Source organism: Haloferula luteola, from assembly GCF_014201715.1.
GTDB lineage: Bacteria > Verrucomicrobiota > Verrucomicrobiia > Verrucomicrobiales > Akkermansiaceae > Haloferula > Haloferula luteola.
In genome coordinates, this window is record NZ_JACHFD010000003.1 from 172744 (window position 1) to 288086 (window position 115343).

General features: G+C 57.8%; 93 protein-coding genes, 3 tRNA genes and 4 pseudogenes (2 of these 100 only partly in view). 62 read left to right on the forward strand and 38 right to left on the reverse strand.

The window, feature by feature from the left end; translation table 11 throughout:
• Together HNR46_RS04175 and HNR46_RS04180 are read right to left on the reverse strand one after the other, a co-directional pair.
• Positions 1-282, reverse strand: partial view of a glycosyltransferase family 2 protein gene (locus HNR46_RS04175; protein ID WP_184016098.1) — the beginning only. The gene continues 747 nt to the left of window position 1, outside the view; 282 of the gene's 1029 nt are visible here — the first part of the coding sequence; it begins with the start codon at positions 280-282; its stop codon lies off the left edge, out of view.
• 74 nt (positions 283-356) lie between these two features.
• The gene (locus tag HNR46_RS04180) at positions 357-1889 is read right to left on the reverse strand and encodes a phytoene desaturase family protein (protein WP_184016099.1); all 1533 of its coding nucleotides are present in this window, start codon (positions 1887-1889) and stop codon (positions 357-359) included.
• Positions 1890-1918: 29 nt separating this feature from the next.
• Between HNR46_RS04180 and HNR46_RS04185 the strand changes: the two genes are divergently transcribed.
• Positions 1919-3301: an aldehyde dehydrogenase family protein gene (locus tag HNR46_RS04185; RefSeq protein ID WP_184016100.1), complete on the forward strand. Its 1383-nt coding sequence runs from the start codon at positions 1919-1921 to the stop codon at positions 3299-3301.
• A gap of 23 nt (positions 3302-3324) precedes the next feature.
• On the opposite strand, the gene HNR46_RS04190 is transcribed toward HNR46_RS04185, so the two are convergent.
• A tRNA-Arg gene (locus HNR46_RS04190) sits at positions 3325-3396 on the reverse strand.
• A gap of 87 nt (positions 3397-3483) precedes the next feature.
• Here HNR46_RS04190 and HNR46_RS04195 point away from each other — a divergent pair.
• Genes HNR46_RS04195 through HNR46_RS04205 form a run of 3 tightly spaced genes read left to right on the forward strand, consistent with a single transcriptional unit; the run spans position 3484 to position 6847 of the window.
• Positions 3484-4839: an LpxL/LpxP family acyltransferase gene (locus HNR46_RS04195; protein ID WP_184016101.1), complete on the forward strand. Its 1356-nt coding sequence runs from the start codon at positions 3484-3486 to the stop codon at positions 4837-4839.
• Positions 4836-5747 (forward strand): mitochondrial fission ELM1 family protein, encoded by a 912-nt coding sequence (locus tag HNR46_RS04200; RefSeq protein ID WP_184016102.1) that lies wholly within the window; start codon positions 4836-4838, stop codon positions 5745-5747. The genes HNR46_RS04195 and HNR46_RS04200 overlap by 4 nt, the downstream gene beginning before the upstream one ends.
• Positions 5744-6847, forward strand: a complete 1104-nt coding sequence (locus HNR46_RS04205; RefSeq protein ID WP_184016104.1) for a glycosyltransferase family 4 protein — start codon at positions 5744-5746, stop codon at positions 6845-6847. Before HNR46_RS04200 ends, HNR46_RS04205 begins: the two co-directional genes overlap by 4 nt.
• Here HNR46_RS04205 and HNR46_RS04210 read toward each other — a convergent pair.
• The 6 genes from HNR46_RS04210 to HNR46_RS04235 form a co-directional block, all read right to left on the reverse strand.
• Entirely contained in the window at positions 6844-8823 is a 1980-nt protein-coding gene (locus tag HNR46_RS04210; protein WP_184016106.1) for a sensor histidine kinase, read from the reverse strand. The genes HNR46_RS04205 and HNR46_RS04210 overlap by 4 nt on opposite strands.
• A complete protein-coding gene (locus tag HNR46_RS04215) occupies positions 8820-10451 on the reverse strand; it encodes a 4-alpha-glucanotransferase (RefSeq protein WP_184016108.1) in 1632 nt (543 codons plus the stop codon). Before HNR46_RS04215 ends, HNR46_RS04210 begins: the two co-directional genes overlap by 4 nt.
• 144 nt (positions 10452-10595) lie before the next feature.
• Positions 10596-12119: a glutamine-hydrolyzing GMP synthase gene (gene guaA, locus HNR46_RS04220; RefSeq protein ID WP_221285003.1), complete on the reverse strand. Its 1524-nt coding sequence runs from the start codon at positions 12117-12119 to the stop codon at positions 10596-10598.
• Between the two features lie 28 nt (positions 12120-12147).
• The gene (guaB, locus tag HNR46_RS04225; RefSeq protein ID WP_184016110.1) at positions 12148-13602 is read right to left on the reverse strand and encodes an IMP dehydrogenase; all 1455 of its coding nucleotides are present in this window, start codon (positions 13600-13602) and stop codon (positions 12148-12150) included.
• Positions 13603-13667: 65 nt separating this feature from the next.
• Entirely contained in the window at positions 13668-14285 is a 618-nt protein-coding gene (locus HNR46_RS04230) for an HAD family hydrolase (protein WP_184016112.1), read from the reverse strand.
• A gap of 69 nt (positions 14286-14354) precedes the next feature.
• Positions 14355-15695 (reverse strand): UTP--glucose-1-phosphate uridylyltransferase, encoded by a 1341-nt coding sequence (locus HNR46_RS04235; protein ID WP_184016114.1) that lies wholly within the window; start codon positions 15693-15695, stop codon positions 14355-14357.
• Positions 15696-15896: 201 nt separating this feature from the next.
• Here HNR46_RS04235 and rpoN point away from each other — a divergent pair, with 201 nt between their 5' ends.
• The 3 genes from rpoN to pyk all read left to right on the forward strand — a co-directional run bounded on the left by rpoN (position 15897) and on the right by pyk (position 19915).
• The gene (gene rpoN, locus HNR46_RS04240; RefSeq protein ID WP_184016116.1) at positions 15897-17294 is read left to right on the forward strand and encodes an RNA polymerase factor sigma-54; all 1398 of its coding nucleotides are present in this window, start codon (positions 15897-15899) and stop codon (positions 17292-17294) included.
• 77 nt (positions 17295-17371) lie between these two features.
• Positions 17372-18415 (forward strand): Mrp/NBP35 family ATP-binding protein, encoded by a 1044-nt coding sequence (locus HNR46_RS04245; protein ID WP_184016118.1) that lies wholly within the window; start codon positions 17372-17374, stop codon positions 18413-18415.
• 96 nt (positions 18416-18511) lie between these two features.
• Complete coding sequence (gene pyk, locus HNR46_RS04250) at positions 18512-19915, forward strand: pyruvate kinase (protein ID WP_184016120.1); 1404 nt, start codon at positions 18512-18514, stop codon at positions 19913-19915.
• Positions 19916-19943: 28 nt separating this feature from the next.
• On the opposite strand, the gene ispE is transcribed toward pyk, so the two are convergent.
• The 4 genes from ispE to HNR46_RS04270 form a co-directional block, all read right to left on the reverse strand.
• A complete protein-coding gene (gene ispE / locus HNR46_RS04255; protein ID WP_184016122.1) occupies positions 19944-20789 on the reverse strand; it encodes a 4-(cytidine 5'-diphospho)-2-C-methyl-D-erythritol kinase in 846 nt (281 codons plus the stop codon).
• Entirely contained in the window at positions 20786-21415 is a 630-nt protein-coding gene (locus HNR46_RS04260) for a purine nucleoside phosphorylase YfiH/LACC1 family protein (RefSeq protein ID WP_221285005.1), read from the reverse strand. The genes ispE and HNR46_RS04260 overlap by 4 nt, the downstream gene beginning before the upstream one ends.
• 117 nt (positions 21416-21532) lie before the next feature.
• Positions 21533-21991, reverse strand: a complete 459-nt coding sequence (locus HNR46_RS04265) for a MarR family winged helix-turn-helix transcriptional regulator (RefSeq protein WP_184016126.1) — start codon at positions 21989-21991, stop codon at positions 21533-21535.
• Positions 21992-22242: 251 nt separating this feature from the next.
• Complete coding sequence (locus HNR46_RS04270; protein WP_184016128.1) at positions 22243-22665, reverse strand: hypothetical protein; 423 nt, start codon at positions 22663-22665, stop codon at positions 22243-22245.
• Between the two features lie 123 nt (positions 22666-22788).
• Here HNR46_RS04270 and HNR46_RS04275 point away from each other — a divergent pair.
• Together HNR46_RS04275 and HNR46_RS04280 are read left to right on the forward strand one after the other, a co-directional pair.
• Positions 22789-22879, forward strand: a tRNA-Ser gene (locus tag HNR46_RS04275).
• 65 nt (positions 22880-22944) lie between these two features.
• On the forward strand, positions 22945-23274 hold the full coding sequence (locus HNR46_RS04280) for a hypothetical protein (RefSeq protein WP_184016130.1): 330 nt from the start codon (positions 22945-22947) through the stop codon (positions 23272-23274).
• Between the two features lie 246 nt (positions 23275-23520).
• Here HNR46_RS04280 and HNR46_RS21485 read toward each other — a convergent pair.
• Both HNR46_RS21485 and HNR46_RS04295 read right to left on the reverse strand, forming a co-directional pair.
• A pseudogene (locus HNR46_RS21485) lies at positions 23521-24567 on the reverse strand (recombinase family protein); the annotation flags it as partial.
• Positions 24568-24647: 80 nt separating this feature from the next.
• Positions 24648-24980 (reverse strand): helix-turn-helix domain-containing protein, encoded by a 333-nt coding sequence (locus HNR46_RS04295; protein WP_184016132.1) that lies wholly within the window; start codon positions 24978-24980, stop codon positions 24648-24650.
• A gap of 160 nt (positions 24981-25140) precedes the next feature.
• Between HNR46_RS04295 and HNR46_RS04300 the strand changes: the two genes are divergently transcribed.
• Positions 25141-25587, forward strand: coding sequence for a DUF6082 family protein (locus HNR46_RS04300; RefSeq protein ID WP_184016134.1), 447 nt, complete (start codon positions 25141-25143; stop codon positions 25585-25587).
• Here HNR46_RS04300 and HNR46_RS04305 read toward each other — a convergent pair.
• A complete protein-coding gene (locus HNR46_RS04305; RefSeq protein WP_184016136.1) occupies positions 25569-25757 on the reverse strand; it encodes a hypothetical protein in 189 nt (62 codons plus the stop codon). The two genes, HNR46_RS04300 and HNR46_RS04305, sit on opposite strands and share 19 nt — an antisense overlap.
• A 110-nt stretch (positions 25758-25867) precedes the next feature.
• Between HNR46_RS04305 and HNR46_RS04310 the strand changes: the two genes are divergently transcribed.
• The 11 genes from HNR46_RS04310 (at position 25868) to HNR46_RS04360 (ending at position 39860) form a co-directional block, all read left to right on the forward strand.
• Positions 25868-26452, forward strand: a complete 585-nt coding sequence (locus HNR46_RS04310) for a tyrosine-type recombinase/integrase (protein ID WP_184016139.1) — start codon at positions 25868-25870, stop codon at positions 26450-26452.
• Between the two features lie 1386 nt (positions 26453-27838).
• Positions 27839-28192: a hypothetical protein gene (locus tag HNR46_RS04315; protein ID WP_184016141.1), complete on the forward strand. Its 354-nt coding sequence runs from the start codon at positions 27839-27841 to the stop codon at positions 28190-28192.
• 128 nt (positions 28193-28320) lie between these two features.
• Positions 28321-28737 carry a hypothetical protein gene (locus tag HNR46_RS04320; RefSeq protein ID WP_184016143.1) on the forward strand — a complete coding sequence of 139 codons (417 nt, stop codon included), beginning with the start codon at positions 28321-28323 and terminating at the stop codon, positions 28735-28737.
• Positions 28738-29245: 508 nt separating this feature from the next.
• The gene (locus HNR46_RS04325; RefSeq protein WP_184016145.1) at positions 29246-30133 is read left to right on the forward strand and encodes an ArdC family protein; all 888 of its coding nucleotides are present in this window, start codon (positions 29246-29248) and stop codon (positions 30131-30133) included.
• Positions 30134-30318: 185 nt separating this feature from the next.
• Positions 30319-31449 carry a tyrosine-type recombinase/integrase gene (locus HNR46_RS04330; RefSeq protein ID WP_184016147.1) on the forward strand — a complete coding sequence of 377 codons (1131 nt, stop codon included), beginning with the start codon at positions 30319-30321 and terminating at the stop codon, positions 31447-31449.
• Between the two features lie 417 nt (positions 31450-31866).
• Positions 31867-32208 carry a plasmid mobilization protein gene (locus HNR46_RS04335; protein ID WP_184016149.1) on the forward strand — a complete coding sequence of 114 codons (342 nt, stop codon included), beginning with the start codon at positions 31867-31869 and terminating at the stop codon, positions 32206-32208.
• 113 nt (positions 32209-32321) lie between these two features.
• The gene (locus HNR46_RS04340; protein ID WP_425491673.1) at positions 32322-33548 is read left to right on the forward strand and encodes a relaxase/mobilization nuclease domain-containing protein; all 1227 of its coding nucleotides are present in this window, start codon (positions 32322-32324) and stop codon (positions 33546-33548) included.
• A gap of 436 nt (positions 33549-33984) precedes the next feature.
• Positions 33985-35238 (forward strand): IS110 family RNA-guided transposase, encoded by a 1254-nt coding sequence (locus tag HNR46_RS04345; RefSeq protein ID WP_184016153.1) that lies wholly within the window; start codon positions 33985-33987, stop codon positions 35236-35238.
• Between the two features lie 743 nt (positions 35239-35981).
• Complete coding sequence (locus HNR46_RS04350) at positions 35982-36941, forward strand: HamA C-terminal domain-containing protein (RefSeq protein ID WP_184016155.1); 960 nt, start codon at positions 35982-35984, stop codon at positions 36939-36941.
• A complete protein-coding gene (locus tag HNR46_RS04355) occupies positions 36938-39541 on the forward strand; it encodes a DEAD/DEAH box helicase (protein ID WP_184016157.1) in 2604 nt (867 codons plus the stop codon). Before HNR46_RS04350 ends, HNR46_RS04355 begins: the two co-directional genes overlap by 4 nt.
• A gap of 25 nt (positions 39542-39566) precedes the next feature.
• The gene (locus HNR46_RS04360) at positions 39567-39860 is read left to right on the forward strand and encodes a DCL family protein (protein ID WP_184016159.1); all 294 of its coding nucleotides are present in this window, start codon (positions 39567-39569) and stop codon (positions 39858-39860) included.
• Positions 39861-40229: 369 nt separating this feature from the next.
• Here HNR46_RS04360 and HNR46_RS04365 read toward each other — a convergent pair whose 3' ends face one another.
• The 12 genes and pseudogenes from HNR46_RS04365 to HNR46_RS21335 form a co-directional block, all read right to left on the reverse strand.
• The gene (locus tag HNR46_RS04365; protein ID WP_184016160.1) at positions 40230-41267 is read right to left on the reverse strand and encodes a hypothetical protein; all 1038 of its coding nucleotides are present in this window, start codon (positions 41265-41267) and stop codon (positions 40230-40232) included.
• An 80-nt stretch (positions 41268-41347) separates the two neighbouring features.
• Entirely contained in the window at positions 41348-42208 is an 861-nt protein-coding gene (locus tag HNR46_RS04370) for a hypothetical protein (RefSeq protein ID WP_184016161.1), read from the reverse strand.
• A gap of 117 nt (positions 42209-42325) precedes the next feature.
• Positions 42326-42754: a hypothetical protein gene (locus HNR46_RS04375; protein ID WP_184016162.1), complete on the reverse strand. Its 429-nt coding sequence runs from the start codon at positions 42752-42754 to the stop codon at positions 42326-42328.
• Positions 42755-43187: 433 nt separating this feature from the next.
• Entirely contained in the window at positions 43188-43316 is a 129-nt protein-coding gene (locus HNR46_RS21155) for a hypothetical protein (protein WP_281375543.1), read from the reverse strand.
• A 63-nt stretch (positions 43317-43379) separates the two neighbouring features.
• The gene (locus tag HNR46_RS04380; protein WP_184016163.1) at positions 43380-43559 is read right to left on the reverse strand and encodes a hypothetical protein; all 180 of its coding nucleotides are present in this window, start codon (positions 43557-43559) and stop codon (positions 43380-43382) included.
• Positions 43560-43699: 140 nt separating this feature from the next.
• Complete coding sequence (locus HNR46_RS04385) at positions 43700-44158, reverse strand: hypothetical protein (RefSeq protein WP_184016164.1); 459 nt, start codon at positions 44156-44158, stop codon at positions 43700-43702.
• Between the two features lie 47 nt (positions 44159-44205).
• Positions 44206-44658: a hypothetical protein gene (locus HNR46_RS04390; RefSeq protein ID WP_221285007.1), complete on the reverse strand. Its 453-nt coding sequence runs from the start codon at positions 44656-44658 to the stop codon at positions 44206-44208.
• Positions 44630-44980 (reverse strand): RHS repeat domain-containing protein, encoded by a 351-nt coding sequence (locus tag HNR46_RS04395; protein WP_184016167.1) that lies wholly within the window; start codon positions 44978-44980, stop codon positions 44630-44632. The genes HNR46_RS04390 and HNR46_RS04395 overlap by 29 nt, the downstream gene beginning before the upstream one ends.
• Positions 44981-45205: 225 nt before the next feature.
• Positions 45206-47536, reverse strand: coding sequence for a DEAD/DEAH box helicase (locus tag HNR46_RS04400; RefSeq protein ID WP_184016169.1), 2331 nt, complete (start codon positions 47534-47536; stop codon positions 45206-45208).
• Positions 47537-47551: 15 nt separating this feature from the next.
• Positions 47552-48886: an ATP-binding protein gene (locus HNR46_RS04405; RefSeq protein WP_184016171.1), complete on the reverse strand. Its 1335-nt coding sequence runs from the start codon at positions 48884-48886 to the stop codon at positions 47552-47554.
• Between the two features lie 6 nt (positions 48887-48892).
• Complete coding sequence (locus HNR46_RS04410) at positions 48893-52078, reverse strand: tellurite resistance TerB family protein (protein WP_246417913.1); 3186 nt, start codon at positions 52076-52078, stop codon at positions 48893-48895.
• Positions 52079-52213: 135 nt separating this feature from the next.
• Positions 52214-52360 (reverse strand): annotated as a pseudogene (locus HNR46_RS21335) (DUF4236 domain-containing protein); the annotation flags it as partial.
• A gap of 64 nt (positions 52361-52424) precedes the next feature.
• On the opposite strand from HNR46_RS21335, the pseudogene HNR46_RS21490 reads away from it, so the two are divergent.
• Positions 52425-52697: pseudogene (locus HNR46_RS21490) on the forward strand (IS30 family transposase); the annotation flags it as partial.
• Positions 52698-53018: 321 nt separating this feature from the next.
• Here the strand turns inward: HNR46_RS21490 and HNR46_RS04420 are convergent.
• Complete coding sequence (locus tag HNR46_RS04420) at positions 53019-54335, reverse strand: outer membrane protein transport protein (RefSeq protein ID WP_184016177.1); 1317 nt, start codon at positions 54333-54335, stop codon at positions 53019-53021.
• A 347-nt stretch (positions 54336-54682) separates the two neighbouring features.
• Here HNR46_RS04420 and HNR46_RS04425 point away from each other — a divergent pair, with 347 nt between their 5' ends.
• The 8 genes from HNR46_RS04425 to HNR46_RS04460 all read left to right on the forward strand — a co-directional run bounded on the left by HNR46_RS04425 (position 54683) and on the right by HNR46_RS04460 (position 61333).
• The gene (locus tag HNR46_RS04425) at positions 54683-55249 is read left to right on the forward strand and encodes an RNA polymerase sigma factor (protein WP_184016179.1); all 567 of its coding nucleotides are present in this window, start codon (positions 54683-54685) and stop codon (positions 55247-55249) included.
• Positions 55246-55902, forward strand: coding sequence for a cupin domain-containing protein (locus HNR46_RS04430; protein ID WP_184016181.1), 657 nt, complete (start codon positions 55246-55248; stop codon positions 55900-55902). Before HNR46_RS04425 ends, HNR46_RS04430 begins: the two co-directional genes overlap by 4 nt.
• A gap of 75 nt (positions 55903-55977) precedes the next feature.
• Positions 55978-56748 carry a hypothetical protein gene (locus tag HNR46_RS04435; protein WP_184016183.1) on the forward strand — a complete coding sequence of 257 codons (771 nt, stop codon included), beginning with the start codon at positions 55978-55980 and terminating at the stop codon, positions 56746-56748.
• Positions 56749-56838: 90 nt separating this feature from the next.
• On the forward strand, positions 56839-58293 hold the full coding sequence (gatB, locus tag HNR46_RS04440) for an Asp-tRNA(Asn)/Glu-tRNA(Gln) amidotransferase subunit GatB (RefSeq protein ID WP_184016185.1): 1455 nt from the start codon (positions 56839-56841) through the stop codon (positions 58291-58293).
• A 174-nt stretch (positions 58294-58467) separates the two neighbouring features.
• Positions 58468-58914 carry a hypothetical protein gene (locus tag HNR46_RS04445; protein ID WP_184016187.1) on the forward strand — a complete coding sequence of 149 codons (447 nt, stop codon included), beginning with the start codon at positions 58468-58470 and terminating at the stop codon, positions 58912-58914.
• 80 nt (positions 58915-58994) lie between these two features.
• A complete protein-coding gene (locus tag HNR46_RS04450) occupies positions 58995-59474 on the forward strand; it encodes a hypothetical protein (protein WP_184016190.1) in 480 nt (159 codons plus the stop codon).
• A gap of 232 nt (positions 59475-59706) precedes the next feature.
• Complete coding sequence (locus HNR46_RS04455) at positions 59707-60507, forward strand: DNA-methyltransferase (protein WP_184016192.1); 801 nt, start codon at positions 59707-59709, stop codon at positions 60505-60507.
• Positions 60508-60562: 55 nt separating this feature from the next.
• On the forward strand, positions 60563-61333 hold the full coding sequence (locus tag HNR46_RS04460) for an Hsp33 family molecular chaperone HslO (RefSeq protein WP_343076013.1): 771 nt from the start codon (positions 60563-60565) through the stop codon (positions 61331-61333).
• A gap of 25 nt (positions 61334-61358) precedes the next feature.
• Here HNR46_RS04460 and mnmA read toward each other — a convergent pair whose 3' ends face one another.
• On the reverse strand, positions 61359-62438 hold the full coding sequence (gene mnmA, locus HNR46_RS04465) for a tRNA 2-thiouridine(34) synthase MnmA (protein WP_184016194.1): 1080 nt from the start codon (positions 62436-62438) through the stop codon (positions 61359-61361).
• A gap of 116 nt (positions 62439-62554) precedes the next feature.
• Between mnmA and HNR46_RS04470 the strand changes: the two genes are divergently transcribed.
• The 9 genes and pseudogenes from HNR46_RS04470 to HNR46_RS04510 all read left to right on the forward strand — a co-directional run bounded on the left by HNR46_RS04470 (position 62555) and on the right by HNR46_RS04510 (position 73657).
• Complete coding sequence (locus HNR46_RS04470) at positions 62555-63415, forward strand: hypothetical protein (RefSeq protein ID WP_184016196.1); 861 nt, start codon at positions 62555-62557, stop codon at positions 63413-63415.
• 59 nt (positions 63416-63474) lie between these two features.
• Positions 63475-64746 (forward strand): ATP-dependent Clp protease proteolytic subunit, encoded by a 1272-nt coding sequence (locus tag HNR46_RS04475; protein WP_184016198.1) that lies wholly within the window; start codon positions 63475-63477, stop codon positions 64744-64746.
• 214 nt (positions 64747-64960) lie between these two features.
• Positions 64961-65989 (forward strand): rod shape-determining protein, encoded by a 1029-nt coding sequence (locus HNR46_RS04480; RefSeq protein WP_184016200.1) that lies wholly within the window; start codon positions 64961-64963, stop codon positions 65987-65989.
• Positions 65990-66023: 34 nt separating this feature from the next.
• Positions 66024-66893, forward strand: a complete 870-nt coding sequence (gene mreC / locus HNR46_RS04485) for a rod shape-determining protein MreC (RefSeq protein WP_184016202.1) — start codon at positions 66024-66026, stop codon at positions 66891-66893.
• On the forward strand, positions 66890-67471 hold the full coding sequence (locus HNR46_RS04490; protein WP_184016204.1) for a hypothetical protein: 582 nt from the start codon (positions 66890-66892) through the stop codon (positions 67469-67471). Before mreC ends, HNR46_RS04490 begins: the two co-directional genes overlap by 4 nt.
• 10 nt (positions 67472-67481) lie before the next feature.
• Positions 67482-69635, forward strand: coding sequence for a peptidoglycan D,D-transpeptidase FtsI family protein (locus HNR46_RS04495; protein ID WP_184016206.1), 2154 nt, complete (start codon positions 67482-67484; stop codon positions 69633-69635).
• Positions 69636-69660: 25 nt separating this feature from the next.
• Positions 69661-71247 carry an Rne/Rng family ribonuclease gene (locus HNR46_RS04500; RefSeq protein ID WP_184016208.1) on the forward strand — a complete coding sequence of 529 codons (1587 nt, stop codon included), beginning with the start codon at positions 69661-69663 and terminating at the stop codon, positions 71245-71247.
• Positions 71248-72315: 1068 nt separating this feature from the next.
• Positions 72316-72991: pseudogene (locus HNR46_RS21620) on the forward strand (alpha-L-arabinofuranosidase C-terminal domain-containing protein); the annotation flags it as partial.
• A 6-nt stretch (positions 72992-72997) separates the two neighbouring features.
• Complete coding sequence (locus HNR46_RS04510; protein WP_246417941.1) at positions 72998-73657, forward strand: alpha-L-arabinofuranosidase C-terminal domain-containing protein; 660 nt, start codon at positions 72998-73000, stop codon at positions 73655-73657.
• A gap of 84 nt (positions 73658-73741) precedes the next feature.
• Here HNR46_RS04510 and HNR46_RS04515 read toward each other — a convergent pair whose 3' ends face one another.
• Together HNR46_RS04515 and HNR46_RS04520 are read right to left on the reverse strand one after the other, a co-directional pair.
• Positions 73742-75289, reverse strand: a complete 1548-nt coding sequence (locus HNR46_RS04515; RefSeq protein WP_184016214.1) for a LamG-like jellyroll fold domain-containing protein — start codon at positions 75287-75289, stop codon at positions 73742-73744.
• Positions 75286-75816 (reverse strand): sigma-70 family RNA polymerase sigma factor, encoded by a 531-nt coding sequence (locus HNR46_RS04520; RefSeq protein ID WP_184016216.1) that lies wholly within the window; start codon positions 75814-75816, stop codon positions 75286-75288. The genes HNR46_RS04515 and HNR46_RS04520 overlap by 4 nt, the downstream gene beginning before the upstream one ends.
• A 244-nt stretch (positions 75817-76060) precedes the next feature.
• Here HNR46_RS04520 and HNR46_RS04525 point away from each other — a divergent pair, with 244 nt between their 5' ends.
• The 4 genes from HNR46_RS04525 (at position 76061) to HNR46_RS04540 (ending at position 82862) form a co-directional block, all read left to right on the forward strand.
• A complete protein-coding gene (locus HNR46_RS04525) occupies positions 76061-76867 on the forward strand; it encodes a PEP-CTERM sorting domain-containing protein (protein WP_184016218.1) in 807 nt (268 codons plus the stop codon).
• Positions 76868-76962: 95 nt separating this feature from the next.
• Entirely contained in the window at positions 76963-81759 is a 4797-nt protein-coding gene (locus HNR46_RS04530; RefSeq protein WP_184016219.1) for an arylsulfatase, read from the forward strand.
• Between the two features lie 204 nt (positions 81760-81963).
• On the forward strand, positions 81964-82251 hold the full coding sequence (locus tag HNR46_RS04535) for a hypothetical protein (protein WP_184016220.1): 288 nt from the start codon (positions 81964-81966) through the stop codon (positions 82249-82251).
• A gap of 11 nt (positions 82252-82262) precedes the next feature.
• Positions 82263-82862 (forward strand): SGNH/GDSL hydrolase family protein, encoded by a 600-nt coding sequence (locus HNR46_RS04540; RefSeq protein WP_221285008.1) that lies wholly within the window; start codon positions 82263-82265, stop codon positions 82860-82862.
• A gap of 23 nt (positions 82863-82885) precedes the next feature.
• On the opposite strand, the gene HNR46_RS04545 is transcribed toward HNR46_RS04540, so the two are convergent.
• The 5 genes from HNR46_RS04545 to HNR46_RS04560 all read right to left on the reverse strand — a co-directional run bounded on the left by HNR46_RS04545 (position 82886) and on the right by HNR46_RS04560 (position 87438).
• Positions 82886-84763, reverse strand: a complete 1878-nt coding sequence (locus tag HNR46_RS04545; RefSeq protein ID WP_184016222.1) for a tagaturonate epimerase family protein — start codon at positions 84761-84763, stop codon at positions 82886-82888.
• An 86-nt stretch (positions 84764-84849) separates the two neighbouring features.
• Positions 84850-84925, reverse strand: a tRNA-Ile gene (locus HNR46_RS04550).
• Positions 84926-84938: 13 nt separating this feature from the next.
• Positions 84939-85070, reverse strand: a complete 132-nt coding sequence (locus tag HNR46_RS21160; protein ID WP_281375544.1) for a hypothetical protein — start codon at positions 85068-85070, stop codon at positions 84939-84941.
• Between the two features lie 494 nt (positions 85071-85564).
• Positions 85565-85789 carry a hypothetical protein gene (locus HNR46_RS04555; RefSeq protein ID WP_184016223.1) on the reverse strand — a complete coding sequence of 75 codons (225 nt, stop codon included), beginning with the start codon at positions 85787-85789 and terminating at the stop codon, positions 85565-85567.
• Positions 85790-85968: 179 nt separating this feature from the next.
• A complete protein-coding gene (locus HNR46_RS04560) occupies positions 85969-87438 on the reverse strand; it encodes a PLP-dependent transferase (protein ID WP_184016224.1) in 1470 nt (489 codons plus the stop codon).
• A gap of 345 nt (positions 87439-87783) precedes the next feature.
• Here HNR46_RS04560 and HNR46_RS04565 point away from each other — a divergent pair, with 345 nt between their 5' ends.
• The 9 genes from HNR46_RS04565 (at position 87784) to moaA (ending at position 100267) form a co-directional block, all read left to right on the forward strand.
• Positions 87784-91284 (forward strand): hypothetical protein, encoded by a 3501-nt coding sequence (locus HNR46_RS04565; protein WP_184016225.1) that lies wholly within the window; start codon positions 87784-87786, stop codon positions 91282-91284.
• Between the two features lie 9 nt (positions 91285-91293).
• Positions 91294-92019, forward strand: coding sequence for a hypothetical protein (locus tag HNR46_RS04570; protein WP_184016227.1), 726 nt, complete (start codon positions 91294-91296; stop codon positions 92017-92019).
• 59 nt (positions 92020-92078) lie between these two features.
• Positions 92079-93668: a S8 family peptidase gene (locus HNR46_RS04575; protein WP_184016229.1), complete on the forward strand. Its 1590-nt coding sequence runs from the start codon at positions 92079-92081 to the stop codon at positions 93666-93668.
• Complete coding sequence (locus tag HNR46_RS04580) at positions 93634-94422, forward strand: hypothetical protein (RefSeq protein WP_184016231.1); 789 nt, start codon at positions 93634-93636, stop codon at positions 94420-94422. Before HNR46_RS04575 ends, HNR46_RS04580 begins: the two co-directional genes overlap by 35 nt.
• Positions 94423-94495: 73 nt before the next feature.
• Complete coding sequence (hemW, locus tag HNR46_RS04585) at positions 94496-95578, forward strand: radical SAM family heme chaperone HemW (protein ID WP_184016233.1); 1083 nt, start codon at positions 94496-94498, stop codon at positions 95576-95578.
• Between the two features lie 48 nt (positions 95579-95626).
• Positions 95627-96109 (forward strand): rhodanese-like domain-containing protein, encoded by a 483-nt coding sequence (locus HNR46_RS04590; protein WP_184016236.1) that lies wholly within the window; start codon positions 95627-95629, stop codon positions 96107-96109.
• Between the two features lie 153 nt (positions 96110-96262).
• Entirely contained in the window at positions 96263-97774 is a 1512-nt protein-coding gene (locus tag HNR46_RS04595; RefSeq protein WP_184016238.1) for a S10 family peptidase, read from the forward strand.
• A gap of 117 nt (positions 97775-97891) precedes the next feature.
• A complete protein-coding gene (locus HNR46_RS04600) occupies positions 97892-99163 on the forward strand; it encodes an alginate export family protein (protein WP_221285009.1) in 1272 nt (423 codons plus the stop codon).
• Positions 99164-99268: 105 nt separating this feature from the next.
• Positions 99269-100267, forward strand: a complete 999-nt coding sequence (gene moaA, locus HNR46_RS04605) for a GTP 3',8-cyclase MoaA (protein ID WP_246417915.1) — start codon at positions 99269-99271, stop codon at positions 100265-100267.
• 24 nt (positions 100268-100291) lie between these two features.
• On the opposite strand, the gene HNR46_RS04610 is transcribed toward moaA, so the two are convergent.
• Positions 100292-101206: a LysR family transcriptional regulator gene (locus tag HNR46_RS04610; RefSeq protein ID WP_184016244.1), complete on the reverse strand. Its 915-nt coding sequence runs from the start codon at positions 101204-101206 to the stop codon at positions 100292-100294.
• A gap of 91 nt (positions 101207-101297) precedes the next feature.
• Here HNR46_RS04610 and HNR46_RS04615 point away from each other — a divergent pair, with 91 nt between their 5' ends.
• The 10 genes from HNR46_RS04615 to HNR46_RS04660 form a co-directional block, all read left to right on the forward strand.
• Positions 101298-102332: a CmpA/NrtA family ABC transporter substrate-binding protein gene (locus HNR46_RS04615; RefSeq protein ID WP_184016246.1), complete on the forward strand. Its 1035-nt coding sequence runs from the start codon at positions 101298-101300 to the stop codon at positions 102330-102332.
• 105 nt (positions 102333-102437) lie between these two features.
• Positions 102438-103919: a NarK family nitrate/nitrite MFS transporter gene (locus HNR46_RS04620; protein WP_184016248.1), complete on the forward strand. Its 1482-nt coding sequence runs from the start codon at positions 102438-102440 to the stop codon at positions 103917-103919.
• Between the two features lie 18 nt (positions 103920-103937).
• Positions 103938-105713: a bifunctional protein-serine/threonine kinase/phosphatase gene (locus tag HNR46_RS04625; protein WP_184016250.1), complete on the forward strand. Its 1776-nt coding sequence runs from the start codon at positions 103938-103940 to the stop codon at positions 105711-105713.
• Positions 105714-105890: 177 nt separating this feature from the next.
• Positions 105891-107246 (forward strand): CmpA/NrtA family ABC transporter substrate-binding protein, encoded by a 1356-nt coding sequence (locus HNR46_RS04630; protein WP_221285010.1) that lies wholly within the window; start codon positions 105891-105893, stop codon positions 107244-107246.
• An 81-nt stretch (positions 107247-107327) separates the two neighbouring features.
• Positions 107328-108929: an ABC transporter permease gene (locus HNR46_RS04635; RefSeq protein WP_184016254.1), complete on the forward strand. Its 1602-nt coding sequence runs from the start codon at positions 107328-107330 to the stop codon at positions 108927-108929.
• Between the two features lie 54 nt (positions 108930-108983).
• Positions 108984-109871, forward strand: a complete 888-nt coding sequence (locus tag HNR46_RS04640; RefSeq protein WP_184016256.1) for an ABC transporter ATP-binding protein — start codon at positions 108984-108986, stop codon at positions 109869-109871.
• Positions 109872-109907: 36 nt separating this feature from the next.
• Positions 109908-110780: an ABC transporter ATP-binding protein gene (locus tag HNR46_RS04645; protein WP_184016258.1), complete on the forward strand. Its 873-nt coding sequence runs from the start codon at positions 109908-109910 to the stop codon at positions 110778-110780.
• A 154-nt stretch (positions 110781-110934) separates the two neighbouring features.
• Positions 110935-112701, forward strand: a complete 1767-nt coding sequence (locus HNR46_RS04650; RefSeq protein ID WP_184016260.1) for a NirA family protein — start codon at positions 110935-110937, stop codon at positions 112699-112701.
• 55 nt (positions 112702-112756) lie between these two features.
• Positions 112757-114340: a DmsC/YnfH family molybdoenzyme membrane anchor subunit gene (locus HNR46_RS04655; RefSeq protein WP_221285011.1), complete on the forward strand. Its 1584-nt coding sequence runs from the start codon at positions 112757-112759 to the stop codon at positions 114338-114340.
• A gap of 161 nt (positions 114341-114501) precedes the next feature.
• Positions 114502-115343, forward strand: partial view of a S8 family peptidase gene (locus HNR46_RS04660; protein ID WP_184016262.1) — the 5' portion only. Its footprint extends 754 nt past the window's final position; only the first 842 of its 1596 coding nucleotides appear in the window; its start codon is at positions 114502-114504; its stop codon lies beyond the right edge, outside the window.

A 115343-nucleotide genomic window follows, 5' to 3' on the forward strand; every position in this document is an offset into this window, starting at 1 on the left:
CCCGCTCGCCAGATCCGCCCCCTGCTGGCACGCCCAAGGCTTCCCCAACCACCCGGCGGGCAAGGGTTTGCTCGAAATCACCCGCGCTCCCATCCTCCGAGCCACCTCATAGGTTTCATCCTCGGATTGATCGTCGATCACCAGAATCTCCAGAGGGCGCAACCACTGCCGATGCAGCGAATCCAACAAAATCGGAAGATTCCGCGCTTCATTGCGGGCCGGAATGATCACCGAAACCGTCGGAGGCCGCCCCAGAGCACCAGCCGGCGGCAGAGGCTTCATCCTTCCAAGCAGCCACCACGAGGCCCCTCCCGCCAAGGAAGCCCCTGCCCACGCAATCCCTACTGGCAACCAACTCACGGGCCCAAACGGAGCTGAGCGCAGAGCCGGTCGCAAGCCTTCATCCCGCTTAAGATCACCATCGGCATGCCGCCACCCGGGTTCACACTACCCCCTACAAACCAGAGATTCTCGAAATACCGGGACTTCTTCGGTGCCTTAAAACCCCGGTTCAGCTTCCAATCGCAGACCACGCCATAAATCGAGCCTCCATTCGATCGATACATCGCCTCCAACTCCACCGGAGTCAGCACATCTTCCACCACAATGCTTTCCCTCAACCCCTTGAGCCCCATTCGCTCCAGCTTCTCCAAAACCCGGTCACGCAACTTCAGATAATCCTCAGCCAAAACCGGTCGATCAGGATCCAGCGCCGGAATGTGTGGCAGAATCTTGATATTGTCGCCCCCCTCCGGGGCTTTCGACCGATCCGTCCGCGTAGGGGCCACCACATACACCGTCGGATCGTCCGGCAGGCGACCTTCCCGAAACACCTGATCAAAGTGCTTCGACGCATCCCGGGAGTGGAAAAAACTATGATGCGCCAACTGCGGAAACTCCCGGTCTGTCCCCAAGTGAACCACCAATCCCGAACATGCAGGCTGGAATCGCCGGAACTTCTTCCTCAACTCCGCTTCCTCCATCCCCATCAAATCCCGATGCGCCGGGATCACCTCCATATTCGACACCACCTGATCCGCCACCACCATCGTGTCATCCTCCAGCCGAACCCCCGTCACTCGACGCCCCTCCTTGACGATCTCGCGAACCCCTGTTCCCGCATGCAAACCCACGCCCAGCTCGCTAGCCAACCGCACCAGCGCCCGTGACAGCTCAAACATCCCGCCGCGCACATACCACAATCCGTAGTCAAATTGGATCACCGGCATCAGATTCATGAACCCCGGAGCGTCTCGCGCGGAGGAACCCACATACTTGATGAAAAACCCAAAAATGCTGCGCAGCGAGGGATCCGAAAAATACCGTTCCACCGACTCCGCCATCCGGTGATTCCAATCCAACTTCCTCGCCATCCCAAGAGGCCCGTAGTGCCGAACCATTTCCCACAGCGAATCCAGTCCCTTGCGGAAATACCCATCATCCACCACCGCGTACTGCTCCCGCGCATACTCCAAAAAAGCCGCCAACTCCTTCGCATGCAGCAACCCATCTCCCGGTAACTTCGCCAACTCCCCCTCCATCCGCACCCGATCCTCGTGGAGGTCCAATACCAAGCCGCTTTCGAAAAAATTGCGCCATTGCGGAACCACACGCTGCAGACTCACATAGTCGCCCATCTTTCTCCCCGCCCGCTCAAACAACTCCTCAAAAAGGTGCGGCAGCGTGAAAATCGACGGCCCGAGGTCGAAAGTATAACCCGCCATCTCCCGCTGGTTGAGCTTGCCTCCGAAATGCTCGTTCTTTTCGTAAACATCAACGGACAGACCTCGCGCTCGCAGCGAAATCGCAGCCGAAAGACCTCCAAGCCCGCCGCCGATCACGACGACATGCGGAGATTTTGTGGATCGAGAAACAGACGGAGAATTCACTTTGCCAAGAGTCGTGTTAGGATCGGCGGATGTTGGATGATTTCAACCGGCGAAATTTCGACGACCCCGCCAAACGTGCACGAACGGCTTTCCAGGCCGCTCAACAAGCCTTTCTCGCCTCTCAAAGTCGCCCCCTAAAGACCCGCCACGAGGCACTCCTGAAACTCCTCTCCTCCTTGGAAAATCATGAAGATGACCTCCTTCAAGCCCTTCAGGACGACCTCGGAAAACCAACTCTCGAAGCCTGGCTCGCTGAATTCCATTTCCTCCGTCAGGACCTCCGCCTTGCTCACCGGAAACTCTCCCGTTGGGCTCGCCCACGCCTCGCCCCAAGCCCCATCTTCGTCCAACCCGCCATCAGCCGGATCCACCGCGAACCCCACGGCACCGCCTTGATCCTGGCTCCTTGGAACTATCCCCTGCAGCTCTCTCTCAGTCCCCTCATCGCTGCCATCGCCGCTGGCAATACCGTCGTCCTCAAACCCTCCGAACTTGCACCCGCCTCCGCGCGGCTCATCGCCCGCCTCGTCACCGAATCCTTCCATCCACAACACGTTCAAGTGCTTCTCGGGGACGCTCCCCTTGCTGCCGCCTTGCTCGACCAGCCATTCGACTTCTTCTTTTTCACCGGTGGTGAAGCCATCGGCCGCAAAGTCGCCGCCGCCGCCGCCCGCCACCTCAAACCCTGCGTCCTCGAACTCGGGGGCAAATGCCCCGTCATCATCGATCGTGGCATGCCCCGCGACCTTGTCGTCCAGCGAGTCGTCGATTTCAAAGGCTTCAATGCCGGGCAAACCTGCCTCGCCCCGGACTTCGTCGTCGTCCCCGAACCCGAACGCGACCAGTGGGTTGCGGCCTTCACCGCTGAGTTTCGCCGGCGCTACACCGATCCCTCCGACCTCGCCCGCATCGTCAATTCTCAGCACTTCGATCGCCTCCTCCGCCTGACCCAGGGACATCCCGGAATCGGCCCGGACCACCGGGATTCGCTGCGCTTTTCGCCCCGAGTATTGGCCGCCGACTCATCCCATCCCGCCATGCAGGAAGAAATCTTTGGTCCCATCCTCCCCATTCTCGGCTATTCCGGGACCTTTCCGGAATCTCTTCGCCCACTCCCCAGCCCCCTCGCCTCCTCCATCTTTTCCCGGAATCCCGCTTTCATCGACCGCGCCCTTCGCGACCTCCCTTCTGGAGGAGTGACCCTCAACGACGTCGCCAAACACGCCATGAACCACCACCTCCCCTTTGGCGGCAAAGGCCCTTCGGGCTATGGGCGATACCGCGGAAAATTCGGCTTCGACACCTTCTCATACGCCCGCCCCATCACCCGACGCTGGCTGCTCCCCGACCTTTTCACCCTCTCTCCCCCCTACCGTGACCGCCTCAAACTTCTCCGTCGAATCCTCCGCTAAGCCCCTTCCCATCAACAAAAAAGTGCCCCCGGCAGGAATCGAACCTGCATCTAGCCTTTAGGAGAGGCTCGTTCTATCCATTGAACTACGGGGGCCTCGTGGCGGGAGACTAGGACCACCCCTGCGCCCGAGGCAAGCCCGGGACTTGCCGGAGTGGGTCGTCACGGGCCAGCATCCGCCGCGTGACCGTCCCACGGCCTCCTTGGCACCACCGATTCGAATATTTCCTCTACCGCTGCGTTGAGGGCGCCCTCGCGCGCCTCGACATGACGACCTGCTGCTCCCTAGGCCGGGGGCTAGGAGCCCTGACCTACCGCCTCAGTGGGCGCTATCGGCGCCTCGTCACACGCAACCTGCGCATCGCCACCGCCCTCCAACCACTCCCAGAAAGCGAACTCAAGGCTCTCGTCCAGGAAACCTTTCGCCGCGGTGGCGCCAACCTTCTGGCGTCCCTCAAAACCCAAATCTTGCCCGTCGACGAACTCGCCCAGTGCATCTCCCCTGAAGCTCTCCAACAACTCGCCGCCCATCGCGCCGCCGGCGTCGGCACCATGGTCGCCATGGCTCACATGGGAAATTGGGAAGCCCTCACCCGACTGGGTTCCAAAGTCCTTGAACCCGGAACCTACGGTGGCGTCTACCGCCCCCTCGACAATGCCCTCATGGATCAACTGACCGAGCAACGTCGCACCTCGACAGGTGCTCGATTGTTCAGCCGCAAAGACGGCTACTACGCCCCCGCCACCTTTCTCCGCGAAGGAGGGGCGCTCGCCGTCTTGGGAGATCAACGCGCCGGTGCCCACGGCGTCGCCATGCCCTTCCTCGGGAAACTCACCACCTGCCCCCCGCTCCTCGAACTCATGGCACGCCGCGGTCGGGCACGCATTGCCATCCTCGAAATGCGCACCACCGCTCTCGGCCACTGGCAGCTCGACCTCCGCCCCCTCCCCCCCCAATCCACCACGCCCGCCATCATGGCCGCTCTGGAAACCACCATGCGCTCCAGCATTGCCGATGTGTTTTGGTTCCACGACCGGTGGCGCGCCAACTCAGAATATCCCCTCAGCCTCTTTACCAAACTCGATCCCGCGACCGCCGCCACCGCCACCGTCCCCCTCCGCCTGCTTCTCACCACTCCGCCCGAAGCCAACGAAACCAGCGTCCAACATTTCCTCCGTCGGCTCCTCGAAATGCGCCCGGACCTCCGCATCGAACGCCTCCAAACGGCCAGCGCACGCAGCGAAGATCCCCGAGTCCTCCTCCATCCATGGGACCCCGAAACTCCGGAAACCTTCGCCGATTCCTTTCTCGCCACCATCGATCGCACCCACCCCGCCCCTCTCGATGCCTTCCTCCTCTTCGGAAGTGAACTCGCCCTCGCCCGCGCGGCACGCCGGAACGATCACAAGGCCATTCTCGGTTTCCAAGTTCAGGGGAAACCCTGGAGCCGCTCCCTGACGCCACCCAGCGACCTTGCAGGCTGGACCTCCCTTGCCGAATCCCTCCATTATATCCCCCGACGTCACCAAAAACCATGAGCCGCCCGTTATCACTCTGCGTGCTCACCGATGGCAAACCGGGGCACCAAAACCAATCGCTCGGCCTCGCCGAAGCCATCGCGCGGCGGCTCCCTGCAGAAATCTCGCAGCTCCCCGTTCCCACCGGAAAATTGGGCTCCTGGCGTCTCCTCCCCACGCCCCAACCGCCTCCCGACCTTTTCATCGGTGCTGGCCACCGGACTCATGCCCCCCTCCTCCAGCTCTCCCGCCGCACCGGTGCCCCGTGCGTGGTTCTCATGAAACCCAGTCTTCCTCTCGGTTTCTTTGACCTCTGCCTCGTCCCCGAGCACGACCTCCAACGCCGAATCGCCGCCAACGTCCTCCCGACCAAAGGCGCTCTCAACCGCGTCCCTCCGACCGATCCAGCCCGACCCCGCCATGGAGGCCTTCTCCTCATCGGAGGACCCTCCGGAAGCCATTCATGGGATGGTCCTGCCACCCTCCGACGCATCCGCCATCTCGTTGCCCATTCACCTCACCTGCCTTGGATGGCCACCGACTCTCGGCGCACCCCTGCTTCCTTTCTTGATGAACTTGCTGCCGCCGTGCCCGAACTTTCCATTCATCCCCACACCCAGACCGGTCCCGATTGGCTCCCGCAACATCTCGCCAGTGCTCAAGAAGTCTGGGTCACCGAGGACTCGGTCTCGATGATTTACGAAGCCCTTAGTAGCGGAGCTTCCGTCGGACTTCTGCCAGTCCCTCGCTGGAAAAAATCCCCATCCCGCGTCGCTCGCGGAATCGACCAGCTCGTCGCCACCGGCTGGTTGACTCGCTACGACGATGCCTCTCCCACCAACACCATCACGCCCCCCCCTGAAACGCTCAGAGAGGCCGATCGCATCGCCGACCTCGTGATCCAACGCCTGCTCACCACCCACTCATGAAAGTGCTCCAAGTCCTGCCGGAAATGAACTCGGGCGGCGTCGAACGCGGCACCTTGGAACTCGCTGCCCACTTGGCGGCTCACGGCCATCAGTCGCTCGTCCTTTCCGGAGGAGGTCGACTGGTTCCCCGACTCGAAGCCGCGGGCTCCCGCCACATCACCCTTCCTGTCGGTCGGAAATCCCTCTCGACCCTGCTACTCATCTCCAAGCTTCGTCGACTTCTCGAAACCGAGCGCCCGGATATTCTCCACCTTCGGTCCCGAGTTCCCGCTTGGGTTCTTTGGTTCGCCTGGCACCGCCTGCACCCCAAAGATCGCCCTCACCTCGTCACCACCGTTCACGGCTTCTACTCCGTCAGCCGCTGGTCGGAGATCATGACCCGTGGAGAGCGTGTCATCTGCGTCTCGGAGAGCATTCGCGACTACGTGCTTCAAAACTACCCCTCGACACCTAACGAAATTCTTCGGGTGGTTCCACGCGGCGTCGATCCCGCCGAATATCCCTTTGGATTCCGCCCCGAGCCCGCTTGGCGCCGAGACTTCGAAACCCAGTTCCCCGAAACTCGCGAAAAACGCCTCATCACCCTTCCCGGAAGAATCACTCGACTCAAAGGCCACGAAGACCTCCTGACCCTCCTCCGGGGATTGTCCGACCTCCCCGACATCCACGCTCTCGTCGTCGGCGGCGCCCATCCTCGCAAGCAAGCCTACCTCGAAGAAGTCCGCAAAAAAGTCCGTGATGCCGGACTGGAAAATCGCATCACCTTCACCGGAAATCGCGATGACCTGAGGAACATCCTCGCCCTATCCACCCTCGTCCTTTCCCTCACCCAGCAACCTGAATCCTTCGGGCGCACCACCCTTGAAGCTCTCGCCATGGGCATCCCCGTCGCTGGATACGATCACGGTGGAGTCGGCGAGCAACTCAACGTCATCTATCCGCAAGGGAAACTCCTACCCAACGCCCCCGAAGCGGCCATCCCCATCATTCGCCAACTGCTGGCGGATGCCCCCAGCGTTCGACGGCCCAACCCATTCACCCTGCAAGCCATGCTCATGGGAACCTTGGAAGTGTATCGTGAACTCCATGGCGAAGGCTAGATTTCCGCAGGAAATGACACCCGCAGTGTGAGCCCGCGCGTCTCACCGCAGACAAAAATAAATTCCCCCCTCAGCGACTCTGCCCGCTGCCTCAAGGCTCGCAAAGTCGATGGTCGCTCCCGCTTTTCCACCGGGATCCCCACCCCATCGTCACGAATCTCCAGACTCACCCGACCCTCCTCGGCCTTGACCGAAATCCACACCGCGCTCGCTGCGGCATGCCTCAGAATATTGTGCAGAGCCTCCCTGAAAAAGAGGAACAGGTGCCGGTTCTGCTCATCATTCAATTCCAGCTCCCACGAAGGATCATCCGCCGAAAAATGCCAATCCAAGCGCTCCAGCATGATCGAAGCCGTCTCGCGCAAATGCTCCACCGTCCCAATTCGGTGGCCTCCTCCCGGGCGTAACAACCACACGATGTCCCGCACCGCACTCACGGTTTCCGCTGCGATTCGCTGAATCCGCTTCAACTCATCGGAAGCCCCTAACCGTCCTTCCGCCAGATCGGCAAACATCTGGATACTCCCCAAATTGCTGCCCACCTCATCGTGCAAATCCCCGGCAATCCTCTCGCGCACCTCCAGCAACTTCCGCTTTTCTCTCATCCGGAAACGAATCGGCAAGGCGATCAATAACGCTGTCCCCACCAAACTCGCCAACACCACTGCCCACACCGCAATTCGATTCCACCGCTGGACAATCGCCCGCCCCTCGGCTCGCAGCTCGTACTGCCGAGTCTCCAGCTCACGGCGGCGGTCCAGCCTTTTCAGCCAATCCACCATTGGCACCAGACGCCCTTCCGGACCAAACCCGTCCGTCAAACTCTGAGAACTCCAGTAGCGCCCTCCCGGCCCCACCATGTTCTCCATTCCCTCCGCACTGCGCACACCCAGTCCCGCTGCGAGATTCGTCGTCCCATCCAACACCTCAATCTCGCTGAACGCACAAAATGCCGGGTAGCTGTCAAACGGCTTCCACAAACGCGTCGCCGTCAACCTGACATACCGCACCCCCTCGGCGACCACCTCCCCATCAAACGGATTGTGCCCGGGATTCGGCAACGCAAACCGCACCGGCTCGGCCCCCGCCAGCTCCGACCGGTGCGCCGCCGTTCTCACCTCAAACTGCTCAGGAAACCCAAACCCACTCGGCAAATCCGGCGTCGGTCGCTTCGCCGGATACAGACGAATCCGATCCATCCGGCAAAGCTTCCCCAAATCCAAATCCACTGTCACCGGATCATCCGGCGATTTCATCGGCTTCGAAAGCCACCCAACATTGCCATGATCTCCCTCCTTCACCTCCGGCAAACCAAGCGGCGTCTGCCCATCGACCAAATAGCCGGCTGACCATTGCCAGGGCGTCAGCGGTGCCTGTCCCGACAACGCTTTCACGCTTCCGTTGCGAGCCACATTCCGCCCCTCCGACATCACCAGGCATTCCGCCCAAGCATGCACATAGTTCAATCCCTCATCGGGATCCGGAAACAATCGCCCCGCCCGAATCACCAACGCCACCGCTGTCGTCTCTGACGGCGCTTCCAAAATCAACGGATGGCCCGCACGCACGGGATCTCCCCACAAGCCCTCAAATCCGCCCACTCGCCGCTCAGCACCATCGGCACCCAACGCCCAAACTTCCACCGCATCCGGCATCCCAAACTGCGGCTCCAAACCGCGTGCATCGTAACGCCGCGCCGGCACCAAAATCACCTCGTCGATCTTCACCGGCGCTTCCCAGCGAATCTCCACCTCATGACGATCGGCATCCGTGGGCCATTCCGCCGAATGCTGGGACGCAAAGCCACCGCGTCCGCCCTGGTCATCAATCGGAACCCTCGGCAATCCTTCCGCTTCTCCCTCCAATGCCCGAACTTCCGCCTCCACCTCCGGGAGCCTGCGCGAAAACACCCTCGCCCAATCGCCTTCATCCGCCAACGGCAAGGCCAGCAGCAGCACCATCCCCCATCCCTTCATCGCTCGATTCCGCGTTCACTTTGCAGGATCATTTCCTGCCACTCCTTCCAAGCCTTCCGCCGACCACTCACTTCCGCAGTCTCTGGAACGCGATAGCTCCAATTCTGCCCTCCCACCGTTCCCGGTTGGTTGATCCGCTCCGCCGATCGATAAAAATCCGTAATCAAAATCGCCGCATAACGGGATCTCGCCGCCATCAAAGCGCGAACCAGAGCCCCATAAACCCCGTCATCAAAAGCCCCCTCCGCCTCCAAGCCCGCGAACTCCGCCAAAGCCTGCCACGTTTCACGCACCTCCTTCCGGTCGTCCTCATCCTCATTCTCCAACGACGCGCGCCGGCGGAAATCCTCCCACATCGCCGGGATCGAATCATGATCGTGCGTCGCATACGTCGCAAACGAACACTCCGGGAACTCTTCACCCGGGATCACTCGTCCCTCCTGATCCCGATCCCAATGAGGGATCCGAAACCCGGGGATCCCCAACGAAGCCAGATGAGGACGGACATAATCCGGCACACACCCCAGATCTTCCGCCACCACTTCCGCAGTGCCCGCCGCGCTCTGAATCACCCGCAACCGCCGATCCCCATCCGCACGATTCGCATCACAATTCGTCTCATAATCGTCCGGTCTCGGCACCCACCGCGGAAGCGCTCCTCCCGTCCGCTCCGCAGCCTCGGAACCACTCAGATCGAGGAATTCTCCGTTCCGGCTCGGCGACCATGGAAAAGCATAGATCCGATAAAATCCCAGCACGTGGTCGATGCGAAAAATGTGGAAAACATCCGTCAGCTTGTCGATCCGGCGGCGCCACCAAGGATAACCTTCTGCCGCCATTCGCCCCCACCGATACAACGGAATCCCCCAGTTCTGCCCCCACTTCCGAATGAACGCATCGTGCTTGAAAACCGTTTCCGGAGGAGCCCCGCCCGACCAATCGAGATCGAAGTCCTCTCGCTGCATGTAGACGTCCGCCGACGATCGACTCACCCCGATCGGAATGTCGCCCATCAACCTCACTCCACAGGCATCCGCTCTCCGCCGAACCTCCCGCCATTGTCGGAAACACAACCACTGCACCCAGGCGAAATACGCTCGCCACTCTGGCTCGCGCTCCACGACCTCGCGTGCGGATGCCACCGTCTGCCATCCCTCAGGCCAGGTCTCCCACTGCGCACTTCCTTGCTTCTCCACCAGCACCCGGAAAAAAGTGTAGTCTTCCAGCCAATCCGCCTCCGCAGCACAGAACCTGGCAAACTCCTCATGAAGCGCTGCCGCCTGCTGCCCCCACCGCGCCCAGGCCGACCTCAGCGCACCTTGCTTCCATTCTCGCACCGTCGAGTAATCCACCGCCGCCGCCGACTCCGGTACGCCACCCTTAAGATCCACTCCCGGCACCTCCTCCATCGTCAGGTAAAGCGGCTCCAACGCGACCGATGAAATCGCATTGTAGGGGCTATCATCCGTGCCCATCTCATTGATCGGCAGCAACTGCAAAACCCTCACCTCGTGCTTCGCACACAACTCCAACCATTCGATCAATGCTCGGGTGTCCCCGATACCACCATCGCCATCCCGCCGCGCGCTGAACACCGGCAAAAGCAACCCTGCATACCTCCGATTCACGACCCTATCTGCCCCTCACCGACTCACCACGCAAGCCCAGGCCCCGCCGAACTCGCGAAAAAGCCACGGCCTGCCGATCCTCCTCCTCCTCGATCCGAAAACAAAAAGGCCCCGGCTCACTTTCGCCGGGGCCCCTGAAATCGATCACTCCCACTCGATGCTCGCCGGCGGTTTCGTCGAAACATCATACAGCACCCGATTGATCCCCTTCACGCCATTGAGGATGTCGTTGCTCGTCTCCCGCAACAGAGAATAGGGCAGTTCCACCCAGTCCGCGGTCATCGCGTCCTCACTGATCACCGCTCGGAGGGAAATCGCCCACTCATAGCTGCGTTCGTCTCCTTTCACACCCACCGTTTTCACCGGAACCAATCCCGCATAGGCCTGCCACACACGGTCATACCAGCCGGATTCCTTGAGGTGACCAATGAAGATCGCATCGCAATTCCGAATGATCTCCAAACGTTCCTCCGTGACCTCTCCTGGGCAACGCACAGCCAAACCAGGCCCCGGGAACGGATGGCGATGGAGGATATCATGAGGAATTCCCAACGAAGTTCCCAAAGCCCGAACCTCGTCCTTGAACAGCTCAGCCAAGGGCTCAAGCACCTTTCCTTGCGCTTGCAGCTCCAAAATCCGATCGACTCGATTGTGGTGAGTCTTGATCTTCGAGGCCTTCGACTTCGCATTCGACGCACTCTCGATCACATCCGGATACAACGTGCCCTGCGCGAGCAACTCGGCATTGCCCACCGAATCCCAGAACACATCGATGAACAGATTCCCAATGATCTCGCGCTTCTTCTCCGGTTCAGTCACCCCGGCCAGCGCCGTCAGAAATCGCTCCGAGGCGTCCACCGTTTCGATCGGCACCCCCATGCGGTGGAAATTGTTGCGCACTTCGTCGCCCTCATCCTTCCGCATCAGACCGTGATCGACGAAAATGGCGCGCATGTTCACGCCCGCCTCGTGAAGAAGAACGGCAAGCACCGTACTATCAACACCACCGGAAACACCACACACCACCTGCTTGGTGCCCACCGTCTCACGAATACCGTCCAGCAGCTCTTTCTTGAAGTCCTCAATCCGGAAAGGCTCCAACTTCTCGGCATGAAGCAGGAAATTGTGGAGAATCCGCGTTCCTTCATGACTGTGGGTCACTTCCGGGTGGAATTGAATGCCAAACCAGCGCTCACCCCATTGCAGCGATACCGGAGTGCCATGTTGGTTGCGCGCAATCACCTGGCAGTTCGATGGCAAATCCGACACCGTGTCTGAGTGGCTCATCCACACCTGGGACTCACGAGACAATCCCTCATACAGACCCTTGGTCTCTGCGGGGACCAACTTCGCAGGCCCATACTCGCGCTTATCGCTTGCCTGCACACTGCCCCCGAACTTGATGTTCAACAGCTGCATGCCATAGCAAACACCCAAAACCGGAACCCCAAAGGCCTGCAGCGCATCAAAATCAATGTCCGGAGCATCCGGCTCACTCGTACTGCGCGGACCACCGGAAAGAATGATCGCTCCCGGTTTCCCAATATCGGGAAACTCCTCCAAGGCATAGAGCTTGGCAAAATACCCCAACTCCCGGACCCGACGCACGATCAACTGGGTATACTGGGAGCCGAAATCGAGAACGGCAACGTGTTGAATTTCCTCCATGATAGAAAAGGGGTTCGGTTCCGAACGATCAGGCGATCGGCTGGTAATTCGTAGGCTCTTCGGTGATGACAATATCGTGGACGTGGCTTTCACGAAGCCCGCCAGGAGTGATCCGGGTAAACAGCGCCCGCTCACGCAGCTCAGCCAAATTGTTCGCACCCACATACCCCAGCCCCGAACGAAGTCCACCCATCAACTGGAACACCACGTCAGCCAAGGGACCTTTGTAAGGCACTCGCCCTTCCACCCCCTCGGCCACCAGCTTCCCAGACGAGTTCTGATTGTAGCGGTCGCCAGCACCCTTCTGCATCGCGCCGATCGAACCCATGCCGCGATACGTTTTGAACCGCCTCCCCTGCGAATAAACTGTCTGCCCCGGGCTCTCGCGCGTGCCCGCCAGCAGCGAACCCAGCATCACCAGATCCGCACCGGCCGCAATCGCCTTCACCACATCACCGGAATAGCGAATCCCACCATCGGCAATCACCCGCACACCACGCTCCCGGCAATAGCCCGCCACATTCTGAATGGCCGTGAACTGCGGCATCCCCACTCCAGAAATCACCCGTGTGGTGCAGATCGAACCTGGCCCCACCCCCACTTTGATCGCGCTGGCACCTGCATCCGCCAAATCTTTCGCTCCCTCCTCCGTCACCACGTTCCCGGCCACCACGGGGCGGTCCGATAGCTCGCGTAACTTCCCGATCACCTCCAACACCCGCATCGTGTGCCCCGTCGCGGCATCAATGAACAAAGCATCTGCACCTGCATCCAACACCGCCTTGGCGCGCTCCAGGAAATCAGGACCCACGCCCACCGCCGCGCCACAACGCAAACGACCATTGGGATCCTTCGCCGCCTCGGTGAACGCAGCACGCTTTTCAATGTCCGCACCGGTGATCAATCCCACCAGTCGACCTTCTCCATCCACCAGTGGCAACTTTTCGATCCGATTCTGATAGAGCACCCGCCGCGCCTCCTCCAACTCGGTCGTTGGCGGCGCCGTCACCAGCTTTTCCCGGGGCGTCATCACATCCGACACCTTGGCCGAGCCATCATCGAGATAGCGAATGTCACGCCCCGTGATCATGCCCTCCAAACGGCCTTGGGCATCCACCACAGGGAATCCAGAGAACCCATACTCCGCCATGATCGCCTTAACGTCGTCGACCGTCTGGTCACGGCGCACCGTCATCGGGCTCAAAATCACCGCGTTCTCCGAGCGCTTCACCCGCGACACCATCGAAGCCTGGGTATCGATCGGGCAAGCGCGGTGAATCACCCCCATGCCGCCCTCTCGGGCGAGAGCAATCGCCAGCTCCGCCTCCGAAACGGTATCCATCGCCGCCGAAACGACAGGAATGCGAAGCTGAATGTCTTGAGAAACCGAAGTCGAAAGATCGGTGTTAGCCGGGAGCACCGAGCTCAACCGGGGAGTCAAAAGGACGTCGTCGAATGAGAGACCAAGAGTGATGTCCGCCATGGCGGAGTCAATGGAGCCGGCCGGGGCGAATCAAGCCTGAATACACCCCAAGCTCGGAAAAACCTTCACGAAAGCGAGAAATCCAAGGGGGCGGGAATCGCCTGAACCTTCATGCCAGCCTGTTGGGCCGCCATGATGCCCGCTGGCGCATCCTCCACTGCCAGACACTTGGTTGGATCAACCCCGAGCAATTCAGCCGCCTTCAGGAACACATCCGGCGCCGGTTTGCCCACCGCCACATCGTCGGCCGTCACCACTTCATCGAACAAATCCGAGAGCTCCAATGCCTGCAGCGTCTTTTCGATCACCAGCCGCGTCCCCCCCGTCGCAATCGCCATCGGAATCCGTCCCCGACAACGGCGCGCAAATTCCACCACCTCCACAATCTCATCCACTTGAGGCAAACGCGCGAGAAAGGCTTCCCGCTTTTTCATCGCCACGGCTTCAGGATTCAACTTCAGGCCGTAGTCCCCGTTCAACTGAACCACGATGTCCTTCGTGGGCCGTCCGCCCATCGCATAAAAGACATCCTCCTGAAACACATTGGCGGCTCCATAGAATGCCAGCGCCTCACACCAAGCGGCGAAATGCGCAGGCATCGAGTTCACCAGAGTGCCATCACAATCGAAGACGATTCCTTCGATCCCATCCAATTCCCATTCGATGCTTCCGACGCTTGCCATCGGGGGCACGGCGTATCAGCCCCCCCGGATATGGCAAGCTAACATCGACTGCGACGACGACACATTTGCTCAACGCTTCGGATAGACTCCCGCAGGAATTTCTTTAACTCCCTCGCCGGTAGAGAATTCCGCAGAACCCTGGATCACAACCCCGTCAGCAAATCGAATATCGCCTTCCACCACCAAGCTGTCGCACCCAATCAACGAGGGCACTCCGAGCGCATCCAGCGAATCCACAAACTTGTGCCCGTCGTCCAATTTCACCACCGGTGGCCGACCTTCGCGGCGAGGATCGAGCAGGACCGTACCTCGGTCGTCCACCTGATAAGCGTCGGAGCGCAGCGCCAACAAATCTCCCGTCGTCTTCACCGGCGCAAAGCGGCTTCGCGGGACTTCCACCGCCGTCGCACCTTCAAAACATTCGATCGCAGCCCCCATCGCCGTTTCCAGCTGAATCACCGCAGTCGATGCCTTGTCGCGGGGATCCACTGTCTTGCGATTCCGAATCATCGGCAGCGGCAAGACTCCCCCTCCCTGCTCCAACCGTTCCTTCAATCGATCCAATCGCAGCCAAATCGAATTCGTATTGAAATAACGATGACGCTCGATGTCCTGAAAGCTGTCCAAATCCTCATCCGGGCATTGCGCCACCTCCCGCAGCAGCAAACGACCATCCGACCTGCGGCGTGCGAGGTGCCCCCCCTTGCGGTCCGCCGGGGTGCGCCGCGTCACCTCCATCATGAAAGGAGCTTCCGATTCCGCAAACCAGCGCAACAAGGCGGGATCTAACACCGCACCCAAATTGTCCGAATTCGACACAAACGCATATTTCACCCCTGCATCCAAAAGCCGATCCAACCACCCTGATCCAAGCAGCGCCGGATAAAGATCACCGTGACCCGGTGGACACCACTCCAACTCGGGATGGGCCTCACAGGTCGCCGGCATCAGCGTCTCCGCATCGATCTTCGGCGCTTGATTCTGCATCAACTCCACCTCGCTCCGCTCCGCCAACTCCACCGGAGCATGATCCGCAAGATGCCCCAAAGTATCGTCGCTCGTCGCAAAACTATTCATGAACAACAACCGCACCGGGGAACCCGTCGACTCCCGCAAGCTGCGAATCTGCCGAACAATCAAATCCAAAAACGTCACCCCAGGGCGCACCTCCAACAAACTCTTCACCTTCTCCAGACCCATGCTAGTGCCCAAGCCACCATTCAACTTGATCACCACCGTTTGCGCCAGCAACTCGGGATCGAACCCTCCTTCGCCCAACTCCACTTGCGGCAACTCCGTCGCCGGCTCCAGGGACTCTTCGGCAATCAAGCCGCTCTCATCCCGACACAGCGCCTCGTAATTGTGACGGAAGGCCCCAATCGCAGCCTCCATCACGCCCGCTGCTCTCATTTTTTGCTCGAAGGATTCAAAAGCCGCGCTACTCATCTTGAAGAAATTTTTTTGACGGCCCACGTCCTAGGGCAAGCCCGCAAAGCGCGGCACGAAAAAATCTCTTGAATACTTAATTTTGCGGATGGCACGTTTTCTGCTTGGAGTCTTTCAGGCGGAGATTTACAAGAGGACCGCAGCCCGGAATTCGGGCTCACTCGTATGGCCGAATCCTCGCTCCAGCAGTCGTTTTCCCAGCAGCAATCGCTCGCTCCCCAAATGCGGCGGAGCTTGGAGATTCTGCAGGCCAACTCGATGGAGTTGTCGCAGATGGTGCGGCAAGCCCTCGAAACCAATCCGGTGCTCGAGGACATCACCGAGGCCCCCTCTCTTGATGAAATGGGGCCCGATCCCGAGGAGGCCGATTCTCTCGATTATCTCAACGAAACGGATGACGACATCCGCGAGTTGATGATCATGGAACGGCGCAACCAAAGCTACTCTCAGGACGACGAAGAGCGCCGCGATCACCTCTACAACTCCATCGTCGCTCCTGAAACCCTGCAGCAGCATCTTGCCGCCCAGCTGCAGGTCGCCCTCCTCGACCCCGGCGTCCGCGTCGCCGCCGAAGCCCTGCTCGGCAACATGGACCCGCGCGGCTTTTTCGACCTCCCACCCACCGAGCTGGGAGTCCGCCTCGGCCTTCCCGCCGACGATGTCGAGTCCGCCACCGCCGTGATTCGTGGCTTCGACCCTCCCGGTATCGGCGCGATCGACCTTCGCGATTCCCTTCTTCTCCAACTCGAACGTCGCGGCCAAGGCTCCAGCATCGAACATCGCATTGTCTCCGATCACCTCGAAGACCTCGCCCGAAAGCGCTACCCACAAATCGCCCGGGCTCTCGGAACCAGCATCGACCGAATCTCCGAAGCCGCCGAAGCCATCGGCCGGCTCACCCCCAACCCCGGTGGCGAGTACGACCCCACTGGCAACCCGATGATCCGCGCCGACGTGATCATCGAAAAAGAAGACGAAGGCTGGATCGCCCGCCTCACCAACGAATACCTGCCCAAGCTTCGCGTCAGCGATTTCTACAAGGACCTGTTAGGCCGCACCACCAACGACACCAAGGCCCGCCAGTTTCTCCGCGACAACCTACGCGAGGGCCGCACCCTGATCCGTTCCCTGTCCCTGCGACAAGAAACGATCCTCAGCATTGCAGAAAAGCTCATCGAGCATCAGCCCGACTTCCTCGCTCGCGGTCCGCGTCACTTGCGACCACTGACGATGAACCAGATTGCCGACGAACTCGGCCTCCACGCCACCACCGTTTCGCGCGCCGTGGCTGGCAAATACGTGCTCACGCCCCACGGACTCATGGAAATGCGCTCATTCTTTGCAGCGGGCTACCAAACGGAGGACGGCAAGGAAGTCTCCAATGCTGGAGTTCGCGAGGCGATTCAGGGTCTGATTTCCCGCGAGTCCCCCTCCAAACCTCTCTCCGACGAAGCCATCGCCAAGGCCCTCAAAGGCCAAGGCATTCCAGTGGCACGGCGCACCGTTGCCAAATACCGCGACCAACTCGGCATTCTGCCCTCCCACCTCCGTCGCACCTTCTAAAGCTCCGAAAATCCGGGCAAATCCTCATCCGGGTTTGATCATCCGCCTCACCCCGGTTCTGTTGGGCCCGGCAGCTCATGAACATCGATCTCGTCAAACAAGCACTTCGCACCGTCAAGTATCCCGGCTTTTCCCGCGACATCGTCTCCTTCGGCCTTATCAAGGAAGTGACCGTCGAAGAGGGCGTGCTCCACGTCCGGATGGAGATTCAAACTCGCGACCCCGAGATCCCTCAACAGATCTTCAAGGCCAGCCACGAAGCCCTCGCGGAACTCCCCGATATCGGCACCCCGAAAATCGAGATCAACATCAAGGACGCCCCAGCCGGCACCGCCGAACAGGCGAACACCGGCAAATCCTCGATCCCCGGAGTGAAGAAAATCCTCGCCGTTGCCTCCGGCAAAGGCGGCGTCGGCAAATCCACCGTCGCGTCGAACCTCGCCATCGCCCTCGCCGCCACCGGCGCCAAGGTCGGCCTCTGCGATTGCGACCTCTATGGCCCCTCTGTGGCCATGATGTTCGGCAGCCATGATCGCCCCATGGCCAATGAACACGATGAAATCATCCCGATCGAAGCTCACGGCGTGAAGCTCATGTCCATGGGCTTCCTCCTCGAAGAACGCTCACCGGTCATCGTGCGGGGCCCCATGGCTACCCGCTACACCCAACAATTCCTCCGTCAGGTCGACTGGGGAGAACTCGACTATCTCGTCCTCGACCTCCCCCCCGGCACCGGAGATATCCAACTGACCATCGTGCAGACCGTCGCCGTCGATGGCGCCGTGATTGTCACCACACCGCAGGAAATCGCCCTCATCGATGCCCGGAAGGCCGTGTCCATGTTTGCCAAGGTCAACGTGCCGATTCTCGGACTGATCGAAAACATGGCCTGGTTTGAGTGCGACCACGGAACCCGCTACCATCTCTTTGGCAATGGCGGAGGCGCCGTGGAGGCCGCCACCATTGGCACCCCTTTGCTCGCTCAAATCCCCATCGAAGCCCCCGTCCGCGAGGGCGGGGATGCAGGCCGCCCCATTGCTCTCACCTCCCCCATCGACAGCGCCGCCTCGGCGGCTTTTCACGACTCCGCGGCCCAACTGGCCGCCCGCCTCAAGCCATGACCGGCCTCCCTGCCACCCGCCGTGTCGGTTCCGACATTCAGGCACTTCCCCCTCGACCATCCGGGTGGCCGACGAAATGCTTTCCCTGAATTACGTATGTCGCGCCGCACCAAGATCATCGTCACCCTCGGCCCCGCCACCGAGGCGGAAGAAACCATCGGCACCCTCATGGACCTCGGGACCAATGTGTTCCGCCTGAACATGAGCCACGCCAAGCATGAGTGGGCGCGTGAAATGTCCCGCCTCGTCCGCCGACAGGCCAGCCAACGGAGCATCCATGTCGGTGTCCTCTTCGATCTCACCGGACCCTCGATCCGCACCGGCGAGGTCGCCGAGCCCTACGAACTCGCCATCGGCAACCTCGTCGAGTTCCGCCGCGAAGGCACCGAACCCTCCATCCCGATTTCCACGACCGTCAACTACCCCGGCATGATGAATGACGTCGCCGAGGGCAGCACCCTCGTCGTCGACAACGGCACCCTCCTCATGCAGATCCAGTCCCGCCAAGACGACCGGATCATTTGCGAATGCAAAAATGCTGGTGTGCTCGGCTCTCGCCGCCACATCAACCTTCCCGGCACCCGGCTCAACTTGCCGGCAATGACCGAAAAGGACCGCCTCGACCTCGCCCTGGCAGTCGAGTGCGACGCCGATTATGTCGCCGGATCCTTCGTCCGCGATGCCGCCCACGTGCATGAAATCCGCAGCGCCATCGAGGCCCTCGAAGGCACCGCTCAGGTCGTTTCCAAAATCGAAGACCAAGAAGCCGTTCGCAACATCGACTCCATCATTCAAGCCTCCGACGTCATCATGATCGCTCGCGGCGATCTCGGCATCGAAGTGGCTTTTGAGGAATTGCCCCTCCTCCAGCGCCGCATCGTCAAACGCTGTCACGAACTCAGCCGCCGCGTCATCGTCGCGACCCAGCTGCTCGACTCGATGATCCAAAACCCCACGCCCACCCGCGCGGAAGTCACCGACTGTTCGAATGCCGTCTACGAAGAGGCAGATGCCCTCATGCTCTCCGGTGAAACCAGCGTCGGCAGCCACCCCCTACGCTGCGTCGATGCCCTGACCCGCATCGCTTCACGCATCGAGCGTTCGGGAGGCATGGGCTATGGCCAGGGAGTCCTCCTCCGTGAAGAACGCCAGAAGACCGCCAAAGCGGCAGTCACCCTGGTCGATTCCATGCCCGACGCCCGACTCGTCGTGCTCACCCGCCGCGGCGTCCTGGCCAACCACACCGCCATGCTCCGGCCCCGCACTCGCGACTTCTACGCCTTCACCCCCAGCGAAATCGTTTGCCGCCAACTTTCCGTAAGCCGCAACGTCACCGCCCTGCGGCTTCCCTTCGCAGCCAGCATTGATGAAACCATCAAACGCGCTGCTTCCCTCCTCATCGAGCGCGGCCACATCACACCAGGCACCCCGTTGGTGATCGTCTCAGACATCCTGTCGGATCACATCGCGGCCAACTCGATCATCCTTCACCACGCGTGATTCTGTCCGCTGAGGCGGCATCTTCGCCTCAGCCCGCCTGCGTGCGGCCACTCCAGATCCAGAGCTGAGGATCCAGCTCGGCCCGCGCAGCGGCAGCAAGTGCCTCCGGATCGGCGCCCTCTCCCAAGACGGCAAACATTGTCGAACCGGAACCGCTCATCAAGGCCCCCTCCACACCTTCCTGCCTGAGCAGCCACAACTTCACCTCCGCGAGAAAAAGGAACTTCCGAAATACCGGTCGCTCCAAATCATTGACCAACTCGCCCCAGGAGAATCGCTGGGGCGCTTCATCCATTCCCTCCAGCGGCAGCGCCTCCTTCCAGCGCCCATAGGCATCAGGAGTCGAAACCCCGAAGCCCGGTTTCAAGAGCATCACTCGCAGGGATGGCACCGTCGGACCCGGCCCAAGCTGCTCCCCCCGACCCGTCACCCGCGCCACGGGCGATCCCAAAAAGAACGGAATGTCCGATCCCAATCGCGCCGCCCATTCCTGCAAAGTCTCTACCGGCACCCTCCCCTCCCACAGCGCATTCAATCCGGCCAAGACCGCAGCCGCGTCGCTACTCCCCCCGCCCAATCCCGCTCCGTGCGGCACCCTTTTCTCGAGGCGAATCGCCAACGGCTGACGCATTCCCGTTTCCTCACGGAACAAATCCCGCGCACGCAGAACCAGATTGCTGCCATCCGTCGGTACGCCAGGAGCCTCACAAACAAAGGCATCCTCCTCGCTGGGCTCTAACGAAATTCGATCCGCCAACCCCTCCAGCCGGACCATGACCGAATCGATCTCATGAAATCCATCGTCCCTCCGCCGGACAACCCGGAGAGATAAATTCAGCTTGGCAGGCGCTTCAACGATCACGGACGGCATCATGCGGAACCACCGCACCGGATCAATGCCAACATCCGTCCCGTCTGCCCCTTCTCCATCCGATAACTGTAGTAGCGCTCGCGATCTGCCGCCGTGTCGCACCAACAGTCGAAATAGCTCCCGATCCCCGCTGCCACTGCCTGCCGACCAATTTCCGCGGCAATGTCCACCTCGTAGTGGGGCGGCCGAATGCACGGAGAAAGCACCGCCACCAGATCCTCGGGCTCACATCCAAATGCCTCCTTCATCCTCGCCACCGCCCGAACCAAGATTTCGCCCTCAGTCCCCTTCTTTCCCGAATGCAAAAGACCCACCGCTCCCAATCGACGGTCTGCCAGCCAAATCGCACCACAGTCGGCCACATAAATTCCCAACACCTCGCCAGGTTCCGCGCACAACAAGCCATCCACCCCCGGCACCACCGGCTCACCATCCTCCCCCTCACAGGTCGCCGCACCAGGGACCACCGCCAGCTCATTTCCGTGAACCTGCTCCGCCCGCCACCAATGGGCCGATCCCACCTGTCGCTCCGCCTCAATCCGATGCACCGGCATCAGGCGCCGCAACACCTCAGCACGCTCCGTCACCACATCGATCCCAGCCACCCTCTCCACCCAGCCGGCACGCACGCCAGGAATCGAAAGAATCGGTTCTAAAAAAGAAAAAGCCTCCGCCACGGGGGACACCGTAGCGGAGGCGTGGAAAACCGACAAACAGGGGGTATGTCAGCAGGGTCTGTGAAGCCCTCAGGCAATCTCGCGGCTCTTCAAGGCACGCTTGGTATGCTCAACCGCTTCCGCTTGATCCTCGTCCATTTCCGAAAGGACACCCGCCAAATCACTGGCGATTTCCTTGCGCATTTTGGAGACGAGTTCGACACCCTTCTGCGTAATCCGCACCATGATCTTCCGGCGATCCTCTGCCGCATGGACACGCTCCACATAGGAGAGCTTCTCCAAACGGTCGACAAGGCCGGTCGCGGCAGCCGTCGAGTGACCCATCTTCTTAGCGATATCCGACATCGTCAGATATTCCTCGCTTGCAAGATAAGCCAACAGGAAAAACTGCGGAAACGACACGTTGCCTTTGTTGAGGCTGGTCGAAAGGTTCAGGATGCAGCTGCGCTGCGTGAAGAGGACAAAATCAGCGAGACGATTCGCATCGGCATGCAGAGAAGGGCTTTCGCCCGGGGTGCTCAGTTTCATGGCTGGTGTTAGGATTCATGGTTCGGGACAAGTAAGGGAGCACAGCCTTTGCGGGATGGAGACTAGCAATGCCTGCGAACGGTAAGCAAGGTTTAATTATAAAAATTCCGTTCCTGCATGGTCCAGAGCTCAAGTTTTTTGGGGAAATTCGACCCTTCGAGTCCCCAATCCATCGACCTTCCAATTTTTTAAGGATCCTTGAAAAGAGCGGACTTCTGAAAAGCCGACCCCTCTCTCCAAAGACGCGCGGATCAGTTCATTCCCCCCGGCATCATCGCCGGAAAATCAGGAATCGCCGGGCCCTCCGCTGCCGGGGCCGGATCCGGAGTGAAATCGGGAGAGGTTTCCAACATGGGTCGACCATACACCGCATCCCCCGGCTCCACCGAACCCGACCGCAAATCAGCCGCCGCGAACCGCCCCAAATGCTCCCCACTCACCGTCAGCGCTGCCGTCCGCCCCCCCTCCCCGACCGTCGTCAGCAACAACCCCTGCCCCAAGGCCACCTCTCCATAAGTTTCCACGAGAGCAAATCCATCCGCTGCATGAACCGAAGCGATCTTTCCCACCAGCTTCGGAGCCGTCGCCGAAGGTGTTTCCAACTCCGGGTCCGACGCCCCACACCCGAGCAAACCGAGGGCAAAAATCGACACGAGCGGCAAGGAGCGGATCATGCCCCCCACCCCACACGATGGCCTCCGATCCTGCAAGCCATCGGCATGATCGAAAATATATCACTTCTCCCCATTGACGAGACTCTCTGCCTGTGATTGAACCCGTCCGACCCAAACCCCAACGGATCGGTGGCTGAGTGGTCGAAAGCACTCCTTTGCTAAAGGAACGTACCTCAAAAGGGTACCGAGGGTTCGAATCCCTCCCGGTCCGCCACTTTTGTCGTTACTACGAACTCCCGGTGCCTCACCGGAGTTTTTCAGCATTTCTCTGATGCTGAGATGGTTGGAAAACATGCGGAGATCCACCCGATACCATGCAGTTCGGATTTGGGTCGCAAAGGCCTCCTTCTCGCACGGCAACTCGTCCTTTTCCGGGTCGAAGCGCGATACTTGGATGTCCTTCACCAGCAGCCCCATCAGCTCGGACTGTTCCTCGAACGTCAGCTCCTCAAACAAGGCCGAAAACTCCGTGAGTTTCTCGCAGATGATCCCCTCATCCGTAACGAGATTGCGCCGGTGATCGATCTCCATCCGCAGCTTTTGCCGCTCATCCTGAAGCTCGGACTTCCGCTTTCCGGCTACATTGGCCTCTTGGATGAAATCGGCTGAGAGATTTTTCAACTCCGGACGTTTCGCCAACCCGATCAGGCGGGAAACTTCCTCCGAAACGGCAGCAAGTTCTTTCTCAATCTCCCTGAGCTTGCGCTCAAAGGGCTTGGACGCTTGCTCCTGCTCCTTTCGTGCCGATTCCGTTGTGGCCCGGATGATTTCAGGATGTCGACCCAGCTCGCCCATGAGCTTGAGGATGAAGTCCTCGAACGCGCGGCCAGGCAGGTTTCGCAACTCGCACGCCGCCGTTTTGCCGTGCCTGTTGAGGTCTCCGCAAACGTAGTAAACGTATGGATTGCCGTCCTTGTCCTTCTTGCCCGCTGGTTTCGGGATCAAATGCTTGCCGCAATGTCCGCAGCGCAGAATCCCCTTGAGAAGCATCTGGTGGCGATTGCGCTGCCGCATCTTCGTGTCTCCCGCTGGGAGCTTCACTCCAGCGGTGAGAACCTTGTTGGCTGCTTTCCAGAGCTTCTCATCGACGAGCGCCTCGTGCCGCGCGGGATACTCCGCGCCATCATGAACGATCACTCCGCGATACAGAGCGTTGCGCACCATGCGCGACACATTTTGTCCAACCCACCGCTTGCCGCCGGTGGCTTTCGCTGAGCCGTCCTTGCGGGTCTCGGTGCGCCGCTTGGTGCGAACACCATCCTTGTTGAGCTGTCGCGCGACCGCCACCAAAGGCGCTCCCCCAGCAATCTGTTCGAAGATCGAACGAACAATCACCGCTTCTTCTTCGAGCGGATGGAGAAGCTTGTCTTCCACCGAATAGCTGTAGCCGAATGGCGGATTGCCTCCGTTCCAATAGCCTCGCTTGCTCCGCTCCGCGATCTTGTCCGAAACCCGTTGTCGGGTGAGCTGGCGTTCCCATTGGGCCAAAGAAAGCAACAGATTGAGGAAGAGTTCACCGGTCGGGGTATCGGTCGAGAAAGCCTCAGTGGCTGAAACGAACACCACTCCATGGCGCTCGAAGATTTGATGCAGCTCGTAGAAATCGGCAATGGAACGCGTGAGGCGGTCGAGCCGATAGACAACGACGGCTTGAATATGTCCCGCCTCGATGTCCGCCAGCAGCTCCTTGAGCGCCGGGCGATCCGTCGATCCCCCCGAATAGCCACCGTCCTCGTAAATCCGCCCCAGTGACCAGCCGTCCGGCTCCTTCATCGCCACGGCGTGTTTGCAGATACCCGCCTGGGATTCCAGCGTGCTGAAATCCTTGCCCTGCCATTGCTCGTCGGTGGAACAGCGGCAGTAAATCGCCGCCCGAATTGCCCGTGATCCGTTCGATTTCACGAGTTCGTATTAGACTCAAACTGCCAATTTATTCAACCTCGAAACCAACCCTTTACTCTCTCTCAATCGACTATCGCTTTTCAGGCCGCTGTACCAACTGTCACAGATGCCAGCCTGTAGCGGATGCTGCGGGTATTCCCGTGCTTTGTGAGATGGCCCATGGCGACGAGTGCTTCCAGACGCCGATAGGCCGTTGCTCGGGAGAGCCCAAAGCGTTCGCGGATTTCCTTCGGAGTGGCTTCCCCGACTTGGGCCAGAAACACGACGATGGGATCAGCATTTTCAGGGAGGGCAGGCTGCTTGCGTTGAGCCGCTTCCACAGTCTCACGCTGCGCCTTCCTGCTAATCGCACGGGCTAAAAGCTCCCCAATTCGCTGGAAGCGCTTTTGCTCACTTTGATCAATCTCCCCCATCGTCGCAATTGAATACGGGAAACGGGGCGAGGGTGGCCGGAGCCGCCGAGGATTTGCTTCCCTGGACCGTCTTGCTTCAGCAACGCAAGTCAGTTAGATTTGATTCCATATTGGAATCAAATGTGGGAGATGAGATTTGGGAATTCCAGAGTGGATAGCGGTGATTTCGGTGGTGGTGGCTTTGCTGTCGCTCGCAGTTCAACAGCACTGGACGCGCCAACAAGCAAAGGCCGATGCCAGAGCAAAGCAATACGACCGCACTCAAGCTCTAATTCTTAGAACCATGGATGATCCCGAACTGCTGCTAGCGATCAGTGGAGGCTCATCCGAAGATCAAAAGCAACGACGTTTCAGGCAGCTTTGGGTCAATCACGTCGAAATGTTTTTCCGCCAGCGACACCTTTTTGATCGTCCTCATTGGAAAGGCACGATCTATGATATTCGCGATTTCATGAATATGCCCGTCATGCGCGGGCATTGGCTTGCTCACAAGGATTACTACGCGCCGGATTTTCAGCGATTCATGGAGTGTGAGGTATACGCGGGAAAGGCGGAACCTCGGCAGGCCGAGGCTCCGCCTGAAGAGCCTCAGGCCTCGACAACTTGAGCCGCAATTTTCTTCAATACCGAAAGCGGGATGCGAACAAAATCCTCGCCTGGAGGCGCGGACAGCTCGGCTCGTTCGTGATCCCCCAGCTTGTAGCCTTGCACGAATGCATGCTCCCCTTTGGTGAGGATGGCTGCGGGGCACATTCCGCCATTACACAGCTCAGACATCGGGCCGTTTTCTCCCAGGATCTTCTGTATCGTCATGATTGTAAGTGATTTGATGATTTTGTGCTTTGTATGCGATAAAGTGAACGGAATAAGGATTCTGTTCAGGAGGGATGAAAATGAGGTCGTTATATGACGGCAGAGGTGATCGAAAATATGTCTCGTTTGCCGAGAGGTTGGCCTTTGGTGAGGCGGCCTCAAAATTGCCCAATTTGAAGCACCAGCTCTTTTGTTTGGTGCTGCTCAACACGGGTTGCAGGATCTCCGAAGCCCTTTCTCTGCGGCGCGCTCACGTGGATGTTGGCGGTGGTGCTCTTGTGTTCCTGACGCTCAAGCAGCGGGGAGAGGTCAACTATCGCCCAGTCCCGGTACAAGACTCTCTGATCGAGGCTCTCATGGTGCTACCCACCTCAGAGGATGGCCGTCTTTTTGACTTTGGCCGGACAACGGGATGGAAGCTCGTGAAATGGTGTATGGACTCAGCGGGGATAAGCGGCATCAAAGCAACGCCCAAGGGGTTGCGCCACGGCTACGCAATTGGCTGCGTGTCCATTGGTCTGTTCCAGGGGGACATTCAGGGCCTGCTTGGTCACAAACGACCTGAAACCACCGCAATCTACACCACCCACATCACCGAGGACATTCGCGGCAAATTCCACAAAATCTGGATCGGAGGTGGCGCTCAAACAAAGTCATGAGGAAGCCGCCTACGATGGTAGGCGTAGAATCATTTTCCTTGAGGAAGAGGCCGCGAATCGGGTAAGATTGAAGGCGTGAACAGAATCCTTATTTCGTTCACTTTCAAGAGGAAATCGCCGCCAAGTGATGACGGTGGAAAGGAAAAGAATTAGGCGGGGAAAAGAGTCGGGTATCGATCCCCGGCCCCCTACACACGACCCGCCTTTTGGGCGTAATGGCGCGAAGGAGATCAGATCGGATGTATCGTCACCTTCGTTGCCGTTGCGTTCCCCGATTTTTTGGAGGAGAACTTCTATGCCCGATCAATTCATCCCGTCGCCTAGGCTGATGCTCGCTCTGGAGTGGTTGGAGCAGTATCTGGATGAGGTGGTGGAGTCGCTTGATCTCTTGTCGATCGACAGCACGCGCCATTGAGGCGCGTGGGAGTTTTCTCGAACTGGCTTTATGGGGCCTACTCGAAAACACCCAAGCACGCACTGCTGCCGAGCGGTCGTCCCGTGTCGCCTTCGTCCCCGCCGCAACGGTGTTCCGTCCCCGCGAAGACGCGGCGGCCCAGAAAGCTAAGGAGCTGCACTCCTCGCGCCCGCCACGAAAATAGCCCGGACCGTGGCTCGGCTCGTTCCTTGCCTGCGCCCGCACCATCCGGACGATTTTCATGGCCGTTGCTACCCTGCCTTTGGAGAGAGCTTCTATCGGTTCCATGCGGAGCATGAAACCTGAGGGGCAAGGGAGGTGTCCATTTTGACAACGCCGCATGGATCGGACAAAATGAATAGAGCCCTCGAAAGGAGATTCCCATGACTCACCGCAATTACTTTGACCCTCCGCCAACTGAGGCGGCGCGAACTGGTCCACCGGCCCCCGACCTCTATTGTCTGAGCCGAGAGCTTTTTGGCGGCTCAAAGGGCGTGGATTTGGAGGCTCCAACTCGTCAAACCTCCCGCAACCCTGCTCGGAGCCCAAAACTCTAGCGGCTCAGTAGAGCCGAGAAACTCTAGCGGCTCAGTAGAGCCGAGAAACTCTAGCGGCTCAGTAGAGCCGAGACACAATACCCTAACGCTGCGCATTAGGTTTTCCAAGGTGATGACAAGGTCCGTTCCAAGCTGGATCCAAGGTTCATGCAAGGGTGCGCAAAGGTGGCGACAAGGTTCTTCCGGGCTAGCAAACCACCGCTTCTTCGAATGGATCCTAGCTTCCCCCCCGTTTCAAGCCGGAATATCAGCACCCGATCTCACCCCGTTTTAGCTTGGCTTGCATAGCCGGGATATCACGCACAAGGTTCCGATTTCTCCTTGGCATTTCAACGGTCTGGGGAAAGATACCGCAAGAAACGCGACCCAAATACGCCGCCCGGATCGTCTGCGAATAAAACTCTTAGCCTAAGAATGAAGAGGATCGGAACAACATCAACAGGAAGCGTGATCGTCGAGATGACGACTCAAGAGTTCGAGGCTCTTCAGCAACTTCAGGTAGGCGCCCCGTCCAACGGGAAGAAGGCCACGACCACGCAGGAGGCACCGCCCAAGATGACTCATTCCGAGCGTGTAACCTATGTCGCAGAACGGCTCCAGAAGCTCGGTCCGAAGAAGAAGGACGGGGTCATCCGTTCCATTGAAGCGATGTTTCAGTTTGGCGGAGGCATCGAGTCCGCTGAGATCGATAGACTGCTCACCACGTTGCAGAAGAAGAAGTTTTTCACGATTTCGACGGACGGCAGGGTAGGATACAATAAAGGCTAGTAAGTCGCAGCGCCCAACCGCCTGACCCGCTCCGAGTCAAATTTCCCCCGTGATTCCAACCCTCAACCCACAGTCTACGTGCGGCTGCCGTCAGGCAGTTGGCGTGCTATGACGTTCGCTAGAAAACTATGGAACCACTTCCTCCAGCAATCAAAGACGACAACTTCCCAACCGATATCGACGATAGGGAGTCCAACGCTAATTTCAAAAACTTTGTCGTAGAGATGCCTTTGACTTACGCGTGGGCAAGCGGAACCATCCCCCAGACGATTACCTCCGCCAAGCAAATCAGGCCTGGCGTGCTCTTGGTCAAAATGAGGGACTTGATGTTCGGTGGCAACGGCTACGGTCTTTTCATCTTTGGTCGGGATCCTGCTCTTATGGATTGGACCAAGCCCGTATGGATGCAATCGTGGAATGGCCTCGCTTCAGATCTCGATTCCGCGGAGCGCCGTTTGGGAAGCAATAATATGGATGTAGCCATTGTTGTGCATCCCGATGCTCCGCCTCCCGAGCGTCTGGCGACACCGGAAGAACTTAAATAAGAGAAGCGAACAAGGCGTCAAGAATCCCCCGCAAGGCCCGGCCTCCTCGTTCGGGGGAAATGGGGGGGGGCAAAAGAGACCGGGGCTTGCGGGGGATTCTTGACGCCTTGCTGGTGTGGCAGCAAGACGGTCGCGACTATGGACGACTTCCCTGCGAGCGATATTACGGCTTTACGGCCCCGTATATGCGTTACCTTCTCCCCTTAAAGCTTGCTAAGATTAGGAATATATTGACATTGTCGGCTTAAATATGTTAGAATGCGCCATTCTCGGGATCATTGCGCGTTGGTGAGGTGTTATGTTGAAACACATTGAAACGAATTCCCTGAAACGCTTTTCCGGTTTTTCTGCTATTCTGAACCTAGAATAGGAGAGATCCCCCAGTGCTCTGGATGAGCGCCCTGAATCACCCGGTCATGTTCCGCATGGCCGGGTTTTTTGTGGCCTGATTCCGGGCCAGGGCCCACGCAATCCCGTATTTCCCAATCAACAACCCATGGAGGCATGAATGGCTCAAAGCCAATGGAGGAAGGGCGACCTCAGATCCGTCCATCAACGCGTCACCGAACGCATCATCGAACAGCTTGAACAAGGTGTCGTGCCCTGGCACTCACCCCATATCGCAAAGATTGGCTTCCCGCGGAACTACCAGTCCGAAAAAGCCTATCGAGGCATCAATGTGATGCTCCTCGCCATGGCAGGGTATACCTCCCCGTGGTTTCTGACCTACAAACAGGCCCAAGGTCGCGGGGGGCAGGTTCGCAAAGGAGAAAAAGGCTACCCCATTGTCAAATTTGGCTCCTACAGCAAGGAGCTGGATGACGGTGAGGAGGAGAAGCGGCATTTCCTGCGTCTCTACACCGTCTTCAATGCCTGTCAGATCGACGGCATCGAGTTTCCTCAAGCTGATCTTCCCCCCTTTACCGCTTCGACCAAGACTTACGTGGCGAAAGCCATCGTCACCCAGATGCCCCATCCTCCCGCAATCCATGAAGGCCGGTCGGTCCGCACTTGCTACGATCCTGTGGCAGACGCCATCGACATCCCTCATCGTTCCTATTTCGAAAGTGGTGAGCGGTTCTATAAAAGCCTGTTCCATGAAATGGTCCATTCCACTGGAGCGGCCAAACGGCTGGCGAGGAAGTCCCTGATGGATAACCGGGGGATTTCCATGTCCGACAAGACGATCTACGGGAAGGAGGAACTGGTGGCGGAGATCGGTGCAGCGTTCCTCTGTGCCCATGCGGGGATCGTCATGGACAACCATGAGAATTCGGCTTCCTACATCAGCTCCTGGCTCACAGTTCTCAAGCAGGGGAGCAACCAACGCTGGATCGTTGAGGCTGCCGGGCAGGCACAGCAGGCCGTCGATTACATCCTCAAGGTGGAGCTATAGCCGATGGAACTTCAAACGCCTCCAAGCGACGCTCAGCGCCCGTATTCTTGCACTACTTTAGCGGACCGCTGGGGTGTGTGTCGACAAACCATCCACAACATGATTCGGCAAAATCGAATCGAAAACACCTTCACGGTGGGAAACATGATTAGAATCCCTGCATGGGAAGTAAGGAGAATTGAAAAATGTGGAATGACCACCCCGTCCTCTATCGAGGAAAATACTACGCCGTCAGTGGCAGCGGAAACAACAAACGAAGAAGATCGCTTTCAACGACTAAGTTGGACATGGCGCGGAGTCGACTAGCCGACCTCATCGCTGGGAGCCGTAAGGCCCCAAGTCTGATCAACGAGATCTTCGAACTCTATCGGGAGCACAAAGAAGACAGCCGCGACCGGCTAAGATACAAATGGAAGGTGCTTGAACCTTATTTCGGCCATCTTCGACCAGATCAGGTCTCCCGAAAGGTCTGTCTTGCCTATCGCGAAGCCAGGCAAGTTGGCAACGGGACAATCATCAGGGAACTGGGAGTTCTTCGGGCTGCCCTTCGTTGGCACGATCCCAATACCCCCGCAGTGTTCGAGTTCCCGGCGTCTCCTCCGCCTCGTCATCGCCATTTGAGCCGTGAAGAGGTTACGAAACTGATCGATGCCTGTGAGCAGCCCCACGTTCGGCTTTACATCGTGCTGGCACTCTGCACGGGAGCGAGGAAAGGGGCTTTGCTCGACCTTACTTGGGATCGAGTCGATTTTGACAATGAGCTGATCGACTTGGGCGTCGGTGAAGGTAACAAGGGCCGTGCCACTGTTCCTATCAATCGGACTGCACTGGAGACCCTCAAAGAAGCCAGAAAGGGAACTCTGAGCAATCATGTGATCGAGTACCAAGGCAAGGCTCTGAAGGACATCAAGCGCGGCTTCCAGACGGCGGTTAAAGCGGCTGGTCTGAAAGATGTCTACCCACACGCACTCCGACATACCGCTGCCGTTTGGATGGCCGAGGATGGCGTCCCGATGTCAGAAATTGCCCAGTTTCTTGGGCACAGCTCTACAAGGGTGACCGAGAAGGTTTACGCACGCTACACCCCGAACTATTTACGGAAGGCAGCTACTTCGTTGGAGTTGGGTGCAATTGCACCCTTTTTTCGAGGTGACACCGGGGAGCGCAATCTTCGCAAACCTAAGGTGAGTATGGCGCGAGTGACGGGACTTGAACCCGCGGCCTCCGCCGTGACAGGAACACGGGAGCGCGTCCATATGAGAAAATCCGTGTCAATCGAGTTCAACCGGCATCCATTTCGGACCATCTTGAAGTAGAACATCCAGTGAACAGGGGTGCAATTGCACCCCCGACCGCCGCCCGTCGCGACCGCTTTCGATCCAGGCGGCAATTCAAGGGTGCATCACGATTACCTTTGCCTATCCCAAGCCCCTCCTCGGAGGGGCTTTTTCATTTATACCCACCTCAACAGAAAGGATCACCCCCATGATCACACGACCATTTCATGGCCCCATCGGCCTGTCTCACGACCCTATAGGGTCATGCTGCTCGAACAGCTCGATTCACAGGATAGCAAGATGTGGTTTTCCGTGCCGGAAAACCCTCCATCTTGGCAAGGGGCGGACTGACCGTCCCCCCGTTGCATCCCCCCTGTATCCACGGCGCTTGGTTGCACCGATTTCGACCTTCCTCCGGTTGCGGCAGGCTCGCCGCGCGTATCGGGAGGTGTAGTCATGGCCCGTCCCACCCTATCCTCCGACCGCCACCGTCTGCATCGCATCGTGTTTCGCCTGACTGACGGCGAGCATCGCGATCTCGCACGCCGCGCGAAGCAGTTGGACCGCCGCGCCAATGAGCTTGCCCGCATGCTCCTTCTCTCCGCTTTGGAGACGCCCGGTCAGGAGACCTCCTACTACGATCCAGCGGTTGTCAGCGAATTGAATGCCATCGGAAACAACCTCAACCAGATCACCAAGGGCATGCACATAACCGGGAGGTTGTCTCCCACCGTCACCGCGTTGTGCCAACGCATCGAAGACCTCATCGACGAGGCCATCGGGAAGGAGAATGAATAATGGTTCCCAGACTCGCAGCCCAAGGATGCTCCTTCAGCGGTGCTTTCCAATACTATTTCCACGACAAGAACGCCCGCACCCAGAACCGCGTCGCTTGGACGGAGACACTGAACATGGTGACGGAAAAGGTGGAGAAGGCGTGGAAGGTCATGGCCTACACCGCCAAGCATCAAGAGCGCTTGAAGGAAGCTTCCCATCAAAAACGATCCGGCGCGAAACTCAAAAATCCCGTGCTGGCCTTTTCTTTGAGCTGGCATCCCGAGCAAAAACCGGATCGGAACGCGATGATGGAGGCGGCCCGCACTTCACTGGCCAAGCTCGGCCTCACCGATCACGAAACCATGATCGCTTGTCACAGCGACGAGCCTCAGCCCCACATCCATCTCATAGTGAACAAAGTCCATCCCCGGACGGGACTGGTGGCCTGCCTGAAGCACGCCAAGCGCAAGCTCCAGGATTGGGCGCGCGACTATCAGAAAAAGGAGAGAACCATGTACTGTCCCCAGCGTGAAGAAAACTACCGTAAGCGTGAAGAAGGTCGCAAAACCCGCTATGCAAATCCGGCCATCGTCAAGGCATGGCAGAACAGCCATGATGCAAAATCCTTTGTTCAGCAGCTTGCAGCCAAAGGCTATGAACTGGCGCAGGGGCGCAAGCGTCTCGTGGTCGTCGATCCTTACGGCAAATCGTCCAACCCGACCCGCGACCTGAAAGCCGCACTTGGCGACAAATTCAAGGAGCAGGAATTTCGGGATCGATTGGCTGGGATTGAACCGTCGTCGCTACCGACACCGGAGGCAATCAAGGAGCGGCGCACCGCCGAAGAGAACAGGCGAAATGAAAGGTTGCGGGCTTTTGAAGAGAAAGCCGCCGAATTGATCGGTAAGCAGGCTGGGAAGCATCACGAAGAACGCTTGTCGCTCGCGAATCGTCATCATCAGCGCATTGAGCACAAGCGAACCGAGTTGGAAACTTTCTACTGCATCGGCGAACAGAATGTGCAGATTAACAGGTTGCAGGATCAACTCCGCAATCCGGGGTTCGTCCAACGGATCAGCTTCAAACTCTTCAAAACGGATCGAAAGCTTGAGCGCGCTCTTCGTGAGATCGAGATGCAGCAGACCGATGCCAAGAGGCGCATGAACGAAGCCATCGGCACGCTGAAAAAAGAGCGTGATCGTGATTTCGGGCAGTTAGAGCGTATGCATGCTCAGGAGATTGAAGAGCTAAAGAGGCGTTTGGACGCATGGCGTCCGTCCGACCGTAGCCGTCGTGTTCATGAGAGGGAGCATACTTGTGACCTCGCCCTTGGTCGTGACGGTCCGGGCTTGAGCCGATGATTTGGCGGGGAAAGTCTTCCCCTCGCGGCTATTACATGCGCCACTACCCCTTCTGCGGGGACACCCCGCAATATTGCCGGTCTGGAGTTATTCATCAGGGTGAGGAAGCGGGCTTTCATAGCCCGTCCGCCTCCCCGAGCCCTGTGAGTAACTCCACCGGCCCCAGCCGGAAGGAGGTGGATTGTGACCTGGATTTTTGGCTTCATGATCTCCCATCTTTTGGTGGGACGCACCGGCGCGGCACGAATCACATACCCCGTGGACGGAGGTCTCTTCGGCACTCACGTCTGAGGCGTTGCAACTCGGCCGCGTCGGTCGGCCTTCTCCAAAATGAACACTCAGATGCTGGCCCCACAGGCCCATTCAATATTGCCTTCAATGGAGAGGACAGGCGTCCGGAAGGTGGGGTCACTACAACCATGAACCATCAACAACCATGTCCAACAACGACAGAAACGAAGCATATGCAGCCATTGTCGGCATCGACTGGGCCGACGAGGTCCATGCTGTTTGCCTCTGGGATGCGACCACTGAATCGATCACGCACTCGGACCTTTCGAGCAAGCCGGAGGCAGTCGATGCCTGGCTGGACGAGTTGGCAAAGAAGTATCCGCTCAAGTCGGTTGCCATCGCCATGGAGCAATCGAAAGGCGCACTGATCAACCAGATGGCCGATAGGGCGGACCTTGTAATCTTCGCGCTTAATCCTGCCACTGTCGCCAGATTTCGGCAGGCGTTCTCTCCGAGCATGCGGAAGGACGATCCGTCCGACGCCCTGATTCTAATGGAACTTGTCCGCACTCACGGACAAAAGCTGCGACGCAGGAAGGCATTGGATCCGGCAAGCCGACGGCTTAACATCCTCGTCGAGAACAGGCGCGGGATGGTCGATCTGCGCGTCAGCCTCAGCAATCGCCTCAGGCAGGCGCTCAAGGACACCTTCCCACAAGCTCTGGAGCTCATCGGACAGGAGATCTACACTCCGCTGGCGACCGACTTTCTGAAGCGCTGGTCTTCGCTCGCAGATCTCCAGCGCGCTCGTTTGGCTACGGTCCGCAAGTTTTACTATGCCCATCAAGTGCGACGGAAAGACGTGGTCGAACGCCGCATACGAAAGATTGGGGAGATGGTTCCCCCCACGACAGATGACGCGGTGCTGGATCCAGCCAGGCTGCTGATCGTGGCGCTTTGCCGCCAACTCGCGGCTGTGCAGGACAGCATCAAGTCATTCGACAAGGAGATAGTAGAGGCGTTCGCTAAGCATCCCGATGCGCCGATCTTCCGATCATTACCAGGCGCGGGCGAGGGCCTTGCTCCTCGACTGGCAGCCGCATTTGGCAGCGACAGGTCCAGGTTTGAGAGCGCCAGTGCAATTCAGAGAGCAAGTGGGATCGCGCCAGTCAAGATCACCAGTGGCAAGATGTCACGAACCTGCAGGCGGATCTCGCGTAGCCTTTTCCTACACCAGACCTTCTTTGAGTTCGCGTCCAAGAGCATCCAATTCTGTGGGTGGGCGAGGTCCTACTACGATGCCCATAGGTCTGCGGGGAAATGCTATGGCTCGGCGATTCGTGCTTTGGCCTTCAAGTGGCTGCGCATCATCTTCGCCTGCTGGAAGAACCATGAAGTCTACGATGAGGCGAAATACGTCGCACAGTTGGTAAAGCGGGGCTCACCCCTTGTGGCTTGAGTGGAGTTAACAGGCTTATCGGGCCGGATGATGCCATGGCGTCATTCTGAAGAAAAACTCACCGTAAGAACTCTCGGACCTTCACAGCCAGAGTCGCTGGAGCTTGCTGTGTACACCGGAGAGGAATCCTCGATGTGAATAGTCCGGGCAGATTCTCTTGACGGACCAGCTCAGATGTAACGCCCCGAAGACCGCCGCGCCGCCTACACGAGCTGACTGTCCGGCAGGAAACGAGGAACGAGCGGACGGACAGTCAGCTCGTGTTGCCACCACCCAACCCTATACACCGAAACCCGCTTATCCCGGGATTCGGAGGGACGAAAGGACCTTCGGGCTAAGAGGCTCCCGCCTCTCGCGCCTGCTAGCGGAATAGTCGTGACCGTGGCTCGCTGCGCTGCGCCCGCACCATCCCGACGATTCCGCTAGCAGTTGCTACCTCCGGTTTGTGTTCGCCGTTAGGGTTTCGTGCGTGGCGCGAAACATTTGGCTCCACTCCAAGGTGGTAATCTATCAACCTGTTCCTCGATTGGCGATAATTTTCTCCCTCCTTCTTCGCGTGTCGGCAGCGGGCATACGGCTTAAAACAGGGGCTTGATTCCCCAGTGCAGCTTCCTATACACTCCTAGAAATCACCAGAAAGATCGTGATCAAACTGAATAAACTGAAATGCTTTCTTTGTCGTGGCATTAGCTAATGATGAAATTCCTAGGCCGTGATCTTGAATAATATGAGACATATCAATTATGGTTGACAATATTTCTGATATTACCGCCGACGACTTGGCTTCTGCTCTGACAGGTGATCCGGGCACGCTTGATGTGCACTTAGCACTTATAGAGAGGGATGTTCTCATCGACGGCCATTTGGTCAAAATTCACTGCCACTGTCTGACTGTGGACGGCAACGGAAAAGTCCAGCCACGTCGACTTGCCGAGTTCATGCGCAACGCTGTAGCTGATTATGCGATTCCACGAACGAAGTTAGCGAAGGCAAAAGAACGCGATAGAAAATACAACAGTACCGAGGCCGTTGTAGGCTTACTGGAGGAAGCTCGTCGCTCGTTCACCGATCTGGCGAAGACTGGTGAAGGCGGTGAGATGCTACTCTTCCTTCTGGCAGAACGGTTTCTCGGACTGCCGCAGATCCTTTGCAAAATGGATCTGAAGACAGACGCGCGACTCCACTACCACGGTGCTGATGGCGTTTATGCAGGCATTACGGATGACGGATTTCTGAAGCTCTATTGGGGCGAGTCAAAAATTTACAAAACGGCAAGCGAGGCCATCAAAGAATGCCTCGCTTCCCTTTCACCGTTTCTTATAGAGCCTGATCATGAAGAGGCCGAACGCGAGCGGGATCTCATTCTGCTGAGCGACAAAGCAGATTTGAACGATCCTAAATTGACGGACGCGCTCAAGCGCTACTTCGACAAAAATTCCGTCATGTCTAACCGGAAGCGGTATTGCGGCGTGGCCTTGGTCGGATTTGATGCCGCGTTCTATCCCGGCGAAGGTGCCAAAGGAGTCGCAGACGACATAGCCGTGGCCGCGCGAACTGAACTAGAAAAATGGAAGGAAAGAGTCAGCTCACGCCTGACTGAAGAAAAGCTCGAGCAAATTGAGATTGAACTGTTTTGCCTTCCGCTGCCATCGGCGGATGGATTCAGAGATGCCTTTCTCAGTGCAATGGGACTGAAATTATGAGCTTAGACGATCTCAACTCTTGGCTCATGAGCGAGGGCATTCGTGAAGAAGTCGATGCTTTGACGCGCTGCACGGTTAGAACAGAGCTTGACAATCTCACCCCTGAAATTGGCGAGGATTCCCCGCAATTCGATTGGCCTCGCCTTCTCCTTGCTGGAAGCATACTGGCACGTTCAGAGTTACGAAGCCATCAAGAGACTGCACTTCGGATCGCAACCGGCGCAGTTACCTTGGATAACAGCCAACCGATCAAGGATGCCGGTGCAGTTTTACTCGACAAGCTTTCCAACTTCCGAGCTGTCAGCCTAGCTAATAACCGTGAGTTGTTGGTCACGGACATAGGTTCGAGACTTGGAATGGCACTGCGGATGGAAATGCAACGCCGTCAGATGGACCATTCAGTTTTGGTTGAATCAAGCGGTCGATGGTTGGCGGTGAATGATTTTCAGCAGCGATTCTGGAACAATGCCAGCAGTAACACATGGTTGTCAGCGTCAGCTCCCACCGCTTCCGGGAAGACGTTTTTGGTGCTCCAATGGTTGATTGATCATATGCAATCAACTCAATCACGCGTCGCTGTGTATTTAGCTCCGACACGAGCATTGGTTTCGGAAATAGAAAATGAGCTTTTGTCAGTACTCGGCAAAGACGCCCCAATCGATGTTTCGTCGCTCCCGTTGCGAGAAAAATACGATACGGCGACGGCAGGCGGTACAAAGCTCATTCATGTGTTTACACAGGAGCGACTACACCTCCTAGCTAACGCATTGGGAGACGAAGCAAACATCGACTTGCTCATAGTTGACGAAGCGCACAAGATTGGGGACAACCAACGTGGTGTTATCCTTCAGGATGCTATTGAGCGCTTGGAACGTGCAAATGCTTCGCTCAAAGTTGTATTCATCAGTCCCGCGGCTCAAAACCCCGAGGAGTTGTTGGCCGATGCACCCGATGACGCTCGAACCTCTGCTGTCGACAGCGATCTTCCCACTGTACTCCAAAATATTATTATAGCCGAACAGGCTCCCCGTAAGCCAAAACTTTGGAATCTTTCGGTAAGTCACGGCGGTGGTTCGTTGCCAATCGGAGTTCTACAATTGGGTAGCTTGCCCGGCTCTGTAAAAAAGAAACTTGCTTTCATCGCCGCGGCAGTGGGCGAACGGGGAGGAACCCTTGTGTATGCCAACGGAGCTGGGGAAGCTGAAGAAATCGCCGACCTGATTAGTCAATTAGTTCCGTCTCTCGAGCATCCTGATAGAGAGCTTAGCGAGCTTGCCGAGTTGGCGCGTAAGGGCGTTCACCCCAACTTCGCGCTTGCTTCACTTGTTGAGCTAGGTGTTGCATTTCACTATGGTAACATGCCATCTTTGATCCGTCTTGAAGTTGAGCGCTTGTTCCGCAGTGGCAAAATTCGCTTTCTTGTGTGCACATCGACTTTAATCGAAGGAGTCAATTTATCCTGCCGCACTATAGTGGTTCGCGGACCTCGCAAAGGCAGGGGACATCCAATGGAACCTCATGATTTCTGGAATCTGGCTGGTCGAGCTGGTCGCTGGGGCAATGAGTTTCAGGGAAATATCGTCTGTATTGATCCTAAAGACCCCATCGCATGGCCAACAGGAGTTCCTGCCCGATCGCGTTATCCTATAAAGCGCGAAAGCGACGCGGTGCTTGAGCAAGGTGATGATATGGTGGCTTATCTTAAGAGGCGAATTACAACGCCTTTGTCCGAGCTGAAAGATGTGGAGAAGTTCGAACAGGTGGGTGCCTACCTTTTAGCCACATACCTTCGTCTTGGATCGATAGCACAAGCTAAACTTGCCAAAAGGCATGGCGATTCTATGGTCGCGAAGCTCGAGGAGAATTTGGCTATTATTGCTGCTCAGGTTGAGATTGGTCATGAGATAGCCGATCGTCATCCTGGTGTTAACGCCCTAGGCCTTCAGCGCCTACTTGATGCTTTTCGTGCTTATGAGGGTGACGTCGAAAATTTGCTCCCTGCTCCGGTTGAGAGCGCAGACAGTTTCGACCGCTTCGTAACGATCATGCACCGTATCAACGATAACCTATATCCAGCCTTCGTGCCAAGTGAGCTGGTAAGACTATATGCGTTGGTTGTAGTGCAATGGCTTAAAGGATATTCGCTGGCGCAGATGATCCGAGGAAATATAGATTGGCATAAGGACAACGGGAGATCTTTTAAGCTGCCTATGCTTATCAGAAGAACGATGGAGTTGGTTGAGCAGATCGCTCGATTTAGGGCTCCTAAATATTTGTCTGCCTACATGGATATTTTACACACACACCTGAACGAAATAGGTCGAGAAGATTTGATCGACAGCGATCTCGACATCGGCACACAGTTGGAATTCGGCGTTTCTACGCGCACGCTGCTTGCCCTTATGGAGCTTGGGCTGTCCCGAATGAGCGCTGTTACTCTATATGAAAAGATTGCGCGTGATGATCTAACTAAGGAAGAATGCCTCACATGGGTTGCGGACCGTGAGGCCAAGTTTGAATCCATGGACATACCCGCGATTATTCTTCGGGAGATCCGCGAGAAATTACTACAAAGCGAAGACGATGCACCCAGTGCCTAGCTTTTCAATAACCAAAAACATTGATATGCCTGCAAAACCAATCAGTTTCGGAAATTTTCACTTTGACAAAAAAGGCGATGCATTTGCCTTTCTTCAAGGCATTCTTCATAAATACAATGTAGGTGACAGAGTGAGTTCTGATGATGCGGAAGTCTTGCTTGCTGCACTCGCCCACCATCCTGAGGCAGAGGAAAAGATCGGGTGCGGCATTACCTATTTCAGTGTTCGTAGCGCCGACTTCGGCACAAAGTGTTTCTGGGTGAACCGAACCGATAAGACAACAGAGAAATTTTCATTTAAATCGTGCATTTATGGGTAATTGCTATTTAAGCAATTTATCTCTGGGTCAGACCGCTCGAAATTAGGCCATACGAGCGGCCTTTTTTTCCAAGATCAGCGTGACCGTGCAGCCGAGCTTGTGCGGTTGATAGCAGCAAGGTAACAGTCGGCGAAATCGGCATTGCCGCCGCGTTTGTGCGTGAGAGCCTCCCAAGCTTCATCTTGACACTTGATTTCAAATTCCTTGATCTGGAAAAGGGCTTCACCGCATGCGCGGTATCCTCCCTGTCATATCCATAGGTGCTACCGAAAACCCACACGGTTTCGACCAGAGCGATGCTGTTATCCCAAAGATTTTACCACTTACAATTCTGACAGTTATTCCGATTTCTCGGAATGAGGAGTTGAATTATTGACAATGCAGAGCGTCATTCAGTCTTTTAGTGAAAGATTTGATTTGAGAATGGTCTCCACCGTAAATCAGGTAGGCAGCTTTATAGTAGTGCGGGAAAAATCCCCCGTCTTTTTCGACCATCATTACACTATGTCCGTAGGCAATTATGCAGGGGATCAGACCTGAGTCTGCAAACAAAGGACTGAGAAGTTTGTGGCCATCTCCCTCCCCTAACAATTTGACCATGACTTCTGCGATGTTTTGTTGGAGCACTTCCCCTCCAGAACCGTCATTCCAGGAATATATTCCTTCAGGCATGTACAGGTAATCGTGATTCAGCAGGGGTGACACATCCAAGAACACCACGCCTTTCCTAGGATCAACATTCTCATCTTCAATCGATTCTTTAATTTGTTCAATAGCTTCACGAATTCGCTGTTTGAAATTATTCGGGTTTTGAGAACTTATCGATTTACAAGCAATTCCAAATCTAATGCCTTCATCCACGATAATAATATCAGGATTCTTGGGGTCTTTGTTGGAATTGTTCGGATTTTCAAGTATCACCTCGTCAAATTTACTCATTGCCGCCAAGGCAATCATTAGTTCTAAAGACTTTCGCGCTGAATCTCTAGCGACCTCAAAGCTTGGAGCATTACCAATGTGCGCCCGAAGGCGTTCGTAGATTACACTGTTGTGGTATTGCTGCTTCTGATAAGTTGCGGAAATCCCAAATCCTCCGGAGCCGATAAGTTCGAGGTGATGTCGAGCTTTTTTCAGTTTTCTTTTATCATCAATTGTTTTGATGTAGCGTGACAGATCCATCGCGGCGGCTACATAATAGCAACACTCTCTAATTTTCGGATTAGAGTAGTCCACCGGCAAAGGACTTTCGGTAATACCCTGATAGACGGCACATGCCATCTTCAGAGCCTCGATTTCGATACGGGAGGAATCGTCATAATTCTCCGATTCAATGAAACGGATGATCCGATCAATATCCGTTCTAATTTCATTGATATGTTTCTTTTGTTTTTTGGGGTCTGGGCGCATTACTGAGTTGAATTCTTGTTGGATTTAAAATCATATAGACAGATATTTTTAATGCATTTCCTGTGATTGATAAAAGCAAATCATGTGCTCCAATCTGGCTCAGCCAGATTGCCAGCGATCCATACACTGGCAAGTTCTTGAGGAAAGAAGATCCAGCCAGCTTGATAAGACTTGAGACCTCGGATGAAATTTCTGAGATTTTGGTCTGTCGTAACCAAAAGTGCTGGCCACATAAAGGTAAAATTGAGGAGGAAATCGATTCCATCATTCTTACGCTTGCCACTCGATGCGTTATATCCGTTAGCGAGGCGTCGCTCCCATTCGGCTCTCGCATGTGCAAGAATATCACCTTTCAAACTCATCGGAAGACCATCGGTTTTAGCCCAAGAATCAAAATTACGTTTTGAATTAATGACACTTTTTTCGTAATCAAAATTGGTTATCGGCTCTTGCGTCATTTCTTCAATCCACTTTGAGCGTTCTCTTGTCAGTTCTATGGATGCCTGCTCCGGCCTGAATGGAGCTGAAAATGTTTTCCCCTCAGCACGAAAGAAAATTCTAATTTCTACGTTCGGTTCAGGTAACGGGGTTTTCATTACCTCCCACATTGCGATTGAATACGCGGCTAGAAATTCCTCGGAAAGAAATTCCTTATTTGGGTCTTCTTCGTCGATAAGCCCGCAAAGATGAAAAAGATCTCGTTTTCCCGGAAGAGTCGGAAAGATTTTTCCCAAAATTACCTCAAGGCGCATGATTCCCTCTTTCCATTGCTCTTCGCTAATCGAACCACGATAAAGAGCTGCTATCAATTCTGAGACCGCGATTTCGGTAAGGTGAAACGACCAGCCGTGCCCAGCCATTTCAACGAATGCTGAGAACCAAGGCGGCTCTGAATAGCACAATTGCCGAGCAACTCCCGTATCGAGCTCAATTCGTTTCATGTTTGTATGAAAATTATGAACGATCTGTACCTAGAGCAACTCTAAAGAATGAGTATAATAGTTGCCTTCAGTTTTTCACGAAGCAGCTAGTCGAATGAATCGGCGGTGTGAGTTCAATCAGCGGATTTGAAATTCCTTCTCGAAGCGCTGGACTTGCATGTCCGGGGGCAGGCCGACAAGGGAGCGTATCCGGCTTTCAGAAAAGCCCCGAAGCGCCTTTTGCCCGTTCAGGCCGGAGAGGAATTCCGTAATTTCCTGAGCAAGGCCCGAAAGCCGGACGATCTGCCGCACGCGGCCCGAAGTCACGCCGCACTTTTCGGCAATCTCCGTGGACGAGGCCACAAGGCCGGATTGCAGGGCTTGAGACCAGTTCTGGCTCAAATGAATCAAATGCTTCCCCGGTGGGCAGGCCAGAAGCAGCTCCATCGCTGGCGGATCGTCCCGCCATTTGCGCCGGATCGGGTGCGCCAGCTCCATTCCGTCCTTCCAAGTGTCGCGAATGATGCCCACGAGGCACGAAATCGGCGCAAAAGTTCGTAATTTCATCCCACCCCCTCCGCCATGACCCCATCCCTGTCCGCAGGGATGGGGTCATGGCGTTTTTAGGAGGGTCGAGAACCCTGACGAGCGCCAGCGAGTCGGGTTTGAATTCAGCGGGAGCTTCGCGACCAAATCCTACCCTGCGAGTGGCGCGAGCACATTCTGGAATGGCCGGAGCGGAGCGAAGGCAATCCCTCCCGGCCCGCCATTCGTAAGCGTCGTAGATCCATCCCCTGTGCTGACGCCGGACGGGATGATCGGCTTGCGATCAGGCGGCTTCGCTGCTCCCGGCCGCGGCGCGGAAGCGTCCCATGCGGACGACCTCCCTCGTTTGGCATCCGAGCTATCGCTCTGCGCTCCGCGCTCCGTCCTCGGTCGCGGCAGACGCCGCGCCCTCGTCCTGAGCTCCGAGCGAAAGCGCGGGGCAGGAGCAGCCTTGTCAGGAAGCCACCAAGCGATGAATCTCAACCCGACCCGCTGCCACCGATTCTAACGATCTGAGGGACATCCCCGCCGCTTCGCGCTCTCCGCCTTGCAGGAACGCCTTCTTCAGTTTTTCGTGGTTCACGGTGGTTGGTTGGTTTTGGTTTAGCAACGCCACGCTGACGCGTGGCACCAACCAGCCACCACCTCATTCTAACGATTCATGGGACGCTTCCGGGATGGCGCTCTCGTCGGCGAGCAGTAGCGAAAAACCCTCGCGGAACTCGATCACCAGCCGAGGCTGGGAGACGCGCGGAAACTCGACTTCGGCGAAGTGGAAGCCGGTGGATTGCAGTGGCCGCGCGGGTCGGCGGGTGGATCTGGACATCCCGGCGATGTTGGCAGGTCAAGCGGCCGCACGGAAGGGGGCGATTTTACGACACTTACGCTGCTCCAACGACTCCAACTAAAGGTGTCCTGTAGTTCAAAGAGGGCTGCTACTTAACTACGTACCATTCGGGATCGACCTCATTTTTCACTGACGCCATTCACATCGATCCCAAACTTAATCAACTGTTCTTCAGAAACAAACTCTTGCACAACAAAAAAAGAAAAAGAGCCGTAAGATTTTTCAACAACAATGAGATCCATTGGCGCACCTTCAGCTTTTTTAAGCCATGAGGGCCTAACATGCAATTTTTCATGACTCCCAGAATCGACATATGCATCCGAACTCCCGAAGCTCATCAACGAATTTGGATTTTTCGCAGATTTTGGCTTTCTATTTCTCAGAACAAATGCATCATTTTTAGCTACAACCCGAAATCCTTCATTAAAATCCACCCCTAAATATCTTTGAATTACTTTAAATGAATTCCCGTTCCCAACACGAAAGACAAGCGCATCTCCTTTGGTTCGAACTAAGGATGCCCTCACCAACGCCGCGGCCTCGCAGGGGACATCCTTCCCATTTACGCAAGTCAACATCAAACACATTAAAGCCAACCAAGAAGCGTGCATACCAATTCGTATTATTATAGTGGAACTCGATCTTCTCTCACGACTTCAACTTCATTGTTTCCATCATCGAATGGAGCGCAATCTTCATGCTGTTTTGAGCAGGCACTCTCCCATTGCTCTACAATATGATTATTAGCCGTAACATACGCCAGTTGATAAGTTGCTACAACACCCACTCCATTGCCCAAACTAACCGGGTCGCATTCGCAGTCCGAAGAACCTTGGTTCCAGCAACTAAAATTAGAAACAGGCTTCAGTTCAATGCGCCATGAGTATCCTTCCGGAGGAACAGGTTTGGGATCAGGGTAGTTATCAGGATCGGACACACTCCAATCATTATAGTCCGACTTTGCATTGTCAATAGTTTCATTCGGATATTTATCTGGGTCAGGCAATCTAAATGCCAAATTCCCATGAATATCCACCCAATTCACCCCGTCATTTCTGACAAATCCATACAGATTCACCCCCCCCCCGTTCCTCGATCGGATCCCTTGCTGGCCACCTTCCTGTCACCGGATCGTAGTAGCGGTATCCGTAGTAAAGCAATCCACTCTCGTAATCCTGATGCTTGGTGCTGAAGTGATAAGGTAGCAGGACCGCAAGGTCACCCAGAGCCTCAGAGTACTTCACCACGTTGCCGAAGGCGTCATACTCGTAGTGGGCAGCGACCGTTCCGTTGCCATCGAGGTATTCACTCACGTTGCCGTTCCCATCGTAGGTCGGATAATAGGTCTGTCCTCCCAGGGTCACCGAAAGAAGCCCTCCGACCCCACCAGCAGCTTGCATGCTTCCGCTCAGGTCCAGTCCCGAATGGTACTATATTGTGGTATACAATATTGGGCTTCACGGCATTGGGCGCGATGGACCTGTTGATCTGTCTCTTAGCTAACATCGGAATGCAATTCTAAAAAACAGTCGAAACCTATCCGAAATTTCTCACGCATGAACAGAACTTAAAATTCCCATCATGTCAACCATGACTATATATTAAGGCAGGGGAGTTTTGATCGATTATGCAAGATAAGAGGTATCTTTTGATGAAATTAAAGAGGAAGGGTTGATAAAACGACCAAGGGTTTCGGCTGCCGCTTGGGCCGCATCTTCAACTGACAGTGTCCTTTGCGAGTTGGAAAGATCCAACAAATCCTCGGGAAGCAGGTCGTCATATTTTTCCTTGTGCCGGGATTTCATGATCGCTGCGAGGGCAAATGGCTCGAATCTTCGAGCGGCGACCCGGGCGAAGTGCTGGCGCAAGCTTTCTTCGTCCGTTCGGTATTGGATGCTGAGATTTCCGGCGTCGAATGCGATGCCGTCGAGTTCGGCGCAAAGTTTCAGAGCTTCCATTCCTTTAGTTCCGGTCCAAGGGAATACTAGGCATCTACCAGCCGTGCTGAGCCAAGGTTTTTCGAATAGGCCGGCTTTCGCTGCATAGATTCTAGCAGCGTCAAGGAGCTTCGCCGCGTCTTGGTGCAGGTAAGCCGGGACGTCGGAACCTGCCAGGACTCCACGCATCTGCTCGACGATTTTGCGGTGAATCGTCCCTCCCGTACCCAGGAACACGGGCTTCTTCCTCCCCTTCGCCGGAGCAACTTCCACGATCATGGAGCGACTATCGATGATCACGACCATCCATCTCCTTCCGTTGAGCAGGAGGTGCTCTCCCTCCGAAGGAACGGATTCCACCGGCAGCTTGCCCAATATGACTTGGCCATGCCGGATCGAATAATCCGCGCTGCCGGCGAAAGCTGCGTAGAAGTCTTTCCCGTGAGTAAGATCTTCGCCGTTGGGAGCAAGGATCAATTCGCCGGTTGGCATCTGTTCGATCAGCCGGTTGGTGGCGAGGGTGCGCAGGATTGCCCCAAGCTGCCGGGGGGTGACCGAGTGAAAAGCTCCGTTGGCGATCAGGGTTTCATGGATTTTCTCGGCCGTGGTGCCGCCGGTTTGGCGGAGGAGACTGAGAATCTGGTGCACCAGCGTGCTGAAATGAAACGGGTCGTTATCGAACGGCTCCAGCCACCGCTCCAGCATGAGTTCCACGAGAGCGATGGACCGCAAGAGCTGGGGACAGAAGAGTTCCTCCATCTTGGAATCCGGCCCCGGCGGAGGGTCGAGAGAGTAGAGACGCAGGATCGAGGATTCACCTTCGCGTCGGCCGGATCGGCCTAGGCGCTGGACGAGGGATGCGACGCTCCAAGGCGGGGCGAGCTGTCCGACGGAATGCACGCTTCCAATGTCGATCCCCATCTCCAGCGTGCTGGTGCAAAAAACCGACAGGGCTTCCTTGCTCTTAAGCCGGTGCTCGACGTCCTCTCGGACTTCCTTCGAAAGTGACCCATGGTGGAGGAGAAACGGATTCCGATGCCAGCGCTGTTCGTCGGCTATGTGATTGAGTTCGTCGGCCAGCATTTCCCCGAGACCGCGGCTATTGGTGAAAATAAGATTGGCATGGCTTCGGAAGACCGAAGCAAGGTCCAGTGCCAAGTTCCTCAGGGCCGTCTCATCGTTGATAGGTTCTCCGATTGGCTCCCATCGTTGAGTTCCCTCGGCGATTGCAACCAGATCCTGGCAGGCTTCCAGAGCGGTGGTGGCAAGCCGGGGGACTTGCTTAAGTTCTTCGTCGTCTTTCGTTGGGGCCGGTCTCGGACGAGGAAAGGCCCTCACACCGATCCGGATGGATCGCGATCCTTCGTCGTCGTCGATGATTTTCACTCGTTCCGGGTGATGGTGATCGAGAAATGCCCGAGCGGAATCGAAGTCGGCAAGAGTTGCGGAAAGGCCGAGCATTCTTGGTTGATGCCCAATTACTTGTGAAATCCGAGCAATGAGACTCTTGAGGTGCACGCCGCGGACGTCGGCGACGAATGAATGGAGTTCGTCGATGACCACGTGTTGCAATCCACCGAAGATTCTCGGCACTTGGGTCCCGTAATTGATGAAGGCTGATTCGAGGGATTCGGGAGTGATGAGGAGAACGCCGCCCGGTGATTGGCGGAACCGCTGTTTCGCAGCGGCGGTCACGTCACCATGCCAGCGGTGGACGGGGATGTCGGCGTGTCGGCATAAATCCTCCAAGCGCAGAAACTGGTCGTTGATGAGGGCCTTCAACGGGCCGACATACATAGCCCGGACCGAGCCTTCCGGGAGACCGGCGACGGCAGAGAGGACAGGGAGAAACGCCGCCTCCGTCTTACCCGATGCCGTGGAGGCGGAGAGGATCAGAGGTTCGACCGAGGTGAAAAACTCATGGATGGCCCGGACCTGAAGAGGGCGGAGTTCCTTCCAGCGCATGTCCCACAGCGCTTGCTGGATTCCGGGGTGCAACCGTTCGAAGGCACTGCTCATGTGGCCTTGGCGGAACTAGAGCTTGAAGCTCGCGAGGTCGTCGTTTTCCTCGCTGGTATTCTCCGGATTGAGGGCAATCTCCTCCTCGGCGGACATTGGGGCGGAGGGTTTACTCAGGATTCCATCTAGACCCAGAATGTCGCTCCAGGACTTGCCGGGGTTCTGCTCGATCAGGTTCAGGAGCCCGACGAACGACCGGATGACATCTCGGGGTGTACGGAAGAAATCGGCTCCGAGGGTATCGTTCGCTTTGTGCAGCAAGGCTGCGATGCCTTCGTCCGGGACAAGTCGGGCGGAGTGGTCGCCACTGGCATGGACAACCGAAATATTCCGCAGGAGAACGAACAGGTCTTCCGGCGAAAGTGCTTGGAGGCGGACGACCGGCCCGGAGAGGTCCACAAGCCCGGCAGTAGCCAGTTGGTTCTCAGTAAGGCGGGAGCGAAGGGCTTCGTAGGAGAAGAGCCCGCGGCGTCGATCTTCCAAACTCTCGTCGGTTCCCGCGAATACGAAGCCGACACCTTGGGCGCTGCCCTGCACGGCATCGTTGAGAATCGTGAGGATCGCTTCAAAGTTGGCAATCCGTGACCGGGAACTGGGGAGGCGATGGCTGAGCACCACCAGTTCGTCGAATAGTACAAGCATACCGTCGAACCCCGCCTTGCGGCAAAATCCGCCCATCAGTTTGAGGCTGTCGTAAAAACTGTCGTCGTCAATGATCCGTCTCACCCCGAGATCCTGTCTCGCCTCGGTCCTGGTCTGATACTCGCCCCTCAACCAGCGGAGTGCCGCTGCCTTTTCCGCTTCATTTCCGTTCACGGTACCGCGGTAGTAGGCGCGCAGGACTTCGGCGAACTCGAAGCCGCCAACATAGTCCTGCAGGTCACGGAGATCCTCGGTGATTCTGGCTTCCACATCCGTAGTGTCGCCACCGGCTCCGACGATCTCCTGTTGGAGCCCGCTGATCCATTTCGTGCACACCGATGCGAGTGCCGCTCCTTCCGGTTTCGCCCTCGTGGTCATGTTGCGCATCAGTTCCGAATAAAGGGCGCGGGACTCTCCTCCCGTCGCCTGCAGCCTGCGCTCCATCGTGAAGTCCGCCTGAACGATCACGAGGTTCTGCTGGAGAGCTACGTGGCGAACGAGGTTGAGGAAAAAACTTTTCCCGCTTCCGAATCTTCCGACCACCAGCCGGAACGATGATCCGCCGTCACGAATGCGGGAAATATCCTGAAGAAGAGCTTCCGTCTCGGCTCTCCGGCCAACCTGAATTAGATGAAGTCCTTGTCGGGGCACCAGACCGGCCTGAAGGGATTGGAGAACGGAGTCCCGTTCACGTCGCTTGATCTGCATGGTGGTTCAGTGGGTGGGAAGGAGTTCGCTCTGAAAGTTGGTTTGACCGTCGTCGGTGATTTCAATCAGGAAATCACCAAGGGCTTCGTCTGACCAGGCATTGATTCCGTCAACGAGGTCATCGGCCATCAAGTAATGCCGTCCAGCAATGGCTGCGATGTCGATTGTCTGACGATCGGAAATCGCGATGATTTCCAGAAGCGCGGGGTGATATCTAGATTCCAGCGATTCCATCCATTCGGGAATCATCGCATGTTGCAATTCCGGGGCTTCGACAGCGACGGGAACTGAATCTTCGTGCGATTCTTCCGCGAGAGCCTTCGACAGAATCGAAACAACCTCGGCGGTCTCGGCGGTAAGCGCCGCAATCCGGTTCATATCGAGCGAGAAGGAAGGAGCGATTGACTCCGTGGACTGGGGGATCGCTTCGCCCCCGGTGCGGGTTTTGCCGCGTGAGACGGTGACTGTCTGAAACGTCGAGTCTTCGGTCAGCACGTTGTCGAGGGCGTCGTCTCCAATTTGGAACGCTTTTGAGATCCTCCGGAGCAGGCGGTTCTCGTCGCTTGAAAGCACCCCGTCGGAGCAGGCGATTTGAACGAGGAGTTTGAACACGATCATCCGCTCTCCTTGATGAACAGACTTCGCAATCCGTTGGAGCTGCTTGCTGGCTACGTTGGTATCGCGGGTGAGCGCAGCCTCGGTTGCCCGAATCTGGATGCGCCCATATTCATCGCTGATCCCGGAGGCCCGGTGAAACACCTCCAGTTCGGTTTCATCCACCACGCCGTCCGCCGATGCGACCAATACCGCGAGGTAGAGCAATCGCAAAAGCCCCCCCAGTTCTTTGGAAGTAGTGGGAGTCTCGGCGCACGCAGCGAGCGCCACTTCCTGATTCCAGGCGAGCGGCAGGTTCAAGATCACAGGGTGGGGTGCGATCGTATAGCCAAAGCTTTCGACAAGTGCGGCCAGATCTTCGCTTTGCCTCTGAGTCAGGGTAGCTCGCTCGCCAATACCCAGAAGGCCGGCAAGAAGACCCACGGGTATGAAATGTATTCCGTCAAACTCCGGACAGGTTTGAAGAGTCTCGGCGAACGGATCAGTCAAGGGATGCGGGTGGTCTTTTCTGATTTCGACAGGGAGAGCCAAATGGGCTTTCAGGCGGTCCTGGTTCGAGACCGAGGCAGCGGAGGAAAGCCTGGCGACGGCTCGCGAGTAGCCGGATAGTTCCTCGATGCACTGGTTCCAGATGGAGGAAAGGGCCTTGAACTGGCTTTTGATCCCCATCACACCGGGCACCTTGAGAAGGACCGCGGCATCTGATCCACCTCCGCCTGCAGCAAAGTTACTGCAACACGGATTGAGTGAATTGTTCCCGGTCTGATAGCGAACAATTTGCTCTCTTTTCGATGTCTTGAGCACCATCCCCTCGGGGTAACGATCCTCGAACCGCTTGCGAAACATGCCCTTGAACGCATCTCCTGTCCGTTCCGTTACGACACTACGTCGCGAGTCATCGAGATTCATCGCCACCAGATGGGCGATGGCCCAGTCGATGGGTTTGTTGGCCCTGTAATGGTTTGCGAGGGCAAGCGTAAGAGCAGTTTCGCTGGTCCGCCTTCCCTGAAGATCCAAAAGACCCTGGCAGACGTTTGCGTAGCCGGCTGGCCCCTGCGAGTAGGAGGTGAAATGGAGAAAATCCCCGAAATAGGAAGCCACGGAACGGCTTCTCCTCGTGAGTCCATAGATTCGCAGAAGCTCGTAGACCTCGAACCACATGGCTGGATCGAAATCGCCATCGACGAGCATTCGCCGTTCGATTCCGTAGAAGAACAGGAACAGGTAGCCCGTAGGGAGGTGTTCAGGCACGGCATCCCTACGGCCCCTGGCAAGCCAATCCAAATAGAACGCTCGCTGAGAAGGTGAGAGCGTCGAGTAGCTCGGATAATAGGGAAGGTCTTCCCTGTCCGAAGGTCGCTGGTCGACATCAGCGGTTTTGTAGATCGCGGAAGGTTCGTCGGCCCACCCGAGGCCGGTATCGCACACATATATCATACCTTGTGTTGTGCGACCTGCGATTTGGGCAGAGGTGCCGGGGAGAATCCATTGAAGGCGGCTGCCCTTGGGGGGACGGACTGACGAGGACACATCAGGAACTCCCGGTGATCTTTCGGGTGGAGCAGTAGACGGGACGGGAACCTGTCGGGGTGCTGGAGTTGCAGGACTTGGTGGTGGCTCTGGCGTGAAGGATCTACGAATAGGCTCGGGAACAGGGCTGGCCGAGATCGGCGGGGGCGAGGGAGATGGTGCGGGAGAAGCAGGAGAAATGGCCTTTTCAACGGTGGCTCCTCCGTTCTGGGCATGCGGTCGTGCGAGTTTTCCGAAGGAACGGATCGCTTCGACCAGGGAGACTCCCACACCATACTTTGAGACCTGAATGACTTCGTTCAGGCCCGAAGGGCTCTTGAAATGGATCTCGTCGTAGAGGCAAATTGGCAACCGTGCATTGTTGGAGAAGCGCTTGTCCGGGCTGCCGTTCTTGTTCACATAACGCCAAGTGTGATCGACCACATAAGCGTCTCGGGGAGGGTTGCCGTCCTCGATGAATCGCTTCTGTTGAACCTGAACGTTGATATCGTCATAGCCGACCGCGCCAATACGTCCCCCATCGTATACCAGCAATCTGTCCGGGAAGAAGTAAAGGGTCTGTTTTCCAACATCAATGGCGATGGTTTCGATGTTGGTCTTCAGGAAATCCGGCGACTTTGCTCTGATCGTCGTGTCCTTGCGGCTAACGAGGCTGGAGGCTCCAGCATGATAACGACTGTCGTGAACGCGACCTGCTGCGGAAATGTGCCAGCGCGCCGAACATTTCGCGAGGATCGAAGCGGCGCGGTGGAGGTTGCCATATGCCTGCTCCATTGCAGAATCGAAATCGTAGAGGAGAACGACCGTTTTCCGGAGAACATCGCGCCGGTAGGCCCAGATCACAGCGGCGATCGACAGCAGGAAGCCAGGAAAAAGCAAGATGGAGGGAAGAAATCCCATCAATATCATGAAGAGGACGATGACGCAGGCGATGATGACTCCCGGCCACCACCATATGAGCGCCTTCTTTGCATTCAGTTCCTGAAGAAGCTCAGAGGACGAGCTGTGAACCATTCGGGAAACGTCCGCCGACTCGATTTCAGTCATCCGGACAGGAGGGATCTCCGGAAGAGGGGACCCTCCACCCCCCGGCATCGGTGGTGGCGTAGAGCCCCCCACACCGGACAGCTGATTGGCACCCTTGTGATTGCCTCCGATCGGAAGGGTCTTGCGGTAGTGGATTCCGCCAGTCCCCATGTGGACATAATTGCCGCGGGGACCAGTCCCGAGCCGAAATCCCTTGAATCCCGTTGAGACGCCGATACCGGACTTTGAAAGCTTGAATCGGAAAGGGCCAACTTTGACGCTTTTTCTGAGGTAGAAGCTCATGCTGGAGAAGAGGCTCCTATTCTGCAAAGTGAGATGTTCTCCCGCAATCTTAAGTTACGCGATCCCGTGCATCCTGACGCTGGTGGAGCGCAAGACTGGGTATCTTCAAATTGCCAAGGTAAGGGCGCGCACCAAAGAAGAGGTCTTTAAGGCAATGATGCTGCTGACCCACCGCCATCGCCGATGCTACTTGACGATCACTGCGGACAACGGGTGCGAATTTCATGGCAATCGAGAAATCGAAGAGTAGCTCTCGATGCACTTCTACTTTGCGACCCCGCATCATTCATGGGAACGCGGGACTAACGAAAACACAAACGGCCTCATTCGCCAATGGTGTGAGCGACGATGTAAAGGAACTCGAAGATGAAGTGGTCCCACCAACAGAGCCAAAGAGTTTGGTAGGACCGTATCACCCACAACTGGCTCCGCCACGATGTCCCCTTCTCCCGCGCGGCTCGCTTTCCGCGCATGCGTCCGCCACGACAACGACCGCAGGCACGATCAGGCCCTAAGATACAATTACCCAAGCCATCCTCCCAAATACAATTACGCTGTACCACCCAAATACGCTGGACCACCGCCGCCCGAATCAGCACCACGGCTGTCCCCTTCACCAAGGTTCCTTGCGGTTGCAGGAAGATAACCTAACGAACTCCTAGAATCCACGCCTTACTCCCACTCCCACGAGATGTGCGGAGATGTCGATTTTGCTAAAATCATACTCGCCTGCCCGATAGCGGCTTTTCCCGACTTTGGAGGCATCGCCGAATTGATACTCGTAGCTGACGTCCCAGTTCCATTCACCTTTTTTCCAGCCGAGCCCGAGAGCCAGAGCATGCTCTTGGAGAGAGGCATTGAGAGGTGTGGCCCAGGCATCTTCCACCACTGGTTCTCCATATCTCCAGCCTGCCCGAAGGGACAGGTTTTCCTGCAGCTTCCATTCGGTCCCCACGGCCACCACCCAGGCATTCTTCCAACGGATCGGCACCCGGTCTCTCACGGTGGCACCGATGGCGCCATTGACGACCGCATTGCTTCCATTTGCCAAGGTGACTTCAAGGTCGTCGAAAGCACGCTTCCATCCCATCCAGTCCGCCCAAGCCCCGACTTTCCACCGATCCCCGATTTCCCAAGAGAAGCCACCGCCAGCGACCTGAGGGAGCGCGTGGGAGGTGCGAACATCATAGGTCGCATAGCTAGGGGCGCCGCCCAGTCCCAGAGGGGGCAACTGAGCGCTGAAGTCGACCTCTCCCCGCCCGCTCAGATTCAGATTCATCTGAGGCCGATAGCGAATCCCGAGGGTAAGATCGTCCACGGGTTTCCAGGAGACACCCAATTCGGTCATGGCTTCCCAGCCTTCGGTATCGAAATCCAGATCGACCTTCGCCCCTGCGAGGGCGGGATTGGACTGGAAGATGAATGGGGCATCGAAGTCCACCCGGCTGTAGACCGCGCCCAGACTGGCTCCGATGGAGAAGTTCTCGATCGGCTGCCATGCCAGACCGGCATTGACCCGCCAAGAAGAGAAGCCGCTGTCGTGGGCCATGGAGGAGCCATAGGAAATGCCTCCGATGCCTCCGGCAGCATCGGGGTAGTCCCAATCCATCACACCAATCGCCAAGGGTGCGGCGGACAGTCCCAAGGTCAAGGGGCCTTGCTGGGGTTTCCAGGCCACTGCCCACTCAGGAAATCCTCCGATGACTTCCATGGTGGAGCGGGTCCCACCTTTTCCATACACTCCACGTCCCCAGCCGCCTCGAAGGGAAAGCTCCCATTGATTTTCCGGGATCCATGCCAGAGAGGCTGGGTTGGTCTGCAAAGCCGGAAGGGCATCCTCGGAGGTTCCACCAAAAGCTCCGGCTGAGCCGGCATCTCGAGCACCAAAGCCCGATCGCAATACCCCCTGCGCTTGAAGGACGGAACACGCCCCGATCGCCATCAGTCCAACGATGATTCCCTTGATCCTGTGCACGAACTTCCCTTCGCATCTCGCAGCGCGATTTGTCGAGCCACGGCTGCCCCGATGACCGTCGGGCGGAAGGATTGGGGGAAAACCCTTCCACCTCGACGGTGCATCGGTTCTTGGGTTGCCAAGGGATGCTGGGAATGCCGATTCCGGTGCTCAACTCCCTGAAGATCGCATTTTCCTACCATCTGCAGGGAGCAGCCAGGGAAGATAGCAGCCGGTCCAACCAGAGGGTGAAAACTGGCTGAAATCCGCGTTCCCACCTCAACCAACGCTCCTGTCTCTCGACCGGATGCAGAAAATGTTTGGCCTCGTCCGCAATCCGGGTGAGAGATTTTCCGTCGCCTGATTTCATGACCGATCCCAGCCCGGAGGAACTTCTTGATCGCATTTCGAAGGGCTGTACGGATTCGCTTTCCCAGCTCTACGATGGGTTTAGCGCGGCCCTCTACGGTATCGCCTTGGGAATTCTGAAGAACGAAGCGGAAGCCCAGGAGGTTTTGCAGGAAGCATTCATCGCGCTGTGGGAGAAGGCCGATCGTTACGATCCGGGGCTGGGAAAAGCGTCGTCTTGGATCATCCACCTCACTCGCAATCTGGCAATCGATCGCTTGCGCAAGCGCCAGCGCCAGCATGTCGGTCAGGAGCGGTTTTTGGAGCAGCGCTCCCCTGAACCCGAGGTTGCTGAACCGAGTTCTGCCCTCATTTCCCAAGAGCGCGCTGCCCGGGTGCAAGCAGCCCTGCGCGCATTGAGTCCGGAATACCGGTCGGTTCTCGAACTCGCCTTTTTCCACGGACTCACCCAATCTGAAATCGCTGAACGTCTCCAACTCCCTCTAGGAACGGCAAAATCACGCATCCGCCGGGCCATGGAGCGCGTTCGTTTGCTGATGACCGACTCTTCGACGGACTTTCCATGAACCCCACACGCCCACCCTCGTCTTCACGCGATCTTGCCCAGGAGTTTGCCTGCTTGGTCGGCCTCGACGCGCTCGATGGCGCCGAGGCCTCGGCGATGGAGCACTGTCACGAATGCCCGCTGGGCCTCGCCGCACGAGCGGCCATGGGATACGACGAAACTTTGGCGGAAATGACCGCGGCCAGTTACCCGCCGATCGCTCCGCCCGCGGCACTCAAGGACGCGATTTTCTCGAAGATCTCCCCGAAGGAGACCTCCGCACCGTCCAAGCAGGGTTATTTTTTCCTCGGCGATCAAGAGGGCACCTGGACGGATCTTCCCGGAGGGAAGGTGCGCGTGAAAATCCTCTCTGATCTCGAGGACAGCCCCCATACTCTGGTGCTGCTCGAGGCCGACCCCGGGGGCGTGTTCTTTCCCCATGCTCACAAGGGCATGGAGGAGGTGTTCATGATCAGCGGCGACCTCGAAACCGAGGGGCATCACATGCATGCGGGCGATTATCTGCGCGCTGCCCCGGGAACCCGTCACCATCGGGCCATTTCCCATGGAGGCTGCCGGGCAATCATGGTGACGGCTCGGGAAAACCATCCGCGACGGGCAATCGGTCTGTATGCCGGTTTGGTGCGGTCGTTGCGCTCATTGCGGCGCCGCTGAATGTCGGGCGAGTTCGCCCGTGTCGGGGGCTCTTCTTGCCAGGCGGAGCGATTCGCGCACTGTGGGTTCCGGCCCATGCACTGCCTCCCTGCCCTTCAGTTCGATTGGATTCACGACCTCAGCCTTGGCACTGCGGCGCTGTTGGTGTTTGCCACGCTTGCGGTGTTTGCCTTGCTCCGTGGCTTGCTGAAGATGCTTTGGAATACCCTAGGGCTCTGCCTTGCCGGTTTCGTCGCGTTTTGGATTTGGCAGCACGATCTTCCCCCTCACTCCCTTCCGTGGATTGCGCCCGTGGCAGGCTTTGTCGTCACCTTGCTACTTCTTCGGTTCGCGGTGCGAGGCCTTCTCCCTGCACCTAGCGATTCCGAAAGCTCCGGAACAGGAGGGAAATCGGGGCTCTCGCGGCTCTTCACTCTGCTGTTCAGTCTCATTCCGACCTCCGCTGTTTGCTTCCTCGGCGCGTTGCTGCTTCGGCATGCCGGTTCGCTCGCCGAGATCCAATCATTTGCCCAACCGGACCGTACTTCCGATTCCGCGGCCTTTTTCAGCCAGCTCAAGCAACGCATCGATGAACTCCTCCCTGCCGACTGGTTCCATTCCGTCGATCCTCTCACGACGCAACTTCGGCTCGATCTTGCCAAGCTCATTGTGACCGCTGACGACCCTCCGCCGAAGGCCATTCCCGTTCTCGAAACGGGCGACATTCGGGAGCTGATTCTCGCCGACCCGGAACTCCGCCAGCTCGCCCGTGAGGGACGTTACGCCGAGATTCTCCGTGATCCGCGCCTCGATCGGCTTCTTGAAAACGACAATCTCCGCGAAGTTCTTCGCAACACCGATCTCTAGTCGATCGACCCATCAAAAACCTTGGCGTTTCGCTCCCCATCCCGCTTCACTTCCCCCGCCCCACGGCAATCTTCAATTTTCCCATCGGACATGTCTTTTCTCGTCACCATCGGCCTCGAAGTCCACTGCCAGGTCAAAACGAACACCAAGATGTTCTGTGCCTGTGAAACCTCTTTTGCCGACGAGCCCAATACCCATACTTGCCCCGTTTGCCTGGGCCTTCCCGGCGCCCTTCCCGTGCTGAACCGCCACGCTATTGAGAAGACGCTGCTCGCGGGTCTCCTCCTTGATTGCGGCTCTCCTGAAATTTCCAAGTGGGACCGGAAGAACTACTTCTATCCGGACATGCCCAAGAATTATCAGACCACCCAGATGGATCTGCCCTTGTGCATTGGCGGCGAGGTTCCGGTCTACGATTTCAATTACCCCACCGATGTCAAAAAGGACATCCCCCGTCCCGGGCTGAAGATCCGTCTCAATCGGATTCACCTTGAGGAGGACGTCGCCAAATCCACCCACCTCGGCACCTCGTCGATCATTGATTTCAACCGCGCCGGCACTCCTCTGATGGAGATCGTCACCGAGCCAGACCTTCAATCTTCCGCCGAGGCCTTCGCCTTCCTGCGCTCGCTTCAAATGATCCTCCAGCAGGGGGGCATCTCCGATGCGGACATGGAGAAAGGACAGCTGCGTTGCGACGTCAATATCTCCATCCGCCGGAGGGAAACCGATCCCTACGGCAATCGCATTGAGCTCAAAAACCTCAACTCGATTTCCGCGGTCCGCCGCGCGATCGACTATGAGGTCGAACGCCAGTGGGAAGAACTCCAAGCGGGAATCGAACAGGTCCAGTCGACCCGACGTTGGGACGATGATCGCGGGGAGTCCCAGCTCTTGAGGACCAAGGAAGACGCCCACGATTACCGTTACTTCCCCTGCCCGGATCTGCTGCCGATTCACACCGCACCTCTTCTGGAGAAAGTTCGTCCCCTCCTCAGTGAGCGTCCTCACGAACGGGCCACGCGCTACGAAAACGACTACGAAATCACCGCATACGACGCCTCTGTCCTCGCGGCCGACCTTCCGCTGGCCACGTATTTCGAGGCGGTGGCCGCCAATGGCAAGGTTCCTGGGAAGAAGGCCGCCAACTTCCTCCTGAACGTCCTTCTCGGCCTTCTCAACGAGCGCTCGATTGCCATCTCCGACGCTCCGGTTTCCGGCCCCAAGGTGGGGCAACTTCTGACCTTGGTCGAAGGCGGACAACTCGCCTTGAACCAAGCCAAAGAGGTGCTCCTGGTGCTCCTCGAAAACCCAGACAAGGACCCGGGAGAAGTGGCCCAATCGATGGGCTTCGAACCCGCCGACGCGAGCGAACTCGAAGGCTTCTGCGATCAAGCCATCTCCGCCAATCCTAAGCAGGTGGCGGAAATCCAGGCAGGAAACGAAAAGCTCGTGAACTTCCTCACCGGCCAGGTGATGAAGCTTTCCAAGGGCAAGGCCAATCCCAAGCAGGTGACGGAAATTCTGCAAAAGAAGCTACTCTGAAACCAGCGCCAGGAAGCGCGCCTGACCGCGTTCTCATGAAGGGCGAGCTCAAGCGCTGGAACCTCTCCCCTTTCTCCAACGCCACTTTCTGCCCCTCGTTCAACCGTCAGCATAAGCGATTCACAGTGAATCCTTATTGACTCATCAGGAAATCCCTTCCTGAATGGGATTCCCATGGCCGTTGGCGCACGCCCCCCTCAGCAAGGCTTCAAGACTCTCCATGCGAACGTGCATATCGCGGAGGCTCGGGAGATCCACCGAAACGTCGTACGCGGCAACTACACCATTTCAGGAATCGCGGTCCTGATTGGAATGGCCGCCGTCGTCCTCGACCGAGGTGCCGATTCCACTTTCGATGCCTTTGGCGTCTCTCTCCAGTCCGCCCACATTGGCGTCGCGGTGACAGGACTTGGGTTGGTGATGGCCTTTTGGACGATGAACTCACTTCTCCGAAATATCCGAGATCTGGGTGCCCTTCCAGGCACAGAGAGCGAGTCCCGAAAATCGCGCATGAGCCGCGCCCAAGCGGCCTCGATCGAAAACGAAATTCGCGCGCTCCGGCAATTGATTCAAGATCGGCTCCCCTCCAAAGCCAACCCTCCCACCAGCGAAAAACCCTAGGGAATCCGCATTCCAGCGGCACTCCACCGAAGCTCGCCCACTCCATCATCCACTTAACATCCTCCTCCCCTCCTCCTCCCATGAAATCTTCCTTTCTGCTGTCACTGATCGCTTCTGCGGCCCTCACTCTGGGTGGCCATGCCGAGCTTGAAGACGTCTCTTCACAGTTTTTCGCTGCCGTCCAAAGTGGTGATCCGGAACAACTCACCAAGGTGTTCATGGAGAGTCCGACCCGTGATCAATCCATCGCCGATTTCATCTCCGCCCTTCCGCTAATCGAATCGGGCTCCATTCAGTTGGCCCCCACCCACAAAGAGCTGGTGATCGGAGAGCTCGGTGCCTCTCTGGTCCGCTTCCACTATGGGAAATCTCGCCGCGCCGAATACGAACTCCTGATTTGCGTGAAAACGGCCAACGGATGGCAGGTATTTCCGTGGGGTTCTGATTCTGATCTCGAAGTTCTCTCCAAGCAGCGTTCGCCCGACGAACAAATCCACCTCAAGCTTTTTAAGGAATGGAAAGTTCTGATGACGCAGCAGTTGGAAGAGGACGCGAATTGAGCCTCCTGCACATCACTCTGCCCTGACTCTCACTGGGGCTCAAGGCCCCCCAACGAATCATGGTTGGCTGAAAGCTCCCTTCTGTCGTCCAAGTCTTTTCCGCCCAAGAAAGGAGGCCACCGCCCCTCCTGAACCTCAGACTTGCCGCGGTGGGCCTCCATCGAGAAAACACCAGAGTCGGCATTTCCCTGCCAACTTCTCTCACGGTTTTCCACCTTCTGCGCGCATCCTCTTGAAGCCCACCCTTCTCCACGGCGACTGCCTAAAAGTTCTCCCCTCTCTCGAGGCGGAGTCTCAGGACCTGGTCGTCACCTCGCCGCCCTACAATCTCGGCATCGCCTATCGCTCCTTTGACGACACTGCCAAGCGTGAAGATTTCCTCGACTGGTGCCGGCAGTGGGCCGCCGAACTGAAGAGAGTTCTCCACCCCCAGGGTTCCTTTTTCCTCAATGTCGGAGCCGCCCCTTCCAATCCTCTTTTCCCCCATCAAGTCCTCCTCGCTCTCACGGAGGAGCTGTTCGTCCTTCAGAATACCTTCCACTGGATCAAGTCGATCACTGTCCAAACCCGGTCGGGAGAGTCGATCAGCGCCGGCCATTTCAAGCCGATCAATTCCAAGCGCTACGTCAACGACTGCCACGAGTACGTCTTCCACCTGACGAAGAACGGGAACGTCCCACTCGACCGCCGGGGCGCTGGGGTTCCCTATCAGGACAAGTCGAACATTTCTCGCTGGGGCCACACCGGAGGCCAAGATCTGCGCTGCCGTGGCAATGCTTGGTTCATCCCTTACGAGACCATTCAGTCCCGCGACAAAGAGCGCCCCCATCCCGCGACCTTTCCTGTCGCCTTGGTCGAGCAGTGCATCCGCATCCATGGACAGGGCGAAGACACTCGCCTTCTGGATCCGTTTCTCGGCATCGGCACCTCGGCGGTCGCAGCCCACAGGATGAACCTGAATGCCTTTACCGGCATTGAGCTCGACGAGCACTACCTCGCTGTCGCCCGGGAACGACTCGAAACTCTGATCTGAGTGCCCCAAACACTCGGCGCTTGGCACTTCGCCGTCCGGGGCGTAGCCCGGGGCCGTGTCTGAGCCCGTCCCCGTAGAAGAATTCACCCGCATCGAGTCGATCTTCGTGCGCCACCGCAACGTCCTCGCAGTGCGCGGGCAGATGACCCCCATTTACACGGACTACTATCTGCACCTGATGCAGCATGGTCTGCGGCATCCCGAAGAGCTGGACACGATGCTCAAGGATCTCCTGGCAGGCTTAACGCTCCATCTGGTAGCGCGTCCTTGGGCCGAGACCATCGCCTGGACCGCCAATCTGCGTGCGCCAAGGGTCAATTTTTTCGTCACAGGTGGCTCCATTGGAGAAAACATCACCGGCCGACTTTTCACGGAAGAAATTCGCGAGCCCGATCGGGATCTCTTTTATTCCCAAACGACGACTCAAGGAGGCGGGGAACCCCGCACCTCGACGCTCCAAGTCGATGGTCGGGATCCGCTCCACTGGATCGAACAGTACTACACCCAGTCCGAGCAACGCCCAGCGCGCCTGTTTCGCCTCCCTGACGAAACGTTCGTTCTGGTGGCGGCCCAACCTGACTTCGATGAAGAATGGTTCGAAGCTCTCACACCGGAGATCATCGCAGCTCTGGAATCCACAGAAGAAACCAAGTTGCTTGAGACCCGGCGCTTTCGGTTCCATTGCGGCTGCGACCTGCAAAAAATCCTCCCGATTCTGGGCTCCTGGCGGGATCGGCCCGATGAGCTTTTCGAGGGGGCCGAAGCCATCAGAGTGCAATGCCCCCGTTGCGCTGCCCGCTATACGGTGACGCGCGACATGATGTGAGCGACTTCGCCGAGATGCTTCCGGTTCAACCGATTTCCTGGAAGACGCCTCCTCCGAGCAATCGCCCCCCTTCATAAAAGGCCGCGATCTGGCCCAGCGCCAACGCTCGTTGGGGCTTGTCGAAGTGCAGTTCCACCCGATCACCGTCAATGGGGACCAGCCGACACGGCTCTGGCTTGGCGCGATAGCGTGGCAACACCTCGATCCGCCGAGCAAGGTCGAACGGCTCGTTGAGGGTGGAGAGCGTCCCGATCACACTACGATTCGAGTAAAGACCCGGCGTTGACGCCTCGTCCCACCCGAGAATCAGTCGGTTATTTTCGAGGTCCTTGGCCACGACCACATAGGCCATCCCATCGCGCGGCGAAGCCACTCCATGTCCCTTTCGCTGTCCCAATGTGTAGAGATGGAGTCCGTCGTGCCGACCCAGCTTTTTTCCGGATGCATCCACGATGTCTCCCGGGGAGTCGGGAATGTAGTGACGGATGAAATCCCGCATCTTGATCTCCCCAATGAAACAAATTCCCTGGCTGTCCTTTTTCCCAGCCGTTGGCAAATCGTGACGTCGCGCCACTTCCCTCACCGCAGGCTTCAACAATTCCCCCACGGGAAACCATGCATGCGACGCCTGCCGCTGAGTCATGAGCGAAAGAAAATAACTTTGATCCTTGTTGGGATCCGCCCCCTTTAAGATCGCCGCCTGCCCCGTCGCTAAATCTCGACGGCGGGCGTAGTGACCAGTCGCCACCCGCTCGAATCCTTGCTCCAGGGCATAGTCGAGAAACACCCCGAACTTCATCTCCCGGTTGCACCACACGTCCGGATTGGGGGTCACACCACTGCGGTACCCCTCCACGAGGTAGTCGACGATCCGTGCCTTGTATTGGTCGATGAGATCAATGACTCGAAATTCGATTCCCAGCTTTCGAGCCACGGCCAGGGCGTCGTCCAGATCTCGCTCCCACGGGCAGTCCCCAGGCAAACCCTCGGCATTGATCCAGTTCTTCATGAAGGCTCCGGTCACCTCATGCCCCTGCTCGATCAACAGGGCTGCGGCCGCCGAGCTATCGACGCCGCCAGAGAGTCCCACCAAAACCTTCGCCATGCGCGGGATTTGGAACCGGGCGAGGGAAACTTCAACCCTCAAAAAACCACCTCCGCGACCTCTCCCCCCTGAACTTCGCACTTGGAAGTTGGCACTTGCGAGCTTAGCCCGCCTCCGTGTCCGCCTCCGCCCGCTCTCCGCTGTCTGGCTGCGCGATTCTGATCGCCGCCGTCTGCATGCTCCTTTTTCTCATTGGCTTCTCCATCTGGGTGCCCTTCCGGCAAGCTGCTGCCATGGAGAAATTCACCGCCACCCAAGCGGTGGAATTGCCTGTCGCCGAAGTGACCGACGCCCGCGCCAAGGCCCTCGATGACCGACTCACCGCATTTCAGGAGCAACTCTCCCACTCGGATGCATCGGCGGAACTGGCCTTGGACGCCGAGGATCTCAACCTCGCCGTGGCCCACTATCCGCAACTCGAAGAGTTGCGGGGAACCTTCCACGTCAAAGAAGTGCGGGACACTGACCTTCTGATCGACATTTGCTACCCGCTGAACGGTCGCCCCCGCTTCTCGAAGGATGGCGAAGAGGGCCTGATGACCTCTGATCGGCGCTACCTCATCGGCACCATGCGGGTGACCCCTCTGCTCTCCAAACGCGAACTCTCCCTGCGCGTGGAAGACCTCGAAGTTCCCGGTGCCGAGGTCGACCCGGGCTTTATGGGCCACTTCTCGACACTCCGCATCTTGGAGCGCTACCTCGAACACCCTCAGCTCGGCCCCGCGATGGCGAAACTCACTTCAGCCAAGGTCTCCGCCGGAAAGCTGATCCTCACCCGGACCCCCGGCGCTCCCATTCCTGACGTCGTCAGCGATCAACAGTTCCAGAAAACGGGCTCACGATTCATCGCATTTCTCGCCGGCGCCCTGCTGCTTTTCCTTCTACTGGCAGGAACCGTGCTTTTCATCGGCTACCGGAAACAACTGAGGAAAATCGAAGAACAAGAACGAACGAATGGCGCCTCCAGCGACGTTTGATGGAAGAATCCGGCTGTTCTGACCGAAGAATCCTCCTGAACCACCGTTTCGGCAACCCTATGAAGACCCGTCTCACCCGCGCCGCCCTCCTTTCCCTGGCCATGGCCGCTCCGCTGCATGCCGCAGACGCGACCGCCTCACCGGGAACCACCCCCACCATCGCCACCGCCACTGAGCCTGCTCCGACCCCAGACTCGGCAGCGCAGGAAACTGCCAAGGCGGAACAAGAGCGACTGGCTCTCGAAAACGCACTCGTCGACGAGCGCGTGAAGAAGGAAACCTCGGAAATGCGCGCGGAACTCTCCCGCCTACGCACCGAAAAGGAACTCATCGCCGAGCGGCTGAACCTCGCCGAACTCAAGCGTCAATCCGAATCCCAGGCCGAAATCACCGAGTCCAAGATCCAGGAAGAGCGCCTTTCCCGAGAAGCCTCCATCGCCAAAGCCCGCGCCGAAGCCCTGACCAACGAACTCAAGGCCAGCCAGGCAGAACACAGTTTGGAGCTCGAAAAGCTTCAGAGCGAGATCGCACGCTACCGCGCCAAGGAGGAACGCAGCTCCTACGCGGACGCCCCACCTGAGTACCTCGACCAGCCGCTGCGCGACGATGGTGTCCTTGTCATTTCTGACCGGCGGATTCCGCTCAACGGTGCCATCACCACCGATACGGCCGACTTCGTGACCGACCGCATTCACTATTACAACAACCAGAATTCCACCAAGCCGATCTTCATCGTGATCGATGAAAGCCCCGGTGGATCGGTGATGGCCGGTTATCGCATTCTCAAGGCCATGGAAGCCAGCGATGCCCCAGTTCACGTGGTCGTCAAATCTTTCGCTGCCTCGATGGCCGCCGCCATCACCACCCTGGCCAAGGAATCCTACGCCTACCCGAACTCGGTGATTCTTCACCACCAGATCAGTTCCACCTTGTTTGGCCGCCTCAACCTCACGGAACAGGCCGAACTGCTCAAGGACAGCCAACGCTGGTGGGATCGCTTCGGCACCCCCATCGCCGCCAAAATGGGCATCAGCAAAGAAGAATTCATCAAACGGATGTACCAAGCTTCTTCCAGCGGTGACTGGTCCGAATTCGGCACCGACGCGGCCAACCTGAAGTGGGTGGATCACATCGTCAGTGGCATCGAAGAAACCTCATTCACCCGCTCTCCCGACGCCGCCGATGCGGATTCCAAGAGCAAGAAGACCGCAGGCCTGGGTCTCACCGAAAGTGTCGACGAGGAAGGCCATCCGGTCATGTATCTGCCTCGAATCAACGCCAAAGACGTCTACTTCCTTTACAATCCGGACGGCTACTACCGGATGCGCTGAGAGAAAGGCTGGAAAACCTTCCCAAGTCTCTTGACATCACCGGAATGCCACCCGAATCCCACTTGACCGGGAACGGTCGGCATCCCCATATTCCCTGCCCTCCCGCCGGGTCGAGCCGCGGGGGGGATTTTTTTTGTCATTCACTCTCGGGAAACCCACCAAACCTGGTGAGCGCCCCACCTCACTCTCTGTTTCCAGCACTCTCACTTTCAACATGCTAGCCAAGCTTTTCGCTAATTGGTTTTCGAACGACATCGGCATCGACCTCGGGACGGCGAACACTCTCGTTAACGTCAAAGATCAAGGCATTGTCCTCCGCGAACCTTCCGTCGTCGCGGTCAAAGCAGGCACCAATGAGGTGCTGGCGGTCGGCGACGACGCCAAACGCATGCTCGGGCGCACTCCCGGCAACATCGTGGCGATCCGCCCACTCAAAGATGGTGTCATCGCCGACTTCCAGGTCACCGAAGCCATGCTTCGCCATTTCATCCGCAAGGTGAATCAACGTCACCGCGGCAATACTCGCGTGGTCATCGCGGTCCCCTCCGGCATCACCGAAGTCGAACGCCGTGCCGTGTCGGAATCGGCTGAGCAGGCCGGTGCCAAATGGGTCCACATCGTCGAAGAGCCGATGGCCGCAGCGATCGGCGTCGGACTGCCCGTCATGGAAGCCTCTGGAAACATGATCGTCGATATCGGCGGCGGCACGACCGAAGTCGCTCTCATCTCACTCGGCGGCATTGTTTACGCCCGCTCCGTCAGAACGGCTGGCGACGAACTCGACGAAGCCATCGTTTCCTACATGAAGCGGAACTACAACCTGATGATCGGTGAGCGCACCGCCGAGGACATCAAGATCCGCCTCGGCTCTGCCGCCCCCCTCGCCAAGGAACTCACCATGGACGTCAAAGGCCGCGACCTCGTGGCCGGCTTGCCGAAGACCATCACCATCACCTCTCAGGAAATCCGCGAAGCGATGGCCGATCCACTTGCCACCATCGTCGATGCCGTCCGCACCACCCTGGAACGCTGCCCTCCCGAACTCGCCGCCGACCTCGTCGATCGCGGGATCGTTCTCGCAGGCGGAGGGGCTTTGCTTCGCGGTCTCGACAAGTTATTACGCGAGGAGACCGGCTTGCCCGTTCACATCGCGGAGGATCCCTTGAGCGCCGTGGCCGAAGGCACCGGGAAGATGCTCCAGGAACTCGAAGTCCTGAAGCGCGTCACCCATCCGTCGAACTGACACCCCTCGCGGGTGTCACCTCCCACCTTCCGGCATGCGGCCGCTCAACCTGCTCGCACTGCTTCTGTTCCTCGCCGGGGCAACCTGGGCCCTGACGAGGAGCCCGGGCACCGTGCGTTCGATGCAGGCCACCTACTACCGAGCCATTTCCCCTTTCCTCACCGTAGGCTCGGAGATGGAAGTGAAGGCTCGCGCCTTCCTCGATGAAGTCGACCACTCTGCCAAACTCCAGGCAGAGGTCGACGCCATGCGCGAAGACTTCGGTCGGCTCAAGCTGATCGAATCCCGCTTCCGCACCGTGGAGGCAGAAAATGCCAGCCTCCGCAGGGCGCTTGATTTCAAACAGCGCAACCCTTTCGACGTCGTCGCCGCACGCATCACCCGTCGGCAACCCACCACTTGGTGGCAAACCATGGAGATCGACCGTGGCGACAAATCCGGCATCGCCACCGCTTACACCGTCGTGACGGATGGCGGACTCGTCGGCAAAATCGATCGACTCGGCGAGGACCGATCGACGGTCATTCTCCTCACCGACGAAGCCTGCCAAGTTTCCGCCAAGGTCGAGGGCAGTCCCGAGGTCGGGATCGTCCAGGGCCAACGCGAACAATTCGGCACCACTCCACTCCTTCGCCTTCGCTTCCTTTCCCCCAATGCCCGCCTGCGTGAAGGCATGCGGGTCTTTTCCACCGGCAAAGGCGGGGTCTTCCCGCCAGATGTGCTGCTGGGCGAAATTGTCCGGGTCGAACCCGGTCCGCTTTCCTCCGAGGCCCTCGTGCGGCCATCGGTCGACTTCCAAAACCTTTCCACTGTATTCGTCCTCACCCCCCAAAAGGACCCCTCAGTGGAAGAGGAGAGCGCGCCTGCTGAGGCTCACTCTCCGCGAAAGGACGGTTCGAGATGATCCGCTACCTTTTTTCGATTCTGATCATGGTGTTGTTGGCCGTGATCGCCCAACAATTCCTTCCGGCCCTCACCGCCCTTTCCGGCTGCCGCATCCTACCGGTCGCCCTCGTTTTCCTGTGCGCAGCCGTGACCTTGCCGCCCCCGGCCATGCTGCTCGTCGCCTTTGTCTGTGGTTTCCTGACCGACCTGGAAAACTGGATGGGCCCCCACGGAGGTGATCGCGCCGTGTATGAGGTCCCGGTGGAAACACTGCGCTTCGGTTACTCCATCATCCTCTACGGCATCATGGGCATGTTGATGCAGGGCATCCGTCCCCTGTTCCGACGCGGCAACTGGCAATTCTCTGCACTGCTCGGCGGGATCGCCGTCTTCCTCTACCTCACCACCGAGTACCTGCTCATCAACTTCATTCGCGGCGGCTTCAGCTTCGGGCAAGGCACCCTCATGAAGATCACTTTCAGCTCCGCCCTGACCACCCTTTTCGCTCCGCTCGTCTTTTGGATCCTTTTCGCTCTCGCCGAGCGATTCAACTACACAATCCGGCTCGACACGTCCCGCCGTCGTCCCGGAGAGTGACGAACCTGAAATGAACTTCCTCAATCAAGGCATTCGCGTGCTCCTCCTCACCGTGATGGTGCTGGCTGGCTTCGGTGCGCTTGTCAAACGCCTCTACTATTTTCAGATCACCAAGCAGGAGCACTACCAATCTCTGGTGCCGAGTGACCGTGAAGTCACCGTTCGAGAACCCGGCATCCGCGGGGTGATCCGCGATCGGAATGGGATCGACCTCGCTCGCAACAAACGGAATTTCGTCGTCTTCTTCGACCTTGAAGAAATCCGCCGCTCCTACCTTCAGCAACACGAGCAGGATCCCAAACAACAAAAGCTGACGACCGAGGACGGCATGCCACGGAAGACCGTGGAAACCAACATCGTTCAGATCGTCAACACCTGGATCATTCCAAAACTCAACGAACTCGGACTCGCCAAAAACTACTCAGGTGAAAACCTCCAGAAGCATTACAATACCTACCGCGGACTGGTGCCTTACACCTACAATGCGGGGCTGACCTACGAGCAATTTGCCAAGCTTGCCGAACACAGCCTCGAAGTTCCCGGTGTCTACCTCGACGTCCGCCCTGAACGCGAGTATCCCTACCATGCTCTCGCCTCTCACTTGCTGGGCTATGTTCAGCCTTGGCGAAATGGCGAGGTCCCAGAGTCCGAAAAGCGAAAATTCAACCACTACATCGGCGATGAAAAAGGCTTCGCCGGAGTCGAAGCCACTCTCGACGACATGCTCCGCGGCCCCGCAGGCAGCAAAACTCTGGTGAAGAACGAAAGGGGCAAATTCACCGCCCTCTCCGACTACCGTGCTCCCAAAGAAGGCGCGGCCGTTACCTTGAGCATCGATGCCCGCGCTCAGTTTCTCGTCACCAATACCCTGCGTCGCGCCGGCCGCGCAGCAGGCGTCGTCATGGATGTTCAAACCGGCGAGATTCTCGCCATGGCATCCGTGCCCGACTACGACCCGAATGACTTCATCCCCAGCATCGATACCGACACCTGGAAAGCCTACAACGAGAACCCTTGCCGATCGCTGGTCGATCGCAGCATTTCCGCTTTCGCACCCGGCTCCACGTTCAAGCTCGCCACCTCCCTCACCGGTGCCCTCAACGGCTTGGCTACCCGTTCCTTCTCATGTGATGGCTACGTCACCTATGGTAATTACAAGCCAGCTTGCTGGCTATGGAATCAATCTCATGGCAGCCATGGCCTCCTGACTCTGCCGCAGGCGATCCAGAAATCCTGCAATCCTTACTTCTACAAGCTGGGCAACACCCTCGGCGAAGAACGCATGGTCGCGGGTTTCACCATGCTCGGGTTCGGGCGTCCGACTGGAGTCCGGCTTCCCAACGAAAGCCCTGGCAACCTTCCCGGTTCCAAAGCATGGAAGCGTTTCACCCACAAAAATGGCCTGACTCCCGGCGATATCGCCCAGCTCGCCATCGGTCAGGGAGACTCACTGGCCACCCCCTTGCAACTTTGCACCATGGTCTCCGCTATCGCCAATGGTGGCCGCTACTATCGCCCGCGCTTGGTCAAGAAAGTCGTCGCCATTGATGGCCAGGTCCTGATCGATGACCAGCCCGAGCTACGCTTCGACCTCATTCAGGAAGGCGTCGATCCTTCTCAGCTCGAACTCATCCGCAAGGGCATGTGGATGGCCGTGAACGAAGCCGGTGGCACGGCCGGACGCGCCAAAATTCCCGGCGTGGAAATCGCCGGAAAAACTGGCACGGCCCAGACAGCTGACGACGGCCGCCGTTCCCACAACTCGTGGACTGTCGCATTCGGTCCCTTCGAGAATCCAAAATACGCCGTCGCCGTCGTCGTCCAAAATGGCAAGTCCGGTGGCAAAGTTTGCGGACCTCTCGTCCACCTTATTTTCCGCGGCCTTCTCGCTCGTGATGAAGGCATGCAACTCCCTCTCGCCGCCCTCGATCCCGTCGAAGGCAATCGTGATCCCATCGAGGAAATTCCACTCCCCGAGGATGTCATGGCTGCCATCGATGTGTCCGATGTCGGAGAAACTGCCGATGACGTCGATGAACCCATCGAAGTCCGGCCCACCGTGACTCTGCCCAACCAAGCCGTCATTCCGGATCCCATCATCACCCCGGAGGTGGACGAAGAAGGATCCGTCGTTCCTGAAAACCCCCAATCGAACGACCCGTGACCGGCTTGCATTTTACCCAGCATCCATGATCCAACGTATCAAACGCATTTTCGGAATCGGAAAACCTAGCCCGAAAGAAGGAAATACCCTCATCATCAACGTCGAACGTCTCGAGCGCCGTGTCGCCCTCCTGGAAAACGGCCTGCTTGAGGAATACACCGTCGAACGGGAAGGAGACCAAAATATCGTCGGCGGCATCTTCAAAGGCCGCGTCCGAAATATCGAACCCGGCCTCAAGGCCATGTTCGTAGACATTGGCCTCGAGAAGAACGCCTTCCTTCACTTCTGGGACGCCATCCCTGCGGCCCTCGACTCCGGTCTGGAGGAAATCGAACGCGGTGACCGCCCGAAAAAGAAAAAGCAAAAGGTCACCTCCAAAGACATCCCCACCATCTATCCGGTGGGTTCGGAGATCATGATCCAGGTCTCCAAGGGCCCTATCGGCACCAAAGGCCCCCGCGTCACCACCAACATCTCACTGGCCGGGCGCTATCTCGTGCTCATGCCCTACACCGAGCAATTCGGCATCTCCCGTAAGATCGATGATCCCAAAGAGCGCACTCGCCTCCGCAAGATCATGCAACGCCTTTCGGTTCCCGATGGCATGGGTATCATCATGCGCACCGTGGCCCAAGGCACCCGTGCCCGTCACTTTGTGCGCGACCTCGCCATGCTCCTCGAACAATGGCAAGAGGTGGAACTCAAACGCGATTCATCACCCGCTCCGGTCTGTGTCTTCCAAGAACCCGGCCTGATCGAGAAGACTGCCCGCGATTTCCTCACCGATGAAATCGATCAGGTGATCTGCGACTCCCCGGAAACCACCGAGCTGGTTCGTGAAGTCGCCGGCAAAATCTCCCGTCGTGCCAAACGCCGGATCCACCATTTGCAGACCCAGGGTCCGATCTTCGAAAGCCTCAACCTGCAAAAGCAGATCGATGAAGCTTTCTCCCGCCAAGTATGGCTCAAATGTGGCGGCTACATCGTCATCGACGAAACGGAGGCCCTCATCTCCATCGACGTCAACACCGGGCGCAATCGCGGCGCCAAGGACGTCGAAAAAATGATCCTGCAAACGAACATCGAAGCCGCCGAAGAGGTCGCGCGCCAACTCCGCCTTCGAAACATCGGCGGCCTGGTGGTGGTCGACTTCATCGACATGCGCCACCGCAAGGACCAACAAGCGGTCTACAAGGCGATGAAGGACCGACTTCGGAAGGACAAGGCAAAGACCCAAGTCCTGCAGATTTCCTCGATCGGCCTCATGGAAATGACCCGGCAGCGCCTCAATGAATCGCTGCGCGACACCATGTTCGAACCTTGCCCCTACTGTCAGGGCCGCGGTCGGGTGAAAACTCCGATGACCATGAGCGTCGAAATTCAGCGCCGCTTGGTCTCCGTGATCAACAAGCGCCGGGAACAGGGCGGAGACATCGTGGTCGTCGTCAACTCGGACGTCCTCAACCGCTTCAAGAAAGAAGACAGCAAACTGCTCGTCGACCTGGAACGCCAGCACTCCGGTCGCCTCATCTTCCGCTCCGATCCATCATTGCACCGCGAGCGATTTGCCATCATCGACGCCAAAACCGAAAAGACGATCGAGTCCGTCTAACGAGATCATCTCGCTTCCCTATTTTAGGCCCCGCCCGGAGTTCCCTAAGAGCATCGGTTCGGGGCCTCTTTCGTTCGAGAAATTCTCGCCCATTCTCGTCACCCGAAGACTCACTGAAACCGGTGACGGAACTCTATCTGAGATTCCCATTGGGCTTTCTCAAGCCTCCCTCTCCTCCTCCATCGAGCGGGAAAAGGGCGGCTCAACTGAGACGCTTTCCGCAACCACCAGAGTACCCTTATCGCTTCCCTAAACCTCAAAGTTTGGACAGATCGAACTCAAGACCTGTGCCTGCCTCCGAAGCATCGACGCGGCACTGCATTTCTGACGCCCGAACCTAAAGTCTCTTGGACATCCCCCTGATGTCGGAAGCTTTTCGCTTCTCGAGAGTCTTTCCGCGCATTGCTGACTGATCTACCGTCAGCCCCTTTCCGGTCCCGCATCGTGAAACGATTCCTTCCGTCTCTTTGCTTGCTGGTGACGCTCGGAGCTCCAAGCAAAGCCGAGCTTCTTACGGTCGATCTGGCGCATGAGACAGCCATCAGTCCGATGTTGATGGGCGCTTTCTTCGAAGACCTCAGCTACTCAGCCGACGGCGGCCTCTATGCCGAACTGATCGAAAATCGCTCCTTCGATCTTTCACCTGCGGATTATCCGGGCTGGGGGCCGCTTTCGTTCTGGCAACTTGAAACCCGTGGAGGAGGAGAGGGTCAGCTGATCAGCGAGAGTGCCGATCCGATCCACCCAAACAATCCCCACTATTTGGTCCTTGGGGTAAAAAACGCCGGCGACGGAGTGGGGGTCGTCAACCATGGTTTCGGCGGCATTCCGATCCAGCAGGGAGAAACCTATGACTTCTCCGTGTTCGCCCGACAGGTGGCCTACCCGGGAGTCGAATTGAGCGCTCGATTGGAAAGCCGAGATGGGACCGAAGAACTCGCCAGTGCACGCCTCTCGACCATCGACTCGGCCTGGGAGAAGTATGCGATGCCATTGCCCCCCAAAAAATCGGTCGACGATGCGAGACTGGTCCTTCTCGCCCACGGAAAAGGACGCATCGCCCTCGACATGGTCTCTCTATTTCCTCGGAAGACCTTCCAAGGACGAACGAATGGACTGCGGGCAGATCTTGCTGAAACCATCGCAGCCATCCAGCCCCGCTTTGTTCGATTTCCTGGAGGTTGCTTGGTCCACGGAGATGGGATCGACAATTTCTATCACTGGAAAAACAGCATCGGCCCAGTGGAACATCGCAAGGGCCAGCGCAACATTTGGGGCTATCACCAAAGCCTCGGGCTCGGGTACTTCGAGTATTTTCAATTCTGCGAGGACATCGGTGCTGAACCCCTACCGGTGGTTCCAGCCGGGGTCAGTTGCCAGAATGCAGGAGCGAGCGTGACCGGCCGTTACGGCGAAGGTCAGCAAGGAGTTGCCCTTCGCGAAATGCCTGCATTCATCCAAGATATCCTCGATCTTGTCGAATGGGCGAATGGCCCTGCCGATATCCAAGCGCGCCGCCGCAGGGCATCCAGCCCCATTTGGACTCAAGTATTTGGGAGTGGGGAACGAGGACGCCATCACCGACGCCTTCGAGGAGCGTTTTGAAATGATCGTTCAGGCGCTGCAGGTGAAACATCCCGAAATCACCCTCGTCGGAACCGCCGGCCCCCTTCCCGCAGGAGAAGATTACCAGAAGGGCTGGAACATCGTGAATCGATTGAAAGTCCCCATGATCGACGAGCATTGCTACATGCCACCGGACTGGTTCTGGGAGAATCTCGGCCGTTGGGATCACGACGACCGCAACGGGGCAAAAGTGTACCTGGGTGAGTGGGCGGCCCACGATCAAGGACGACGTTCCACGTTGCGTGCAGCTCTCTCCGAAGCCGCTTACTTCACCAGCATGGAGCGAAACGGAGATGTGGTGGTGATGGCTTCCTACGCCCCACTTCTGGCGCGAACGCAAAACACCCACTGGTCGCCCGACCTTGTCTACTTCAACAACACCCAAGTGCTCCCGACCCTCAGCTACCAAGTCCAAAAGCTTCTCGGAAATGCGAGCGGAGATCGATACTTGGCAACGAACTGGCCCAGAACCCTTGGCCGTTTCTCGGCTTCGACCGTAAAAAACAGTCGATCAGGCGAGATCTTCGTCAAGCTGGTCCATGGCGACCAGCGCCCAATAACCATCGACATCGACATCCAAGGGATTCCAGCCGGGACAACCATCACCCAAGTCGACAAAACGGAACTCAGCGGACCCGATCTTGACCACGTGAATACCGGCGTCGCTGGAACTCCTGATGAAATCTTGCCCGTCGTTGAAACTCTTCAGATGACCCCACCGTTCCAACTGGAACTTGCCCCCTACTCCTTTACGGTGCTTCGGCTATTGACGGCGCAAAACTGAAATCCCCCAACGATGCGCCGTCGTGGGATTCAAAAATCCAGGGCGATGACCCCAGATGGATGCTCTCAGATCAGCATTGGCCGCCTAGTCCTCCAGCTCTCCATTTGCCATCAGGTTCATAACCTGCGCCTGCGTCAGCGCACTTCCGAAGACAAAAAGTTCGTCGATCGACCCACGAAACCCGCGATCCGGCTCAGGTGAGGGTGAGGAACCGATCAGCAATGGCAATCCATCAGAAGAGGTCATTGGAGTATCGAACAGACCCAAGCGATAGAGCGACCGCTCGGGATCGATGGGATCGAGCTGACCATCCACATACAGCTCCACGGGAGGGTGATCTTCGGAGATCCGCCCCCCGTGATAGACGGCCGCCACGTGATGCCACTGCCCTTCTGTGAGAGGCAGGGAACCGGTGAGCAGCAGTCCATCAAAGGAAAGCCGAAGCTGAGGAGCTTCCTCGGGAGTTTTGCGAAAAACGAGAAGCTCACATTTCCCGACCCCCACATCTGCGTCCTCGCCTCCTCGAAATCGCCCCCAGCCGACAATCGGTTGAAAACGACGAAACTCCGGAGCTTCATCCAGTCGAATCCAGGCGCAGAGAGTTCGCGGTAGATCTCCCGAGATTCCCCTCCAGTTTGAAGTGATCGCTTCACCCTCTCCGTCAAAATGAACTGCAGTTCCGATTTTTCCTCGATCCAGTTCGGCTCCCATCGACGGCCATCTCGCTTCGAGCGATTCGCTTTCCGGAAGGCATCCCTCCACTTCAAGTCGCTCGCCTTCGATCCTGTCGAAACTCAGGCGAAAATGAGGAAGCTCCGTCGGTAAAGATTGGAAAAACCGCCCATCATCAGCCTCACCCAGTGTCCATGAACCCACCGTAGAAAGGGTTGCCGATTGTCCTTTCTCGAGCACCATCCCGTCGCGTCGCCCCTCCAAGGCACGAACTTGAACCTTTCCACGAAAAACGTGTACTTCGGGGGACATGCCATCCTGGACCTCCATCCCGAATTCGGTTCCGAGGTCAACCAAGCGAATGCGTTTGGATTCGATGGTGAATCCTCTGGCCGCTGCCGGCACCTGACAAAAAACCGATCCTTTTTCGAGCGAGAGGCATCCGGCATCGACGAATTCGGCTTCTGCCGGACCTTTCAGAAGAACCATCACCCCATTCTTCAAGTCGAGTCGCATGGCCCCCGCATCGATCACGATTCGGTCGCGTGGCTGCAGGCTCTCGCTTTGATTTGGAGACACTGCGTGTGTCCGCGCCAGATGATAGATGGTTCCCGGAGAGACGGCGATCCGGTTTTCCGGAGCAGTCGTGAGAACATGCCGAAGCAACACCGCCGATAGGAGGAGGATCGCGGCTGCGCTGATGAACGCTGCCTTGACCGCCTTACGCCGCTGACGCGCCAACATTTCCGCTCCAGGCAGCCGACTCCGACCTACCGAATACGCACTCACGGAGGCTTCCGCGTGCAGCCGGATCAAATCGTGGGTGCGGAAGCTATGGCGGAAAATCCGACGAAACTCCGCGGATTCCAACAAGGCCTCCTCCAAGGCTCGCCATTCCCCCTCGTCGAGATCGCCGTCGATCGCACGCTGGACCCACTTTTCAAACTCACCGAGTTTCATGCAGGGGAGGCAGGGTTGAGTTTTTGCTCAATGCAGCGTCTCAGGGCGATTCGCAAACGATGGATCCGCGCCCGAAGTCCCGACGCCGTCAGAGCCGAGGCATCCGCCGCCTCGGCGATCGCCCCGTACTTCCGATAGCGACTGAGAAGCAACTCACGATGGTCGTCATCGAGATTCTTCAAACACTGGCTCAATGCCCCCATCCGTTGTTGACGGTCATCGGGTTCGTTTTCGTGCTCCTCTGCCAGAGTTTCGACCAACTCAAGACTGAACACGAACTGCCTCTCCCGCTTGAGCTTCCGAAGGTGATTCATCATCACATTGCGGGCGAAACGGAATGCCCATGCCTTGAAATGCGTTCCGGGAGTGAACTTGGAACGCTTCTCCAACAGCAGCATGTTCACCTCCTGCAGAACATCCTCCGTCCCCGCATAATAGGGCGCCAAATGGTGAATAAACACCCGCAGCTCCGACTGCAGCGCGATCAATTGCATCGTGTAGGAGTTCATGGAGTCAGCGTCGGACATTTCGCGAGACTCAGGATCAGGAACCATGGGCATACCAAGCTATTTGGCAGGAGGCCAGACGTTGCCGAAAAAATCCCTCCACGCCTCAAAAATCGATCACGGAGCAGAAATCAGAAATTTTTTCTGCAACGTCTTCCGGCCACCCAAATCCCTGAATGGGAGACCGGATCGCCAGCCCTTGCGATTTCGATTCCCTGTGCCTTCGAAAAACCCATTGAACCCAAGTCCCAAACTCAGAAAACCCATGAAGATCGCTTCCTTCCACCACCTCATTCCCACTCTATCAGCCCTCGTATTTCCAGCGAGTGCCGCCCTCACGGTCTCCCAGGGCGATTTCGAATCGGGCGGTTTGAATTTTGCCATTTCCGGCGCACCCGACTTCATCACCTCGGACCTCGTGGCAAGCTCAGGCCAAGGTTGGTACACTTCCGCCAATGTCGACAAAACTTTCCAGATCACTTCGGGAGGGTCAGGCGGCTCGGGCAACTATGCGGCGGTGACCTCGGGGGGCACCGGCACCATCGGGAATCACCGCGGCATCGTCTACGTCTTGGAAGACGGCCAAAGCACAACGGGAGAAGTCACCGCCACCATCGATCTTCTGATGCTTCCCCAAGGCGGCAATGAAAACTTCCTGATCAAAGTATTCGGCGTGACCGACTCAGACGCCGGCACCCCCGGAGTGCAGTGGGATGGGTTGATCGATCTCACCGGTCCGCTCGGAAACTTCGATGCCCTCAACCTCCGCAACCTCGACGGCAGCTCCACCATCACACCAGGATATACCGGTTCCTCATTGACCACCCTGGCCAGCTACGATGCCGCCAGTCTCGGGGCCGTGGCCGGAACAAGCTGGAACTCGGGGCTGAGCTTTTCCTTCGACCTTGGCGCATCAGGCTACGATCAAGTGATCATCGGCTTTGCCATCCACGACTCCCCTATCGCAGGCACCCTGAGCGGCATCGACAACCTCACCATCGTTCCCGAGCCATCAGCGACCTTCCTGATGCTCACCTCCGCCACCGGGCTTCTCGTCCGCCGTCGCCGCTGAAGCCACTGGCTTCGACGGCTCTACCCACCACGGACCCCTGCGAACTTCGCAGGTAGGATCCGTTGGGCCGACGACACCCATTTCCCCAATCATTCATGATCTCCGTTTTTCGATACCTCGGTCTTCTCGGGGTGATCTCCTCCACCGCTTGGGCGGACATGGCTCTCACCAATGGCGACTTCGAGGGACCTGAGTTCTTTACCAATTCTCAAACTGGCACAACCTCCCGGGACGGTCTCTTTTACGAAGCCTATGCTACCCACGGTGATGGTTGGTACAATTCCAACAACCCCACCCATTGGAATCTCCTCCCAGGCGGGCCGTCAGGATCGGTCACCTATGGCGCGAAAGATTCCTCAACGAATCTCAGGTCACTTCTCCATGTCATCACCGACAACCGGCAGACGACCGGAGTCGTCAAGCTTCAGGCGAAGGTGCTCTATCGAGCCAGCGGCGGCAACGAGAAGATGGTCATCAAGGCTTGGGGAGTCCGAGAGAATACTCCTGGCCAATGGGACGGTTGGGTCGACCAAACGGGTCCCCTCGGCAACCCCGACGCCCTGGATGTGCGAGATTTCAACTCAGCACTTTCCCCAGATGCCACTGGACAACAACTCAGCGGCGATCCCGTCAGCTATACCGGCTCAGACTTCACCCCCCTGCTCTCTCAGACCGCAGCCTCACTGGGCCTCGCCCCAGCCGAAGTTTGGCAGGATGTCTTCTTTGAACTAAATCTCGGGGACATCGGATACGATCAGATCGTTCTCGGCGTCTCCTTTGCCGAGACCAGTGGCACCCGAAGCGGGGTCGATGAACTCAAAATCGTCCCCCGGCCGAGTGCCGAACTCACCGTGACAAACGGAGATTTTGAAGGCACCGAGCTTTTCGCACCCACCCTTACCGATCCGAACGGGCGCGACTCCTTCTTCCGTGATCTTTACGCCCAGCATGGGGATGGATGGTACACTTCGAACAATCCAGATTCCACTTGGACACTGGAGCCGGGCGGTGCTGGAGACTCACCAAACTACGGTGGAAAGCGGAGTAGCGGCAACCATCGAGGCATCGTCCATGTCATCACCGACGAACGCCAGCATACCGGTCCCTCAGTCCTCCATGTGAATTTGCTGCACCGCCCGAATGGAGGTTCAGAAAACCTCATCGTCAAGATTTGGGGCATCCGCGAAACCGTTCCCGGAAAATGGGATGGCTGGATCGATCTCACGGGTCCCTCCGGAAACACCCACGGCCTCGATCTCCGCGATTTCAATACGGCGATCCCTCCCGGAGATCCCTCCCAGACCTCTACCACATCAGTTCCGAACTACACCGGAAGCGACTTCACCACCCTCCTCGTCACGAGCGCAGCGGGACTGGGGATCTCTTCCTCGGAAGACTGGCAGCCAGCAGCGCTTCCCTTCGATCTGGGCGATACTGGCTACGATCAGATTGTGGTGGGCTTCGCCTATCAAGCCACCACGGGAAAGCCGAGTGGCGTCGACGACCTGAGCCCTGAAGTCACCATGCCTCTCGACTTCACCTTTGCCGCTTCTCCCACCAAACCCACTTTCTCGGACGACACCGTCTCTTTCACTTGGGGACACTCCAACCCGATCGAAAACGGCATCTACCACATCACCTCATCGCTTCCCGGGCAAGGTCCATGGGATGTGACTGCACTGACGATCGGTGATCCCGAAGTTACCAGCTCCGAACCCTTCAGCGTGCCTTACGATCCAGAAGGTGGCGATGTGACCTACACCCTCGCCATCGCCGATCCCGAGACCGGGCGCACCTATCGAAAATCGATAACTCTCATTGCTCCCCGACCGGAGCCCACTCTATCGGTCACCCCTGATCATCTCGATCCCGGCCAGACGGAAATCTCGCTCACCTGGTCGACACTTGGATTCCCCACCAACGGCCAGGTCGTCATCACGACCAACCGAACGACGATGGGGCCCATCGACGTCACTTCCATGACCGACTCTCAGGGAGCCAGCACCTCCCCCTTGGTCATTCCCTATGACTCGATCGGTGGCGACGTCGAAATCACGCTCACCGTGACTCATCCGATCTCTGGCGTTACCGGCACGACACGGCAAGTGGTCAGCGCCTCCTCAGGGGATCTCCCAAATGTTCTTGTCGTGCTCGTCGACGACATGGGCTGGTCCGATATCTCACCCTACGGTGGGGAAATTCAAACCCCGACCTTGCAGCGACTCGCCGACCATGGCCTGCGTTTTCGAGACTTCCACAACGAAGGACGCTGCGCCCCCACTCGCAATGCTCTCCTTTCCGGGCTCCACGTGCAGACCTCCGCCACCAAACCGAACAACAACCTTCCGGCCATGCGGATCGACAACAACGTGACGATTGCCGAAATGCTCCGAACCGCTGGCTATCGGACCTACATCTCCGGGAAATGGCATATCAGTGAATACCAGAACCAAGCCGACTACACCCCCCTTTCATCTCCGACGCACCGCGGCTTCGACTACGCCTTCAATGCCAGTCTCTGGGGCGGAAACCTCGCGGACAATCATGCCCTGGGTTACTGGAATCCCGCGGAATATGACCTATGCCCGGCCGATTCCGAGATCCTTCCGATCCGCTACGACGGCACCGATCCACGCGCCACCCTGCCGTTCTTCCAGACCGACGCAAAAACCGACTACGCCCTCGAATACCTCAACCACCACTATGGAAAAGGAGACGACAAACCGTTCTTCCTCTATGTGGCCTACGGGGCACCTCATTTCCACCTTTCCGCACCCAAGGAACTCATCGATCGCTACACCGACATCGCCGACGCCCATCCCGAGGATGAAGACATTTACCGCTACGAAGACGGTTGGGAAATCACCCGTCAGCGACGCTTCGACCGCCAACTCGCAGAAGGGGTCATCCGACCAGGCACCCGACTGTCTCCGCCCAGCCCGAATCCCGACAACGGCAATCCCATCCCGCAGTGGGATTCCCTCAGTTCGGTAGAGAAGGACGATCTCTCCCGACGCATGGCTCTCTATGCCGCCATGGTCGACAACATCGACGACAATCTCGCTCGGATTCTCTCCAAACTCGAAGCCGAAGGGGAGTTGGACAACACCGTCATCCTCTTCATGTCCGACAATGGCGGCAATGCCGAGCAAGGACTCTTCGGCGGAGGCAATCGCCAGACCGGAACGGCTCTCGCCGAAATGGGTCAACCAGGACAAGCCAACCTATGGATCGGCGGAGCTTGGGCCAATGTCAGCAACACACCGTACCGTTACTTCAAACATCACACCCATGAAGGCGGCACCCGCACCCCACTCATCGCTCACTGGCCCGCGGGCATTCCCCACAGCCTCGATGGAAGCTGGACTGACGAGCGCGGCCACGTGATCGACGTTCTCCCGACTCTGCTCGACATCGCCGGGATCCGCTACCCGGAAACGTTCCATGGCCACAACGTCGAACCCGCGCAAGGAACCTCGCTCGTTCCGGTCTTCCAGGGGGCTCGTCTCGCGCCACGCGACCTCATGATCGAACACGAACGCAATCGCGCACTCTACCGCGGCGATTGGAAGTTGGTCTCAAAAACCTTCACCTCTCCCCAGACCTCCGACCTCCCCGGCAACGTTCCCGAACTCTACAACCTCAAGAACGATCCTACCGAGATGAATAATCTCGCCTTCCACGAACCCGCCATGCTCGCGGAAATGGCGACCGCTTTCAACCACTGGGTGGATCTCAACGAGGGCCTTGATGCCAACCGAAAACTCGCTCTCCCAGCCATCGAATCCGCGCCCTTCATCATGCCGCGGGGACGGGAATTTCTCGTCGATGACTTCAATCGAACCGACAGCGACGACCTGGACGCCAACCAGTCTGGATTGTCCGGTCGACTCATCGGCATGAACCAGCAGCCGCTCCATCAAGTCTATCTGGAAGGCCATCAACCTGCCGGCATGCAGATCGTGGACAAGCAACTGAGGATCTCCGGACAAAGCTCCAGCGGAGTAGCGATCAATCTAGATGACCCACTCACCCATGCCACCGGCGGATACAGCGTCGGATTCGACCTTGTGACCGCCCCCCAAGAGGGAGACGACCTTGTCGGCTTGGCGATCGGCCTCACTGAAATCGAAGCCACCGCCGGAGGCATTCCTGGCAGTCTCGATGCCTTCAGTGCTCCTGACAAAGCTGAGTATTTCGCTGACCTCACTGCAAGTGGACAGCTCAACCTTCGGGTCCAAGGGGAAACGATCGCTTCCATCCAAGTCGGAGCAGTCACCGGAAGGTGGCTCTTTGCCGTAGAAACCGCGGGAGGATTTCACCTCGGGGATGGCGTGACGGTAAAAGTATTCTTCAATGGGTCCCCCATTCATCAATCAACCTTCAACTGGTCACAGGCCGATTCTTCACGACTTGGAATCACCGCGTCCTCGAGAAGTTTTGTGGCGATCGACAATCTGATCGTCGCCCCCCTTCCCTTGCTGGAATCCTTCATCGGGCCTTACGCCTTGGATTCGGGTCTATTGGAAGCCCATGCCGATCCTGACGCCGATCCCGATCAAGATGGTGTGACGACAGCCGGTGAATGGTTGCTAGGCACCCATCCCGGAATTGCGGACAATCCGACCCAAGGAGCCCTTGCCATCTGGGGGGACTCTCCCAATGGTCCAGCTCTCTTGATGCGGCGTGCCGCCGGATATTTGGAAGCCGGGATTCCATTCCAGATTCGCTATTCGACCGACCTCACCCGACCCGTGTCGCAATGGTCGATTCTCAGTGATGAAGAAACTCAAGTGCTCTCGGAACAAGACGGCTACCAGACAGTCGCCATGACCCTTCCCCCCTCATTGCGGGGCTTGCCTCACCTGTTCTGCGTGCTGCAGGTCGATTGAGAAAATCGCCGGGAACCCTTCAATCGTGGCCCATTCAGCTCACAACCCGCCCACCTTCTTTGGGGGCGGGTTTTTCGTTTTTCAATCCTCAGCATTCCCGATCATTTTCTCTGCTCGCGGTCGTCCAGAGAAACAAAGTCAAACTCCAGCCTCGCGATGGGAGCGACATCTTACCTAACTATCGTTTCCTCATTTTCCCCTCCCATGAAGACACTCGCCAGCACTTTCCTCGTGACCGCACTTGCAGCCAGTTTCACGACTTCGGCACTCGCACAAGGCATCGCGAAACCCACACTGAAGTCCGATCAGGTCCCACGCGAAACCCAAGCGGGCGAGGGCCCAGGCCGCTATGTCCCCCCGGTCCCGCAAAAGAAAAGCCTCCCCACCCTCTGGCTGATTGGAGATTCCACCGTCCGCAATGGATCGAAAGGCGACAATGGCCCGGAAGGTAAGTGGGGTTGGGGCGCCCCATCACGGCCTACTTCGACTTAAAAAAGATCAATTTGGTAAATCGCGCGCTCGGAGGAACCAGCAGTCGATCCTTTTTCAACGATCTTTGGGAAGATGTTCGATCCAAAATCAAAGAAGGCGATGTCCTCATCCTCCAATTCGGTGCCAATGACAACGGCGGCGCGAATGGCAAAGGAGCGCTCAATGGTGTCGGCAATGCGACGGAGAAAAAGGGTGACGAGACGGTCCACAGTTTCGGCTGGTACCTTCGCAAATACGTCGAAGACACCCGGGACCAAGGCGGCACCCCAATCATCTGCTCGTTGACCCCACGCAAAGCATGGTCTTCGGACGGAAAGTTTCAGCGTGGAGGATCTCACGCCGAATGGGCATGGCAGGCGGCCAAAGAAACCGACACGCCCTTCATCTCCTTGAACGAAATCATTGGGCAACGATATGAAGTCCTGGGACAGCGACAGGTCGAGAAACTCTACGTTCCTTCCCCCAAGGAGAACCTTCACACCGGCTGGGACGGCGCCGTCGTCAACGCCGAGTGTGTGATCGCAGGCTTGAAGGCCTTGTACCCCAACCCCCTCCAAAACTTCTTCAGCAAACGCGCCGCTGCCATTCCCGCGTGGCAAAGCAAGAAGTAAGCGGCTCTCGTCTTGATTCGAGACTAGCCCGCAATATCAGTGAGGAACTCGTCGAAACGCGCATAATGGGAGAGCTTTTTCTCAGCAGATTCGCAAGTCTCTGGTGCCACGATCCCCGTGTTCTTACATAGAAAAATGATATATCGTGCGACGTTCGAAGCAAACTTCAAGCGACCTTCGTCGCTGATCGCATAGAAGCGCTCTCGTTGTCGGTAGCCAGCTGGCGAGTGATCACCCAACGCTGCCTTGTCCGCCTTTCCTCCGGCTGCAAGGATGTAAAGGAAGTTATACTCGAACCAGAACATCCACTCGGGATCCGCCTTGAGCGACGTCAGCACTTCCCGAGTTCCCTCGCTGGAGGAAAACAGATCATCACTCACTTCAACTCCCGCCGTCTTCAGAGATTCGACAATGAAACTTCGGGCCATCGATTGCTCCGTACGGCTCTCGGCAAAAGCCCCGGCCACCGCAAGATCGAGTGTGAACTGATACCAATCCTTCCACAACGCCTGGTCTCCCTCGTCACTGGAAGCGGAAAGTGCCCGCCCCATCTCATAGGTGTAGCGGCCACTGGTCTTGATCTCCAATTGGCCACCGGTGACCTCTCCCATGACCTGATAATTTTCGGCCGATTTTCCCGACCCGGAATGGAAGCCGATGCTCACCCCAAATGTCCGGCAAACCTCCCACTGACGCTCGATCATCGTGCGGAGTTCACCATTGTCGGGATAGGGCATGTTCTTCTGAAATCCAAAGGCAGGCGCGATGAAATTCACCGGCATCTCCAGGGCTTCACACAACGCCAACATGATCGCGGTCGTTTCGGCAGTGGTCAGGCCCGGTAATTCATCGATGGAAAGCTCGCGCAGATATGAGCAGCCCACTTCGGTCGTGAAATGCTTCTCCCTTATCGCCCGGTATTTCTCATCACGAATCTTCATCTTATCCATCGACGGCCAAACGCGGCACAGCAGTTCATTGAACTCCGCCGGGTCCAGATTCAGCCCGGCATCCGCCACCCGACCTTTCACCTTTTCCACCAGAGACGCATCGATCTCGGAAACAACATATTCCGCCTGCGCCTTCGCACCCTCGGGAAGTGGGGTGACGCTGAGCTCTGGAGAGAGGTCAAAAGTGATGTAGGAAGCCAACAAACACCCCTCCACCAACGAGTCCTCCCGCTCGTCATACCACCCACCGATCGGCTGGTGATCGGCATTGAAACTCCACGCAATCTTCCGCCGATGAAATCCGGTTTTCAGCTTTGCCATTACGCAACCGTGACTCATGCCCTCGACACTTTGTCCCTGGTGGCCCTCCGGAACATCCGTTCCGATGAATGGGAACGGCACCTTCGCCAATCGGTCCGCCAACATCGCTTCGACATCAAACACCAGCTCCCTCGGGATGCTATTCTGGTTGGCGGTGACGCCGATTCCCAATTGCGCCATCGCCCAATCAACCCCGGGCCAATGTAGCGTCGTGAAGCGCGCACCCACACCAATCGTCGATGAACCAAGTCGAGGTGTGGCCGTGGGAAACACCGTCGCATCGGGATCGAATTCCTGAATCGCATTCTTCATCTCGAGCAGGTGCTCAAACGTGGCGGGGAAGGCGATCGAGCCATCCGGCAACTCGACGGCCTCTCCTGAAAGGGCCAACCGACCGCGTCCGCCGGATTTCGGAAGGAGAATCCACGCGTGATCACCCGCCTCATTTTCGGCAATGCTCCACAGCCCGTCCTCGGTGGTGACTTCGCTTAGCGGATAGACCGCAAATCCCGATCCAAATGCCAATTCCGCAGCGAGGGTCGGCCAATCGAGACAAAAGTCAGGGCTGATGCACGGGTTTGTCGAAAGCCGAAGTTGATGAGTGAGGAGAAAGTCGTTGATCGCGCTCATGGATTGCCGGCCCATCCCAACAAGTTGTCTGACAAACTCCAAGCCTCCTGTTCCTCCCCCAATCAGGGTAATTCATCCTGCCAACATGGTAGGCCCGGCGGGATTCGAACCCGCGACCAAGGGATTATGAGTCCCCTGCTCTAACCGCTGAGCTACAGGCCCTAGTTGTTGGCAATCAACACCCGAAAGTCTTCTTCCGGTGGCGTTCACCACCGCCGTTCACCACCGCATGCAAAATGCCGCCTTTTTCTGCGCCCTTGGCGGGCTGAAAAAGTGACAGCAGGCTGGTGAGAACTTGGTGAAGCATTCGTCGGGGACGATCTACCTGCGGGCAAAGGTGGGGGGCAAGATCTTTCAACGCACCCTGACGGCCTCAGACGTCCGGATATCGAAGCTCAAACGAGATGCCGAGCCCGACTCGATTTGGGAGGCCAAGAACGAGGAACGAGGCGATCCGATCGAGACCCTCGATGACTCGCTCGACCATGCATCACCGACAACCCGATTTGAGGAGTCACGTCGCCAACCGGAGAGATTTCTACAACCAGCGGCGGAAGCACGAGTCACTGAACTACCATTTGATGAGATGGGAGCGTCAAATGAACCTGGAATTCGGTATGCTGCCTCATCTCAAGACCCGGAGACTTTTGAGGACGTCCGGCCTCTCATGCCACAACTTTCCGTCCATCGGCGTGCCTCACGACCGCCATCCAAGAGGGTCCTCAATCTGACGCACCGAGAAAACTCAGGCCCTTTCCTCAACCAGGAAAGAGCCCATGGAAAAAATCGACAAGGTCGGCCTCAAGCGGCGATCTCGTAATGTTCGGCAATCTGCCGGAAAATCCGATCCCTGCGTTCACGCGCCAGGTCAACATCGCGGGTTTTCAGGGAGAAACGAAGGCGCTCGGCAGTGGCATCGGGTTTGTGAACCGTCAAGTGGCACCACCAAACGCCGCGGTTGTTCCAAAGGTGGTGGTTGGGATTGTCATGATTCACTCGGAGAGCGAGCTTCGCTTTGCGTTTCATGAAATGCTTGGTGGGGATTTGGGTTTGTGGTGCGCGGCCCATTCAACGCACGGATGGGACCACGACGACTGACGAATTGGATTCCATCCAACGGGCCCAAACAAGGAAAATCCCGCCATGGGGTGCGCACGCTTTGTGCATTCCCGCGCATCAATTCCTGCCAGAACGCACCCCAGGAATCAAATCGCCTCCAAGGCGGTGAGAAACACTTCCTCCAAGTGCTGCGGGTCTTCCTGCCCGACAGAGACTCGGATCAACGACTCCGGCACCCCACATCCAGCAGCCCAGTCCCGCTCATGGTAATGAGCCAACATCACATATGGAGACGCCAAGGTGAACGAGGTGCCAAAACTCGGCCCCTTCGAAACCGCCAGAGCGTCAAAGAACTTGGGAGACTTCTTGGGAGCTTTCAGTTTGAACGAGAAGAGCCCGCCAAATCCTCCGTGCGGTGTCTTGACCCGTTCGTAGCGATCGCGGTGAACGACGCTCGGATGCCAAACGGACTCCACTGCCGGATGCGCACCCAGCATGCCCACCAAACGCAAGGCCGTTTGGTTCGGTCGCGTCATCCGCTCCTTGAAGTCCTTCATGTTGGCCAGCAAGACCTGCGCGTCTCCGACATATAGAGGGGCACCCTCCTGAGATTCACGCTCCAAGGCAGGGAGAAAATCCGTCGCAAAGGGAGAGTCCTCACGCACCACGACCGCCCCCGCCATCACATCCCCCGCTCCAGAGATCCACTTGGTCAAACTCGCGGTCACAACGTCCGCCCAGGGCAGCACCTGAACGTTGTAGGGCCCCACCGCCGAGTCATCGACGATCAGAGGGATTCCTCCCTCTCGACAGGCCTCCGACACCTGTTGGAGATCCGGACAGCGGAGCAGCGGATTGCTAGGAACTTCGGTGAAAACCCCGGCGAACTCGCCCTGCCGGATACGCTGTAGGGCTTCATCGAACGACTCGCCCTCGGTCTGACCAAGAAACACCACCCCCGTGCCAAATAGCTCCTGCACCTTCAGGGAGTCCACATACGGGAACTCCAGTTGCAGTGTCTTTTTGCCTTCAGCGACACCGGGCAGAGATCGCATCACAGCCATCACTGCCGACATCCCGCTGCCATAGACGGAAATGTGATCCGCCGAAGCGCCGTAGAGCCCCGCCAAGCGCCGCTTCACCAAATGGCTTTTGTCGCCCATCTGCACGCCGCCTTCGAAGAAATCTTCCGCAGCACGACTGCTCACCAACTCGCCAGAGAAGCGCTGATAATCTCGGGCCACTCCTGCCACCCCCTCGGGAACCACGACGGCATGGAAAGGGTCGAATCCCGCAGCCCGGACCGCGCCGCCGGATTGACGCTCGATCCAGCGCTGAGCGCGTTGGGCGGAACCTTTGCTCGGGAAAAGAAACACAGCTTCCCCCACCCCGCCGATTTCGTGGGAGGCTTGTGCGGTCAGTCGGGACACCAAGGGATTGGTGAAAAACCGAGGATAGCCGGCTCGCATCCGGCGAATCACCTTATCTCTCCCTTCTTCGTAACCAATCACTGCTGACCACGTGGGCAAAGCCACGGAACATGCATGGGCAGAATCCGGCAACGGAAGCCCCAAGTCGGCCTCTGTCCACGCCGGTTGTTGGATGAAATCGCGCATGCCGGCCCCTGATTGGATTCGAGGCGGCATTCGAGCAAGACGTAATTCCCTCTGAAATCACCGATTCCTTCGGCGTCTCCCCAAAAGCAAGGATTCTCCCCTCTTTCCAAATGCCTGCGATCCCCTAACCTCCTAGCTTTCGGAGCATACGTTTTCCCGCTTCCACTCTCCCGTTTCCCCCCGACTCTTTTGGATGACTCAAAAAGGGTAATTCCCATCCCTCGATTTCAAGGGTAGGGTATGGATCAAGTATTCACTGGGGACTCCAACCCAGACCTTGGTGGATGCCTCGATCCATTCCTTCGATCGGCCTTCGACATCCCAGACCCTGCTTCCGTCGAGACCATGAAAACCCATCCCATCCGGCCTCTGGAGCTCCGTATCCCCGGACTTCAACCACCCTCAGGATTCGCTCTGATCATCACCATCAGTTTGATGGTGCTCCTCAGCTTGTTAGCCGTAGGCCTGCTCGCCCTATCATCGGTGACTCTCCGTGGCTCGAATTCCGGAGATGCCATGCGGGAGGCCCGCTCGAATGCCAAGCTAGCCCTCGAACTCGCCATCGGCCAATTGCAGAAAGAAGCCGGTCCCGACACCCGCATCACCGCCTCCGCGAATCTGGTACAATCCAGTGCCCCACGTGGCATCACCGGAGTTTGGCAAGCCTCCACACGCAATGAATTGGCCCAATCGCCTCCTGATAAAACGGACCGATTTGTCGCATGGTTAACCTCCGACTCGATGCGCACGCTCTCCCAAGACTCGGCTCATTGGGAGCCTGTATCCGAAGAGGATGATGCTGTCGTTCCATTGTTTGGCGCCCATTCGCTGGGCGAAAACCCCACCGCCGATGAAAAGCGTGAGCAAATGTTCTCCCGCCCGTTGGAGCTTGGGTCCGATTCTCATCGCGGGCGCTTGGCCTGGGTGACGGTCGACGAAAGCACCAAGGCGCGCTTCGATCTTCTCGACGATCATTCGACCTCCACGCAGGAATCATTGGCTCGTCGGGTCTGTCGCAGTGCGGCCCCCCGTCGCGTCGGTGTTTTCGCCCTCGATAGTTTAGAAAACCTTCGCCCCAACGCTGCCATGGTGTCGAAGTTCGCCACCTTCGAATCGGCAATATTTGGAACTCAAATCGAGAAACTCCGCACTTATCGTCCCGACCTCACTCCGTGGTCGCTTTCCCTCATGACCAACCCCGTCGATGGCGGACTCAAGACCGATCTCAGCACTTTGATCTCCGAGAACCCCACGGAGCTCGAATCCGACGGATCCCTGTATGCCTATGCCGGTTTGCCCTCCCATCGAAGTTCGGACCCGGAAATGTCCACCTTGGCCGCCTATCACGAACTCTACAAGGAAATCGGCAAATCCAATGCATTCACACGGACCGTGCGTTCCGATGCCGTCGGGGCATCCCTGCCGGGAAATCTAAGACCCTACACGGTGCGTGGCGGACGCTATGTCACCAATGCCCAAGTGCCTGACGGCATGGTGCTTCTTCCCAATTTGGTGCGGGTCGACATGGTGTTTTCCTTGGTCGCGCGGGACCCCCACACCGGCAGCTGGGCCGATTCCCATAAAGCCCTCGGCAACAATTACATGCTCCACCTGATGTATCTCCCGGTGGTGACCCTCCACAACCCCTACAATATTCCCTTATCCTTTCAATCCATGAAGATCACGTTTCAGGACGTTCCGATTGGATTCAAAATGCTCGTCGGGGGACGACCCGCCACCACCGATTTGGTCCCGCTGAACAACATGTACATCGACTTCCAGAACTCCAACACCAGCAAGCAATTTGGAATCAACCTCAAGCGATCGCTCACTGGGGGCGCCGCCATGACTCTGGAGCCTGGCCAAACCAAGATTTTTGGAACCATCGGCGTCAACCCGAGTTGGAATTGGAACAGCGAACTCGGAAACAACCGACTTCTCTTCGATTGGGAAAACAAGAATACCGGAGACGTCGATTTGCTCCCAAAAATGATGACGGATTCCACCGGAGGAGCCGGTTTCGACATTGACTGGCTGGCTCAGGAATCTCGTCAAACGAGCTTCGCCAAGTATTTCTGCGCCAGAGGAACCGTAGGGGCCAAAAAGAATGACATCGTATCGGTGGAGTGGGGACCCGTCCGCCAACCCAGTTCGGAATTCTCTATCATCATGGAGCTCAATGGTCGGCCCGCCGGGATCTATAAGATCAACTATGGAGATGAAAAAAACCTGACCGACATCGTTTCTGAGGGAACCTCCGAACGATTCCCGGATCCTCGCAGCTTCCCATTCTCCTCACCGGAATCAAGTTCCCCAAAATGGCGGGCCTCCTCGATCTATGAAGCTCCCAACACGCCCTTCAACCAATACAGTCGCGCCGTCCCTTTCGCGCTGTTCAGCTTTTCGGGGAAAACCACCCAGGATTCCTTCGTCCCCGCTCGTCCCTACGCCGACTCCAGTACCAATTTGTTCGTCGCCGATTTGAACATTTCGCGGGGCAAGGGGGCCGCAGGAGATCAACCCTTCGAACTGGCCATGGTTCCGATCAAGGCACAAACCGCACCGATCGCTGAAAACCGCGAAGATGAAGAAGGCTTCTTCTTTGGTGGCAACGACTCCGATCGAGGCACCTCGCGGGCCACCTTCAATGAAATCCCCCGCGCACCCTTGCAATCTCTTGCGCAGTTTCGTCACGCCAATCTGGCCAATTCCGGCACGCCTCCCTTCATGACCTACACGGTTGGAGAATCCTGGGCGCACCCGATGCTGCCCACCGATGAGGTCACGGGAACCGATCCAGGTGGCAGCGGCGAAATCCTCGACCACACCTACCTCTGCAATGCCGCCCTCTGGGACCGCTATTTCTTTTCCACCATGGCGGACTATGAAGGTGACGCCTTCAGTGGAACCTCGAAGTCCGCCGCCGAGGTGCGGGAAGAGTTTTTCGCGGGCGATGACGTGCTGCTCAATCCGCGCTTTACCTCCCTTGTCCACGGGCATGAAGCGGACCAGGCCGCCTCAAAAATCGCCGCTCCTGGTGGCGATCAGGAAGTTGCCCGATACCTCGGGCTGAAAGGTGGATTCAACGTGAACTCCACCTCGGTGGATGCCTGGATCGCCATGCTCTCCTCGCTGCGGGATACGGAGGTGCTCAATCAAGTCGACGGCGCCATTGAATCGCAGACTTATTCGCCTTTCCTCCGTGTCCGCTACCCGTCCGCCGGCCCCATTGAAGGCGCCGGGTCATCGTTTTTCGGGGAGAACGAGCCGCGCTGGCAAGGATACCGCCAACTCGATGAAAGCGAGATCAAGTCGCTTGCTGAAAACCTCGTCGACGAGATCCGAGAACGCGGACCCTTTCTCTCCCTTGCGGAATTCGTGAATCGGCGCCTTGGCCCATCCAATGATGAAACCGCCCTTCGTGGTGCGCTGTCTTCAGCCATCCAAAAGGCCGATTTGAATGCCGTGATTGAAGGAGACGGCATTGAACTCGAAGCCGGCAATCTGGGCACCCACCAATGGGTCACGCCCGCCGCCGTGATCGGAACCAACACCGAAGGAGCCCCTGGTTCTCTCACCCAGGGTGACATCCTCACTTCTCTCGGAAGCCAACTCACCGTCCGTGGAGACACTTTCGTGATCCGCGCCTATGGCGAATCCACCTCCAAACGCGGCCAACCGGAAGCCCGCGCCTGGTGTGAAGCGGTGGTCCAGCGCACCCCAGAGTTTACCGACCTCCGAGACGCGGCAGACAGTGCCCCCGATGCCTTGAATCCCGTGAACAGCCGCTTTGGACGCCATTTCGAAGTTCTTTCTTTCCGCTGGCTCGTATCCGATGAGATTTGATTTCCACCCATGATGACCGTTCGCCATCTGCTCGCTGCCTTCCTGCTCGTTGTTTCGGCGCTCGTCGCCCCGATGCAGGCTCAATCCGAACGCTCGATCCAATTCCGAGCCCTTTGTCTGCAATATCAAAACGATGTCCGCTCCGGCCGGGTGCCCTCCGGCAAAGGAGGCAGTGGAGAAGTGGAGTTTTTCACCGGCGGATTTGGTGAACTCCATCAGGGAACGTTCAAAGACAACACCGCCGTCTTTTATGTGGAGGACTCTTCGGCACCCGATGGAAAGCGAATCATCGCCTCCGGAAAACTGGCCGAGGGAAACGTCCAGCTGTTCTTGCTGGTGCCAGACGGTGAAAAAGATCGGGCCTATCGCATCCAGTGTTTTGCCGATGATGTCGCGCATTTCCCCATGGGAGGGGTGAGATTCCTCAATCTCACTTCCTTTCCCGCCCGATTGGAACTCGCCGGCACCACTCTGAAGCCCGTCAACCCAGGAACCGCGCAGGTCTATCCCATGGTCACCAAGGCCGATGAGTGGAATATGTACCAAGTCCGTTTGGAATTGCAGGCTCCCACAGGCCAATGGGCCACCATTTCCAGCCCCTCGTGGAAAGCCCTCAAAACCAAGCGTGACTTCGTGGTCATCACCATCGACCCCAAGTCCAAACGCCCGAAGATATTCAGTTTCAAGGATCTTCCCCCGTGGTTGGAAAATCCCGAGAGCGCCGGAAATCCCTGAATTCCGCACGATAGCATTTGCCCGCGACCGAAGTTCGAACGAAGGGTTTCACCATCGGCATGCACGGCAAACGACCACTTCTCATCGCTCTGGCGGTCCTTTTGATTGGGCTTCTGGTCGGCCGCTGGCTCGGACAGAGTGCTTCCACTACCGACGGCTCGGCCTCCTCAGACGAATCGATTCAAAGACAAGTCGTTCGGAATCAACGGGTTGAAGATTCCCGCCTCCCAGCACCCAAATCGGAAAGAGGCCCCGGGGCTCACTTCCGCGAAGACAGTGAGGCCATCGCCTCCGGTGCCATCGCCAACCAACGCGCGATCACTTTCGGATCGGCCGAGGCACTGGCGGCATTCCTCAAAAAAATCGAAGGAAAGGGCATCGCCGTCCTCGATCGCATCGATGCTCTCAACACCCTCCGTCTCAGCTTCCTCAACTTGGAGGACTTGCTCGCCGCTCTCGATGGCGATGAAGACATGGGATTCATTTTCCCTGCACTGACACCAGGAAACGGCACCGTCCAGGATGGCGCGGTTGGCTTCGGCGACCACTTTCTGGAATGGCTCGGCATCTCCGATACCAGTGGCTATGGATCGAACATCAAGGTGGCCGTTCTCGATACCGGCGTCGTGATCACCGACACGTTCACGGGCAAGGTCACCCAGGTCGACTGGGTGGATCGCCCCACCGACCTCTCCTCTCAAAACAGTCACGGCACCTCCGTGGCTTCGATCATTTTGGGTCAGCTGGGGCTCTCGCCTTCAGCGGAGCTTTATGACTACCGAATCGCCAATGATGAAGGCGTTTCCGATACCTTCCTCATCGCCAAGGCCGTGATGGAAGCCGTTTCCAGCGGGGTCGATCTGATCAACATCTCTCTCGGCTCACGCGGATACAGCCAAGTTTTGGAAAATGCCGTGATGGCTGCCTACCAAGCCGGCATTCTGGTGATCGCTTCAACCGGCAACGATGGATACGACTCGGTTTCCTACCCTGCCTCGTCAAATTATGTGGTAGGTGTCGGTGCTGTCGAAGGCCGCGGGGAGGTCCTGGATTTCTCCAACACGGGCAATGTCTCCATCACCGGGCCAGGTTTGGCACTTTCCGCGGCAGACACTTCGGGTAGCTCGACTTACTTCTCCGGAACCTCCGCGGCAGCTCCCACGGTCACCGGTGGAATCGCAGCCGTCATGTCCCAATTTGGCATTTCGGCAGAAAGCGCCTGGCGCATCCTCCTCGCCACCGCCAATGAGAGCGGCGCCCCAGGATATGACTCCCTCTATGGAGAAGGCACCTTGAATGTCGGGCGAGCTCTCGATTCCCAGACCCCGGGCATCAACGACGTCGCCATCGCGTCCAATTATTTCACCACCAACTCTGCAGGAAATTCTGTCGTCCAGGTCGTCGTCGAAAACCGCGGCACTACCACCCTCACCAACGTTCCGGTCTCGGTCACCACCCCTGCCGGAGCACAAGATGCCAGCGTGTCGTCATTGATTCCCGGTGAAGTCACCGTGTTGACCTTTCCATTGGGCCAATCCCAAGGAGACGTCACCGTTTCCTCGTCCGTCGAGATTTCGAATGGCGTCGTCGACGAGAATCCGCAAGACAACCAGCGTGCCGATACTCAAAGCACCTCCGATTCTCCTTAGCCTCCTGCTCACGGCATCGACCCTGCAGGCGCAGGAACGATGGGCACCCCACGCGGTCGCCGGGCCAGTCAATCAACTCGTGGTTTCAGGCAATGCCTGCGGCCCCTCCGCCTTGCTCGCCTCCATCCGCTGCGGGGGCCCCCGTTGGGTCGAAATTGCGCAACAGCTCCCCGGCAGCTCCGACCGCGCCAAGCTCCTCTACATCATCAAAGCCCATGGCTTGCGCCCATCGATCTCACTTCGCGATCGCAACCGCTGGACCCGTCATGGAATCAATGCCGAGGATCTGCATGCCATCGCCGGAGAATTGGCAGCCATCGGCGGCCTCCCCGCGCCCAAGTCCGAAGCCCTTCTGCTCGGGCCACGCGAATCGGCCCACGCGGGTCTTCGTCGCCTCCACAAATACTGCCGACGATCCCTCATCCAAGGCTTTCCTCCCGTGCTCAGCCTGCGGCGCTATGTCCTACGCAAGGGCCACTGGACCTCGCTCGAATCCCATTTCGTCACCGTCGTTGAGGTGCCCGACCGGCTCCCACGCAAAGACACCCAGTTCTCACTGACCTATTTTGATCCCTGGGGCGGAAAGAAACGCACTGCGATCCTCCAAGAGCCTGCACTTCCGCTGCTCAGCAGCGATGATCAAAAACCAGGCGCTCTCGATCTGCAGGCACCTCATGCCGATATCGGACGCGATCAAATCCGCAAAGGCGAACCCACCGCCATCGTGCCGGCGATGCTGATCGGCACTTGGTAACCATCCCGCGTCCTCCACCTCTAAGGATTCACCCCACCCTCAACGCAGCTCGTCGGCTGCTTGGCGCGCTTCGATGCTACTCTACCTGCACATTCCCTTTTGCCACCGAGTCTGTCCGTATTGCTCGTTCCATAAGCACACTCCCGGCGCGACCCCCATCGGCAGCTTCATCGAAAGCTTGGTGAAGGAAGCCCGCCATCGGCTCCCTGCCTTACCACCTCCACGCACCCTCTACTTCGGCGGCGGCACGCCCTCAATGCTCTCCCCCTCTCACCTTCGTCGTCTCTTCGATGGTCTCGACGAAGTCATCGATTTTGATGCCCTTGACGAAGTCACTTTCGAGGCCAATCCCGCCACCTTCGACCTCGCCAAGGCAGAACTTTTCCGCGAACTCGGCGTCCGACGGGTCTCCCTTGGCATCCAGTCATTCGCGCCTCATGTCCTGAAAACCCTCGGACGCGAGCACGACCCCACCCAAGCAGAGGAAGCCGTTCGACTGCTGCGCCGGGCCGGCATGCCCTCCGTCAACATTGACCTCATGTTCTCCGTCCCTGGTCTCACCCTCGACGACTGGGCAAGCACGCTGGAGACCGCCGTCGCACTCGAACCCGATCACATCTCCGCCTACAACCTCACCTACGAGGAGGACACCTCCTTTTTCGATAGCTTGCACCGCGGAGAAATGGATCGCGATGAAGATCGGGATGCGGAGCAATTCCAGCTCGCACACGATCGAATCACCAGCGCCGGTTTCGACCACTACGAAACCAGCAACTACGCCCGACCCGGTCACCGATCTTCCCACAATCACGGCTACTGGAACGGGGAGGACTATCTTGGGCTCGGCCCTTCCGCCGTATCCACTCTCGCCGGTGTCCGCCACGGGAACATCGCTGACACCGCCCGTTACGTCGAAATGGTCAATTCACTCGGCCAAGCCATCGTCGAGAGCGAGGCGCTGACTCCCGATCAGTTGCGTCTCGAAAGACTCGCCCTGCTCCTTCGCACGACAGAGGGAGTCCCGCTTCACCTCATCGCTCCGTCCGATCCTTCGACTCTCATCGAACACGGCCTCGCAGAAATCCACGAAGATCGCCTTGTGCTGACCCGGGCCGGTTCAGCGCTCGTCGATCCGATCGCCACCCAGCTGGCCTGAACTCTCGGGTCACTGGACATCCCGAGCCACCCACGCCAAGCTTGCTCCATGACTTCACGGTCCCTTCTCGCTGCCGTCATCCCCGGGCTGCTTCTATCCGCCTGCATTCCTCCGCCTCCCCCTCCTCCGCTTCCGAAGCATCCGGAGTTGCCCTTCAGCGAAACCCGCAAAGTCTCTCGGGCCGCGGCTCACCCCGGCAAGGTCACGGAAATGGATCTATCCACTTTCTTTGAATTCCAGCAATCCGGCCAAGCACTGATCTACGACGTGCGGCCCACATTCGTGCAGCAATTCGGCACCATCCCTGGCGCGATTGGCTGGCCCAAATCCGAATTCTCCGCCAAAATCGCGACCCGCGAAGCCGAAATTCGTTCCGCTCGACAGCACGGCCAACCGGTCGTTCTTTACTGCACGGATGCCGAATGCCCGGATGCTCGAACGGTCGCCGACAAGCTTGCAGCTCGAGGTCATGACGTTTCGGTTCTCCAAGGAGGTTACAGTTCTTGGAAAGAATCAGGGCTAGCAGAATGATCGAGGCCTGCGGGATTCTCCCCCTTTAGGGGCTTTCCCCGCCACCTTCTTGAAAAGCCCGTCTCTCACCCCACGTTTCCTCCGCTCATCGTCGAGGCCAAGGCGATTTCATTGGCCGTCCTGATTCCTCTAGTCTTCGTCACCCATCTGCTCATGCGTGCCTCTTTGTTGCTTCTATCGCTCCTCACTTTTGTGACCTTCGCCGCCGCGGCGCCCTCCGATGCGCCCGAGTCGAGCAGCCCGCCGGCTGCCGAGAAAAAAGAAGGCTCCGAGAAATCTCAGGATCCCATCACCAAGGAAGATTCGGTCGTCATTCAAGGCCAACGCATCCCTTATTCCGTCACCACTTCGAAACTGGTTTTGAAGAAAGACGATGGCACGCCTCGCGCGTCGATCTTCAACGTCTCCTACGTGCGCCAGAAAGTGGAGGACAAGTCCTCTCGACCCGTCCTGTTCGCTTTCAATGGAGGGCCTGGATCCTCCTCCGTCTGGCTGCATCTCGGCTTTCTGGGGCCCTACCGCGTTCAAGTCCCCGGAGATGGCACCACCGCTCCTGAGCCACCCGCTCGCATCGTTCCCAACGAATACAGCATCCTCGACCTCGCCGATGTCGTTTTCATCGACCCCGTGTCGACCGGATACAGCCGAACCGAAAAGGACACCAAAGGCAGCGACTTCCACGGCGTCCGTCAGGACATCGAATCTGTTGGTGATTTCATCCGTCGTTGGGTCACTGAGAACGATCGCTGGGCATCGCCCAAATTCCTCCTTGGCGAATCCTACGGTGGCATCCGAGTCTCCGGACTTTCCGAGCATCTCCAATCTCGCTTCGGGATGTCGCTCAATGGCACCATTCTCTTGTCGTCCTTGGTGGATTTCCGGACCCTCATGGCTGGCGAAGGAGATCCCCTTTCCTACCAAGTCTTCCTCCCTGGCTACACCGCCACCGCCCACTTCCACGGCAAGATCAAGGGCGACCGCGACGCTCTCGTCCAACAAGCACAGGAATTTGCCTTTGGCGACTACGCGAAAGCCTTTGCGGAAGGCAACCGCCTTCCCGCTGAGCAACTCGACGCCCTCGCTCAGAAAATGTCATCGCTTACCGGGATCGACGCCGAACTGCTCAAGACGCTCCACCTCCGGCTCGATCCCTCGCGCTTTCGTGCAGAACTTCTCCGGGATCAAGGGAAGATCCTGGGTCGTTTCGATGCTCGGGTCGCGTGGCCTTCGACGCAATCTCAGATGCCCTACCCGGAGTATGATCCCTCCTACTCGCTGGCCCTGGGAGCTTACTCCACCGCCATGCTCTCCTACCTGGGCGATCACCTCGGCTGGAAGGAAGACTCGCCCTACGAAATCCTCACCGGAAAGGTCCAGCCATGGGACATGGGACGAGGAAATAGCTACGTCAACATGACCGGTGAACTCGCGGAAGCCCTGCGCGACAATCCCCACCTGCGCATCTTGATCATGGAGGCTGCCTGCGACCTCGCCACTCCTCCGGCCGGCATCGAATACTCCCTGCGCCAAATGATCGACGCACCGGAAAGTTTCACCTCACGCATCCAGCGGACGAAGTACGAGGCCGGTCATATGTTTTACCTCAATCCACCCGACCTTCAGAAAGCCCGCAAAGACCTGGCGGCCTTCATTTCCGGGAACTGACCGTCCCTCGGGACATGAGGCTCCCTCATGTCCTACCCCCCATCGAATTCGTGGATGAAGCGCCGTCCCGGCATGGCAATGGCCGGGATCGCGCTTCCCAGCATGGCGTATTCCGCCATGAAAAGAACACTCCTCCTCACCCTTGCCGCGGCCACGCCCCTTTACGCTGGCTCACCCGTCTCTGCCCCCGAAGTTCCCCCTGCGGAACATTGGATCAAGCCCACCCTCGATCTTCGGGCGCGCTTCGAATACGGCGATTTCGACGCCCCGGGAACTGACTCCGCCTCCGCGTTCACCCTTCGGGAACGAGTCGGATTGGTCACCCGCGACTGGCACGGATTCAGCGCCCTGATCGAAGGTGAATTCCTTCAGGCCATTGGCGATGATTATGACTCCGCTCCCACGCCGTTCGCCACCCAAACCACTCGGCCCAACCCCGCAAACCCAACGACCCAGATCAACGACCCTGAAACCAACGAGCTCAATCAAGCCTACCTGCAATACCAAGGGTTCGATACCATCGTTCGCGCAGGACGCCAGCGCATCATCCTCAACAACGCCGCCATGGTCGGCAATGTCGGTTGGCGCCAGAACGAACAGACCTTCGATGCCATCAGCATCACCAATACCTCGATCGACGATCTCTCCCTCTACTACGCCTATGCGAATCGGGCGAATCGAATCTTTGGCTCCGACGCCACCGGTGCCCTTCGCTCTTTTGCAGGCGACATCCACCTTTTCAACGCCACCTACACCGGATTGGGCGACCTCTCCCTCACTGGGTACGCCCTCTTGATGGACTTCGATGAAACCGCTGCCAACGCCGGTTACATCTCGAACAACACCTACGGCATCATCGCCACCCAGCCCCTCGGCCCGGTGACCCTCTACGGCGAAACGGCCCTTCAGACCGATACCTCCAGCTCTCCCGCCAGCAAGCCGGACGAAGCCTGGTATGCTCACGTCAACGCCTCCTATCAGGCGGGCTCCCACACCTTCACCCTCGGTTGTGAATACCTGGACGCCGACTTCGTGACCCCCTTGGCCACCGTTCATGCTTTCAACGGCTTTGCCGATGCACTCATCGGTCCGCGCCTTGGTTTGGTGCGCAATCCAGGCATCGCCGACATCTATCTGACCCACGCAACACCCCTGCCCTTCTGGGGCCTCAAGTTCAATCAATCCATCCACCTCCTCGGAGACAACAACTCGGATCTGGACTACGGCTGGGAGTACGACGCGGTCCTCGCCAAGAAGTTCAATGAGAACTTCCTGGCCATCGCCAAGTTTGCCTACTTCGACGCCAGCGGTCCCACCGCCGGCCCCATTGCCAACCCTGCACCTTTCGACACCACTCGTTTCAGCGTCGAACTGAACTACAAGTTCTAAGCCTCCCTTTCCGGTTGCGCGTCAGCAGGCTCGGAAATGGGTTTTCCGAGCCTACCTCCTTCTTCCCACTGGCGCAATTCCCCATTCCGCGCCAGTTTCCCATCATTGAACCCGACCGACCGTCTCCAGCGCCCCCTGCACGACCTGCGGATCTCCGTGACGGATCGTTGCAATTTCCGCTGCCGCTACTGCATGCCCGCAGAAGAGTTCGGGGCCGACCACGCTTTTCTCCCACGCGAGGAAATCCTCACCTTTGAAGAAATCGTGCGCCTCACTCGCGTGGCCTCACGACTCGGCGTCACCAAGGCTCGCCTCACCGGCGGAGAACCCCTCCTCCGCCGCGGTTTGGACGACCTCATCGCCATGATTGCGACCGTTCCCGGCATTGAGGACATTGCCCTCACCACCAATGGCACTTTGCTGGCCCACCATGCCGAGGCACTGGCATTGGCGGGACTCTCGCGCGTCACGGTCAGTCTCGATGCTCTGAATCCCGACACCTTCGGCCGCATGAATGGAGTCGGAGCCAAGGTCGAGCGAGTCCTTTCCGGCATCACCGCAGCGCGCACCTTTGACCTTGGCGTCAAAATCAACTGCGTCATTCAAAAAGGCGTCAACGAACAAGAAATCCTTCCACTCGCTCGCTGGGCCGCCACTGAACAACTTTCCCTCCGCTTCATTGAGTTCATGGATGTCGGCGAAACCAATCATTGGGACGCCCGCCAAGTCGTCCCGGCCGATGAAATTCTCACTCACCTCCGCACCGAGTTCCGGCTGGAACCGCTCCAGCCCACTCAAGCCGGTGAAACCGCCCGACGTTGGCGACTCGACAACGGACCTACCGAAATCGGCATCATCGCCTCGGTGAGCCAGCCCTTTTGTCGCGCTTGCAATCGGCTCCGTCTCTCGGCCGATGGGCGAATCTACACCTGCCTGTTCGCCAGCCAGGGACACGACCTCCGGCCTCTCCTTCGCGGAGCTGCCGATGACAACCTCCTCGAAGCCACGCTCCGCGGTCTGTGGTCCGCCCGTGACGATCGATACTCGGAACTGCGTGGCCAAACCCACGCGCCCAAAGCAGAAATGAGTTACCTCGGAGGGTAAATCTGCCGCGGATCCCCCCGCGCTTCAGTGCTCCCCCAATGCTTCGCCCACCATCGCGGCGATTCCCGCCAAAGTCTCTTCAATCAGGCTGAGGGGACGATCCTTGTTCCAAAATACCGCCCACTCGCGCTCGATCGATTCTTCGCCCAAGGCAATCGAAGTCAGGCTCCCCTCGTGCAGCTCTCGACGCGCCACCCAGGGAGCCACGATCCCAATCCCGATGCCAATTTTGGACATCTCCTTGATCGCCTCCATATCTCCCAGTGCAAGCGGGGCACGCAACCTCACACCCATCTGCTCGAAGTGCTTCTCTACCAGCGCATACGTTTGCGTTGCTTTCGCGTAGATGATGAACTGAGTCTCCTCGATCTCCTCAACCGTTCTTTCATCCGTGTCGTTCCACGGGTGCACCGGAGGAGCAACGAAGATCATGCGATCCCGGAAGATCGTCCGAGACTCGGTTTCCGGATCGTCCTTTCCACGCATCCCGATCACCACGTCGAGATCATGGGCGACCAGACTTTCCAACAAAGCAGCGGTATCTCCAGCTTCGATGCTCGGTTCGCATCGCGGAAAACAATCACGAAACTCGCGCAGAACCGTTGGCAGGAGAAACTGACAAAGGGAATGAGGAGCCCCGATCCGGATGCGAGCTTGGCCCCACCGTTTCATGCCATCCAATTCGCGGCTGGCCTGCTCCAACTCGCCGAGAATCCGTCGACATCGATTCAGGAACACCTCGCCCTCTCCAGTCAGCGTCGTTCGCTTACCCATCCGAGTCAGCAGCTTACAGCCAAGGCTGTCTTCCAGAGCCTTCATGGAGTGACTGATTGCCGACTGCGTTAGATACAGCTTCTTGGCCGCAAGCGTGAAGCTCCCTTCATCCGCCACAGCGACGAAGGACCGAAGTTGGCGCAGATCGGGAAGCAACTCACTCATGAAGGAAGCTCATGAAACATTCTTCCCCAAAAAAGCATGCCGCATGCCAATGCCCAATGGAGTTGGCATTGATCAAGCTTTGCAAATCTTGATGGCTTCGCCCGATTCTCGCACCCCGATTCGCCTTGGTTTCGTTCCTCTCAACGATTGTGCGCCGGTAGCTGTTGCCAAGGAAATGGGCATCTTCGAGAAGTACGGCCTGCATGTGAGACTCTCACGCCAACCGGGTTGGGCGACCGTGCGAGACATGCTCCTCTACGGGGAATTGGATGCCGCCCAATCGATTGCGGGCTTGGCATTCCACCTCGCTCTCGGCCTCAGCCGGTTGCGCCGAGAGGTGGCGGTTCCACTCATCCTCAGTGCTCACGGCAATGCAATCACCCTCTCTAACGAAATCCCTCACGAGATCGTCGGCCAAGGCGAAGGCCTCGCTGGTTTCATCGAGCATCGCTGGAAAAAGAACCGGCCACTGACCCTCGCGGCAGCTCACCGCTACTCCTCGCATCACATTCTCATGCAATCCTGGCTTCATCGCCACGGATTGAAAGCGGGCCGCGAGCTCGAACTGGTTTTTCTCCCTCCGCCGCTCATGCCAGGGCATCTTGCCTCGGGCCACATCGATGGCTTCTGTGTCGGTGAACCCTGGAACTCCGAGGCCATCCTCAATGGCCATGGCTGGAGCCCGGTCACTTCCGCCGATCTCGCCACGGGTCACCCCGAAAAGATCCTACTCGTCGACGGCAATTTCGTGGGAGAACGCCGGGACGACACCATCGCCCTTGGCGCGGCTCTCCTGCATTCCTGCCGGCTTTGCCAGGACCCCGACTTCCTCGACGAAATGGTCCGAATCCTTTCGATGCCGGCCTACACGGGCTGCTCCGAGAAGACACTCCGCAATAGCCTAGGCCCGAAATTCAACTCGGGTCGCGGTTTTGTCGATGGCACCAATCTTCACCTCTTCTACGGGGGAGACCTGAATTGCCCCAGCGCAGACAAAGCCTCGTGGTTTCTCTCGGGCATGCGCAATACGGGCCTCCTCCCCGATAACATCACCGCCTCCTCCCTCACTCGCCTCTACCGTCAGGATCTTTTCCGCTCATCCGAAAAAGCCCTGCTCGCGACATGAGCCAGGCTCATTGACAGGATCAAATCTCTTCCCCTTGGATTCATCGCCAGACGGATTTCTGGCATCCGGGCCGCTCCCTGATTTGCCAACTCACTGAGCGATCCCATGGCCCAAGCAACTTCAGGCAACCTCCGCCTTCTCGACTTCAAGTCCCCCGCGATCCGGACTCTCCACATCACCTGGTTCGCATTCTTCCTCACTTTCGTTCTCTGGTTCAGCCACGCCCCGCTGAAGAGCGCGATCACCACGACTTTCGGCATGACCGAGGCCCAATGGAAGGCCCTGCTCATCCTCAATGTCGCGCTTACCATCCCCTCGCGCATTGCCATCGGCATTCTGGTCGACAAATTTGGCCCACGAGTCACCTACTCGCTCCTGCTCATCGCAGCGGGAATCCTTTGCTCCTTCTTTGCGCTGTCCACCAGCTTCGAAATGCTCGCGCTGGCTCGCTTCCTGATGGGATTCGTCGGTGCCGGATTCGTGATTGGCATCCGTCTCGTTGGGGAATGGTTTCCGGCCCGCCAGGTAGGACTCGCCGAGGGAGTCTACGGTGGGTGGGGTAATTTCGGCTCCGCGGCTGCCGCCATGACGCTCCCGTCACTGGCCCTTGCCTTCGGTGGCGAAAATGGCTGGCGCTACGCCCTGCTCTCCATCGCTGCCGTGGCATTTCTCTACGGATTCTTTTTTTACCGCTCCGCTCGCGACACTCCAAAAGGATCTACCTACTTCAAGCCCAAGAAGTCCGGAGGACTGGAAGTCTCTTCCCGGCGCGACTTCGCTTTTCTCATCGCCATGAACGTCCCCATGTTCATCGCGCTTGGCGTCCTCGCTTGGAAGCTATCACCAGCGGGGGTGAAGCTCCTGCCTGAATCCCTCGTTCAAATTCTTTACGCCGTCCTCGCGCTCCTCTTCGCCGTCCAAACCTGGCAAATCTGGCGGGTCAACGCCGACATGCTCCGGTCGGGCAAAGTCCCCGACCACCAACGCTACTCATTTCGCCAGGTCGCCATTCTCGATATCAACTACTTCATCACCTTCGGCTCCGAGCTGGCAGTCGTCTCCATGCTTCCCGCGTTCTTTGCCGATACCTTTGGACTCAGCCCCGTGACCGCCGGCCTGCTGGCCTCCGGCTTTGCTTTCATGAATCTTGCCGCGCGCCCTGGTGGTGGGTGGATCTCTGATAAGTTCGGACGCCGCAAGTCGATGCTGATCCTCTTAGGCGGATTGGCGCTCGGCTACCTCCTGCTCTCTCGGATCGATTCCACTTGGCCGGTCGCTCTCGCCGTCGTCTCCACCATGCTGTGCTCCTTTTTTGTCCAGGCCGGAGAAGGCGCAGTATTTGCCATGGTTCCATTGATTCAACGCCGCATGACCGGTCAAATCGCCGGCATGGCTGGAGCCTATGGAAATGTCGGGGGAGTGACCTTCCTCACCATCTATTCATTCGTCGACGCTTCCACCTTCTTCGTCATCATCGCCGCCTCGTCGATCCTTGGGTTCGTCGCCTCCCTCTTTCTCGCGGAGCCCAAAGGACACATTTCTGAAGTCGCAGAAGATGGCTCTGTTCAATTGATCGAGGTGGCCTGAACTCCCCGGCTCATTCCCATGAACCACTCGCCATCCCCTACCCGTTCGGATAGACGAGGCGACGTGCATTTTCGTGGTAACATCCAATGGGAGAGTGGTCGCTTCACTGACCCCGGCCCCAAAGCGGAAAACCAGGACTTCCTCGGCATGCGGGCGGCGGAAGGATCGCTCATGGCGACCAAAGGCATGGCCGCCTGCATCGCCGATGGCGTTTCGGCCGCTTCCGCAGCCCGCGAAGCCGCCGAAACCACGGTTCGCTCGTTTCTTACCGACTACTTCGAAACGCCCGAAAGCTGGCAGGTCAAAACCTCCGCTCAGCGTGTCCTGACCTCCATCAATCGCTGGCTCTTCTCTCAAGGCCAACAGCATTCATCCTCAGAGAAAGGATGCGTGACCACATTCACCGCCCTGATTCTCAAATCTCGGACTGGCCACTTCTTCCACATCGGGGACTCCCGGCTCTATCGACTTCGCGAAGGGAATCTTGAACTACTCACCCGCGACCACACCACCCAGTTGTCTCCAGGAACCTGCTACCTCAGCCGCGCCATGGGGGTCACCCTCAACCCTCAAATCGACTACGATTCCTTTCCGCTCGCCCCAGGTGATCTCTTCGCCCTCACCACCGATGGCATTCACCAATTCATTTCCCACGGCGAACTTCGACGCATTCTCAGCCTCCCCGCCTCACCTCAAGAGATCGCCGATCTCCTCGGGCAATCCACTTCTCTCAGTGACGACAACCGCTCCGTCCTCGTGCTGCGGGTCCATACTCTCCCCGATGAAGATACCGACGACGTCTACCGCCACCTCGCCGAACTCCCCTTTCCTCCCGCCCTCCTCCCAGGCCAACAAATCGACGGACTCCGAATCGAAAAACTCCTCTCCGAGTCCCCACGCTCCCAGATCTATCAAGTCACCGACACACTCGATCAGAATCGCCAACTCGTCCTCAAGACCCCCTCGCCACTTTACGAAGACGATCCCGCCTACCTCGAGCGCTTCGCCCTCGAAGAGTGGATCGGCCTGCGAGTCGACCATCCCCATTTGGTCAAGGCCGTCCGTCGTTCGACACCAAAAACCTTTCTCTACCACCTCGTCGAGTGGATAGAGGGTCCGACGTTGGCGGTTTGGAGCAACCAACATCCTCGACCCCCGATCCATCAAATTCTCGAGTGGACGCAACAATTGGTCTCCGGAGTGAGGGCCCTCCATCGCAAGGAGACTCTCCATCAAGACCTCAAACCGGATAACCTCGTTATCGACTCCTCCGGCATCTTGAAAATCATCGACTACGGCAGCTGCCGTATTGCCGGCATGAGCGAGATTGCCAGCCCCTTTGACCGAGAGATCGCGCTCGGCACCCTCGACTTCTCGGCTCCCGAATTCCGACTCGGGGCAGCTGCCACCACACGGTCAGACCTCTTCTCCATCGCCGTCATCACCTACCACCTTCTGACCGGCGGCAAACATCCTTACGGAGAGGCTTGGCAGCGCGCACGCACTCTTCAGGACTTTCACCGTCTCCGCTATCAGAGCGCCACTCAGCATCACCCCATGGTCCCCCTGTGGATGGATGCCACCCTCAAAAGAGCTCTCTCCATCCAGCCAGAACATCGCCACGAATCGATGTCGGAATTCGTGACCTACCTTCAGCGTCCCGATCCCGAACAACTTCCGCTTTCGGCATTGCCGCTCGCCCAAAGGCGACCTCTGCTCTTTTGGAAACTGCTCTCGCTGCTTCTGTTCATCGCATGGATCACCACCTGGATGTGGGCTTCCTCCCGATTCTAATTCAGGCGGGCTCGCTCAGCCTTACTTCCCCGCAGTAGCCCACTCGGTCCTTCTGGACGAGGAGCCATGCACCGCTCTCACGGATCGCATGAAAACGATGAGCCGCCGCGCATCCTTCCTTCAAGGAGATGGGCACGCATGAGGCTTGTCTCTGGGGACACCGCGAACCCCAAAAACATGAACATCCGATCCGTCTTACTCAGCACCGCCGCCCTTGTTGGAGCCCTCCATGCCGACCCGCTCGCAGTCGAGAAAAGTGAACTCAAACTCGGCTTCATCAAGCTCACCGACTGCGCCCCCATCGTCATCGCCAAGGAAAAGGGCTTCTTCGAGGATGAAGGACTTCAAGTCGAGGTCATCGCTCAATCCAACTGGAAGGTCCTCCTCGACAATGTCATTACCGGCAATCTCGACGGAGCTCATATGCTCTCAGGCCAACCCATTGCTGCCACCATCGGCATCGGCACCGAAGCCCACGTGGTGACTCCCTTCACCATGGATCTCAACGGCAATGGAATCACCGTTTCCAACTCCATCTGGGAACAAATGCAGGAGAACGATCCGTCGCTCGATGTCGATCAGCCCGAGCATCCGATTTCTTCCGAGTCCCTCAAACCCATCGTCGAGGATCTCCTCGCCCAAGGTGAAAAACTTCAAATGGGAATGGTCTTCCCCGTCTCCACTCACAACTACGAGCTTCGTTATTGGCTGGCAGCCTCCGGTATCCATCCCGGTTTCTATTCCAAGACCGACCTCGCCGGCCGCACAGATGCGGAAGTCGAACTTTCCGTCACTCCGCCGCCGCAGATGCCAGCCACTCTCGAGGCAGGCACGATCTCGGGCTATTGCGTAGGGGAACCCTGGAACCAACAGGCGGTCACCAAGGGCATCGGCGTCCCCGTGACCACCAACTACGACATCTGGAAGAACAACCCCGAAAAAGTCTTTGGTGTCACCCGCAAATGGGCCGACGAAAACCCGAACACTCTCATCGCCCTAACCAAGGCGCTCATCCGCGCGGGAAAATGGCTCGACGAGACCGAAGGCGATCAGCTCGTTCATCGTGAGGAAGCCTGTCGCATCCTCTCTCAGCCCAACTATGTCGGCGCCGACTATGAAGTCATCAAAAACTCTATGACCGGTACCTTCATCTTCCAAAAATCCGATGTCCGAGACATGCCCGACTTCAACGTCTTCTTCAAACACGACTGCACCTACCCTTGGTATTCCGACGGCGTCTGGTTCCTCACCCAAATGCGCCGCTGGGGTCAGATCACGGAAGCCAAGCCTGCCTCTTGGTACCATGAAATCGCCAAAAAGGTCTACTTGCCCGAAGTCTACCTCAAGGCAGCCGAGGCTCTCGTCGCCGAGGGTCACCTCGAAGACGCCGAGATTCCTCACACGGAAGACGGCTACAAACCAGCCACCACCGATTTCATCGACGGCAACTCCTTCGACGGACACAAGCCCATCGAATACCTCAATTCCTTCCAAATCGGCATCAAGGACGACTCCTCCTTTGCCACCAAATAAGCCGCCCTTTCTCCGCCGGCGCATCGACTTCAGGTGCGCCGGCTCCTTCCGGATCACTTTCCCGCCTCAGGCGCCACCGCTATGAAATACAAGCTTCTCAAGGTCATCGATACCGCCGGTCTGAGCTTTCTCTCCCCGGTCGTCCGCCTCGTCACCGGCGAGGAACCCCGGAAACAACTCCAGGACATCGCCCGCTTCATTCTCGTCCCAACCATCACCTTCCTCGCCTTCCTCTGGCTGTGGTCGGTCGTCGCCCCGAAGCACAAAACCAAAGCAGGCGAGGTTCCGACTCCTTCCGTCGTTTGGGATGCCGCCCATGGCATCTGGCGATTCCACGATCGCGAGTCCGCGAAGGAACAAGGATTTCTTCTCATCGGCTCCGCCCGCGAGTCCGAACTTCAGCGAGCCACCGCTCGTCTCAAGGAAGTCGAAGAACTCGAAACCCGTGCCCAACAACAACTCGCCACCATCCGCGATCGGTCCAAGGAACGCTTCGAAACCGCGGTGGCTCCTGCCAAAACCGCTTACGATCGCAAACGCGATGACTACCGCCAATTCCGCACTCAACAAGCCGCAGAATTGAAGGATGAAGCCGCTCTACTCCGCCATTCTGATTCCGCCACTCGCCAGGAGTTTCTCACGAAACTTCGAAGAAACGCCGAAACCGAAGAGGCCCTTAAGGCCGAGGTCGATCGCCTCAAAGCTGTCTACTCGGAGGCCCAAGAACTCACCTTTCCCGAAGTCAAGCAGGCCATGCGCGCTGCGACCCTTCTCGGGGAGGAAAAGCAGTTCCTGACCAAATACCTCGACATGCTCGGGGAGAGCTCGCGGGAAGAAAAACTCGCCACCGCCGAACAACGCCTCGAAGACACCCGCAGTCGCTTCCTATCGACCACTGACGAAGACCTCTACAAACTCGGCACTAATCTCCTCAAGCAAGAGGATTTCCTCTCCACCACTGCCGACTCGCGCTACGCCAAACCTTGGACCCTTCCCAAGCAAATCGTCCGCTCCTTGCTCTGCGTCTTTACCGGCTTCCTCATCGCCTCCGCGATCGCCATTCCCATCGGCATCCTGTGTGGCCTGTCACCGACCTTCATGGCCGCGGTCACTCCCTTCATCGCCCTCTTCAAACCCGTCTCACCCCTCGTCTGGCTGCCCATCGTCATGATCATTGTTGGCGGGTTCATGCCCGATCCGGAGAACCACTGGTTGGTGGTGGCCCTTTCGAAGGTGCCCTTCATCAAGAACTACGGCATCGATCCCATGTTCATCTCGTCTGCCATCACCGTGGCGCTTTGCTCACTCTGGGCTACCTTGGTCAATACCGCCCTCGGAGTCGGGTCCATCGACAAAGATCACATGAATGTCGCTCGTGTCCTGCGCCTGAACTTCACCTCGCGGCTGTTCAAAATCATCGTCCCCACTGCCCTGCCTCTCATCTTCGCCGGCCTCCGGATCTCTCTCGGTGTCGGCTGGATGGTTCTCGTCGCCGCTGAAATCCTCTCCACTTCTGAAGGCATCGGAAAGTTCGTGAACGACATGTATACGAACGGATCCTCCCAGTCCTTCGCCCAAATGTTTGTGGTCGTTTTCATCGTCGGCTTCATCGGGATGCTACTCGACCGCATCATGGTCTTTCTCCAACGCCTTGTCTCTTTCGATACCGCCCCAGCACTGTGACGATGTCCTTCGCCCCGTTCTTATTTCACGACCATGAACACCCTCTCTTTTCCCATGAGACGGAACTTTCTTGAACTCGATCAGGTCTCCATCGGCTTCGGCCCCACTCCCACTCGGGTGGACATCCTCAAGGACGTCCAACTGTCCGTGGCAGAGAATGAGTTTGTCGCGATCCTCGGATTCTCCGGCGCCGGCAAATCCACGCTCATCTCTCTCCTTGCGGGCTTGGAAGCACCCACTTCGGGTGAAGTTCGCATGGCGGGAAAACGCGTGACCCGACCCAGCCCACGCCGCGGCGTGATGTTCCAATCCTATTCCCTCCTGCCCTGGCTCACGGTATTCGGAAATATTCATCTCGCGGCCCAACAGGTCTTTCCCGAGAAATCGAAAGCGGAGGTCCGCGAACACGTCGAACGCTACATCGAGATGGTTCACCTGACCGCCGCTCGCGATAAACGCCCCCACGAACTCTCCGGCGGCATGCGACAGCGCGTCTCCCTGGCGCGCACTCTTGCCATGCAGCCTGAGGTCCTTCTGCTCGATGAACCACTCTCCGCTCTCGATGCCCTCACTCGTGCGGTCCTTCAAGACGAGATCCTACAAATCTGGGAACAGGAGAAAAAGACCGTCGTCCTCATCACCAACGATGTCGATGAAGCGATCCTCATGGCCGACCGCATTCTGCCACTGACGATGGGCCCCGAGGCATCTCTTGGTGAGGCATTCCCTGTCACCCTCGAGCGACCTCGCAATCGCCGAACTCTCACCGATCAACCCGAATATCAACATCTCAAGGCGGCCATCACCGCTCATCTCGTCGGTCTCAATCAGGAGGCCCGCGCCCTTCGCGGAGGCAGCCTCGTGCCCATGCCTGACATCGCTCCCAAAGAATTTCACGCCCCATCAAAAATCACCGGACTGAAATGGAAGTTCTCTGCCTGATCTCTCCTTTCACCTCCTCACTCACCACCTTCTCCGATGCGCTCCGTAGAAATTTTCAACCTCGCCAAGTTTTACCCAAACCCCTACGGCGAACCCTTCAAAGCCGTCGTCGACTTCAACCTAGATATCCAACAAGGTGAGTTTGTCGGACTCATCGGGCACTCTGGATGCGGAAAATCCACCGTGCTCACGATGCTCGCCGGACTCAACGAGATCTCCGATGGCGGCATCGTCGTGAATGGCCGAGAGATCGACGGTGCCGGACCTGATCGCGCCGTAGTCTTTCAATCCCCATGCCTCATGCCCTGGCTCACCGCCTTTGGCAATGTCATGCTCGGCGTCAAGAATGTCTACCCCCACGCTTCTTCGAATCAGCGCAAACAAATTGTCGAATCCGCCCTCTCCGCCGTCGGACTGGCCGATTCGATGAAGAAGTATCCTCGTGAGATGTCAGGGGGCATGCAGCAACGCGTGGGCATCGCCCGAGCCATCGCCCTCAAACCGAAGCTCCTTCTTCTCGATGAACCCTTCGGACGCCTCGATTCCCTCACCAGGATGGAACTCCAGGACGTCATGCTCGACATTCTGCATCGGGAAAAGATCACGACCGTCCTCGTTTCCCACGATGTCGACGAAGTGGTGTTTCTCTGCGATCGGGTCGTCATGATGACCAATGGTCCCGCAGCCACCCTCGGTGAAGTTCTCAATATCGACTTCGAGCGCCCTCGCGACCGGGCAAGCCTTCTTCAGGATCCCCTGTACTTCCGTTACCTCGATCATCTTGTCTCCTTCCTCACCGAGCGCGCCCACCTGCGCACCGAACCCCGCCATTACGACTCGAAGAGCCTTCTAACCTTCACCGGCAAAAAAATCGAATCCGCAGACGAACTCTCTCAAGCCGTCGCTTGATCGCCCCCTCCGCCCACCTCCCTCATGCCACCCGTCACCAATGATGAGTCCCGCTCATTCATAAGGTGACGTCGTTTCCTCCCTGAACTGCGCTCTCTGGCACTCCATCGCATGCCAACTGCTTGATTCACGCCCAAGCAACCCCTTCACCGCCATGCGACTCATCAGCGAAAACAACGGCTTCACCGGAGAACAAACCTTGTTCCTCAAAGCCTTCATTTCCGGTCTCCAACAAGGTCGGGATCTGCCCCACCTCGGTCAGGACGACCAAGGACGCTTCACCCACGAGCCTGAGGCCACAGTCCACGGGACCCCAGTCGACGACCTTTGTCGGGAAGAACGCATCAAACACGAGAAAAACGGTCTCGATTGCTATGACACCATTCTCAACAACGCCTTGGAAAATCGATTCCCGGAGGCAGACGACGTCTTTCGCTACAAATTCCATGGCCTCTTCTATGTCTCGCCAGCGCAGGACAGCTTCATGCTCCGATGCCGCATCGCCGGCGGAGCTCTGAGCACGCATCAATTCCGTGGGCTCGCCGAGATCGCCCAGGACTGGGGCCCAGGGCATGCCGACCTGACCACCCGCGCCAACGTTCAAATTCGCGAGATTGAACCGAAGAACTGCCCGGACGTTTTGATGAAGCTGAGCGAACTTGGTCTCACCTCCCAGGGTTCCGGAGCCGACAATGTGCGCAATATCACGGCAACTCCCACCACCGGGTTCGACCCTCACGAATTGATCGATGTGATGCCCTATGCCCGCGCCATGCATCACTACATCCTCAAGAACCGCGACCTCTACGGTTTGCCTCGTAAGTTCAATATCTCCTATGACTCGGGAGGATGTGTCTCGGTTTGCGCCGATACCAACGACATCGGCTTCTATGCGGTGCGTGTTCCCGAGAATGATCTAGGCGTCGAACCAGGAGTCTACTTCCGCATGCAGCTCTGCGGGATTACCGGACACAAGCAGTTCGCCACAGATTGCGGAATTCTTCTCACACCTGGCGAAACCCTTCCCGTGGCAGCGGCTCTGATTCGCATGTTCATCGAGAACGGCGACCGCACGAATCGCAACAAGGCTCGGCTCAAATATCTCGTCGATGACTGGGGCCTTGAGAAGACCCTCGTCGAGACTCAAGCCAAGCTCGCCTTCCCCCTTCGGTACTTTCCTCTTGATGCCTGCGAGGTTCCCCGCCCTAAGGACAAACAGGGATACCTCGGCATTCACCCTCAGCCCGACGGCAAAAACTACATTGGGATTTGCACTCCAGTGGGCCGCATGAGCGTCTCCCAGATGCACGCCCTGGCCGATATCGCCGATGCGTTCGGCCGTAGTGAAATCCGTCTCACCGTTTGGCAAAATTTGATCATCCCAGGCATCCCCGACGAACGACTTCAGGATGCCATCACCGCCATCGCCGCCACTGGTCTGGATCACCGAAATCATCACCTCACCGGTGGCCTCATCGCCTGCACAGGTAGCCGGGGTTGCAAATACGCCGCGGCGGACACCAAGGCCCAAGCCGTCGCCCTCGGTCAGCACCTTGCGGGAAAGATGATTCTCGATCTCCCCATCAACCTTCACCTCACCGGCTGCAAGCACTCGTGCGCCCAGCACTACATCGGCGACGTCGGCATGATGGGAACCCGCGTCAAGATCGACGATGGATCCACCGTCGATGGCTACAACATTGTGCTCGGAGGCGGCGTCGACGACCAGCAAGCCATCGCCCGAGAAGTCTGGAGCAACATCAAGGCCAGTGAAATCAATGGCCTCGTCGAGCAATTACTCTGCGCCTACCTCGCCCAGCGCCACGATGGCGAATCCTTCGCCTCGTTCACCCATCGACTCTCGATCGAAGAGCTACACGCCCTCGTCGACACCGCCAAGCTCGCCTCGGCCGCCGCCTGAAGGCCGCTCTCTCTTTTATCGGCACCTCTTCTGTCCACCGGCCCCTTCCCGCATCGTGATCTCCACCCTCCATCCCAAATCCTTGGAGCAGTCACCCCTTCCCAAGGCCAGCGAATTGCGGACGCTGATCGACGAACTCATCGCCGATCAGGCGCAGCTCCAGACCCCGGTGGCCCGCTTCGCCGAAATTCACGATCGCCAGCCGGATCTCGCCGACCACTACCGGAACCTCATTCCCCTCAGCCAACCGGCCGCAGGTGAACAGTATGCTTTCGAGGTCTCGCTTGACCGCTGCACCGGTTGCAAAGCCTGCGTCTCTGCTTGCCATAATCTGAATGGTCTCGATGAACACGAAGCCTGGCGCGATACCGGCACCCTTGTCGGGGGGAAAGTCGCGCCAGGCTGGCAGCAGACGATCACCAGCGCCTGCCACCACTGCGAAGACCCGGGCTGTCTCAATGGCTGCCCTGTCGGAGCCTACGAAAAAGATCCCGACAATGGCATCGTCCGCCACCTCGATGATCAGTGCATCGGTTGTTCCTACTGCATTCTCAAATGCCCATTCGACGTCCCTAAGTATTCAAAGCAACGCGGCATCGTGCGCAAATGCGATATGTGCCATCAGCGACTAGCTGAGGGCGAGGCTCCCGCATGCGTTCAAGCCTGCCCCACCGAGGCCATCCGCATTGTCAAGGTTCCCACCCAAACTCCCATCGCGCCTCCTCGCACCTCTCCGTTGCCCGTCTTTCTCACCGGTGCCCCGGATCCGTCCATCACGCGACCTACCACGCGCTACATCGGCCGCGATGTGCCTCTGTCTGCCCACGCCGCCGATCGTTCGACCTTGACTCCTCAACACGCTCACTGGCCCCTGATCTTCATGCTGGTGCTCACTCAGGCAGGCATCGGAGTGCTCGGAAGCGCAGCCTTTCAAGAATCACCGGCACTCATGGTGACAGGCGCGATCCTCTTCAACCTCGGCATGGCTGCGGCCACCCTCCACCTCGGACAACCTCTCAAGGCATGGCGATTTTTCCTTGGCCTACGCACCAGCTGGCTGTCTCGCGAAATCCTGGCTTTTTCCCTGTTCGCCCCCCTTCCCTTTGCCCTCGCTGCCCTTCCATTTCTCCCTGATTTTCCATTCAAGAACCTCATCACCCCATGCGTCTCCTGGATCACGATCCCTCTCGGGATCGGCGCGATCTTCACAAGTGTGATGATCTACCATGATACCCGTCGATCGCTTTGGCGTCTCCCCCTCACCGCCACCCGATTCTACGGCACGACACTCAGTTTCTTCTTTCTCGCTCTATCACTCCACTTCCCGTGGGCCAAATGCTTGCTCGTGGTGACCCTTTGCGCCAAGGCCGGCCCAGAAATCTCCATGCTCTTGCATCGCCGGCCCTCTGACGAATGGGCGCCCGATCTCCACAGCGCTCGCCTCTACAGGGGGCCCCTGAAGAATCTCATTCTCATCCGCGCCGCCACCACCCTCTTCACGCTGCTCGCCCTTTTCGTTTCTCCTTGGCTCGCCCTGCCTCTCCTCCTGATTTCCGAGATTTTCGAACGTCAGCTCTTTTTTCAGGCGGTCCAAGCTCCCAAAATGCCTGGACACTTTGGCTCGCCACTTCCCCACTGAACTTTCGCGGGCTCGTCCACACATAGCCGATCCTTCAGGAAAAAATCGGCCTCTTCATCAGATCTGAAGGATCGCCATGCCATGATTCGGGTGAACCTCGCCGCCGCGACTCATGGAGGAAGAACAACTTTTCCCCGGAAGCGGCGGTTTCCCGTCCGATCATGCCAAGGATCCTCCGCTATGCTCCTGCCCTGCTCATGCTGGTCGCCGGCGGGGTAGCCTTTTTGGTGGCACGTCGCCTTTCCACCCTCCCGGATGGCATCGTTCTGGACCGGATGGTCGAAACCGTGACGCGCACTCCCCGCCACCCACTCCACTCGAAATCCGCACCATCCAGCCCACGCACCCTGGAGATCTTCTCCTCCGCCCGGCCCGAAGAGACCATCCTTCGTTTCCCCGATTCTGAAAGCTATCTCGCCGCCCTCGCCACACCGCTCGCAGCCGGCCTGGAGTGGCGTGGCCAACTGGACCGCCTCGAAACCATCCGGCTCCACTACACCCATTGGGCGTCTCTCGCCCAATGGGTGGCCGCACTTGGCTATTCAGGATTCTCCGAACCTCCACCTGCTCCCTCCGTAGGACTTCGCTCGGATGGAGTCGACTCCAGTCAGGCCCTCGGATTTGAACGAAATTCCGTCGATTGGCTCGGAGTCCCCGGCCGCCATCCGCAATGGGGTGCCGGAGTGCGCATCGCGATCATCGATTCCGGCGTGGTGGCCCATCCCGAACTTCGGCCAGCGACCGAATCCATCGAGATCGTCCCCTTTCCGCAGGACCTCTCGAAAACTCACCCTCACGGCACCTCCGTCGCCTCCGTCATTCAAGGACAGGGACCTCGAATCAATGGCCTCGCTCCCGCAGCAGAGATCATTTCGATTCGCGCCATCGACGACGAGGGCCAAACGGATGCCTACGATTTCGCTGCCGCCCTGCTCGCCGCCATCGATGCCAGGGTGGACCTCGTCAACCTTTCGGTCGGCTCCCTCACCGGAAGCTCACTCGA

Excerpts from the sequence above, each read along its gene's own strand:
- HNR46_RS04185 (WP_184016100.1), top strand. The coding sequence starts at position 1,919 with ATGTTGGATGATTTCAACCGGCGAAATTTCGACGACCCCGCCAAACGT.
- HNR46_RS04200 (WP_184016102.1), top strand. The coding sequence starts at position 4,836 with ATGAGCCGCCCGTTATCACTCTGCGTGCTCACCGATGGCAAACCGGGG.
- HNR46_RS04205 (WP_184016104.1), top strand. The coding sequence starts at position 5,744 with ATGAAAGTGCTCCAAGTCCTGCCGGAAATGAACTCGGGCGGCGTCGAA.
- HNR46_RS04210 (WP_184016106.1), bottom strand. The coding sequence starts at position 8,823 with ATGAAGGGATGGGGGATGGTGCTGCTGCTGGCCTTGCCGTTGGCGGAT.
- guaA (WP_221285003.1), bottom strand. The coding sequence starts at position 12,119 with ATGGAGGAAATTCAACACGTTGCCGTTCTCGATTTCGGCTCCCAGTAT.
- guaB (WP_184016110.1), bottom strand. The coding sequence starts at position 13,602 with ATGGCGGACATCACTCTTGGTCTCTCATTCGACGACGTCCTTTTGACT.
- HNR46_RS04230 (WP_184016112.1), bottom strand. The coding sequence starts at position 14,285 with ATGGCAAGCGTCGGAAGCATCGAATGGGAATTGGATGGGATCGAAGGA.
- HNR46_RS04235 (WP_184016114.1), bottom strand. The coding sequence starts at position 15,695 with ATGAGAGCAGCGGGCGTGATGGAGGCTGCGATTGGGGCCTTCCGTCAC.
- rpoN (WP_184016116.1), top strand. The coding sequence starts at position 15,897 with ATGGCCGAATCCTCGCTCCAGCAGTCGTTTTCCCAGCAGCAATCGCTC.
- HNR46_RS04245 (WP_184016118.1), top strand. The coding sequence starts at position 17,372 with ATGAACATCGATCTCGTCAAACAAGCACTTCGCACCGTCAAGTATCCC.
- pyk (WP_184016120.1), top strand. The coding sequence starts at position 18,512 with ATGTCGCGCCGCACCAAGATCATCGTCACCCTCGGCCCCGCCACCGAG.
- ispE (WP_184016122.1), bottom strand. The coding sequence starts at position 20,789 with ATGATGCCGTCCGTGATCGTTGAAGCGCCTGCCAAGCTGAATTTATCT.
- HNR46_RS04265 (WP_184016126.1), bottom strand. The coding sequence starts at position 21,991 with ATGAAACTGAGCACCCCGGGCGAAAGCCCTTCTCTGCATGCCGATGCG.
- HNR46_RS04270 (WP_184016128.1), bottom strand. The coding sequence starts at position 22,665 with ATGATCCGCTCCTTGCCGCTCGTGTCGATTTTTGCCCTCGGTTTGCTC.
- HNR46_RS04280 (WP_184016130.1), top strand. The coding sequence starts at position 22,945 with ATGGTTGGAAAACATGCGGAGATCCACCCGATACCATGCAGTTCGGAT.
- HNR46_RS04295 (WP_184016132.1), bottom strand. The coding sequence starts at position 24,980 with ATGGGGGAGATTGATCAAAGTGAGCAAAAGCGCTTCCAGCGAATTGGG.
- HNR46_RS04305 (WP_184016136.1), bottom strand. The coding sequence starts at position 25,757 with ATGTCTGAGCTGTGTAATGGCGGAATGTGCCCCGCAGCCATCCTCACC.
- HNR46_RS04310 (WP_184016139.1), top strand. The coding sequence starts at position 25,868 with ATGAAAATGAGGTCGTTATATGACGGCAGAGGTGATCGAAAATATGTC.
- HNR46_RS04315 (WP_184016141.1), top strand. The coding sequence starts at position 27,839 with ATGAAGAGGATCGGAACAACATCAACAGGAAGCGTGATCGTCGAGATG.
- HNR46_RS04320 (WP_184016143.1), top strand. The coding sequence starts at position 28,321 with ATGGAACCACTTCCTCCAGCAATCAAAGACGACAACTTCCCAACCGAT.
- HNR46_RS04325 (WP_184016145.1), top strand. The coding sequence starts at position 29,246 with ATGGCTCAAAGCCAATGGAGGAAGGGCGACCTCAGATCCGTCCATCAA.
- HNR46_RS04330 (WP_184016147.1), top strand. The coding sequence starts at position 30,319 with ATGTGGAATGACCACCCCGTCCTCTATCGAGGAAAATACTACGCCGTC.
- HNR46_RS04335 (WP_184016149.1), top strand. The coding sequence starts at position 31,867 with ATGGCCCGTCCCACCCTATCCTCCGACCGCCACCGTCTGCATCGCATC.
- HNR46_RS04340 (WP_425491673.1), top strand. The coding sequence starts at position 32,322 with ATGGTGACGGAAAAGGTGGAGAAGGCGTGGAAGGTCATGGCCTACACC.
- HNR46_RS04345 (WP_184016153.1), top strand. The coding sequence starts at position 33,985 with ATGTCCAACAACGACAGAAACGAAGCATATGCAGCCATTGTCGGCATC.
- HNR46_RS04350 (WP_184016155.1), top strand. The coding sequence starts at position 35,982 with ATGGTTGACAATATTTCTGATATTACCGCCGACGACTTGGCTTCTGCT.
- HNR46_RS04355 (WP_184016157.1), top strand. The coding sequence starts at position 36,938 with ATGAGCTTAGACGATCTCAACTCTTGGCTCATGAGCGAGGGCATTCGT.
- HNR46_RS04360 (WP_184016159.1), top strand. The coding sequence starts at position 39,567 with ATGCCTGCAAAACCAATCAGTTTCGGAAATTTTCACTTTGACAAAAAA.
- HNR46_RS04365 (WP_184016160.1), bottom strand. The coding sequence starts at position 41,267 with ATGCGCCCAGACCCCAAAAAACAAAAGAAACATATCAATGAAATTAGA.
- HNR46_RS04370 (WP_184016161.1), bottom strand. The coding sequence starts at position 42,208 with ATGAAACGAATTGAGCTCGATACGGGAGTTGCTCGGCAATTGTGCTAT.
- HNR46_RS04375 (WP_184016162.1), bottom strand. The coding sequence starts at position 42,754 with ATGAAATTACGAACTTTTGCGCCGATTTCGTGCCTCGTGGGCATCATT.
- HNR46_RS04380 (WP_184016163.1), bottom strand. The coding sequence starts at position 43,559 with ATGTCCAGATCCACCCGCCGACCCGCGCGGCCACTGCAATCCACCGGC.
- HNR46_RS04385 (WP_184016164.1), bottom strand. The coding sequence starts at position 44,158 with ATGTTGACTTGCGTAAATGGGAAGGATGTCCCCTGCGAGGCCGCGGCG.
- HNR46_RS04395 (WP_184016167.1), bottom strand. The coding sequence starts at position 44,980 with ATGCAAGCTGCTGGTGGGGTCGGAGGGCTTCTTTCGGTGACCCTGGGA.
- HNR46_RS04400 (WP_184016169.1), bottom strand. The coding sequence starts at position 47,536 with ATGAGCAGTGCCTTCGAACGGTTGCACCCCGGAATCCAGCAAGCGCTG.
- HNR46_RS04405 (WP_184016171.1), bottom strand. The coding sequence starts at position 48,886 with ATGCAGATCAAGCGACGTGAACGGGACTCCGTTCTCCAATCCCTTCAG.
- HNR46_RS04410 (WP_246417913.1), bottom strand. The coding sequence starts at position 52,078 with ATGACTGAAATCGAGTCGGCGGACGTTTCCCGAATGGTTCACAGCTCG.
- HNR46_RS04425 (WP_184016179.1), top strand. The coding sequence starts at position 54,683 with ATGACCGATCCCAGCCCGGAGGAACTTCTTGATCGCATTTCGAAGGGC.
- HNR46_RS04430 (WP_184016181.1), top strand. The coding sequence starts at position 55,246 with ATGAACCCCACACGCCCACCCTCGTCTTCACGCGATCTTGCCCAGGAG.
- HNR46_RS04435 (WP_184016183.1), top strand. The coding sequence starts at position 55,978 with ATGCACTGCCTCCCTGCCCTTCAGTTCGATTGGATTCACGACCTCAGC.
- gatB (WP_184016185.1), top strand. The coding sequence starts at position 56,839 with ATGTCTTTTCTCGTCACCATCGGCCTCGAAGTCCACTGCCAGGTCAAA.
- HNR46_RS04445 (WP_184016187.1), top strand. The coding sequence starts at position 58,468 with ATGGCCGTTGGCGCACGCCCCCCTCAGCAAGGCTTCAAGACTCTCCAT.
- HNR46_RS04450 (WP_184016190.1), top strand. The coding sequence starts at position 58,995 with ATGAAATCTTCCTTTCTGCTGTCACTGATCGCTTCTGCGGCCCTCACT.
- mnmA (WP_184016194.1), bottom strand. The coding sequence starts at position 62,438 with ATGGCGAAGGTTTTGGTGGGACTCTCTGGCGGCGTCGATAGCTCGGCG.
- HNR46_RS04475 (WP_184016198.1), top strand. The coding sequence starts at position 63,475 with ATGAAGACCCGTCTCACCCGCGCCGCCCTCCTTTCCCTGGCCATGGCC.
- HNR46_RS04480 (WP_184016200.1), top strand. The coding sequence starts at position 64,961 with ATGCTAGCCAAGCTTTTCGCTAATTGGTTTTCGAACGACATCGGCATC.
- mreC (WP_184016202.1), top strand. The coding sequence starts at position 66,024 with ATGCGGCCGCTCAACCTGCTCGCACTGCTTCTGTTCCTCGCCGGGGCA.
- HNR46_RS04490 (WP_184016204.1), top strand. The coding sequence starts at position 66,890 with ATGATCCGCTACCTTTTTTCGATTCTGATCATGGTGTTGTTGGCCGTG.
- HNR46_RS04495 (WP_184016206.1), top strand. The coding sequence starts at position 67,482 with ATGAACTTCCTCAATCAAGGCATTCGCGTGCTCCTCCTCACCGTGATG.
- HNR46_RS04500 (WP_184016208.1), top strand. The coding sequence starts at position 69,661 with ATGATCCAACGTATCAAACGCATTTTCGGAATCGGAAAACCTAGCCCG.
- HNR46_RS04510 (WP_246417941.1), top strand. The coding sequence starts at position 72,998 with ATGCCACCGGACTGGTTCTGGGAGAATCTCGGCCGTTGGGATCACGAC.
- HNR46_RS04515 (WP_184016214.1), bottom strand. The coding sequence starts at position 75,289 with ATGAAACTCGGTGAGTTTGAAAAGTGGGTCCAGCGTGCGATCGACGGC.
- HNR46_RS04520 (WP_184016216.1), bottom strand. The coding sequence starts at position 75,816 with ATGTCCGACGCTGACTCCATGAACTCCTACACGATGCAATTGATCGCG.
- HNR46_RS04525 (WP_184016218.1), top strand. The coding sequence starts at position 76,061 with ATGAAGATCGCTTCCTTCCACCACCTCATTCCCACTCTATCAGCCCTC.
- HNR46_RS04530 (WP_184016219.1), top strand. The coding sequence starts at position 76,963 with ATGATCTCCGTTTTTCGATACCTCGGTCTTCTCGGGGTGATCTCCTCC.
- HNR46_RS04535 (WP_184016220.1), top strand. The coding sequence starts at position 81,964 with ATGAAGACACTCGCCAGCACTTTCCTCGTGACCGCACTTGCAGCCAGT.
- HNR46_RS04545 (WP_184016222.1), bottom strand. The coding sequence starts at position 84,763 with ATGAGCGCGATCAACGACTTTCTCCTCACTCATCAACTTCGGCTTTCG.
- HNR46_RS21160 (WP_281375544.1), bottom strand. The coding sequence starts at position 85,070 with ATGCTTCACCAAGTTCTCACCAGCCTGCTGTCACTTTTTCAGCCCGCC.
- HNR46_RS04555 (WP_184016223.1), bottom strand. The coding sequence starts at position 85,789 with ATGAAACGCAAAGCGAAGCTCGCTCTCCGAGTGAATCATGACAATCCC.
- HNR46_RS04560 (WP_184016224.1), bottom strand. The coding sequence starts at position 87,438 with ATGCGCGATTTCATCCAACAACCGGCGTGGACAGAGGCCGACTTGGGG.
- HNR46_RS04565 (WP_184016225.1), top strand. The coding sequence starts at position 87,784 with ATGAAAACCCATCCCATCCGGCCTCTGGAGCTCCGTATCCCCGGACTT.
- HNR46_RS04570 (WP_184016227.1), top strand. The coding sequence starts at position 91,294 with ATGATGACCGTTCGCCATCTGCTCGCTGCCTTCCTGCTCGTTGTTTCG.
- HNR46_RS04575 (WP_184016229.1), top strand. The coding sequence starts at position 92,079 with ATGCACGGCAAACGACCACTTCTCATCGCTCTGGCGGTCCTTTTGATT.
- hemW (WP_184016233.1), top strand. The coding sequence starts at position 94,496 with ATGCTACTCTACCTGCACATTCCCTTTTGCCACCGAGTCTGTCCGTAT.
- HNR46_RS04590 (WP_184016236.1), top strand. The coding sequence starts at position 95,627 with ATGACTTCACGGTCCCTTCTCGCTGCCGTCATCCCCGGGCTGCTTCTA.
- HNR46_RS04595 (WP_184016238.1), top strand. The coding sequence starts at position 96,263 with ATGCGTGCCTCTTTGTTGCTTCTATCGCTCCTCACTTTTGTGACCTTC.
- HNR46_RS04600 (WP_221285009.1), top strand. The coding sequence starts at position 97,892 with ATGAAAAGAACACTCCTCCTCACCCTTGCCGCGGCCACGCCCCTTTAC.
- HNR46_RS04610 (WP_184016244.1), bottom strand. The coding sequence starts at position 101,206 with ATGAGTGAGTTGCTTCCCGATCTGCGCCAACTTCGGTCCTTCGTCGCT.
- HNR46_RS04615 (WP_184016246.1), top strand. The coding sequence starts at position 101,298 with ATGGCTTCGCCCGATTCTCGCACCCCGATTCGCCTTGGTTTCGTTCCT.
- HNR46_RS04620 (WP_184016248.1), top strand. The coding sequence starts at position 102,438 with ATGGCCCAAGCAACTTCAGGCAACCTCCGCCTTCTCGACTTCAAGTCC.
- HNR46_RS04625 (WP_184016250.1), top strand. The coding sequence starts at position 103,938 with ATGAACCACTCGCCATCCCCTACCCGTTCGGATAGACGAGGCGACGTG.
- HNR46_RS04630 (WP_221285010.1), top strand. The coding sequence starts at position 105,891 with ATGAACATCCGATCCGTCTTACTCAGCACCGCCGCCCTTGTTGGAGCC.
- HNR46_RS04635 (WP_184016254.1), top strand. The coding sequence starts at position 107,328 with ATGAAATACAAGCTTCTCAAGGTCATCGATACCGCCGGTCTGAGCTTT.
- HNR46_RS04640 (WP_184016256.1), top strand. The coding sequence starts at position 108,984 with ATGAGACGGAACTTTCTTGAACTCGATCAGGTCTCCATCGGCTTCGGC.
- HNR46_RS04645 (WP_184016258.1), top strand. The coding sequence starts at position 109,908 with ATGCGCTCCGTAGAAATTTTCAACCTCGCCAAGTTTTACCCAAACCCC.
- HNR46_RS04650 (WP_184016260.1), top strand. The coding sequence starts at position 110,935 with ATGCGACTCATCAGCGAAAACAACGGCTTCACCGGAGAACAAACCTTG.